Origin of the sequence: Luteimonas sp. S4-F44 (assembly GCF_022637415.1) — a bacterium.
Classification (GTDB): Bacteria; Pseudomonadota; Gammaproteobacteria; order Xanthomonadales; family Xanthomonadaceae; genus Luteimonas.
Map to the genome: position 1 here is coordinate 2,323,590 of NZ_CP093340.1, position 112,861 is coordinate 2,436,450.

At 69.9% G+C, this 112,861-nt stretch carries 106 protein-coding genes, 3 tRNA genes and 1 riboswitch (2 of these 110 only partly in view); of the genes, 62 read left to right on the forward strand and 47 right to left on the reverse strand.

Annotated features, from left to right (window positions below; all coding sequences use genetic code 11):
* Positions 1–571, reverse strand: partial view of a (d)CMP kinase gene (gene cmk, locus MNO14_RS10680; protein WP_241943732.1) — the 5' portion only. The gene continues 110 nt to the left of window position 1, outside the view; the window shows 571 of its 681 coding nt (coding positions 1–571); its start codon is at positions 569–571; its stop codon lies off the left edge, out of view.
* A 107-nt stretch (positions 572–678) separates the two neighbouring features.
* Here cmk and ykgO point away from each other — a divergent pair, with 107 nt between their 5' ends.
* From ykgO to MNO14_RS10715, 7 genes are all read left to right on the forward strand, one after another.
* Entirely contained in the window at positions 679–804 is a 126-nt protein-coding gene (gene ykgO / locus MNO14_RS10685) for a type B 50S ribosomal protein L36 (RefSeq protein ID WP_005913193.1), read from the forward strand.
* A 239-nt stretch (positions 805–1,043) separates the two neighbouring features.
* Entirely contained in the window at positions 1,044–1,367 is a 324-nt protein-coding gene (locus MNO14_RS10690; protein ID WP_241946319.1) for a hypothetical protein, read from the forward strand.
* A 4-nt stretch (positions 1,368–1,371) separates the two neighbouring features.
* Positions 1,372–2,412, forward strand: a complete 1,041-nt coding sequence (locus tag MNO14_RS10695) for an agmatine deiminase family protein (protein WP_241943733.1) — start codon at positions 1,372–1,374, stop codon at positions 2,410–2,412.
* Between the two features lie 99 nt (positions 2,413–2,511).
* Positions 2,512–3,714: a serine hydrolase domain-containing protein gene (locus tag MNO14_RS10700; RefSeq protein WP_241943734.1), complete on the forward strand. Its 1,203-nt coding sequence runs from the start codon at positions 2,512–2,514 to the stop codon at positions 3,712–3,714.
* A 91-nt stretch (positions 3,715–3,805) separates the two neighbouring features.
* Positions 3,806–4,708 carry a carbon-nitrogen hydrolase gene (locus tag MNO14_RS10705; RefSeq protein ID WP_241943735.1) on the forward strand — a complete coding sequence of 301 codons (903 nt, stop codon included), beginning with the start codon at positions 3,806–3,808 and terminating at the stop codon, positions 4,706–4,708.
* Between the two features lie 5 nt (positions 4,709–4,713).
* Positions 4,714–5,259 carry a GNAT family N-acetyltransferase gene (locus MNO14_RS10710; protein WP_241943736.1) on the forward strand — a complete coding sequence of 182 codons (546 nt, stop codon included), beginning with the start codon at positions 4,714–4,716 and terminating at the stop codon, positions 5,257–5,259.
* Positions 5,260–5,263: 4 nt separating this feature from the next.
* On the forward strand, positions 5,264–6,475 hold the full coding sequence (locus MNO14_RS10715) for a TraB/GumN family protein (protein WP_241943737.1): 1,212 nt from the start codon (positions 5,264–5,266) through the stop codon (positions 6,473–6,475).
* Positions 6,476–6,565: 90 nt separating this feature from the next.
* Here MNO14_RS10715 and MNO14_RS10720 read toward each other — a convergent pair whose 3' ends face one another.
* The 3 genes from MNO14_RS10720 to MNO14_RS10730 are packed head-to-tail and all read right to left on the reverse strand — an operon-like array spanning position 6,566 to position 14,276.
* Complete coding sequence (locus tag MNO14_RS10720) at positions 6,566–9,649, reverse strand: efflux RND transporter permease subunit (RefSeq protein WP_241943738.1); 3,084 nt, start codon at positions 9,647–9,649, stop codon at positions 6,566–6,568.
* Entirely contained in the window at positions 9,646–13,152 is a 3,507-nt protein-coding gene (locus MNO14_RS10725; RefSeq protein ID WP_241943739.1) for an efflux RND transporter permease subunit, read from the reverse strand. Before MNO14_RS10725 ends, MNO14_RS10720 begins: the two co-directional genes overlap by 4 nt.
* Entirely contained in the window at positions 13,152–14,276 is a 1,125-nt protein-coding gene (locus MNO14_RS10730; protein ID WP_241943740.1) for an efflux RND transporter periplasmic adaptor subunit, read from the reverse strand. Before MNO14_RS10730 ends, MNO14_RS10725 begins: the two co-directional genes overlap by 1 nt.
* Positions 14,277–14,559: 283 nt before the next feature.
* On the opposite strand from MNO14_RS10730, the gene MNO14_RS10735 reads away from it, so the two are divergent.
* Together MNO14_RS10735 and MNO14_RS10740 are read left to right on the forward strand one after the other, a co-directional pair.
* Positions 14,560–14,880: a cytochrome c gene (locus MNO14_RS10735; RefSeq protein ID WP_241943741.1), complete on the forward strand. Its 321-nt coding sequence runs from the start codon at positions 14,560–14,562 to the stop codon at positions 14,878–14,880.
* A gap of 38 nt (positions 14,881–14,918) precedes the next feature.
* On the forward strand, positions 14,919–15,317 hold the full coding sequence (locus MNO14_RS10740; RefSeq protein WP_241946320.1) for a cytochrome c: 399 nt from the start codon (positions 14,919–14,921) through the stop codon (positions 15,315–15,317).
* 260 nt (positions 15,318–15,577) lie between these two features.
* Here the strand turns inward: MNO14_RS10740 and MNO14_RS10745 are convergent, their stop codons facing one another.
* Entirely contained in the window at positions 15,578–17,218 is a 1,641-nt protein-coding gene (locus tag MNO14_RS10745) for a hypothetical protein (RefSeq protein ID WP_241943742.1), read from the reverse strand.
* A gap of 31 nt (positions 17,219–17,249) precedes the next feature.
* Positions 17,250–17,843, reverse strand: coding sequence for an NfuA family Fe-S biogenesis protein (locus tag MNO14_RS10750; protein ID WP_241943743.1), 594 nt, complete (start codon positions 17,841–17,843; stop codon positions 17,250–17,252).
* Positions 17,844–17,942: 99 nt separating this feature from the next.
* Between MNO14_RS10750 and MNO14_RS10755 the strand changes: the two genes are divergently transcribed.
* Together MNO14_RS10755 and MNO14_RS10760 are read left to right on the forward strand one after the other, a co-directional pair.
* Positions 17,943–18,284, forward strand: coding sequence for a 4a-hydroxytetrahydrobiopterin dehydratase (locus MNO14_RS10755; protein ID WP_241943744.1), 342 nt, complete (start codon positions 17,943–17,945; stop codon positions 18,282–18,284).
* 71 nt (positions 18,285–18,355) lie between these two features.
* Positions 18,356–19,192, forward strand: coding sequence for a DUF6624 domain-containing protein (locus tag MNO14_RS10760; protein ID WP_241943745.1), 837 nt, complete (start codon positions 18,356–18,358; stop codon positions 19,190–19,192).
* Between the two features lie 122 nt (positions 19,193–19,314).
* On the opposite strand, the gene MNO14_RS10765 is transcribed toward MNO14_RS10760, so the two are convergent.
* Positions 19,315–20,277 carry an RluA family pseudouridine synthase gene (locus tag MNO14_RS10765; RefSeq protein WP_241943746.1) on the reverse strand — a complete coding sequence of 321 codons (963 nt, stop codon included), beginning with the start codon at positions 20,275–20,277 and terminating at the stop codon, positions 19,315–19,317.
* A 401-nt stretch (positions 20,278–20,678) separates the two neighbouring features.
* Between MNO14_RS10765 and MNO14_RS10770 the strand changes: the two genes are divergently transcribed.
* Positions 20,679–23,984 (forward strand): Rne/Rng family ribonuclease, encoded by a 3,306-nt coding sequence (locus tag MNO14_RS10770; protein WP_241943747.1) that lies wholly within the window; start codon positions 20,679–20,681, stop codon positions 23,982–23,984.
* A 233-nt stretch (positions 23,985–24,217) separates the two neighbouring features.
* Here the strand turns inward: MNO14_RS10770 and MNO14_RS10775 are convergent, their stop codons facing one another.
* The 3 genes from MNO14_RS10775 to MNO14_RS10785 all read right to left on the reverse strand — a co-directional run bounded on the left by MNO14_RS10775 (position 24,218) and on the right by MNO14_RS10785 (position 26,837).
* Positions 24,218–24,865, reverse strand: coding sequence for a response regulator (locus tag MNO14_RS10775; protein ID WP_241943748.1), 648 nt, complete (start codon positions 24,863–24,865; stop codon positions 24,218–24,220).
* 82 nt (positions 24,866–24,947) lie between these two features.
* A complete protein-coding gene (locus MNO14_RS10780) occupies positions 24,948–25,541 on the reverse strand; it encodes an SCO family protein (RefSeq protein ID WP_241943749.1) in 594 nt (197 codons plus the stop codon).
* Positions 25,542–25,691: 150 nt separating this feature from the next.
* Positions 25,692–26,837 (reverse strand): pyridoxal phosphate-dependent aminotransferase, encoded by a 1,146-nt coding sequence (locus MNO14_RS10785; protein WP_241943750.1) that lies wholly within the window; start codon positions 26,835–26,837, stop codon positions 25,692–25,694.
* A gap of 159 nt (positions 26,838–26,996) precedes the next feature.
* On the opposite strand from MNO14_RS10785, the gene ccmA reads away from it, so the two are divergent.
* The 11 genes from ccmA to MNO14_RS10840 all read left to right on the forward strand — a co-directional run bounded on the left by ccmA (position 26,997) and on the right by MNO14_RS10840 (position 35,740).
* On the forward strand, positions 26,997–27,671 hold the full coding sequence (gene ccmA / locus MNO14_RS10790; RefSeq protein ID WP_241943751.1) for a heme ABC exporter ATP-binding protein CcmA: 675 nt from the start codon (positions 26,997–26,999) through the stop codon (positions 27,669–27,671).
* Positions 27,668–28,357 (forward strand): heme exporter protein CcmB, encoded by a 690-nt coding sequence (gene ccmB / locus MNO14_RS10795; protein ID WP_183425759.1) that lies wholly within the window; start codon positions 27,668–27,670, stop codon positions 28,355–28,357. The genes ccmA and ccmB overlap by 4 nt, the downstream gene beginning before the upstream one ends.
* 105 nt (positions 28,358–28,462) lie before the next feature.
* On the forward strand, positions 28,463–29,221 hold the full coding sequence (locus MNO14_RS10800; protein WP_241943752.1) for a heme ABC transporter permease: 759 nt from the start codon (positions 28,463–28,465) through the stop codon (positions 29,219–29,221).
* On the forward strand, positions 29,218–29,391 hold the full coding sequence (gene ccmD / locus MNO14_RS10805; RefSeq protein ID WP_241943753.1) for a heme exporter protein CcmD: 174 nt from the start codon (positions 29,218–29,220) through the stop codon (positions 29,389–29,391). The genes MNO14_RS10800 and ccmD overlap by 4 nt, the downstream gene beginning before the upstream one ends.
* Entirely contained in the window at positions 29,388–29,864 is a 477-nt protein-coding gene (ccmE, locus tag MNO14_RS10810; RefSeq protein WP_241943754.1) for a cytochrome c maturation protein CcmE, read from the forward strand. The genes ccmD and ccmE overlap by 4 nt, the downstream gene beginning before the upstream one ends.
* Before the next feature lie 36 nt (positions 29,865–29,900).
* Positions 29,901–31,835 (forward strand): heme lyase CcmF/NrfE family subunit, encoded by a 1,935-nt coding sequence (locus tag MNO14_RS10815; protein WP_241943755.1) that lies wholly within the window; start codon positions 29,901–29,903, stop codon positions 31,833–31,835.
* The gene (locus MNO14_RS10820) at positions 31,832–32,395 is read left to right on the forward strand and encodes a DsbE family thiol:disulfide interchange protein (protein ID WP_343226389.1); all 564 of its coding nucleotides are present in this window, start codon (positions 31,832–31,834) and stop codon (positions 32,393–32,395) included. Before MNO14_RS10815 ends, MNO14_RS10820 begins: the two co-directional genes overlap by 4 nt.
* Positions 32,392–32,835, forward strand: a complete 444-nt coding sequence (locus MNO14_RS10825) for a cytochrome c-type biogenesis protein (protein WP_241943756.1) — start codon at positions 32,392–32,394, stop codon at positions 32,833–32,835. Before MNO14_RS10820 ends, MNO14_RS10825 begins: the two co-directional genes overlap by 4 nt.
* On the forward strand, positions 32,835–33,857 hold the full coding sequence (locus MNO14_RS10830) for a tetratricopeptide repeat protein (protein ID WP_241943757.1): 1,023 nt from the start codon (positions 32,835–32,837) through the stop codon (positions 33,855–33,857). The genes MNO14_RS10825 and MNO14_RS10830 overlap by 1 nt, the downstream gene beginning before the upstream one ends.
* Positions 33,858–33,959: 102 nt before the next feature.
* Positions 33,960–35,081 (forward strand): homoserine O-acetyltransferase, encoded by a 1,122-nt coding sequence (locus MNO14_RS10835; RefSeq protein WP_241943758.1) that lies wholly within the window; start codon positions 33,960–33,962, stop codon positions 35,079–35,081.
* 71 nt (positions 35,082–35,152) lie between these two features.
* Positions 35,153–35,740 carry a cysteine dioxygenase family protein gene (locus MNO14_RS10840; protein WP_241943759.1) on the forward strand — a complete coding sequence of 196 codons (588 nt, stop codon included), beginning with the start codon at positions 35,153–35,155 and terminating at the stop codon, positions 35,738–35,740.
* 39 nt (positions 35,741–35,779) lie between these two features.
* Here the strand turns inward: MNO14_RS10840 and MNO14_RS10845 are convergent, their stop codons facing one another.
* On the reverse strand, positions 35,780–36,211 hold the full coding sequence (locus MNO14_RS10845) for a hypothetical protein (protein ID WP_241943760.1): 432 nt from the start codon (positions 36,209–36,211) through the stop codon (positions 35,780–35,782).
* A gap of 193 nt (positions 36,212–36,404) precedes the next feature.
* On the opposite strand from MNO14_RS10845, the gene MNO14_RS10850 reads away from it, so the two are divergent.
* A tRNA-Leu gene (locus MNO14_RS10850) sits at positions 36,405–36,490 on the forward strand.
* 105 nt (positions 36,491–36,595) lie between these two features.
* Positions 36,596–37,366, forward strand: coding sequence for an NRDE family protein (locus MNO14_RS10855; protein ID WP_241943761.1), 771 nt, complete (start codon positions 36,596–36,598; stop codon positions 37,364–37,366).
* 16 nt (positions 37,367–37,382) lie between these two features.
* Here MNO14_RS10855 and MNO14_RS10860 read toward each other — a convergent pair whose 3' ends face one another.
* The 5 genes from MNO14_RS10860 to MNO14_RS10880 all read right to left on the reverse strand — a co-directional run bounded on the left by MNO14_RS10860 (position 37,383) and on the right by MNO14_RS10880 (position 41,170).
* Positions 37,383–37,847 carry a hypothetical protein gene (locus MNO14_RS10860; protein ID WP_241943762.1) on the reverse strand — a complete coding sequence of 155 codons (465 nt, stop codon included), beginning with the start codon at positions 37,845–37,847 and terminating at the stop codon, positions 37,383–37,385.
* Between the two features lie 4 nt (positions 37,848–37,851).
* Positions 37,852–38,055 (reverse strand): PspC domain-containing protein, encoded by a 204-nt coding sequence (locus MNO14_RS10865; RefSeq protein ID WP_241943763.1) that lies wholly within the window; start codon positions 38,053–38,055, stop codon positions 37,852–37,854.
* A 46-nt stretch (positions 38,056–38,101) separates the two neighbouring features.
* Positions 38,102–39,169 (reverse strand): class III poly(R)-hydroxyalkanoic acid synthase subunit PhaC, encoded by a 1,068-nt coding sequence (phaC, locus tag MNO14_RS10870; RefSeq protein WP_241943764.1) that lies wholly within the window; start codon positions 39,167–39,169, stop codon positions 38,102–38,104.
* Between the two features lies 1 nt (position 39,170).
* Entirely contained in the window at positions 39,171–40,454 is a 1,284-nt protein-coding gene (locus MNO14_RS10875; RefSeq protein ID WP_241943765.1) for a poly(R)-hydroxyalkanoic acid synthase subunit PhaE, read from the reverse strand.
* 95 nt (positions 40,455–40,549) lie between these two features.
* Complete coding sequence (locus MNO14_RS10880) at positions 40,550–41,170, reverse strand: CDP-alcohol phosphatidyltransferase family protein (RefSeq protein ID WP_183425775.1); 621 nt, start codon at positions 41,168–41,170, stop codon at positions 40,550–40,552.
* A 124-nt stretch (positions 41,171–41,294) separates the two neighbouring features.
* Between MNO14_RS10880 and MNO14_RS10885 the strand changes: the two genes are divergently transcribed.
* The 6 genes from MNO14_RS10885 to MNO14_RS10910 are packed head-to-tail and all read left to right on the forward strand — an operon-like array spanning position 41,295 to position 44,516.
* Positions 41,295–42,146: an SPFH domain-containing protein gene (locus MNO14_RS10885; RefSeq protein WP_241943766.1), complete on the forward strand. Its 852-nt coding sequence runs from the start codon at positions 41,295–41,297 to the stop codon at positions 42,144–42,146.
* On the forward strand, positions 42,146–42,484 hold the full coding sequence (locus MNO14_RS10890) for a hypothetical protein (protein ID WP_241943767.1): 339 nt from the start codon (positions 42,146–42,148) through the stop codon (positions 42,482–42,484). Before MNO14_RS10885 ends, MNO14_RS10890 begins: the two co-directional genes overlap by 1 nt.
* Positions 42,481–42,678: an Arc family DNA binding domain-containing protein gene (locus MNO14_RS10895; protein WP_241943768.1), complete on the forward strand. Its 198-nt coding sequence runs from the start codon at positions 42,481–42,483 to the stop codon at positions 42,676–42,678. The genes MNO14_RS10890 and MNO14_RS10895 overlap by 4 nt, the downstream gene beginning before the upstream one ends.
* Positions 42,671–42,847 carry a DUF4177 domain-containing protein gene (locus MNO14_RS10900; protein ID WP_241943769.1) on the forward strand — a complete coding sequence of 59 codons (177 nt, stop codon included), beginning with the start codon at positions 42,671–42,673 and terminating at the stop codon, positions 42,845–42,847. Before MNO14_RS10895 ends, MNO14_RS10900 begins: the two co-directional genes overlap by 8 nt.
* On the forward strand, positions 42,844–43,665 hold the full coding sequence (locus MNO14_RS10905) for a CPBP family intramembrane glutamic endopeptidase (RefSeq protein ID WP_241943770.1): 822 nt from the start codon (positions 42,844–42,846) through the stop codon (positions 43,663–43,665). The genes MNO14_RS10900 and MNO14_RS10905 overlap by 4 nt, the downstream gene beginning before the upstream one ends.
* A 56-nt stretch (positions 43,666–43,721) precedes the next feature.
* Complete coding sequence (locus tag MNO14_RS10910; protein ID WP_241943771.1) at positions 43,722–44,516, forward strand: M15 family metallopeptidase; 795 nt, start codon at positions 43,722–43,724, stop codon at positions 44,514–44,516.
* A 46-nt stretch (positions 44,517–44,562) separates the two neighbouring features.
* Here MNO14_RS10910 and MNO14_RS10915 read toward each other — a convergent pair whose 3' ends face one another.
* The 4 genes from MNO14_RS10915 to MNO14_RS10930 all read right to left on the reverse strand — a co-directional run bounded on the left by MNO14_RS10915 (position 44,563) and on the right by MNO14_RS10930 (position 48,342).
* Positions 44,563–44,931 carry a DUF423 domain-containing protein gene (locus MNO14_RS10915; RefSeq protein WP_241943772.1) on the reverse strand — a complete coding sequence of 123 codons (369 nt, stop codon included), beginning with the start codon at positions 44,929–44,931 and terminating at the stop codon, positions 44,563–44,565.
* A gap of 116 nt (positions 44,932–45,047) precedes the next feature.
* Positions 45,048–46,220 carry an SRPBCC family protein gene (locus MNO14_RS10920; RefSeq protein WP_241943773.1) on the reverse strand — a complete coding sequence of 391 codons (1,173 nt, stop codon included), beginning with the start codon at positions 46,218–46,220 and terminating at the stop codon, positions 45,048–45,050.
* Between the two features lie 242 nt (positions 46,221–46,462).
* A complete protein-coding gene (locus MNO14_RS10925) occupies positions 46,463–47,104 on the reverse strand; it encodes a response regulator transcription factor (RefSeq protein WP_183425783.1) in 642 nt (213 codons plus the stop codon).
* Between the two features lie 23 nt (positions 47,105–47,127).
* Positions 47,128–48,342, reverse strand: coding sequence for a sensor histidine kinase (locus tag MNO14_RS10930; protein ID WP_241943774.1), 1,215 nt, complete (start codon positions 48,340–48,342; stop codon positions 47,128–47,130).
* 176 nt (positions 48,343–48,518) lie between these two features.
* Here MNO14_RS10930 and MNO14_RS10935 point away from each other — a divergent pair, with 176 nt between their 5' ends.
* From MNO14_RS10935 to MNO14_RS10960, 6 genes are all read left to right on the forward strand, one after another.
* Complete coding sequence (locus tag MNO14_RS10935) at positions 48,519–49,115, forward strand: GNAT family N-acetyltransferase (RefSeq protein ID WP_241943775.1); 597 nt, start codon at positions 48,519–48,521, stop codon at positions 49,113–49,115.
* Complete coding sequence (gene minC / locus MNO14_RS10940) at positions 49,115–49,909, forward strand: septum site-determining protein MinC (RefSeq protein WP_241943776.1); 795 nt, start codon at positions 49,115–49,117, stop codon at positions 49,907–49,909. Before MNO14_RS10935 ends, minC begins: the two co-directional genes overlap by 1 nt.
* Before the next feature lie 25 nt (positions 49,910–49,934).
* Positions 49,935–50,744: a septum site-determining protein MinD gene (gene minD / locus MNO14_RS10945; protein WP_241943777.1), complete on the forward strand. Its 810-nt coding sequence runs from the start codon at positions 49,935–49,937 to the stop codon at positions 50,742–50,744.
* Positions 50,745–50,746: 2 nt separating this feature from the next.
* Positions 50,747–51,010 carry a cell division topological specificity factor MinE gene (minE, locus tag MNO14_RS10950; RefSeq protein WP_183425788.1) on the forward strand — a complete coding sequence of 88 codons (264 nt, stop codon included), beginning with the start codon at positions 50,747–50,749 and terminating at the stop codon, positions 51,008–51,010.
* Positions 51,011–51,016: 6 nt separating this feature from the next.
* Positions 51,017–51,544, forward strand: a complete 528-nt coding sequence (locus tag MNO14_RS10955) for a hypothetical protein (RefSeq protein ID WP_241943778.1) — start codon at positions 51,017–51,019, stop codon at positions 51,542–51,544.
* A gap of 133 nt (positions 51,545–51,677) precedes the next feature.
* Entirely contained in the window at positions 51,678–53,678 is a 2,001-nt protein-coding gene (locus MNO14_RS10960; protein WP_241943779.1) for a M2 family metallopeptidase, read from the forward strand.
* Between the two features lie 448 nt (positions 53,679–54,126).
* Here MNO14_RS10960 and MNO14_RS10965 read toward each other — a convergent pair whose 3' ends face one another.
* Together MNO14_RS10965 and MNO14_RS10970 are read right to left on the reverse strand one after the other, a co-directional pair.
* Positions 54,127–55,317 carry a multidrug effflux MFS transporter gene (locus MNO14_RS10965; protein ID WP_241943780.1) on the reverse strand — a complete coding sequence of 397 codons (1,191 nt, stop codon included), beginning with the start codon at positions 55,315–55,317 and terminating at the stop codon, positions 54,127–54,129.
* Between the two features lie 345 nt (positions 55,318–55,662).
* Positions 55,663–55,992: a hypothetical protein gene (locus MNO14_RS10970; protein ID WP_241943781.1), complete on the reverse strand. Its 330-nt coding sequence runs from the start codon at positions 55,990–55,992 to the stop codon at positions 55,663–55,665.
* Positions 55,993–56,181: 189 nt separating this feature from the next.
* Positions 56,182–56,278, forward strand: a riboswitch (glycine riboswitch).
* 84 nt (positions 56,279–56,362) lie between these two features.
* Between MNO14_RS10970 and gcvP the strand changes: the two genes are divergently transcribed.
* A complete protein-coding gene (gene gcvP / locus MNO14_RS10975) occupies positions 56,363–59,251 on the forward strand; it encodes an aminomethyl-transferring glycine dehydrogenase (protein WP_241943782.1) in 2,889 nt (962 codons plus the stop codon).
* Between the two features lie 36 nt (positions 59,252–59,287).
* On the forward strand, positions 59,288–59,434 hold the full coding sequence (locus tag MNO14_RS10980; protein WP_241943783.1) for a hypothetical protein: 147 nt from the start codon (positions 59,288–59,290) through the stop codon (positions 59,432–59,434).
* A 19-nt stretch (positions 59,435–59,453) separates the two neighbouring features.
* Here MNO14_RS10980 and MNO14_RS10985 read toward each other — a convergent pair whose 3' ends face one another.
* The 6 genes from MNO14_RS10985 to MNO14_RS11010 all read right to left on the reverse strand — a co-directional run bounded on the left by MNO14_RS10985 (position 59,454) and on the right by MNO14_RS11010 (position 68,076).
* Positions 59,454–60,179, reverse strand: coding sequence for a glycosyltransferase (locus tag MNO14_RS10985; RefSeq protein ID WP_241943784.1), 726 nt, complete (start codon positions 60,177–60,179; stop codon positions 59,454–59,456).
* Complete coding sequence (locus MNO14_RS10990) at positions 60,176–60,781, reverse strand: class I SAM-dependent methyltransferase (RefSeq protein ID WP_241943785.1); 606 nt, start codon at positions 60,779–60,781, stop codon at positions 60,176–60,178. Before MNO14_RS10990 ends, MNO14_RS10985 begins: the two co-directional genes overlap by 4 nt.
* On the reverse strand, positions 60,778–61,551 hold the full coding sequence (locus MNO14_RS10995) for a PIG-L family deacetylase (protein ID WP_241943786.1): 774 nt from the start codon (positions 61,549–61,551) through the stop codon (positions 60,778–60,780). Before MNO14_RS10995 ends, MNO14_RS10990 begins: the two co-directional genes overlap by 4 nt.
* Entirely contained in the window at positions 61,539–62,555 is a 1,017-nt protein-coding gene (locus MNO14_RS11000; RefSeq protein WP_241943787.1) for an acyl-CoA dehydrogenase, read from the reverse strand. The genes MNO14_RS10995 and MNO14_RS11000 overlap by 13 nt, the downstream gene beginning before the upstream one ends.
* 91 nt (positions 62,556–62,646) lie before the next feature.
* Positions 62,647–65,043, reverse strand: coding sequence for a catalase (locus MNO14_RS11005; RefSeq protein WP_241943788.1), 2,397 nt, complete (start codon positions 65,041–65,043; stop codon positions 62,647–62,649).
* A gap of 144 nt (positions 65,044–65,187) precedes the next feature.
* Complete coding sequence (locus tag MNO14_RS11010; RefSeq protein WP_241943789.1) at positions 65,188–68,076, reverse strand: EAL domain-containing protein; 2,889 nt, start codon at positions 68,074–68,076, stop codon at positions 65,188–65,190.
* A gap of 281 nt (positions 68,077–68,357) precedes the next feature.
* Between MNO14_RS11010 and MNO14_RS11015 the strand changes: the two genes are divergently transcribed.
* The gene (locus MNO14_RS11015; RefSeq protein WP_241943790.1) at positions 68,358–68,621 is read left to right on the forward strand and encodes a hypothetical protein; all 264 of its coding nucleotides are present in this window, start codon (positions 68,358–68,360) and stop codon (positions 68,619–68,621) included.
* 133 nt (positions 68,622–68,754) lie between these two features.
* On the opposite strand, the gene MNO14_RS11020 is transcribed toward MNO14_RS11015, so the two are convergent.
* Positions 68,755–69,255, reverse strand: coding sequence for a DNA-binding protein (locus MNO14_RS11020; RefSeq protein ID WP_241943791.1), 501 nt, complete (start codon positions 69,253–69,255; stop codon positions 68,755–68,757).
* A gap of 171 nt (positions 69,256–69,426) precedes the next feature.
* On the opposite strand from MNO14_RS11020, the gene pyrH reads away from it, so the two are divergent.
* From pyrH to MNO14_RS11095, 15 genes are all read left to right on the forward strand, one after another.
* Complete coding sequence (gene pyrH, locus MNO14_RS11025; protein ID WP_183425800.1) at positions 69,427–70,152, forward strand: UMP kinase; 726 nt, start codon at positions 69,427–69,429, stop codon at positions 70,150–70,152.
* 89 nt (positions 70,153–70,241) lie between these two features.
* On the forward strand, positions 70,242–70,799 hold the full coding sequence (gene frr, locus MNO14_RS11030) for a ribosome recycling factor (RefSeq protein WP_241943792.1): 558 nt from the start codon (positions 70,242–70,244) through the stop codon (positions 70,797–70,799).
* Positions 70,800–70,948: 149 nt separating this feature from the next.
* On the forward strand, positions 70,949–71,662 hold the full coding sequence (gene uppS / locus MNO14_RS11035; RefSeq protein ID WP_241946322.1) for a polyprenyl diphosphate synthase: 714 nt from the start codon (positions 70,949–70,951) through the stop codon (positions 71,660–71,662).
* On the forward strand, positions 71,659–72,498 hold the full coding sequence (locus MNO14_RS11040; protein ID WP_241943793.1) for a phosphatidate cytidylyltransferase: 840 nt from the start codon (positions 71,659–71,661) through the stop codon (positions 72,496–72,498). Before uppS ends, MNO14_RS11040 begins: the two co-directional genes overlap by 4 nt.
* A 49-nt stretch (positions 72,499–72,547) precedes the next feature.
* Positions 72,548–73,726 (forward strand): 1-deoxy-D-xylulose-5-phosphate reductoisomerase, encoded by a 1,179-nt coding sequence (gene dxr / locus MNO14_RS11045; protein ID WP_241943794.1) that lies wholly within the window; start codon positions 72,548–72,550, stop codon positions 73,724–73,726.
* Between the two features lie 9 nt (positions 73,727–73,735).
* On the forward strand, positions 73,736–75,100 hold the full coding sequence (rseP, locus tag MNO14_RS11050; RefSeq protein WP_241943795.1) for an RIP metalloprotease RseP: 1,365 nt from the start codon (positions 73,736–73,738) through the stop codon (positions 75,098–75,100).
* Positions 75,101–75,165: 65 nt separating this feature from the next.
* Entirely contained in the window at positions 75,166–77,694 is a 2,529-nt protein-coding gene (bamA, locus tag MNO14_RS11055) for an outer membrane protein assembly factor BamA (protein ID WP_241943796.1), read from the forward strand.
* A 13-nt stretch (positions 77,695–77,707) separates the two neighbouring features.
* On the forward strand, positions 77,708–78,733 hold the full coding sequence (lpxD, locus tag MNO14_RS11060) for a UDP-3-O-(3-hydroxymyristoyl)glucosamine N-acyltransferase (RefSeq protein WP_241943797.1): 1,026 nt from the start codon (positions 77,708–77,710) through the stop codon (positions 78,731–78,733).
* Complete coding sequence (gene fabZ, locus MNO14_RS11065; RefSeq protein WP_241943798.1) at positions 78,730–79,185, forward strand: 3-hydroxyacyl-ACP dehydratase FabZ; 456 nt, start codon at positions 78,730–78,732, stop codon at positions 79,183–79,185. Before lpxD ends, fabZ begins: the two co-directional genes overlap by 4 nt.
* A gap of 2 nt (positions 79,186–79,187) precedes the next feature.
* Positions 79,188–79,973 (forward strand): acyl-ACP--UDP-N-acetylglucosamine O-acyltransferase, encoded by a 786-nt coding sequence (lpxA, locus tag MNO14_RS11070; protein WP_241943799.1) that lies wholly within the window; start codon positions 79,188–79,190, stop codon positions 79,971–79,973.
* A 73-nt stretch (positions 79,974–80,046) separates the two neighbouring features.
* A complete protein-coding gene (gene lpxB, locus MNO14_RS11075; protein ID WP_241943800.1) occupies positions 80,047–81,279 on the forward strand; it encodes a lipid-A-disaccharide synthase in 1,233 nt (410 codons plus the stop codon).
* Positions 81,276–81,905: a ribonuclease HII gene (gene rnhB / locus MNO14_RS11080; protein WP_241943801.1), complete on the forward strand. Its 630-nt coding sequence runs from the start codon at positions 81,276–81,278 to the stop codon at positions 81,903–81,905. The genes lpxB and rnhB overlap by 4 nt, the downstream gene beginning before the upstream one ends.
* A 118-nt stretch (positions 81,906–82,023) precedes the next feature.
* Positions 82,024–85,554 carry a DNA polymerase III subunit alpha gene (gene dnaE / locus MNO14_RS11085; protein ID WP_241943802.1) on the forward strand — a complete coding sequence of 1,177 codons (3,531 nt, stop codon included), beginning with the start codon at positions 82,024–82,026 and terminating at the stop codon, positions 85,552–85,554.
* 48 nt (positions 85,555–85,602) lie between these two features.
* Positions 85,603–86,475, forward strand: a complete 873-nt coding sequence (locus tag MNO14_RS11090; RefSeq protein WP_241943803.1) for a hypothetical protein — start codon at positions 85,603–85,605, stop codon at positions 86,473–86,475.
* 106 nt (positions 86,476–86,581) lie between these two features.
* Positions 86,582–87,541, forward strand: coding sequence for an acetyl-CoA carboxylase carboxyltransferase subunit alpha (locus tag MNO14_RS11095; RefSeq protein ID WP_241943804.1), 960 nt, complete (start codon positions 86,582–86,584; stop codon positions 87,539–87,541).
* Between the two features lie 57 nt (positions 87,542–87,598).
* Here the strand turns inward: MNO14_RS11095 and MNO14_RS11100 are convergent, their stop codons facing one another.
* Positions 87,599–88,660 (reverse strand): NADH:flavin oxidoreductase/NADH oxidase, encoded by a 1,062-nt coding sequence (locus MNO14_RS11100; protein WP_241943805.1) that lies wholly within the window; start codon positions 88,658–88,660, stop codon positions 87,599–87,601.
* A gap of 102 nt (positions 88,661–88,762) precedes the next feature.
* Between MNO14_RS11100 and tilS the strand changes: the two genes are divergently transcribed.
* Genes tilS through MNO14_RS11115 form a run of 3 tightly spaced genes read left to right on the forward strand, consistent with a single transcriptional unit; the run spans position 88,763 to position 91,326 of the window.
* Complete coding sequence (gene tilS / locus MNO14_RS11105) at positions 88,763–90,100, forward strand: tRNA lysidine(34) synthetase TilS (protein WP_241943806.1); 1,338 nt, start codon at positions 88,763–88,765, stop codon at positions 90,098–90,100.
* 46 nt (positions 90,101–90,146) lie between these two features.
* Positions 90,147–90,434: an exodeoxyribonuclease VII small subunit gene (locus tag MNO14_RS11110; protein ID WP_241943807.1), complete on the forward strand. Its 288-nt coding sequence runs from the start codon at positions 90,147–90,149 to the stop codon at positions 90,432–90,434.
* Entirely contained in the window at positions 90,427–91,326 is a 900-nt protein-coding gene (locus tag MNO14_RS11115; protein ID WP_343226390.1) for a farnesyl diphosphate synthase, read from the forward strand. The genes MNO14_RS11110 and MNO14_RS11115 overlap by 8 nt, the downstream gene beginning before the upstream one ends.
* 315 nt (positions 91,327–91,641) lie before the next feature.
* On the opposite strand, the gene MNO14_RS11120 is transcribed toward MNO14_RS11115, so the two are convergent.
* The 3 genes from MNO14_RS11120 to pmbA form a co-directional block, all read right to left on the reverse strand.
* A complete protein-coding gene (locus tag MNO14_RS11120; RefSeq protein WP_241943808.1) occupies positions 91,642–92,085 on the reverse strand; it encodes a DUF4870 domain-containing protein in 444 nt (147 codons plus the stop codon).
* A gap of 215 nt (positions 92,086–92,300) precedes the next feature.
* Positions 92,301–92,666 carry a DUF4870 domain-containing protein gene (locus MNO14_RS11125; protein ID WP_241943809.1) on the reverse strand — a complete coding sequence of 122 codons (366 nt, stop codon included), beginning with the start codon at positions 92,664–92,666 and terminating at the stop codon, positions 92,301–92,303.
* Positions 92,667–92,749: 83 nt separating this feature from the next.
* Positions 92,750–94,135, reverse strand: a complete 1,386-nt coding sequence (gene pmbA / locus MNO14_RS11130; RefSeq protein ID WP_241943810.1) for a metalloprotease PmbA — start codon at positions 94,133–94,135, stop codon at positions 92,750–92,752.
* A 23-nt stretch (positions 94,136–94,158) separates the two neighbouring features.
* Between pmbA and yjgA the strand changes: the two genes are divergently transcribed.
* The gene (gene yjgA, locus MNO14_RS11135) at positions 94,159–94,692 is read left to right on the forward strand and encodes a ribosome biogenesis factor YjgA (RefSeq protein ID WP_241943811.1); all 534 of its coding nucleotides are present in this window, start codon (positions 94,159–94,161) and stop codon (positions 94,690–94,692) included.
* Between the two features lie 77 nt (positions 94,693–94,769).
* On the opposite strand, the gene tldD is transcribed toward yjgA, so the two are convergent.
* From tldD to MNO14_RS11155, 4 genes are all read right to left on the reverse strand, one after another.
* Positions 94,770–96,233: a metalloprotease TldD gene (gene tldD, locus MNO14_RS11140; protein ID WP_241943812.1), complete on the reverse strand. Its 1,464-nt coding sequence runs from the start codon at positions 96,231–96,233 to the stop codon at positions 94,770–94,772.
* Positions 96,234–96,300: 67 nt separating this feature from the next.
* Complete coding sequence (locus tag MNO14_RS11145) at positions 96,301–100,176, reverse strand: YhdP family protein (protein WP_241943813.1); 3,876 nt, start codon at positions 100,174–100,176, stop codon at positions 96,301–96,303.
* 9 nt (positions 100,177–100,185) lie between these two features.
* Positions 100,186–101,700 (reverse strand): ribonuclease G, encoded by a 1,515-nt coding sequence (gene rng / locus MNO14_RS11150; RefSeq protein WP_241943814.1) that lies wholly within the window; start codon positions 101,698–101,700, stop codon positions 100,186–100,188.
* A gap of 6 nt (positions 101,701–101,706) precedes the next feature.
* Positions 101,707–102,306: a Maf family protein gene (locus MNO14_RS11155; RefSeq protein ID WP_241943815.1), complete on the reverse strand. Its 600-nt coding sequence runs from the start codon at positions 102,304–102,306 to the stop codon at positions 101,707–101,709.
* Positions 102,307–102,428: 122 nt separating this feature from the next.
* On the opposite strand from MNO14_RS11155, the gene MNO14_RS11160 reads away from it, so the two are divergent.
* The 3 genes from MNO14_RS11160 to MNO14_RS11170 all read left to right on the forward strand — a co-directional run bounded on the left by MNO14_RS11160 (position 102,429) and on the right by MNO14_RS11170 (position 104,218).
* A complete protein-coding gene (locus MNO14_RS11160; RefSeq protein ID WP_241943816.1) occupies positions 102,429–103,157 on the forward strand; it encodes an SIMPL domain-containing protein in 729 nt (242 codons plus the stop codon).
* A 1-nt stretch (position 103,158) separates the two neighbouring features.
* Positions 103,159–103,332: a hypothetical protein gene (locus MNO14_RS11165; RefSeq protein ID WP_241943817.1), complete on the forward strand. Its 174-nt coding sequence runs from the start codon at positions 103,159–103,161 to the stop codon at positions 103,330–103,332.
* Between the two features lie 199 nt (positions 103,333–103,531).
* On the forward strand, positions 103,532–104,218 hold the full coding sequence (locus tag MNO14_RS11170) for an energy transducer TonB (protein WP_241943818.1): 687 nt from the start codon (positions 103,532–103,534) through the stop codon (positions 104,216–104,218).
* A 326-nt stretch (positions 104,219–104,544) separates the two neighbouring features.
* Here the strand turns inward: MNO14_RS11170 and MNO14_RS11175 are convergent.
* The 10 genes from MNO14_RS11175 to ispD form a co-directional block, all read right to left on the reverse strand.
* Positions 104,545–104,621 (reverse strand) — tRNA-Arg (locus MNO14_RS11175).
* Between the two features lie 104 nt (positions 104,622–104,725).
* Positions 104,726–104,818, reverse strand: a tRNA-Ser gene (locus MNO14_RS11180).
* Between the two features lie 52 nt (positions 104,819–104,870).
* A complete protein-coding gene (csrA, locus tag MNO14_RS11185; protein ID WP_241943819.1) occupies positions 104,871–105,086 on the reverse strand; it encodes a carbon storage regulator CsrA in 216 nt (71 codons plus the stop codon).
* Between the two features lie 157 nt (positions 105,087–105,243).
* A complete protein-coding gene (alaS, locus tag MNO14_RS11190) occupies positions 105,244–107,886 on the reverse strand; it encodes an alanine--tRNA ligase (protein ID WP_241943820.1) in 2,643 nt (880 codons plus the stop codon).
* A gap of 156 nt (positions 107,887–108,042) precedes the next feature.
* Entirely contained in the window at positions 108,043–108,498 is a 456-nt protein-coding gene (locus tag MNO14_RS11195) for a regulatory protein RecX (RefSeq protein WP_241943821.1), read from the reverse strand.
* A 142-nt stretch (positions 108,499–108,640) separates the two neighbouring features.
* Complete coding sequence (gene recA, locus MNO14_RS11200) at positions 108,641–109,675, reverse strand: recombinase RecA (RefSeq protein WP_241946323.1); 1,035 nt, start codon at positions 109,673–109,675, stop codon at positions 108,641–108,643.
* Positions 109,676–109,870: 195 nt separating this feature from the next.
* On the reverse strand, positions 109,871–110,518 hold the full coding sequence (gene lexA, locus MNO14_RS11205; protein WP_241946324.1) for a transcriptional repressor LexA: 648 nt from the start codon (positions 110,516–110,518) through the stop codon (positions 109,871–109,873).
* Between the two features lie 51 nt (positions 110,519–110,569).
* Positions 110,570–111,658: a tRNA pseudouridine(13) synthase TruD gene (gene truD / locus MNO14_RS11210; protein ID WP_241943822.1), complete on the reverse strand. Its 1,089-nt coding sequence runs from the start codon at positions 111,656–111,658 to the stop codon at positions 110,570–110,572.
* Positions 111,655–112,146 carry a 2-C-methyl-D-erythritol 2,4-cyclodiphosphate synthase gene (gene ispF / locus MNO14_RS11215; RefSeq protein ID WP_241943823.1) on the reverse strand — a complete coding sequence of 164 codons (492 nt, stop codon included), beginning with the start codon at positions 112,144–112,146 and terminating at the stop codon, positions 111,655–111,657. Before ispF ends, truD begins: the two co-directional genes overlap by 4 nt.
* A gap of 90 nt (positions 112,147–112,236) precedes the next feature.
* Positions 112,237–112,861: the 3' portion of a 2-C-methyl-D-erythritol 4-phosphate cytidylyltransferase gene (gene ispD, locus MNO14_RS11220; protein WP_241946325.1), read on the reverse strand. 89 nt of this gene lie beyond the right edge of the window; the window shows 625 of its 714 coding nt (coding positions 90–714); the start codon falls outside the window, past its right edge — the gene reads right to left on this strand; it ends in the stop codon at positions 112,237–112,239.

Genomic DNA, 112,861 nt, shown 5'->3' on the forward strand with positions numbered 1-112,861 from the left:
CTGCGCGACTGGCATCGCGGGCGTCACGCGCGAGGATCTCGCGCAGCAGACCGTCCATTGTCACCGAAACCCCCTTGCCCTTCAACTGTTTATAGCGACGCTCGGCGCGTTCCTCAGCGCTCGCGGTCAGAAACACCTTCCAGCGCGCGTCGGGAAAGATGACCGTGCCCATGTCGCGCCCATCGGCGACCAGCCCCGGCGGCGTCCTGAATGCGCGCTGCCGGTCCTTGAGCGCCGCCCGGACCTCGGGAATGGCCGCGATCGCCGAGGCCGCCGCCCCTGCGGTCTCGGTCCGGAGCTCGTCGGTGGCGTCGTGCCCGTTGACGATCACCCGCGGCTCGCCGAAGGCATCGTCGCGGAACGCGATCGTGGTGTCGAACGCGCAGCGCACCAGCGCGCCGGCATCGCCCAGGTCGAGATCGGCCCAGCCGGCCGCCACTGCGACCGCCCGGTACAAGGCGCCCGAGTCCAGGTAATGCCAGCCCAGCCGCTGCGCGACCGCCCGACTGATCGTGCCTTTGCCCGACCCGGAGGGCCCGTCGATCGTCAACACCGGCGTCTCGGCCGTCATTTGCGTCTCCTGCGCATGGCGCCCGAAGCCCCAAGCGCTTGAATCAGGTGGAAATAAGCCGCTAGAATAGCCGGCTTGCCGTTCGTATCCCATCCCAGAGGTTTGTCATGAAGGTCCTGTCGTCCCTGAAGTCGGCGAAGACCCGCCACCGCGATTGCAAGGTTGTGCGTCGCCGCGGCAAGGTCTTCGTGATCTGCAAGTCCAATCCCCGCTTCAAGGCGCGTCAGCGCTAAGAGCGAGGCGGAGCACGCGCGCCTCGGCGCCGTGGTGTTCCGGCAATTCTGCGCCAGCCCTGCGGGCCGGGCGCGGCACGCGGGGGCCGCAGCGATGCGGCCCTTCGTCGTATCGGCGCCGGCCGCATGCAGCGCCGTTGCAGGCCGTCTGCTACATACCGCGATGCGGCAGGAGTCCTCGGTCCTGCCCCTCCCCGTTCGCAGGCCAGGAGTCCGTCATGTCGCGTTCCACCGTCACGATGTTCGCAGCCGCCGCGCTCGGCGCCACCTTGTTGCTCGGCACCGCACCGGCCACGGCAGACACCCTGCTGGTCGACCGCAGCCGACAGCCGGCCGGGCTGACCGTCCCCGCACGCGGTATGACGATGGCCCAGGTCGAGGCCGACTTCGGCGCACCGTCCCAGCGGCTCGAACCGCGCGGCGGTCAGAAGCGGCAATGGCCGACGATCCACCGCTGGGTCTACCCCGCCTTCACCGTCTATTTCGAGCGCAACCGGGTCGTCGACACGGTCGCCAATCGCGCGACCGCGTCCGAGATCGGTCCCAAGCCCGCCATCCGTTGAGTCCATGACCAAGACCGCAATGCGTTTCCCCGCGGAGTGGGAGCCCCAGTCCGCCATCCTGATCGCCTGGCCGACCGAAGACACCGACTGGGCCGAGCGCCTGGGCGAGGTCGAGGACACCTACATCGCACTGGTTTCCGCCATCACCCGCTTCCAGCCGGTGCTGATCTGCGTGCCCGACGAGGACGTCCAGAGCTACGCCTATGTGCGCCTGGCCTCCAACCGGGTCGACATGGACCGCGTGCGCTTCGTCGAGGCGGCCTACGACGACACCTGGCTGCGCGATTCGGGGCCGATCACCCTGGTGGGCGACGACGCATTCGTTCTCAACGACTTCCGCTTCACCGGCTGGGGCGGCAAGTTCGAGGCCAGCCGCGACGACCTGCTGGTCGGGCATCTGCATGCGGCCGGGCTGTTCGAAGGCCGCGCCCAGCGCCGGCAGATCGACTTCGCATTGGAAGGCGGTGCGATCGAGACCGACGGTGCCGGCACGCTGCTCACGACGTGGCGCTGCCTGCACGAGCGTCATCCCGAAACCTCGCGCGAAGCGCTGAGCGCGCGGCTGGCGGATTGGCTGGCACAGGACCGCGTGCTGTGGCTCGATCACGGCTACCTCGAGGGCGACGACACCGATGCGCACATCGATACGCTCGCGCGGTTCGCGCCGGGCGATGCGATCGTCTTCCAGGCCTGCGACGACGCGGACGACCCGCACCACGCCGAACTGCAGGCGATGGCCAACGAGATCGCGGCGCTGCGCACGTCCGGCGGCACGCCGTATCGGTTGTTCCCGCTGCCGTGGGCGCGTCCGATCCTCGACCAGGGCCGTCGCCTGGCCGCCAGCTATGCGAACTACCTGATCCTCAACGGCGCGGTGCTGATGCCCGCCTATGGCGACCCGGCCGACGAAGCCGCCGCCGCCGTGCTGGCCCAGGCGTATCCGGGGCGCGAGATCGTGCAGGTGCCCTGTCGCCCACTGATCTGGCAGAACGGCAGCCTGCACTGCATCACCATGCAGTTGCCGGAGGGGCTGCTCGCAAGCTGAGCTGCGCGGTCTCTCGGCCGCGAAGCGGGAACATGACCAACGGCACTGGAGGGTGACTACACGTGTCGCCAATCTGGCCCGCCGCCTGGAGTGCTTTCGATGCCCCGCCCCGTGCTTGCCGCCATTGCGGCCTTGCTGTTGTCCGCCACGGCGCTGGCGTCCGCGCCGGGCCAGGACACCACCGCCGATGCCCTGGCTCGGTTGCAGGCGGCCTCGACGGTCGCCGAATCCGATGCGTTGCTGATCGTCCACGACGGCCGCGTGCTGGTCGACACCGCCACCGACCCGGCGCGCGCACCGATCGAACTGATGTCGGCGACCAAGTCGGTGGTGGCGCTGGGCGTGGGCCTGCTGCTGGCCGACGGCAAGCTGGACTCACTCGACACCCCCGTCCATACCTTCTTCCCCGAATGGGCGCAGGGCCGCAAGCGCGAGATCACCGTGCGCATGCTGCTCGACCACACCTCCGGCCTGCAGAACGCGCCCAATGCCGGCGAGGAGATCTATCCGGCGCCCGACGCCGTGCAGCTCGCGCTCGCCGCCGAACTGTCGACGCCGCCGGGCGAGGTCTTCGCCTACAACAACAAGGCGACCAACCTGCTGGCCGGTGTGATCGGCAAGGCCGCGGGACGGCCGATGGACGTGTACCTCAACGAGCGGCTGTTCCAGCCGCTGGGCATCGTGCCGGGTCCGTGGTACCGGGATGCGTCGGGCCAGCCGCACGGCATGGCCGGCCTGCCGCTGACCGCGCACGATGCGGCCAAGATCGGCCGCCTGCTGCTCGACGATGGCGTGACTCCCGACGGCAAGCGCCTGCTGCCCGAAGGATTCGTCACTGCGCTGTACACGCCGGGACCGCGTTCGGCGCGCGTGGGGCTGCTGTGGTGGCGGATCCCGGCCTGGCAGGTCCTGCGCCTGCGCCCCGAGGCCGTCGATGCCGCCCGCGCGCGCGAGGCCGACCCGCGCTGGATCGAGGCTCTGACGCACTTGCGCGATCGACCGTTGGCGGGCACCGCCGGCCTGCGCGCCGCGCTCGGCGAGTTGCTGGGCGATGACTGGCCGGCGATCTACGCCCGCGAGGTCAGCGAGCGCGGCATCGCACGCGCCGACCTGTTCGACGAGGACACCGGGCCAGTGGTGGCCTACGCCGCCGAGGGCTTCCTGGGGCAGTACATCGTCGTCGTGCCCGACAAGCGCCTGGTCGCGGTGCGGCAGATCCGGCGCCGCGATACCCCGCACGCACCGGCGCTGGACTATCCGGGTTTCACGGCCGACGTCGTCGCACTCGCGGCCACGCTTTGACGCGCTCTGAACGGCAGTGGCCGACGCGCGGGCGCGCGCGTCCTTCCGCGTTAGCATGGTCGGCCTTTTCGAGTCCCGTATCGTTGCCGCCATGACCCGCAAGACCACCCTGCCCGTCGCGCTGATCCAGGAACGCGCCATCATCGATCGCGGCGCCGACAACGCCGAGGCCAACCTGTCGGTCATCGAGGCGCGTGTGCGCGAGGCCGCCGCCCAGGGCGCGCGGCTGGTGCTGCTGCAGGAACTGCACAACGGCGCGTACTTCTGCCAGGAAGAGAACGTCGACGCGTTCGATCTCGCCGAGCCGATCCCCGGCCCGAGCACCGAGCGCCTGTCCGCACTCGCCCGCCAGCACAAGGTGGTCCTGGTCAGTTCGCTGTTCGAGCGCCGCGCCGCCGGCCTGTACCACAACACCGGCGTGGTGTTCGACGCCGACGGCAGCCTGGCGGGCAAGTACCGCAAGATGCACATTCCCGACGATCCGGGCTTCTATGAGAAGTTCTACTTCACCCCGGGCGATCTGGGATTCAAGCCGATCGACACCTCGGTCGGCCGGCTCGGTCTGCTGGTGTGCTGGGACCAGTGGTATCCCGAGGCCGCCAGGCTGATGGCGCTGGCGGGCGCGGACCTGTTGCTGTATCCGACGGCGATCGGCTGGGATCCGGGTGACGACGACGCGGAGAAGACCCGCCAACGCGATGCCTGGATCCTCAGCCACCGCGGGCACGCGGTGGCCAACGGGCTGCCGGTGCTCTCGTGCAACCGGGTCGGCCACGAGCCCTCACCGCTGGGCGCAGCCGGCATCGACTTCTGGGGCAACAGCCACGTGCTCGGTCCGCAGGGCGAGTTTCTCGCCCAGGCCGGTGGCGATCCGACGCTGCTGACCTGCGAGGTTGACTTGGGGCGCAGCGAGCACGTGCGCCGGATCTGGCCGTTCCTCCGCGACCGCAGGATCGATGCCTACGGCGATCTGCTCAAGCGCTACATCGACTGACGCCGGTGGCCGTCCCCACTTCCGGCGTCGTGATCCGCGATGCGCACGACGGCGACCTCGAGGCGATCGCCGCGCTCTATGCGCGGGAGGTCGTCGACGGCGTGGCCACCTACGAGTACGACGCGCCGGACAGCGACGAGATGCGACGACGCTGGTCGGCGCTGCGCCAGGCCGGCTTTCCATATCTGGTCGCAGAACGCGACGGCCGCTTCGCCGGTTATGCCTATGCCGGCGGTTTCCGAACGCGCATCGGCTATCGCTTCACCGTCGAAAGCTCGGTCTACGTCCTGCCGGCGCTGCACGGTCAGGGCGTCGGACGTCGGCTGATGGACGCACTGATCGAGACCTGCACGCAGCGCGGCTTCCGCCAGATGATCGCGGTGATCGGCCCACCGCTGGACGGCCCGTCCGTCCGGTTCCACGCACGCCTGGGCTTTGAGACCGTCGGCGTGCTGCCGGGCTCGGGGCGCAAGCATGGACGCTGGCTCGACACCATCTTGATGCAGCGCGCGTTGGGCGACGGCGCCACCACCCCACCCGAGGACGACTGACCCGATGACCGATTCCGCCGCCACCCCGTCCTGGCAGACGCAGCCGCACGCGATCGTCGAGCGCGACGGCGTGCGCTACACGCTGCTGGGCACCGCCCACGTCTCGAAAGTCAGCGTGGAGGCGGTCGAGGACGCGATCGGCAGCGGCGCGTTCGACATGGTCGCGGTCGAACTCGACCCGCAGCGCCTGCAGGCGATCACCGATCCCGACGCGCTGGGCCAGCTCAATCTGGTCGACGTGATCCGCAAGGGCCGGGTCGCGCTGTTCGCGGCCAATCTGGCGCTGTCGGCCTACCAGCGCCGACTCGCCGAGCAGCTCGGCATCGAGCCTGGCGCCGAACTCAAGCGTGCGGTCGCGCTCGCCGATGCCCGGGGACTGCCGGTCGCGCTGATCGACCGCGATGTCGGCCTGACCTTCCGACGCACGTCGTCTCGGCTCGGGCTGATGGGCAAGCTGCGACTCGGCGGCAGCCTGATGTCGGGCCTGCTGACCAACGAGGAGATGGGCGAGGACGAGATCGAGAAGCTCAAACAAGGCGACATGCTCGAGTCGAGCTTCGGCGATTTCGCGCGCAGCGATCCCAAACTCTACGAGACGATCATTGCCGAGCGCGACCGCTACATGGCCGCGCGCCTGCGCGGCGATGTCGGCCAGGCCCGCGAGGTACTGGCGGTCGTCGGCGCCGGCCACCTGGCCGGCATCGCGCGTCACCTTGCCGAAGACACGCAGGCGCCCTCGGCGATCCGCACGGAGCTGGAACAGGCGCCGAGCACGCGTCGATTCCCGTGGTTCACCACCCTGCTGATGGCGCTGATCCTGGCGATGATCGGCTGGGGTTACTGGCATGGCGGCGTCGACGTCGGCCGCCAGTTGCTCGAGGAATGGGTGCTGATCACTGCGGCATTCGCGGCGCTGGGCGCGATCGCCGCCGCCGCGCACCCGCTGGGCATCCTGGCCGCGGCGATTGCCGCGCCGCTCAAGCCGTTCCGCCCGCCGGGCGTCTCGCCCGGCCTGTTCAGTGCGCTGATCGAGGCGCACATGCGCAAGCCCGCCTACAGCGACTTCCTGGCCCTGCGCGACGATGCCGGCACGTTCCGCGGCTGGTACCGCAATCGCGTCTCGCGGACGATCCTCAACTTCCTGTTCACCAACCTGGGGTCGAGCATCGGCGTGTGGGTGGCGGGCCTTCGGATCTTCGGCAAGCTGCTGCACTGACGCCGCGACACGCAGTCCGGCGCCGACCACCGGGTATTCAGGACGGAATGAATGGCCCGCGCCGCCAAGCGCCGCGGGCCATGGAGGACATTACGACGCCGTGGGCACAGCCGCCGGCACGCCCCGAGCACGCCGGAGCATGCGCGCCGAGCCGTGCCGCAGATCGTCGAGAATCGCGTAGATCGTCGGCAGGAACAGCAGGCTAACCACGGTCGAGAACGCCAACCCGCCGGCGACCGCACGCGCCATCGGCGAGTACGCCAGGCCACCGAGCACGACGGTGTCGCTGAGCGAGATCGGCACCATCGCCAGGATCGCCGTGCCCATCGTCATCATGATCGGCCGCAACCGCTCGCGACTCCCTTCCACCAGCGCCTCCAGGCGCGGCATGCCGCGTCGGCGCAGGTTGTTGATGTGCTCGACCATGATGATGCCGTTGTTCACCACCACGCCCATCAGCACCAAGATGCCGATGAAGGCCATGATCGTGAATGGTGTGCCGGTGAGCCAGAACAGCCAGAACACGCCGAATACCGAGAACAGCACGCAGCTCATGATCGCCGCCGGGAACAGCAGCGACTCGAACACTGCCGCCATCACCACGTAGATCATGATCACCGCGATCAGCAGGTTGAACAGCATCTGCTGGCTTGCAGCGGCGTCGTCCTCGAAGCCGCTGCCGGAGAAGCTGTACCCGTAGCCAGCAGGGAACGCGACCGTGTCCAACGTCTGCTCCAGCGCCTTGCGGGCATCGGGCATCGTCGTCCCACCGGCGAGGTTGGCCTGCAGCGTCAGCGAGGTCTGCCGGTCGTTGCGGTTGATCTGGCTGGAGGATGGCTCGACCCGCATCTCGACCAGACTGGTCAGCGGCACGCTGCGGCCGTCCGGTGCCCGGACCATGAACGCGGCGATGTCGGCTTCGCTGTAGGTCTCCGCACCCGCGAAGCGGACCCACACCGGCACCTCGTCGTCGCCGCGCCGGAACTCGCGCAGCTGGCTGCCACGCAGCGCCAGGCCGACGAAGCTCGACACCTGCTCGGCCGAGAATCCGAACGCGGCCGCGCGGTCGCGATCGACACTGATCCGAAGTTCATGGTTGAGATCGCCCGAGTCCACGCGCACGTCGCGCAGCGCCGGATTGGCCGCCAGGATCGGGATCACGCCATCGGCGATTTCGCGCAGCACCTGGGTCGAATCGCCGACCAGCTGCACCTGGACGCCCTGGCTGCCACCGGCCCCACCGCCGCCCCCATCGCCGCCGCCACGCACGCCGACATCGGCCCGCGCGGACTTGGGCAGTGCCTCGCTGATCGCCTCCGACAGCGCCCGGGTGTCGCCCACGTCGTCGTTGAAGGTGATGATCGTGCCCGAGTCGCCGTCCTCGCCGAACCACGAGTAGAGCTGCCGGATCCGGTACTGCTCGCGGTGCTCGTCGAGGAAGGTCTCGTAGCGTCGCACCTCGTCGGAGCGCTGTTGCAGGTTGTAGCTGCCCTTCCACTGGTAATACAGCTGGATCTCCTTGCCGCCGCCGCTGTCGCCGAACATATCGAACTTGATCTGGCTCATCGGCAGCAGGCTCAACGCGATCACCAGGACGATGCCGGCTACCGACCAGCCGCGGTGCTGCAGTGACCAACGCAGCAGCCGCGCATAGCCGCGTTGCATGCGTGGGATCAGGCCATCGGGCCGGGCGACCGCCGGCGGCGTCTTCATCCGCGCCGACATCATCGGAATCAGGCTCACGGCCACCAGCCACGAGGCCAGCAGCGACACCGAGATGGTGATCGCCAGTTGATTCATGAAGATGCTGATGTTGTTGGTCTCGCCCAGCATGTTGGGCACGAACACGATGCAGTGACACAGCGTGCCGGCCGACAGCGCGATCGCGACGTGCCGCGTGCCCAGCACCGAAGCCAGCCAGGGCTGGTCGGGCATGCGTTCGCGCTCCTGGTAGATGCTCTCCACCACGACCACGGCATTGTCGACGAGCATGCCGACCGCCAGCAGCAGGCCCATCAATGACAGCACGTTGAGCGTGACGTCGAAGAAGTGCATGAAGCCCAGGGTGATGATGAAGCAGATCGGGATCGCGAGCGTCACCATCAGCGTTGACGGCCAATGGCGCAGAAAGAAGTACAGCACGATAATCGACAGCACCAGGCCGATCGCACCCGCCTCGACCAGTTCCAGCAGCGAGGACGTCACCTCCTCGCCCATGTTCTGGATCACCTTGACGTCGATGCCTTCCAGTCCCGGCTCGCTGCGCGCGGTCTCGACCTCGGCCAGCACGGTACGCGCGACCTCGACGAGATTGGCATCGCGCTCCTTGAAGATGTCCAACCCCACCGCCGCCCGTCCGTCGAGGCGCCGGCCGTAATCCATGCGCTGCGGCTTGAAGCGCACATCGGCGATGTCCGACAGCCGCAGTCCCTTCTGATCGATCACCAGGTCGCGCAACTGCTGCAGATCCTGGATCTCGCCCAGCGGCTGCACCCGCAGGCGCTGCCCGCCATCGAGGATCTGGCCGGCCGAGACCGAGAAGTTCAATGCGCGCAAACGCGTGGCCAGCGCGTTGAGTTCGATGCCGTGCGCGGTCAGGCGATCGGGCTGGACCGCGATCTCGACCTCGTTCGGTGACGCGCCGCTGATCTCCACCCGCGCCACCCCGGGCACCCGTTCGAGCCGGCGTTTGAGCTGCCGGTCGATCATTTCGTAACTGCCCGACAGATCGACATTGGCCGCCAGGCGCAGGCGCAGCACCGCTTGGTCGCTGGTCGTCCACTTGTGGACGAAGTAACGGCGGAAGTCGTCGGGCAGGTCGCTGCGGATGGCATCGATCTTCTCGCGCGCCTCGGCCGCGCTGATCGCGATGTCGCGATCCCAGTCCGAGAACTGCAGCAAGACGCCCGCACCGTCCGCGGTCGCTTCGCCCCGCATGCGCTTGATCCCGCCCATCGTCGCCAAGGTTTCCTCGGCCGGACGCAGCAGATTCTGCTCGGCCTCCGATGGCGTCGAGCCGGCATAGGACATCTGCACGTAGAGGATCGGCATGGTCAGGTCGGGCAACGCCTCCAGCGGCAGGCGGACCGCGGCGATCAGTCCGATCACCACCATCGAGACGAAACACATGATGGTGGTGACCGGGCGACGCAGGCTCAGCTCGGCGATGCTCATGGCGTGCCGGCCTCCGCCACATCACGCTCGGCAGCCGCGCCCAGGCGCGCGCGACGACCGCGCTCGGCGTAGAACGCATCGGACTTGCGATCCAGCAGGTCGTAGACCACCGGAATCACCAGCAACGTGAGTACGGTTGAGACCGCGAGGCCGCCCATGACGGTGATCGCCATCGGTGAGCGCACCTCCGCGCCCTCGCCCAACGCCAGCGCCAGCGGCAGAAAACCGAACAGCGTCGCCAGCGTGGTCATGACGATCGGACGCAGACGCGAGCGCGCGCCTTCCACCAACGCCTCGCGCTTGGCCATGCCGGCCTCGCGCAACTGGTTGACCTTATCGATCAGGATGATCGCGTTCTTGACCACCAGGCCCACCATCAGGATCAAACCGATGAAGGCGACCACCGAGATCGTGTTGCCGGTCAGCAGCAACGCGCCGATCGCGCCGACCATCGCGAGCGGGATGGTGAACAGGATCACGAACGGATGCAGCAGCGACTCGAACTGCGAGGCCATCACCAGGTAGACCAGGAAGATCGCCAACGCGAACGCCATCAGCAGCGAGCGCATCGACTCGGCGAGCTCTTCGCCCTGACCGCCGATGTGCAACCCGATTTCGGGGCCCAGCGGGTTCTCGGCGACCATCTGCCGCACCTCGGCCATCGCCGCACCCAGATCGATGCCGCGCAGGTTCGCCGACACCACCGCCACGCGCACCTGGTCGGCACGATGGATTTCGCTCGGGCCGACGGTCGCGACCACGTCGGCGACCGAATCCAGCCGCACCGCCGCACCGCTGCCCGGATTGACGATCAGGTTGCGGATGCGGTCCACCGAATCGCGTTCGTTCTCCTGCGCGCGCACCAGCACATCGATCTTGCGGTCGCGGAAGTTGTAGCGCGTGGCCACCTCGCCGCGGACCGCACGCACCACCGCATCGGCGATCTGCCGCGTGGTCAGGCCGAACGCGCCCGCACGCTCCTGGTCGAAGACGATCTGGATCTCCGGGAAGCCCTGCTCCACCGTGCTCTTGACGTCGGCATAGTGCGGATTGGCCCGCAGCAGTTCGGCCATGCGCTGGCCGGCCTTCGCCAGCCCGTCGAGATCCTGGCCCCGCAGTTCGATCTCCAGCGGCGTGGAGAAGCTGAAGATCTGCGGCCGCGAAAAGTCGACGGCGACGCCGGGATACCGGCGCATGGTCTCGCGCAGGCGGTCGGTCTGCTGCGCCTCGAACTCGCGGCTGCCGCCGCCGCTCATGACGATGCTCAGCCGGCCGATGTTCTCGCCGCTCTCGGTCGGATTCGCATCCAGCCGGGTGCCGCTGCCGCTCACGCCGAACAGCAATGCCACGCCGTCGTCGTCGCGATGCGTCTGCTGCACCTCGCGCATGATGCGGTCGGTTTCGCGCAGCGGCGTGCCCGGCGGCAGCTTGGCGGTCATCTCGAACCGGTCCTGTGCCAGCTGCGGAATCAGGTCGGTGCCCAGCAGCGGCACGGCGAACATGCTGACCAGAAACACCGCGGTCGCGGTGCCCAGCACCAGCCACGGACGCGACAGCGCCGCCGGCAGGATGCGCATGTAACCGCGCTCAGCGCGCTCGTAGGGCGCCATCGCCGCATCGCTGGCGCGTCCCATCACGCGACCCACCACGTGCGAGACCCCGCGCCAGATGCGAATGAGCAGCCAGGCCAGGCCGAACAGCACGCCGCGGATGCTGGCACCGATGCCGCGGCCGGTCGCTGCGAACGGCTTCTGCCAGCGGCGTTCGGGGCGCCACTGCGGGTGCGGTGCTTCTTCCGGGAACGCCAGCGGCGGACGACCCTTGAGCGAGGCCAACATCGGGATCAGCGTCATCGCCACCAGCAGCGACACGCCGACTGCGATCGCGATCGTCAGCGCCTGGTCGCGGAACAACTGGCCGGCGATGCCCTCGACGAACACCAGCGGCAGGAACACCGCGATGATCGTCAGCGTCGAGGCAATCACCGCCATGCCCACTTCCCGCGTGCCGGTGATCGCGGCCTCCAGCACGCCCAACCCGCGCTCGCGCGCCTTGGCGATCGACTCGAGCACGACGATCGAGTCGTCGACCACCAGGCCGGTCGCGAGCGCCAGGCCGCCGAGCGACATCACGTTCAAGCTCAGCCCCAGCTGGCCCATGAAAAAGAACGTGGTGATGATCGAGACCGGCAGCGACAGGCTCACCACCAGCGTGCTCCAGCCGTTGCGCAGGAACAGGAAGATGATCAGCACCGCCAGCGTGCCACCGATCAGCGCATCGGTGCGCACGTCGTTGATCGCCGCCCGCACGAACTTGGACTGGTCGTCGACAACGGTCAGTGTCATCCCGGTCGGCAGATCCTTGCGGATCACCTCCAGACGCGCCTGGATCGCATCGGCGGTCGACACGGTATTCGCATCGCCCTCCTTGTAGATCGCCAGCTCCACCGCCTCGTCGCCGCCGAGCCGGATGATGCTTTCGCGCTCCTTGAAGCCCTGGCGCACCGTGGCGATGTCGCGCAGCCGGATTGCACGCCCGCCCGCGATCGTCGTGCCATCCGCGCCCGACGCACTCTGCACCGACGCCGCCGCCGCGAGCACCGCCTGCGAGCCACTCGCCGCCGCGATCGCGGCCATCTGCTGCGCCGCACTGGCGGCGGCGTTGTCGCCGCCCGACTGCGTGGCCACCAGCATGTCGCCGATCTGCTCGACGCTCGCGAACTGGTTGACCGTGCGTACCAGATAGCGCTGCGTGCCCTGATCGAGACGACCGCCTGACAGGTTGATGTTCTCCTGCTGCAGGCGCTGGATCACGTTCTCGATCGGCAGGCCGATGCGCGCCATCTGCTGCAGGTCCAGCTCCACCTGCACTTCGTCCTCGAAGCCGCCGCCGACCTTGACCGCAGCCACGCCGCCCACCGGTTCGAGCTTCTTCTTCAGATCGTCGTCGGCGTAGCGACGCATGCGCGTCAGTTCGTCGACCGCATCGCCCTGGTCGCCCGCGGTCAACGCCAGGCGCAGGATTGGCTCGGTGGACGGGTTGAAGCGCAGCAGCACCGGCGGCTTGACCTCCAGCGGCAACTGCAAGCTCTCGAGCTTGTCGCGCACCTCCAGGCTCGCCTGGTCCATGTCGGTGCCCCAGGCGAACTCCAGCACCACATCGCTCTGGCCAGTCCGCGAGATCGAGCGCAGCTTGCGCACGCCCTTGACCACGCCCAGCGCCTCCTCGACCGGCTCGCTGACCAGCGTCTCGATCTCCGACGGCGCCGCCCCGGTGTATTCGGTGCGCACGGTCAGCGTGGGATAGCTGAGATCGGGCAGCAGGTTGACCTTGAGGTTGGTCAGCGCGATCAGGCCGAACAGCATCATGCTGATCGCGACCATCCACACGGTCACCCGGCGGCGTGTGGAGAACTCGACCAGATCGAATCGCCTGGGCGTGGTGGCGTGCGGGTCCGCGGCCGGGCCGTCGCCGGCGGGGCCCTCGTGGGAGGCGCCGGCCATTACTGCGCGTCGCTCTTGGTGCCGGTGGCGGGCTTGGCGGCCGCGACCGGGGCTGCACCGATCACCTGCACCGGGCTCCCCTCGCGCAGCGCGACCTTGCCGGCGGTCACGACCTGCATGCCGTCCTCGAGGCCGTCGCGGACTTCGATCAGATTGCCGTCGACATAGCCCAGCGTCACCGGCACGCGCACGGCCTTGCCCTCGCGCACCGTGAACACCGCAGCCTGGTCGCCGTCGTCGAGCAGCGCGGCGCGCGGGATCACCAGCGCGTCGGCGCGCTGGTCGTAATCGATGTGGATGCGGCCGAACATGCCCGCGCGCAGCGCATCGGTGCCGGCGAAGGCGGTGACCACGCGAAACGTGCCGCTGCGCGATTCGACCACCGGCGCGACGCGCTCGACGACGCCCTCAAACGACTCGCCCGGCAGCGCATCGACCTGCAGCCGCACCGGCTGGCCGCGCTTGAGTACACGCAACTCGCGCTCTGGGACATTGAGCGTCGCCTCAATGCGCGCGTTGTCGACGATGCTGAAGATCGGCGTGTTGATCTGCACGAAGTTGCCGGTGCGGATCATGCGCTGGGAGATCACGCCAGCGATCGGCGCGGTGACCGTGGTGTACGACAGTTCCAGCTGCGCCATCTCGTACTGCGCGCGTGCGGTATCGAGATCAAACTTGATCTGGTCCAGGTCGTTGGCGCTGATCATTTGCTGACCGACGAGCTGCTGCGCGCGACGGTAACTGTTTTCCAGCTTGCCCATCGTCGCCCGGCTCTGCAGCACCGCCAGGCGCGCACGGTCCGGGTCGAGCCGCACCAGCGGCTGACCGGCACGGACGGCATCACCTTCCTCGACCAGCACCTCCAGCGCGATGCCCGAGGTCTTGGCGACCACGTCCGCGCCGCGGGGCACGTCCAGCGATGCGGTCCCCACGTAGCTCGCCGCCACGCTGCGCCGCGCCACGGTTTCGGTCTCCACCGGCACCGGTGCCTGCGCCGCCTCGGTGGGCTTGGCCTGGGCATCGCCACCGCCCCCCTTGCAGGCGCTCAAGCCGAAGGCGGCCGCCAGCAGCAGGCTGCCGGCGAAAATGCGTCCCGAGGACGTGCGAACGAGCAGTGTCGACATTGGAATGGAAGGACCCCTACGGTGTGGTAGCAATGTAGTTCACCCGAACATGCGGATTCCATCCGCCATTGGTCATGGTGACCTCCAGCGTCGCGGCCCGCAGCGAGCGGAGTCGTTGGGCTTGCACAACGCCCATGGCTATACTGGACCGGTTGCCCGCGGTTCAGCGACCGCCCGCGGGTCACGTCCGACGCTCCCCCGACAGCCGTTTCAGCCACTCAGGATTGCGGATACCAAGATGACGCGACCGCTGCTGCTCGCTTCCTGCCTCGCCCTTACCGCGATGGCCTCCCCCGCGGCCCTGGCGCAGACCGCCACCGCACCTGCTACCGCGCCCAATGCGCCGCTGGTGGGCGATGCCGGCAACGGCCGGACCCTGACCTACACCTGCCAGGGCTGCCATGGGGTCGAGGGCTACCGCAACGTCTACCCGCACTACCACGTGCCCCGGATCGGCGGCCAATCGTCCCAGTACCTCATCAATGCACTCCACGAGTACAAGCGCGGCACCCGCCGGCATCCGACGATGCAGGCCCAGGCGCAGAGCTTCTCGGACCAGGACATTGCCGATATCGCCGCATTTCTTTCGGAGCTGACCCAGTGAGCGGCATGCATCGGACCTTCCTTCTCGTGTTCCCCGCCATGGCCTGTCTGGCGTTGGCCGCCTGCGGTGGCCCCGCCGCCGACGATCAGGCGCATGCCGGAGGCGGCACGTCGTCATCGGCCGGCCTGCCCAAGGGCTCGGCGCAGGCGGGCGAGCGCGCGGCGAACGTCAAGAGCGCCGCGACCGGCCAGACCTGCATCGACTGCCATGGCGCCGGCGGCAACGTGCCGCTCGACCCGACCTATCCGAAGATCGGCGGGCAGTACCGCGACTACATCGCCCACGCCCTCCAGGCCTACCGCGACGGTACGCGCGAGCATGCGCTGATGTCGCAGCAGGCCGCTGGCTTGAGCGACCAGCAGATCGCCGACCTCGCGGCCTATTTCGCCGACCAGCCCAGCCAGCTGCGCGATCTTCGCGGCGTGCACGACCGCTGATCGTCGCGGCTGTCGCCCACACCCGGATCGGCCCACTCGGGCCGCGCGGGCGTTGGCGGGATGCCTACGGGCGGATCAAGCCGTTTGATCCGCCGTGCATGCGCGCATGCCTATTGACGCGGGCTTCGGCTTTCAGCCTTTGACGTCCCACGCGCCGAGCATCGCAGGGTCGCGGGGGCCAAACGGAGCCCTTTGTCTGCGTGCAGCGAGCTTGGGCTGCCTGCCCCGCCGTCCGAGAAGCGCAGCAGCGTCGCGCGGCCTCACTTGCCCAGGCTGTCGCGGTCTTCCTGCAACTCCGGCTTCCACGGCACGTCCGGCGGCGGACGGCCGTCGGTCTCGACATCCTGCATGTTCGGATCGGTGATCCCACATCCGCCGCCGAAGGCCAGCAACGCGACACTGCACTGGATGGTCTTGCTGGTGCCCGGGATCGGGATCAGCACTGTCTGCACGCTGCGCCGCACCCATTCTTCCAGCAACGACTCGCTGGGCACCCAGTAGCGGTCGAAGCGCGTCGACTCGTAGCCCGGCGCCGGCCGCCGCAGCCAGGTGCCCATGCGGTCGATCTTCTCGAAATCCTCGGTGATCGTGCCTGGCGGCAACCCGCCACCGACGCGCCCGCCATCGGCCAGGCGCGGGCGGCCATCGGCACCGAACAGGCCCGACGGCCGGCCGGGACGGCCGCCGTCGCGCGCGGTGTCGGCATCGCCCCAGTCATCGGCGGCGCGGGTCGACGGCGCTGCCCCCGGCGGAGAGGCTGTCGCGGGCCCGCGACCGGCGGTCGAAGCCGGCGTCCGCTCGCCCGCGCCCGGCGCAGGCGTCGCCGTGCCGCCTGGTGCTTGCGTCGGGGGAGCCGGCACCGGTGCCGCGACAGGGGCCGGGGTCGCCGCGACCTCGGCAGCGGGCGCAGGCGCAGGCGCAGGATCGCGCAGCGGCACCGTGCGCTCGCGCGCGGCGACTTCGGGCGTGGGCCGGTCTGCCGGCGCCGGCGTCTCGACCGCGACTTGCGGCCGCGTCGCCGTCGGCAGCCGGACCGTTTCGGTCGCCTGCGCCACCGCCCGCTCCCGGACCTCGACCTCCAGCGTCGGCGCCTCTGGCGTGGGCGGTGCCAGGTCGATGCGTTGCGGCCCACGGATGGCCGGCACCTCGACTGCCTGCAGTGCGGCATCGGGCACCTGACGCTCGCGCACCTGGACCTCTGGCACCGGCACCGCCGGACGCGGCGGCGGTAACGTGAACGCACTGTCGGGCAGCGGCGTCTCGGTGACCTGCAACACGTCCTGCGCGGGCGCGTCGTCCGCATCGGCCACCGTGTTCGCTGGCACGGGATCCTGGGCCTGTGGTGGCGCCGCGGGTGCGGGCGTCGGTGCGGAGGCAGGCTCGACTGACGGGGGCGGAACGGCAGCCGTCGGCGTCGGTAGCGCCGGTGCCTGCTCGCCAGCGCCGCCCCCGGCATCGCGAGGCGTGCCGTCGCCGATGAACACGGCTTCGACGACGTGTTCCTCGCCTTGGGCGGCGGCGTCGGTCAGCGCCAGGAACCGCGCCTGCATCAGCAGCAGCAACAGGCCCAGCCACGTCAGCTGGATCAGCAGCGTACTCACCAGCGACACGATCCGCAGGCCGCGTTCGTCCCGGGGATCGTACTCCCACAGCGGATAGGCCAGGCTGGCCCAGGCGGCCAGCGCCGTGGCCGGCGGCGTGCCGCGACGACGTGGAGGCGCCGGCCGGCTGGCCAGCACCGCGGCGATGGCCGCCGCGGCCGCGCCGGTCACCGCCCCGCTGCGCACCCGCAGGGTGGCGAACCAGTCTGCCCAACCGGGCGGAAAGCCTGTCGGCGTTTCGGCCGACCCGTCCGACCGCCGGCGGCGGAGGATCTCGATCAGGTCGGCAGAGGTGAACATCCGTCGCAGGCCGCCGGCTGCCGGGCCTGGATCAGGCCGCGTCGCGCGGCATGTACGGCGCGCTGCCGCTGCCGTGATCGGTCGCGTCGCGCACGGCGGTGACGCCGGGCACCTTCTCCATCAGCGTTTTCTCGATGCCCTGCTTGAGCGTCACATCGACCAGGCCGCAGCCGTGGCAGCCGCCGCCGAAGCGCAGCACCACCACCCCCTCGGCGGTGATCTCCTGCACCGACACGTTGCCGCGATGCTGGGCGAGCTGTGGATTGACCTCGTTCTCGACCACCCAGTGCACACGCTCCACCAGCGAGGCGGCTTCCGGCGGCGCCTCGCCCTTGATCTTCGGCGCGCGGATCTGCAACTGCCCGCCCGTCGCGCGGGCCTCGTAGTCGATCTGCGCGCCATCGAGATAGGGCACGCTCGGCGCATCGAGCCACAACGTGAAGCCCTCGCAGTCGATCGCCCATTCGTCGCCGGTCAGATCGCCGGGTTCGGCGAATTCCAGCCGCACGTCCGCGCGCGTGGTGCCGGCATGGACCGCGGCCAGGCGCACCCCCAGCCCCGGTAGCGCCTCGCGCTCGATCAGCTTGCGGAAATGCGTCTGTGCGGATTCGGAGATATTGATCATGGGGGTATTCTAGCGAGCCTGCGCCGGCGCACGTGCCGGTCGCCGTCTGTCGCATGAATGGCCGTCCGGTAACGGCCGCTGCTGCCCAAGGAGCTGCCGATGTCGGATCTCATCCCCCTCGCCCAGGCCCACTGCATCGCCCGTCGCGGCGCCGAGCACCGCCTCCCCGAAGCGCGGGTGCGCGAACTGCTGCCGCAACTGCCGGAATGGGCCCTCGCCGAGGACGGCCGCGCGCTGACCCGCACGTTCCGGTTCGAGGACTACTACCGGACGATGGCGTTCGTGAACGCCCTGGCGTTCATCGCCCATCGCGAGGACCACCACCCCGATCTGGGCGTGCACTACGACCGTGTCGAGGTCCGCTACTCGACCCACGATGTCGGCGGGCTGAGCGAGAACGACTTCATCTGCGCGGCCAAAGCCGATCGGCTGGTCGCGTGAGCCGTCGCGCGATCGGCCTGCTGGCTGCGCTTGCCTGCGCAGTCCCGGCGTGGGCGGATCCGCCTACTTTCATGGACGCGCTGGCAGCCTATACAGCCGGCGATCCCGCGCGCTGCGGCGAGATCCTGCTGGACATGGAAGCCGCGGGTGGCGCGGTGCCAACGAGCGGCGAACTGTTGACGGCCGAATGCCTGTCGGCAACCGGACGCTACGATGACGCCTTCGCCTATCTGCGCAGGCAGCTCCCCAACGGTCGGATCGCACTCGACGAACTACTAGGTAAATCGCGCCCGGGGCTGGACGCGCTGCGGGCGCAGCCGGAATGGGCCGCGTTGCGCGCCGAGGCCCAGTCGTTGGAGGCAGCGCGCGCCGCCACCCTGGATTCCGCGCTGCGTGCAGAACTCCTGGCGCGCGCGGCTCGCGACCAGGCGGTCCGCAGCACGATGACCGATGGCGGCACGGCGCGGCTCGACCAATCCGACTGGGAGGCGATCGCAGCAGTCGACCGCGACAACGTCGCCTGGCTGAAACCGCTCATCGAGTCTCGAGGTTGGCCGGACAGCGATCTGGTCGGCCACGACGGCGCGAAGGCCGCGTGGCTGCTCGTCCAGCATGCCGACCACGACCCCGCATTCCAGCGCGACGCGCTCGCGCGGATGCAGGTCGCGGTCGAACGGGGGCGTGCCGACCGCAGCGACTTCGCGCTGCTGACCGACCGCGTCCTGCTCGCGGATGGCCAGCCGCAGCGCTACGGCACTCAGTTCCAGACCGGCGAGGATGGCGTCATGCGGATGCGCCCGGTGGAGGACCCCGACGGCCTGGAGGCCCGCCGCGCTGCTGTCGGACTGCCGTCGATGGCCGACTACCGCCAGGTGCTGCGCGAAGGTTACGGCATACCGGTCGAATGATGGCACGGTCTGTGCGTGGCGGCTGTGGACGTGGCGTCCAAGCATCGGGCCCTGTTCCAGTCGGCGGCCCGCCTTGAGCGCGCCTCCAGGCGCCGTGACCGCCAGACCGACCGTCTCCCGGCTCAGCCCAGCCGATCCAGCGCCTCTCGCAGGTCCTCGGCCAGCGGTGCATTGAGGACATAGGCTTCGCCGTCGTCGAGCGTGAACTCCAGCGATGCGGCATGCAGGAACAGGCGCCGCAACCCGATCTGCTCGCGCAGCCGCCGGTTGACCGCAAGATCGCCGTACTTGTCGTCGCCGGCCACCGGATGGCCGATGTGCTGGGCGTGCACGCGGATCTGATGGGTGCGCCCGGTCTCGATCCGCACTTCGCAGTACGACTGCCCGCCGCGGCGCTCCAGCACTTGGAAATGGCTCAGCGAGGGCTTGCCCGCGGCGTTGACCTGGACGTGGCGCTCGCCGCCCTGGCGCAATCCCACATGCAGCGCCGCATCGACGCTCATCGTGCCGCCGGGCAGGCGACCGGCGAGCAGCGCGAGGTAGCGCTTGCGGATACCCGCGCCGTGGTCCTCACGCATCAACGCCTGCAGCTGAGTCAGTGCCGAGCGCTTCTTGGCCAGCACCATCAGCCCCGATGTGTCGCGGTCGAGCCGGTGCACGAGCTCCAGCGACTGGTTCGGGCGCAGCGCGCGCAACGTCTCGATGACCCCGAAACTGATCCCGCTGCCGCCATGGCTGGCGATCCCCGACGGCTTGCTGATCGCCAGCAGCCGAGCATCCTCGAACACGATGCTCGCCTCCATCGCCGCCAGCAGCCCGCGCGAGGGCGTGCCCGCCTCCCCGGCCGGCGCCAGCCTGACCGGGGGAATGCGGACCTCGTCGCCGGCCTCGAGCTTGCGCTCGGCCTTGGCGCGGCCGCCGTTCACCCGTACCTGGCCACTGCGCACGATCTTGTAGACGATCGACCGCGGCGCGCCCTTGAGCTGGCCCAGCAGGAAGTTGTCGAGGCGCTGGCCGGCGCGCTCGTCGCTCACCCGAACCAGCCGCACGCCGCCGCCGGCCGGGCCGGAATCGTTGTCAGTCATCGTCGCCTAATTTATCTGCTACACTCGGCCCGCGATATAAGGTGCTGATTTCCCTGGAAGAACACGGGCCAAAAGCCCACCTTCCGAAGGTCTCCGGACAGTGCGCGGCCACCGCCCCAGGGGCGGCCATGTTAGCGGCTGGACGGCAACGCTGCTTATCGCCCGATGCCTGGCATCGGCGCTGAACACGTCCCGCGCGGCGCCCGCACTGGTCCAAGACCGGTCGCGAGCGGCCAGCGGCCCGCAACACCCAGACAACAACGAGCGCTCCCGCGGCCCGCCGTGGTGTCGTAGCGCTGGAAAATCCGGTTCGTCGCTGCGCGTGCGCGGCGGCTTCAGGCTTCATCCAGGCGAAACGCCCCGACGTTCCGCGCGCGAGAGCGCGTTGAGGAACGCAATTCATGAAGCGCATGCTCATCAATGCGACGCAGGCAGAAGAACTGCGCGTCGCGATCGTCGACGGCCAGTCGCTGTACGACATCGATATCGAACAGCCGGCCCGGGAACAGAAGAAATCCAATATCTACAAGGGCCGGATCACCCGGATCGAGCCCTCGCTCGAGGCCGCATTCGTCGAGTACGGCGCCGCCCGCCACGGCTTTCTGCCGCTCAAGGAGGTCTCGCGCGACTATTTCCAGGCCGGCGTCGACCCCAATAAGGGCTCGATCAAGGAACTGCTGCGCGAGGGCCAAGAGGTCGTCGTCCAGGTCGACAAGGAAGAACGCGGCAACAAGGGCGCCGCGCTGACCACGTTCATCTCGCTGGCCGGCCGCTACATGGTGCTGATGCCCAATTCGCCGACCGCCGGTGGCGTCTCGCGTCGGATCGAGGGCGAGGACCGCGCCGAGCTGAAGAAGGCGATGGACGCGCTGAGCATTCCCGACGAGATGGGCGTGATCATCCGCACCGCCGGCGTCGGCCGCGACGCCGAAGAACTGCAGTGGGATCTGGACTACCTGCTGAGCATCTGGCGGGCGATCGCCGAAGCCGCGCTCAGCAAGCCCTCACCGTTCCTGATCTACCAGGAGTCGCGCCTGATCACCCGGGCGCTGCGCGACTACATGCGCGCCGACATCGCCGAAATCCTGGTCGATACGCCGGAGATGTACGCCGAGGCACGCGACTTCGTCGAGCAGGTCATGCCGCACAACCTGCGCAAGCTCAAGCATTACACCGACGATGTTCCGCTATTCAACCGCTACCAGATCGAGTCGCAGATCGAGAGCGCCTACGAGCGCACCGTGCGCCTGCCCTCGGGCGGCGCGCTGGTCATCGACCAGACCGAGGCGCTGACCGCGATCGACGTCAACTCGGCACGCGCCACCAAGGGCGGCGACATCGAGGAGACCGCGTTCAACACCAACCTGGAGGCGGCCGACGAAGTGGCCCGCCAGCTGCGCCTGCGCGACCTGGGCGGCCTGGTGGTGATCGACTTCATCGACATGTCGTCCAACAAGCACCAGCGCGACGTCGAGAACCGGCTGCAGAACGCGCTCAAGTACGACCGCGCGCGCGTGCAGCAGAACCGCATCTCCAAGTTCGGCCTGCTGGAGATGAGCCGCCAGCGCCTGCGCGCGAGCCTGGGCGAGTCCAGCCAGATCGTGTGCCCACGCTGCGAAGGCCACGGCCGCATGCGCAGCATCGAATCGCTGTCGCTGTCGATCATCCGCGTCGCCGAAGAACACGCGATGAAGGACAACACCGGGCAAGTGCTGGTGCAGGCGCCGGTGGAGATCGCCAACTACCTGCTCAACGAAAAGCGCAGCGCGCTGGCCGAGATCGAGAAGCGCCACGGCGCCCCGATCATCATCGTCGCCGACGAGCAGTTGCACACGCCGCACTACGAGGTCTCGCGCATTCGTGAAAACGAGCTCGGCGAAGAGACCAGCCGCCCGAGCTACCAGCGCGGCACGCCGCGCCGGGTGGCGACCATCGCGCTGAGCAAGGGCAACCTCAACGTGCCGCCGCCGGCCGTGACCAACGTCCGCCCGGCCCAGCCCGCGCCGGTCCGCGAGCCCAAGCCCGAGCCGGCCCCCGCCCCGGCGCCCGTGCCCGTCGCTGCACGGGCACCGGCACCGGCGCCAGCGCCCGCCTCGTCCGGCGGTTTCGTCGGCTGGCTCAAGACGCTGTTCGCCGCCCCCGCCCCGGCTGCGCCGCAGCCCGCGCGCCAGGATGCCCGCGCACCGCGTTCCGATGGCCAGGCCCGCGACGGCCAGCCGCGCGGCGAAGGACGCGGCAACGGCCGCAACGGTCAACGCCGCGACCGCCGCGGGTCGCGCTCGGGCGGTCAGGGCGGTCAGGGCGCGCAGACCGGCGCTCCGGCACCCGCGCGCGAGGAGCAGGCCGCCGCTCCGCAGCGCGAAGCGCGCCGCGAGCAGCCGTCCGCCCAGGACAAGCGCCCCCAGGAGCGTCGCCAGAAGCAGAAGCAGCCGCGTGCCCCCCGCCCGCCCAGAGGCGAGGACGACGCCACCGAGACGATGACAGCCCCGGCCGTTGCGGCCACCGCTGCTGCGGTGTCGACGCCTTCGACCCAGGCCGCGGCCCCCGCGCGCACGGAAAGCACGCCTGCGCCGTCGGCCACTCCGGCACCGGTGGAGGCGCCGAAGCTCGAGGCATCGGCTGTGGTCGAGACCGATCGGCACATCCCCGCCTCGGCAACGGACGCCGCATCGCCGCTGGTCGCCCCGGTCGCCGCCAATGCCGATCCGACCGACGATGATCAGACCGACGAAGCACCGGTCGCCAGCGACGATGACGAGGCCGGCAATGGCCGTCGCCGTCGCGGTCGTCGCGGCGGCCGTCGCCGTCGCCGTGGCAAGGCCGGCGACGGCAGCGTCGCCGGCGACGAGTCGCAGCAGGACGATGACGAGGCCGCGGACGACCACGGGATCGTCCCGTCCGACCGCGCCCAGCCTGAGTTCGACTTCGATGACCTGCCAGCCGCCCCGGCCCAGGCCCCGATGACCGCGCCGGCATCCGCGCCCCCCGCAGTACCGGCGCCAGTCCCGGCCGCCGCCGCGGCCGCAGCCGTGATCGCGACCGGCGTCGACGTCGCGACGCCGGCATCTGTCGACCGCGCATCCGGACCGGCGGCGTCTCCGGTACCCGCCGTCGCCCCGACGCCCGCGCCGGCCCTGCCCATAGCCCCGAGGACGACCGTCGACACGGACGTGACCGACCCGTCCGCTCCGGCACAGGCACAGAGCGCCGACCCGGTCGACCCGGCCGCGACGCTATCGGCCCCGTCCGCGGTCGAGACCGCCCAGGCCGACGCCGATGCCGCGGACCCCGCATCGCCGGTCGAACAACCGGCGACGGACGCCAGCAGCCGCGACACCACCCCGGGCCTGTTCGATACGCCGAGACCTGCCGGCCCCGCGACCGATGCGATCGACACAGTTGCGCAGGTCGAGACCGTCGAGATCGATCGGACCGAGGCGACCGACGCAGCGTCGCAGGCCACGGGCGCAGTCGCTCTCGCAACGGACACGACGCCGGCCGGTATCGCCGACGCGACGCCGCCACAGCTCGAATCGACGGATACGGTCGAGCGCAAGGCGCAGCCCGATGCCGAGGCCCCGCGCATCGACGCGCCAGAGGCCGCAGTTGCGACGAACGCGCCTGTGCCGACTGGTACCGACTCTGAGGTTGACGGCGAAGCCGAGCTAGACGCGCATCCGGACCCGCGTCCGAATCGCGAGGCCTGAGCCATACGAAAAGCCCCGGCACGTCCGGGGCTTTTTTTGGCCCCTCTGACCTGAGTTATGCCCGCGTGCTCGACCGCCGATCAGGGCGTTCGGCAGCAGATGCCGCCTGCCCACTGCGGCCAAGGGCAGCACCACCGCCCTACTCCCTGCACCAGGCGACCGAACCCAGCGCAATCCCCGCGTCGAGGCAGGCCGCCGCGCGCGTGCGCGTGGAGACCGTGGGCGCGGCGCGCCTACACCGCCATGTCGGGCGGCGCGATGCCGTACTGGCTCGCCAAACGCGCCAATGCGATCGCATCCTGGATATGCAGCTTCTCGAACAACCGCGATTTGTGGGTATTGACGGTTTTCGCGCTCAGGCTCAGGCGTTTGGCGATGTCTTCCTGCCGCAAACCGTGCAACAGCAGCATCGCGACCTCGAGTTCGCGACTGGACAGCGCATCGAACGGCGTGCCATCCCCGTCGACACCGGCCAGCGCCAGGTTCTGCGCAATAGTGCTGGCGAGGTAGCGCTTGCCGCGCGCGACATCGCGCACCGCACGCACCAGCTCGGCGGCATCGCCGCCCTTGCCCACATAGCCCGAGGCACCGGCTTCGATCAGCCGCCGCGGCATCGGGCCGTCCTCGAGGATCGACACCACGATCACCCGTGTCGGTGAGCCACCGCGCACAATGCGCTCGGTGACCTCCAGGCCACTGACCCCGGGCAAATGCAGATCGCACAGCACGATGTCGGGCTGCAGCTTGCGGATCTGCGGCAGCGCCTCCTCACCGCTCTGGGCCTCGCCGACGACCTCGATGTCGTCTTGGCCGTCGAGGATCATGCGCATGCCGGTGCGTACCAATGCATGGTCGTCGACCATGAACACACGAATCTTCATCCTTGTTGTCCCGTTGATTCCCCAGAACGAGGCTAAGCGTTGCGTCGCGGTGGCCGCAAGTCGGAGAAATCCGACTGCAAGGTCAGTCGGTTCCGCGCTCGCGCGTCATCAGGACCCGCAGGTCGTCGACCATCTGCGTGACCGGCTGATCGTACTGGAACGCCAGCTGCAGCCGGCCGTCGGGCCCGATCACGTAATTCACCATGGTGTGGTCCATCGCATACGACGAACGCGTGGGTACCTGCCGGTAGGTCACGCGGAAGGTCTGCGCTGCCAGGCGGGTCTGCATCGCATCGCCGCGCAAGGCGACGATGCCGTCGCCGAATGCACGCACGTACTCCTCGAGCACCGGGCCAGTGTCGCGCTCGGGATCGACGGTGACGAACACGATCCGCAGCCGGTCGCCGTCCTCGCCCAGCGCCCGGCGCACCTGCGTGGCCTTGAGCAGGCTCGTCGGGCAGACCTCAGGACAGTGGGTGTAGCCGAACGACAGCAGGACGTAATCGCCGCGGAAGTCGCCCAGACCGCGCGGGTGGCCGTCGGTGTCCTGCAGGTCCAGGCTGCGCCCGTACGACACGCCCGACAGGTCAGTGCCGTGGAACGGGCCGGCAGGCGGCGACGCGCAGCCCGACAGCGCGAGCGCGAGACAAAGGACGGACGGCAGTAACGATCGCACGGGACGCTTGGCGGATTTTCGAAAAGGACGACCTCGACACCGCATGGGCCACGAGGTCCCATGATTCTAGGCGCTCGGGCCTGAAGGTCCGGTTGCGACCGATCGTCGCAGCCCCGCGCCGCGGCCCTGGACCCGCCGCTCGGCAGCAGGCTAGAGCGTACGCAGCCGCGCGATGGCCGCGTCGAGCGTTGCCGGATTCTTGGCAAAGCACAACCGCGCCAGCCGCTGGCCCTGCGGGGGCTGGGCGTAGAACGGCGACAGCGGGATCGCGGCCACGCCCTTGTCGGTCGTCAACCAACGGCAGAAGGCCGCGTCGTCGAGATCGCTGACCTCGGCGTAATCGACGAGCTGGAAGTAGCCGCCGGGCACCGGCAACGGTCGCAGCCGGGTCGTCGCGAGCTGCGCGGCGAAGGCGTCGCGCTTGGCCTGGTAGAACGCGCCCAGTTGCTCGTAGTGCTCGGGTTCCTCGCGCAACATGGCCGCGAACGCATGCTGGGCCGGCGCGAACGTGCAGAACACGTTGTACTGGTGGACCTTGCGGAACTCCGCGCTCAGCGCCGGCGGCGCGATGCAGTAGCCGAGCTTCCAGCCGGTGCAGTGATAGGTCTTGCCGAAGCTCGAGACCACGAACGCGCGCTCGCGCAGCGCCGAGTAGCGCAGCGCCGACTCGTGGCGCGCACCGTCGAAGACGATGTGCTCGTAGACCTCGTCCGACAGCAGGTAGATGCCGGTCTCGGCGACGATGTCGGCGATCGCCTGCATGTCGTCGGCCGCGAACATCGCGCCCGACGGGTTGTGCGGGCTGTTGACGATCAGCAGGCGGGTGCGCGGCGTGACCGCCTCGCGCACCCGCTGCCAGTCGGGCGCGAAGGTGGCCGGATCGAGCGGCACGTGCACTGCGACCGCGCCGGCCAGTTCGATCGCCGGCTCGTAGCTGTCGTAGGCCGGGTCGAGCACGATCACCTCGTCGCCCGCGCGCACGACCGCGTGGATCGCATTGAACAGCGCCTCGGTCGCGCCGCTGGTCACGGTGACCTCGGTCTCGGGATCGGGAAGATGGCCGTAGACGCGCGCGGTCTTCTCGGCGATCGCATGGCGCAGCGCCGGGGTACCGGTCATCGGCGCGTACTGGTTGTGCCCGTCGCGCATCGCCGCGGCCAGCGCGTCGACCAGACGCGGGGGCACTTCGAAATCCGGAAAGCCCTGGCCGAGATTGACCGCGCCGTGCTCGGCCGCCAACTGCGACATCACGGTGAAGATCGTGGTGCCGACCTTGGGCAGCTTGGTCCGAGTCATCTGGCCTGCGTCCATCGTGAAAGGGCACCGAGTGTACGGGCCCGTCCACCCGAAAACCGAGGTCAGCGTGCAATTCATGGCGAAATTGCACGCTGACCCCGGTTTTCGGGCGGCATTGACCCAGCGCAATGCCGAGGGCGGCGGCAGTCCCTAGAATGCATGTCCAACGCGGTCCTTCTGCCCGCCACCGCCTGCCCGATGCCCGCTGCCGTTCCGCCCCTGCTCGCCACCCGCGGTCTGCGCTTCTCGCGTGACGAGCGTCCGGTCTTCGGGCCACTGGACTTCGCGGTGCAGGCCGGCGAGGCGCTGCTGGTGCGCGGCGGCAACGGCGTCGGCAAGACCACGTTGCTGCGCGTGCTGGCCGGATTGCTCGAGGCCGACGGCGGCACGGTCGAAGTCGCCGGCCGTCCGATCGCGCGCGCGATGCGCGCCGGCACCATGGCCTATCTGGGCCACTTGCCCGGGCTGAAAGCGGATCTGGACGCGGTCGAGAACCTCGCATTCCTGGCGCGGCTGCAGGGCTGCCGGACGAGTCAGACCGCCGAGCGCACGCTCGGTGTCGTCGGGTTGGCCGCCCACGCGCACCTGCTGGTGCGGCAGATGTCGGCCGGGCAGAAGAAGCGGCTGTCGCTGGCCAGGCTGTGGATGTCGCCCGCGCCGCTGTGGCTGCTCGACGAGCCCTACGCCAATCTCGATCTGCAGGGCATCGAGCTGGTCAACCGCATGGTCCGCGCCCAGCTCGACGACGGCGGCGCAGCGCTGGTCACCACCCACGGCGCCTATGCCGCGCCGCCGGTGCGCACCCGCGAGCTGTGTCTGGACCCGGCCGCATGAGCGCGCCGCTGCCGACCCTCGCCGGCAGTGCCCGTGCGCTGATCGCGCGCGACCTACGCCTGCTGTGGCGCCGGCGCGGCGATGCGTTTCAGCCGGCGCTGTTCGCGTTGATCGTCATCGTCTTGTTCGCGCTGGCACTGGGCAGCGACGCGGCGATGCTGGCCCGGGTCGCGCCAGGCGTGCTGTGGGTCGCGGCGCTGTTGTCGGGGCTGCTCGCACTCGACACGCTGTTTCGCGGCGACGCCGACGACGGCTCGCTCGAGCAATGGATGCTCGCCCCGGTTCCGCTGGCCTGGCTGGTGCTGGTGCGCACGGTGTCGCATTGGGCGACCACGACGCTGCCGCTGCTGCTGGCCGCCCCGCTGCTGGCCGAACTGCTCGGATTGCCGCGCGCGCAGCTGCCGGTGCTGCTGGCAGGGCTGGCACTGGGCACGCCACTGCTGAGCCTGCTCGGCGCGGTCGTCGCCGCGCTGACCATCGGCATGCGCCGTTCCGGTATCCTGTTGGCGCTGCTCGCACTGCCACTGTATGTCCCGGTGCTGGTGTTCGGGGCTGGCAGCGTGGCGATCTCGGCCCAGGGCCACGATCCGACCGGCGGCCTGCTGCTGCTCGGTGCCGGTCTTGTCGCCGCCGTGGTGTTGGCGCCGGTCGCCGCCGCCGCCGCCATCCGCATCGCGCTGACCTGAGGTCATGCAGCCAATGACTGCCACCGACGCATCCCCGTTCCGCCCGCGGCCCGGTGCCGCGCCGCACGCCCCCGCCAGCCCGTTCACGCCAGCACGCCCGCCCGCATGAATCCCATCGTCCTCTGGTTCCATCAGCTCGGTTCGCCGCCGACCTTCGACCGCTTCGCGCGGCGCTGGGCGCCATGGGCCTATGGGCTGGCGCTGCTGACGATGGCCGTCGGCCTGTACGGCGCGCTGTTTCAGGTCCCGGCCGACTACCAGCAGGGCGACAGCTTCCGGATCCTCTACATCCATGTGCCCAGCGCCTGGATGAGCCTGGCGGTGTTCGCGCTGATGGCGCTCTACGGCGCGATCGCGCTGATCTGGCGGATCAAGCTGTGCGAGATCCTGGCAATGGCCTGTGCGCCGATCGGCGCGGCCTTCACCGTGATTACGCTGCTGACCGGGTCGATCTGGGGCAAGCCGATGTGGGGCACCTGGTGGGACTGGGACCCGCGCCTGACCACGCAGCTGATCCTGCTGTTCCTCTACCTCGGCGTGATCGGCCTGTACCAGTCGATCGAGGACCGCCGCACGGCCGCACGCGCGGCATCGCTGCTGGCGATCGTCGGCGTCGCACTGCTGCCGATCATCCGCTACTCGGTGGTGTGGTGGGACTCGCTGCACCAGGGCCAGACGATCCGCGTGTTCGGCGAGTCGAGCATGGACGCGAGCATGATCGGCCCGCTGCTGTGGATGATCGTGGCGACCAAGTTCTGGTTCGTCGGGTCGCTGCTGGCGCGCGCACGCGCCGACAACCTGCGCCGCGAGGCGGGCAAGGACTGGGTGCGGCGGATGGCCGGCGCACCGGGAGAACGCGCATGAGCTATCTGGAATACGTCGTCGCCGCCTACGCGGTGTTTGCGGCCGTGCTGGTGTGGGACTTCGTCGCCCCGCGCATCCGCATCGCGCAGACGCTGCGTGCGGTCCGCACCCTCGAGGCGCGCCGCCGGGCCGCCGTCGTTCGTGCCCCCGATACGGAGCTGACCCGATGAACCCCATCCGCAAGCGCCGCCTGGGCTTCGTCGTCGCGCTCGCTGCCGCCGGCGCGCTGTCGGCCACGCTGATCGCCTTCGCGCTGCAACGCAACGTCTCGTATCTCTATACCCCAGCCGAGGTGCTGGCCGGCACCGCAGGCCCTGCGGTCGCCTCGGGCGAGGCGCGCTTCCGCCTCGGCGGCATGGTCGCCGACGGCTCGTTCGCGCGCGAAACCGGCTCGATGGAGGCGCACTTCCGCGTCACCGACGGCGATGCCGAGCTGCCGGTCCGATACACCGGCATCCTCCCCGACCTGTTCCGCGAGAACCAGGCGGTGGTCGCGACAGGACGCATGGCCGATGGCGTGTTCGTCGCCGAACAGGTGCTGGCCAAGCACGACGAGACCTACGTGCCCAAGGAGGTCGCCGACAAGATGGGCCTGGCCCACGACAAGCACGGGGTCGTGACGCCGGCCGAGAGCACGCAATGACGGCGACGGTCCGCGGGCCCCGCCCGGAGCGCACCGATGCTGCCTGAACTCGGTCAAATCGCCCTGCTGCTGGCGCTGGTTGCCTCGCTGCTGCAGACGCTGCTGCCGCTGCTGGGCGCGCGGCGCGGCATCGCGCCGTGGATGGCGACCGCGCGACCGGCCGCGTATGCGCAGGTGATCCTGCTGTTCGCTGCCTGGGCGCTGCTCACCGTCGCGTTCATGACGCAGGACTTCTCGGTGCGTTACGTCGCCGAGAACTCCAACCTGTTGCTGCCGATGATCTACCGGATCACCGCCGTCTGGGGCGGCCACGAAGGCTCGCTGCTGCTGTGGGGGTTGCTGCTGGCGTGCTGGAACGGCGCCGTGGCCTGGCGCTCGCGCGACGTGCCCGACGTGGTCCTGGCCCGCGTGCTCGGGGTCACGGGCGCGATCTGCTTCGGCTTTCTGGCGTTTCTGATCTTCACCAGCAATCCCTTCGACCGCATTCTGCCGATGCCGCTCGACGGCCGCGATCTCAACCCGCTGCTGCAGGACCCGGGGATGATCGTGCACCCGCCGATGCTCTACATCGGCTACTCGGGCTTCATGGTGCCGTTCGCGTTCGCGATCGCCGCGCTGCTCGACGGCCGCATCGATGCGCGCTGGCTGCGCTGGACGCGACCGTGGACCAACGTGGCCTGGGCGTTTCTGACCATCGGCATCGCGCTCGGTTCGTGGTGGGCGTATGCCGAACTGGGCTGGGGCGGCTGGTGGTTCTGGGATCCTGTCGAGAACGCCAGCTTCATGCCGTGGCTGGCCGGCGCGGCGCTGATCCATTCGCAGGCGGTGACCGAGAAGCGCGGCAGCTTCCACGGCTGGACGCTGCTGCTGGCGATCGCCGCGTTCTCGCTGTCGCTGCTGGGCGCGTTCCTGGTGCGCTCGGGCGTGCTGACCAGCGTGCACAGCTTCGCCGCCGATCCGGCGCGCGGCTTGTTCATCCTGGTGTTCCTGGGCATCGTCGTCGGCGGCTCGCTGCTGCTCTATGCGCTGCGCGCGCCCGATGGCCGGGGCGGCAAGCCGTTCACCGCAACCTCGCGCGAGACCCTACTGCTGGCCAACAACCTGCTGCTGGTGGCAGCCTGCGCGATGGTGCTGCTGGGCACGCTGTATCCGCTGCTGGCCGACGCGCTGGATCTGGGCAAGATCTCGGTCGGTCCGCCGTACTTCTCGCTGCTGTTCCTGGTGCTGATGGCGCCACTGGTCCTGCTGCTGCCGTTCGGCCCGCTGACCCGCTGGCAGAACGACGCGGCCAGCCGGCCGCTGCGCATGCTCGCGCCCTGGGCGGTGCTGGCGCTGGTGCTCGGTGCGATCGGCTTCTATGTCGCCCCGCAGGGTCCGTGGAAGGTCGCGATGGGCATCGCTGGCGCGGTGTGGGTCGCCGCCGGCACGCTGCGCTTCGCCTGGGGGCGGCTGCGCACCGGCTCCAAGCGCTTCACCCCGGAGATGACCGGCATGCTGCTCGGCCATCTGGGTCTCGCAGTATTCCTGGTCGGCGCATTGCTGGTCGAAGCGCTCAACGTCCAGCGCGAAGTCGCATTGGCGCCCGGGCAGACGCTGGAAATGGGCCGCGATGCTTTCGTGCTCGACGGCGTCGCACACCACGAAGGGCCGAACTACATCTCCGATCGCGGCACCGTGCGCATGCTGCGTGACGACCGCCTGATCGCCACGCTGCATCCCGAGAAACGCGCCTACGTCAGCGGCGGCCAGGTGATGACCGAAAGCGCGATCCGCGCAGGCGTGACCCGCGACGTCTACGTCGCGCTCGGCGAGCCGCTCGGCGGCGATGCCTGGGCGCTGCGCGTGCACGTCAAGCCGTTCGTGCGCTGGATCTGGGCCGGTGCGTTTCTGATGGCGCTGGGCGCGTTCGTCGTCGCCGGCGACCGCCGTTTCCGCCGTCCGCCATCGCCGCGCAGGGAGCCGTCCGCATGAGCACATCCCCGACCCGCCGCTCGCACGGCCGTTGGTTGCCGCTGGCGGTCTTCGCCGCGATCGCCGTGCTGCTCGCCGCAGGCGTCTGGCTGAGCCGCAATCCCCATCGCGATGCCCTGCCCTCGCCACTGATCGGCAAGCCCGCGCCGGACTTCCGGCTGCCGGTACTGCACGAACCCGGCCGCATGGTGACGGCGGCCGAACTGCGCGGCGAACCCTACCTGCTCAATGTCTGGGGCAGCTGGTGCCCGGGCTGCCGCGAGGAACACGCGGTCATCAGCGAGTTCGCCAAGACCAAGCGCGTGCGCGTCATCGGCTACAACTGGAAGGACGAGCACAGCGATGCGCTGCGCTGGCTCGAGCAGTTCGGCAACCCGTACTGGCTGGTGCTGGTGGACTACGAAGGCCATGCGGCGATCGACTGGGGCATCTATGGCGCGCCGGAGACCTTCCTGGTCGACGGCAACGGCACCATCGTCTGGAAGTACGTGGGCCCGATGACGCCCGAGGTGCTGCGCACGCAACTGCTGCCGCAGGTCGAACGGCTGGAGGCACCATGATCCGTGCGCTGCTGCTCGCGCTGGCCCTGTGCCTGGCGTGGCCGCCCGCGGCCCGCGCGCAGGCCGCCGTCGATCCGGCGCCGCTGACGTTCGAGAACGCCGCCGAGGAAACGCGCTTCCGCAGCCTGATCCTCGAACTGCGCTGTGTGATGTGCCAGAACCAGTCGCTGGCCGACTCCAATGCCCAGATCGCTCACGATCTGCGCCGTGAAGTGCTCGCACTCATGCGCCGTGGGCAGAGCGATGCGCAGATCCGCGAGCATCTGGTCGCGCGCTACGGCGAGTTCGTGCTCTATCGCCCGCGGGTCGGGCCGGCGACCTGGCTGCTGTGGTTCGGCCCGCTGGTCGTGCTCGGCGCCGGTGGCGTGGTGATCTGGCGGATCGTGGCCGCGCGTCGCCGCGAGCCACTGCCGCCGATTGATGATTCCCAGGAGTGGTGATGGCCGTTTTCGTTGCGATCGCGATCTGCATCACGCTGGCGACCGTGGCCATGCTGGTCCATGCCCTGCGCACCGGTGCGCCGCGCGTGGCGCTGGCGGTGGCCGTGCTCGTGCCGGTGCTGGTCGGCGGCCTGTACACCATCGTCGGCACCCCCGCCGCACTCGATCCGCAGGCGCTGCGCGCGCCCGATTCGCTGGAAGAGGCGATCACCCGCCTGCAGGCCGACCTGCAGCGCGACCCGCGCCAGCCCGAGGGCTGGCTGCTGCTGGGGCGCAGCTATGCGGCGATGCAGGAGCCGGGCAAGGCGCGCGACGCGATCGAGCGTGCGGCCAAGCTAGTGCCCGACGACGACGCGCTGCAGGTCGAATACGCACGGGCCCGCGCCGAGGCGCATCCGCAGCGCCGCTTCGACGATACCGCCGTCGAGATCCTGCGCACGGTGCTCGCGCGCAACCCCGAGCAGCAGCACGCGCGCTGGTTCCTGGGCATCGCCCAGCGCCAGGCCGGCGACGATGCGGCGGCCGTCGCGACCTGGGAGCCGCTGCTGACCCAACTCGACGGCGGAACCGCCGCGACCCTGCGCGAACAGATCGCCGCCGCGCGCCAGGCCGCGGGCATGCCCGCGTCGGCGGCCCCGGCCACCGAGGCGACGACTGCGGCTCCGGCGCGCGCGCTGCATGTGCGCGTGCGCATCGACGGCGACGCCGCGGCCCTGGCCGCGCGCCTGCCGCCCGAGACCAGCGTCTTCGTGATGGCCCGCCAGCCCGGCGGCCCACCGATGCCGGTGGCCGCGCAGCGCCACCGCCTGTCCGCATTGCCGCTCGACATCGTGCTTGATGACGACGACAGCCCGATGCCGACCCAGCCGCTGTCGGCGCTCGACGAGGTCGAAGTCGTCGCCCGGATCGCGGCCCGCGGCATCGCCGAGCGCAGCGCCGACGACCTGGAGTCGGCGCCGGTGCGCGTGACCCTGCCCACCGCGGACACGATCGAGCTGGTGATCGAGGCGCCTCGTCCCTAGCGACGAGGGGGACGCCCGGCGATGGCTTTTCGCCGGTCGAACCGCGATCATGCAACGCCACGCGCCGCCGGCACGCCATCGCGCCTCCGGGCACCAGATCCGATGACCGAATTCATCCCGCCGGGCAGCCGCTTCGTCGCGTTGCCCTCGCCGTTCCCGATGAAGCGCGGCGGCGCGCTGCACGGCGCACGCGTCGCCTATGAGACCTGGGGTCGGCTCGATCCAGCTGCCGGCAACGCGATTCTGATCGTCACCGGCCTGTCGCCCGACGCCCATGCCGCCGCGCACGGCGACGACCCGTCGCCAGGCTGGTGGGAGGCGATGGTCGGTCCGGGCCGTCCGATCGACACCGATCGCTGGTTCGTGGTCTGCGTCAATTCGCTGGGCAGCTGCAAAGGCTCCACCGGACCGGCCTCGGCCGATCCGGCCACAGGCGCGCCCTACCGCCTGGCGTTCCCCGACCTGTCGATCGAGGACGTCGCCGACGCCGCCGCGCATGTGGTGCGTGCGTTGGGCATCGCGCAACTGGCCTGCGTGATCGGGAACTCGATGGGCGGCATGACTGCGCTGTCGCTGCTGGCGCGCCATCCGGGTCTGGCGCGCACGCACGTCAACATCTGCGGCGCGGCGCGCGCGCTGCCGTTCTCGATCGCGATCCGCTCGCTGCAGCGCGAGGCGATCCGGCTCGATCCGATGTGGAACGGCGGCGACTACAGTGATGCGGCCTACCCCGAGAGCGGCATGCGCATGGCGCGCAAGCTCGGCGTCATCACCTATCGCTCGGCGCTCGAATGGGACGGCCGCTTCGGGCGCGTGCGCCTGGAGTCGGACCGCCGCGACGACGAGGATCCGTTCGGGCTGGAGTTCGAGGTCGAAAGCTATCTCGAAGGCCATGCGCGGCGCTTCGTGCGCCGCTTCGATCCTAACTGTTATCTCTACCTGAGCCGGTCGATGGACTGGTTCGACATCGGCGATCACTGCGGCGGCGATACCGATGCGGGCCTGGCGGCGCTGCAGGTCGAGCGCGCGCTGAGCATCGGCGTGCACACCGACATCTTGTTTCCGTTGCAGCAACAGCGTCAGATCGCCGACGGCCTGCGCGCCGGCGGTGTCGATGCGCAGTTCCTGCCGCTCGAGTCGCCGCAGGGCCACGACGCGTTCCTGGTCGACATCGCCCGCTTCGGGCCGGCGCTGCGCGGCTTCCTCGATGCGCTCGCGCGCTGAGCGCAGCGTCGCGACACGGCGCACCGCTCGCAGCGGCTAGACTGGGCCGCATGCTTGAAGCCACGCCCCCCTTGCCCGACATCCGATATCCCGGTCGCGACCGGCTGATCGCCGCGGTCGATGCCGCGCTCGTCCACGACGACGCCCACACCATCACCGCTGCACTGCGCGAGGCGATGCAGGCGCTGATCCGCGATCCTGCGGTGCGCCTGCCGCCCTGCGTGCATGCGCCAGTTGACGGCCACTACGCGCGCCGCGAGCTCTACCGCAGCCCGCAGCACGGCTACAGCATCGTCGCGATGACCTGGGCCCCCGGCCAGGGCACGCCGCTGCACGATCACGACGAACTGTGGTGCGTGGAAGGCGTGTGGCACGGCACGCTTGAGATCGTGCAGTACGAACACCTCGCCCAGGACGGCGCGCGCTATCGCTTCCGGCCGGCGAGCACCGTGCAGGCGCAGACCGGCAGCGCCGGCAGCCTGATCCCGCCGCACGAGTACCACATCATCCGCAACGCCGACCCCGCGGTGGTCGCGGTCTCGCTGCACATCTATCAGGCGCCGATCCTGCGCTGCGCGCTGTTCGACCCCCAGGGCGGGGACTGGTACCTGCGTCGCGAGACGGTCATGCAGACCGATGCATTCGACCCGGGTGACTAGCCGCACGCGCAGATCGCGGCGCAGCGTCCGCACGCACCGCTAGTCGAGCAGGCGCTCCACTTCCACGCGCAGGATCTGGCCGCCGCCGTCGAGCCAGGCCCGGCCCTGCACCACGATGCCGTCTCCCTGATGCGCCCGATCGACCAGCCCGTCTTCGATCGGCCCGCCGGAAGCGGCATCGAAGCGCACCTGCTGCGGCAGTCGCGAGACCGGCTGGGGCACATCGGGTCGCAACGCGGCCGGCTGGCCCTCGACGTCGGACACCATATAGCCGTTGGGACAGGGCGCCCGCACGCAGCGGATATTGCTCAGGTGCACGCGGAAGACGCCCTGCGCCAGACGCAGCTGTCCGGACGGCTGCGCCGGCACCCGCAACACCGCAGGATCGAGCACCCGCTCGCCGACGGGCTCGGCGGCACCCGCGTGCCGGCCGGACGGGCTCGCGCATGCGGCCAGCGCCAGGAGCAGCATGCCGACCGAAACGCCCGCGAGCCTGTGCCCCAAGCGGATCCCTCGCCCGCGCCCACGTCGACTGCCCGCCATGCCCCGTCTCCTGCTGCCACCGGCACGCGCCGGTCCGCGGAGCATGCCAGGCGGGATGTTCGGATTGCGCGAATGCGTCGCCCGCTCCACCGCCGGACGATCCGCTATACTCGCCCTCCGCGCCGGAGTGGCGGAATGGTAGACGCAGTGGACTCAAAATCCACCGCCTTTAAAAGCGTGCGGGTTCGAGTCCCGCCTCCGGTACCAGCAGGCCGCATCCCGACGGGCCTGGACGCGATCCTGGCGTCATTTCAGCAGGGCCGCCGAGCCCAGAGCGCACGGCACTGCGGCACATTCGACTAGCATCGGCGCATGTGCCTGATCGCCGTCGCCTGGAACACCCGTCCCGACCTGCCGCTGGCGCTGATCGCCAATCGCGACGAGGCGCATGCGCGGCCGACCGCGGCGGCTGGTGCCGACCCCGAGGCGCCACACGTGTTCGGCGGGCGCGACCTGCGCTCGGGTGGCAGTTGGCTGCAGGCCTCATCCCATCGCCGGCTGGCGGCGGTGACCAATGTCCGCGCCGGGGTGGCACCGGAGACCGCGCCGTTGTCGCGCGGCTGGCTGGTGCGCGACTTCGTCCGCGGCGACACGTCCGCCGAACGCTTCGCCCATGCGTTGGCCGACGAGGCCGCGGGCTACGGGCGCTTCAACCTGTTGCTGTGGGACGGCGGCGCGCTGTGGTTCGCCAGCAACCATCCCCACTTCGCCCTCGCCGAGGTCGCACCGGGACTGCACGCGATGTCCAACGGCGCCTTCGATGCGCCGTGGCCCAAGAGCAACGCGGCCACACGCACGCTGCACGACTGGTTGGCCGCATCGCCGGACGCGTCAGGGGATCTTGAGCCGCTGTTCGCCGGCCTGCGCGACGTACGCCCTGCCGACGATGCGCAATTGCCCGACACCGGCGTCGGCCTTGCGCTGGAACGGCGCCTGTCGCCGCCGTTCATCCAGGATCCGGTCTACGGCACGCGCAGCAGTACCGTGGTCCTGGCCGGCAGCCACGAGATCGTGTTCGCCGAGCGGCGTTTCGCGCCGGACGGTGTGCCGGCAGGCGACACCTGCGTGCAGCTGGGGCGCTGAACCGGTACGCATCCGGTCACGGCGTCGGCCACGGCCACCAGCCGTGGCCGGTCAGCGCATAACGGTCGGCTGCGCGTTCGAAGCGGTTGCGCACGCTGACCCCGCCGCACAGCAGATACAGCGGCAGGAACAGCGGGCCGAGCACCATGTACTGATAGACATGGGCGCGTTCGTGGTCGCCCAAGCGGATCGACGCCTCCACGCACAATGCGGCGCGATGCGCGTAGGTGTTGCAGGCACGGTCGAGCGAATCGCCAGTGTGCAGGATCGTGTTGCCGAACGTGATCGCCCCACCCGGCCTCCAGGGCCAGCGGTCGAACACCAGCGCGCAGTCGCCTCCGCGCCAGCGAACCCGTGCGCCGAACGGCACACCCGCCAGTCCGCCCAGCAGGCCGATGGCGGTGTTGGGCAGGGTCCAGACCGCCCCCAGGGCCAGCAACAACGCGCGCGCCGGTGCCGGCAGGCGTCGCCCGCGCAGCATCGCCTCAGGTCTCGCCTTCGGGCATCAGCAGCCACAGCAGCAGATAGACCAGCACGCCGGGAAACGCGGCCGAGAGCACCGACACCACGATGTAGAGCGCGCGCACCAACGTGGAATTCCAGTCGAACCGGCGCGCCACGCCGCCCAGCACGCCGGCCAGGACGCGGTCGCTGCGGGAACGGCTCAAGCTCGGGGCGGGGGTAGACATCGATCGGCTCCTGTCGGACGGAAAAAGGCAGCGGGAGGCGGCGCGCTCAGGCGCGCTGCGCGAGCCAGTCGCAGATGGCCGCAGGCACCTGCGCCTGTGCCCGTCCGGACACGTAGATGCCGATATGCCCGCCGCGGAACGAGAACTCGGTGTAGTCGTCGGTGCCGACCAGGCCGCGCAATGCGCGCGATGCATCGGGCGGCACCATGTGGTCGTGCTCGGCGTAGATGTTGAGCACCGGCATCGTCAGCCGCGCCAGGTCCACCGCACGCTCGCCGATCACCAGGCTGCCGGTGACGAAGCCGTTGTCCTGGTACAACTGACGCACGAACTGGCGGAACGCCTCGCCGGCCTGGTCGGGCGAATCGAAGATCCACTTTTCCATGCGCAGGAAATCCTCGACCGCCTTCGCATCATCGAGAATGTCGACCAGGCCCACGTACTTGTGCACCAGCAGCCGCCACGGCTTCATCATCAAGTAGCAGGCGTTCATCATGTCCGCCGGCACATTGCCCAGCGTCTCGACGAACAGGTCGACATCCAGATCCCGCGCCCAGTGCGCGAGCATGTTGCCTTCGGTGTGGAAGTCCACCGGGGTGACCATCGTGATCAGGTTGCGCACGCGCTCGGGATGCAGCGCCGCATAGCTGAGCGCAAATGTCCCGCCCTGGCAGATGCCCAACAGGTCGATCGCAGATCGGCCGGCGCGACGACGCAGATGATCCACCGCGCCGCCCAGAAAGCGCTCGATGTAGTCCTCCAGCGTGAGGAACCGGTCGGAGCGATCGGCATAGCCCCAATCCAGCACGTAGACCTCCTGCCCGCGCGCCAGCAATCCGGCCACGATCGATCGATCGGCCTGCAGGTCGATCATGTAGGGCCGGTTGACCAGCGCGTAGGCGACCAGCAGCGGCGTAGACGAGGTTGCTGCCTGCGCGCCGACGAAGCGATACAGCACGACCTTGCCGTCGCGCCAGACCTCCTCGCGGGGCGTGGCGCCATAGTCCACGTCGCCGACCTCGCGCAGGGTCGTCAGGCCGGCCAGGAGCTTGCGTTGGATCTGCAGGGTCTCCTCGGCGATGCGTTCGGGCGTGATGCGCACCGGTCCCGCCATATCAGCGCTTCCGGGCCCGCGACTTGGCGGACGTCAGGGGTGCCGGCGCCTGCGGGACCGCCCCCGACCGGGGCTTGGTCGAAGCCGCACGCTTGGCCGGCGCACGCTTGGCGACCTGGCGCTGCGCGGACCCTGCGGTCGTCCTCGCCGCCTGCCGCGGCGCGGTCTGGGTGGGCGTCTTCTTCGGCGCGCGCCTGGGCCGTGCAGGCGTCGCAGGTGCCTGGCTCGACGTGGCGGCCGGTGCGGGCGTGTCCGACACGGCTGCGCTGCGCACCGGTCGCGCGGCACGGCGCAGCGACGCGGCCCGGGCGGCGTGCGCCGTGCGCGGCGGCTCGGCACGTGCCGACTCGACGTCCTCGAGGCGATCGCGCAGCCGGCGCACGGTCCGTTCCAGATCGACGATCTTGCGATGCGCGCCGTCGAGCTCGCTGCGCGTCGGCAGGTCGAGCAGCCGGCAGGCCTGCTCGACCTCGCGCTGCATCGTCTGTCGCAGGCGCATCTGCCCGGCGACCATCTGCGCGTAGGCAGTGCGGAACTCCGGCGACAGCGCGACCTCGGCGTAGGCCTCTTCGGCCGCCTCGACCCACAGGTCGAACAGGGCCCGAGGCGATTCGATCGTCACGGCCTCGGCGTCGAGGTCCGACAGCCGGCGCTCGAAGCGTGCGAACGCGGCCTGGGAGGCCTGCAACAGCAGGCCCTGGTAGGCCTGCTGCGTCTTGGGATACTCGGCGAACGCCTCGAGCAGTGCCTGCCAGCGCACCTGGTGCTCGCGCGACGGCCCGAACGCGGGCCAGGATCCGTCCGCGGCCCCTTCGGCACGCAGGGCATCGATCACCGGCTGCAGCGACCGCAGCCAACCATCCCAGCCCTCGATCCCGGTGCCGCCCAGGCCACCGAACATCTGCGCGAACGGATTGGCCGCATCGCCGCCCAGCGCCTCACGCCAGGTGCGCGCCACGGTCTCGGGCGACGGGCGCTGGCCGGCGAATCCCGCGGCCACATCCCGCATGCGCGTCCACCAGTCGCCGGCCTGCCGGTTGAAACCCCGCAACACGTCTTCGATGCCGGCGTTGCCGGTCGGCGACGCCGGCACCCAGGCCTCGAACATCACGCGCCACGGCTCGGCCGGTCGGGCAGCCGCGCTGTTCGAGAAGCCGGACACTCCGCCTGGCGCCGCGCCGGGCATGGTGCGCTGCAATGCGGCCTGCCAGGCATCCCAGTAGCGGCGTGCGAGCTGCTCGAGTTTCTCGCCCGGCTCCGCCGGGCCCCGCTCATCGTTGGCCATCGTTCGCTCCCGCCGCGATGGCAAGATCATAGCAACAGCCGCGTTTCACCCGGCGCAATCGCACGGCGGCATCCCGAGCCGGCGCGCGCCCTGCCCTAGGGCTTGGGAATGCGCAGTGTCTTGCTGATCATCAGCGACCCCGACAGCGCAAACATCAGCACCAGCGGGTGCAACGACCAGGGCCCCAGTCGCACCTCGCCCAACCACAACGCATCGCCGATCCGGCCCTGCGCTGCCGCGATCGCAAGCACCACGACCAGCAGCAGGCTGCTGGGGATTGGGGTGCCCTCGAAGAATTTCACCTTGTCGCCGCCGTCGGCCAGGGTCTCGGCGGTGACGTTGTAACGGGCCAGCCGGCTGACGCCGCATCCGACGAAGAAGCTGAGCACGATCCAGTCCCAGCCGCCCTGCATGCCGCAGGCGTAGGCCAGCGCCGCCGGCGCCAGGCCGAACGAGATCACGTCGGCCAGCGAGTCGAGCTCGCGCCCCAGCGTGGAGGCGACCTTGCGCCAGCGCGCGATGCGGCCGTCGAGCGCGTCGAACACGAATGCCAGCGGAATCAGCGCCATCCCGATCAGCAGATCGCGCACACCGCCGTCCTGCAGGAACCGCATCGCGGCGAACACCGCGCCGGTGCCGCAGAACGCGTTGGCCAGCGTGAACCAGTCGGCCAGATGGAAGTCGCGCAGCATCGAGAAATGGCGGGGGCGGTGCATCGGGGCTCCAGGGCTGGAAGGGGCCTCCGCATCGTGCCGCGGCGGCGGGCAGACGCATGTGAGCGCCGCTTGACAGAATGATATCGTATCGATATCACTTGGCGAACTCTTCCGGAGATGCCGCATGAAAGAGAATCCGATCCGCTCCTTCCCCGGCATCCCGGTGGTGGGACTGCAACTCGCGGTGATCGCCGCCTGCGCCTGGCTGATGCTCAACACCGGCGGCGTGCTGCCGGTGCTGGCGGTCGTGGCCGCGCTGCTGACCGCGTTCTGCGCACTCGGCCTGTACATGGTCGAGCCCAACCAGGCCGCCGTGCTGAGTCTGTTCGGCCGCTATGTCGGCACCGCCAAGGACAACGGGCTGCGCTGGAACAACCCCTTCCTGACCAAGAAGAAGGTTTCCTTGCGCGTGCGCAACTTCGAGAGCGGGCGGCTGAAGGTCAACGAGCTCGACGGCAGCCCGATCGAGATCGCGGCGGTGATCGTCTGGCGCGTGGTCGACTCGGCCGAAGCGGTGTTCAACGTCGACAGCTACGAGAGCTTCGTGCACATCCAGTCCGAAGCAGCGTTGCGCGCGATGGCGACCAGCTATCCCTACGACCAGCACGAGGACGGGCAGATCTCGCTGCGCAGCCATCCGATCGAGATCTCCGACCGGCTCAAGGAGCATCTCGACGAGCGCCTGGCCTCGGCGGGCGTGGAGGTGCTCGAGGCGCGGATCAGCCATCTGGCCTACGCGCCGGAGATCGCCCACGCGATGCTGCAGCGTCAGCAGGCCAATGCGGTGATCGCGGCGCGCACGCGGATCGTCGCCGGCGCGGTGGGCATGGTCGAAATGGCGCTGGCGGAGCTGCAGAAGAGCGGCGTGGTCCAGCTCGACGAGGAGCGCCGCGCGGCGATGGTCAGCAACCTGCTGGTGGTGCTGTGCGCCGACCGCGGCACCCAGCCGGTGGTCAACGCGGGCTCGCTGTACTGATGGCCGCCCATCATGTCGTCGCGCTGGTGTTCGCGATCTTCGCGCTGCCCGCGTTCGTGTTCGCGCGCTGGCTCGGCGACGGCCGGCTGCCGCTGGCCGGCCACAGCGGCATGACCGTCCGCGACAAGGCGCTGCTCGACAGCCGACTGGCGCGGCTGATGCGGATGGTCGGCGTGGCCACGCTGGCCACCGCGACCGGCATCGCGCTGTGGGGCGACGACGACCGCCGGCTGTCGATCCTGGCGGTGGTCATGGTACTCGTGGTCAACGGGCTGGCGATCGCGTTCGTCTACACCGTCGCCCGCAGCAAGCGACGCGCACGCGGCGGGCACGGGTGAGCGCCCGCAAGGCCTATCCGCTGCGGATCGATGCCACGGTGCTGGCCGCGGTGCAGCGCTGGGCCGATGATGAACTGCGCAGCGTCAACGCGCAGATCGAGTACGTCTTGCGCGACGCGTTGCGCCGGGCCGGCCGGCTGCCGGCACCCGGGCAGCCCGATCGCACGCCACCCAAGGGAGAGTCGCATGAGTGAGCGCTGGCAGTACAAGGTGCAGGAAATCAAACCGGGCATGTTCGGCCTCAAGACCGAGAAGGTCGAAGCCGAACTGCAGACGCTCGGCCAGCAGGGCTGGGAGCTGGTCGATGTCGTGCAGGCTGCGCCGTGGCAGCCGATGATGTTGTTCATGAAGCGCCGGACATGAGTACCGCCGCAGCGCCCCGCGTCCGTCAGGACCTGCGTGTGGCAGTGGCGCTTGCCGCAGCCGCGGCGCTGTCGACGGTCGCCGTGTTCCCGTACCTGATGCAGCTCGCGCCGGGCAGAATCGAGGCGTTGCCGGTGCCGCTGCCGGCATTGATCGCGATCCAGGCGATGCAGATGTTCGTGCTCGCCGCCCTGTTGGCCTGGGCGGGATTGCGCATGGGGCATCGCGTCGGGCTGGGCGCACCGCTGCTGCAGCGCTGGCTCAACCGCCATGGCCAGGCGCGACTGGCCCCGCTGCAGCCTTGGCGCGCCGCCGGCCTGGGCACTGCCGCGGCAGTGGTCGTGCTGGTCTTGTCCGCCCTGCTCGACCCGCTGCTGCTGCCACCGGCCAAGGTCGCGATGCAGGACATCGACGGCGCGCGCAGCGCGGCATACGGGCTGCTCGCCTCGTTCTACGGCGGCATCGTCGAGGAACTGCAGTTGCGGCTGTTCCTGATGACCCTGCTGGCCTGGGTCGCCACCTGGCTGCTGCGACGCGACCGTGGCTATGACGGCAACTTGCCGCCCGCCGCGGCGTGGATCGCGATCCTGGGCGCGGCGCTGCTGTTCGGCGCCGGCCACCTGCCCGCAGCCGCCGGCGTCTGGGATCTCGATGCCGGGGTGATCGCGCGCACCGTGCTGCTCAACGCGCTCGCCGGCATCACCTTCGGCTGGTTGTACTGGAAGCGCGGCCTGGAGATGGCGATCGTGGCGCACTTCACGGCCGATCTGGTGCTGCACGTGCTGATGCCGTTGCTAATGCCGCACACGGTGCTCTGAACGCCAAGGCCTGCGGGCGTCGTGCGTGGCCGACGCCCGGCCGGTAAGCTGGGGCGATGCGTCGACCGCCCGCCGCCCTGCTCGTCAACACCCCGGACATCGAACTATGGCCGGCCGCCTTGCTGCGCGCGCGCGCCAATCGCGATGCCCGCGTGCTTGCGCGCGCGTCGTGGGTGCTGCGGCGAAAACGCGACGGCCGCTATCTGGCTGCGCTGCTTCCCGAGGGACTGATGCCGCTGCTGCCCGACTGGCGCCGCACGCCCGGGCTCGATGCGGCACTGGACCTGCTCGACACGTCACCAGCCGCCCTCCCGTCCACCCCAGCCGACACGCTGCCGATCGCGCGGCTGCAGGCGCGGCTCGACAGCCTGGGCATCGAGGCACAGACCTACACGGCCCGCACCGGCCTGTCGCTGGTGCCCGAGCCGACCTGGCTGGCCTTCGCCGGCGTCGACCGCTACCGTCGCCCGCTGTGGCTGCAGGCCGAGGCGGCCCAGGGGTGGACGCGGATGCGCGAGGCCGCGCGGGGCGACGGCATCGCACTCGAGGCGATTTCCGGCTACCGCAGCCATGACTACCAACTCGGCATCTTCGAGCGCAAACGCGCCCGCGGCCTCGACGTGGACGCCATCCTCGAAGTCAACGCCGCCCCCGGCTACAGCGAGCACCATTCGGGCAGTGCGCTCGACATCGGCACGCCCGGCGAGCCCAGCGCCGAGCCCTCGTTCGAGGCGACGCCGGCATTCGCCTGGCTGACGCGCCACGCCAGCGACCACGGCTTTGCAATGAGCTATCCGCGGGGCAATCCCCACGGCATCGTCTACGAGCCGTGGCACTGGCGCCACCGCTGAAGCAGCCGGGCGCGTCCGCGGCGCAGGCGCGCCCGGCCGCGCGGCCTCAGCGCCGCGGCGCGCGCAACGCCGAGATCGCGTAGAGCAGCCAGCCGAACATCGTCAGCCCGCCGCCCCAGGGCGCGAACGCCGACGGCCCACCGAGCAGATGGCGCGAGACGACCGCGCCGGCGAACAGCAAGGTGCCGCCCAGCAGCGCCAGCAATGCCAGCTTCGCCATCGGATCGCGCAGGCCCCGCGACAACGCGGCCAGTGCGACGCCATGACCGAACGCGAACACGGCGGCCGACTGCAACGCCGCACGCGCATCGCCTTCCACCCCGTGATTGGCATAGGCGGCCAGTGCCACGGCCACCCCGGCCAGCAGTGCGCCGGCCGCGGCCAGGCCCGATGCATTCCCTTCGTATCTGCGCAAGACACTCTCCCCCTGTCCTGGGGCACCGTGACGGTGCCCGGCTTCCCAACGCAACACGCCGCATCCAAGGGATGCGGCGTGGGCGTGATCCTGTGTCGCGGTACGAAGACCGCCGCTTACGGCTGCTGGCGCAAGGTCCAGAAGACTTCGAATTCGCCGTTCTCGGTGAACGCGGCTTCGATGCCGTTGCGGTAGGACTCGTACGGACGATCGGTGACTTCGTAGCCCTGGGTCAGTGCCCAGGCGCGCACGGCGTTGCGGACGTTGTCCAGCTCGGCCATGAAGCCCTTGTAGTTGGCCTTGGCGACGCGACCGCGTGGCTGGTGCACGTACTTCACCGGGCCCAGCAGCTCGAGACCGGACAGCTCGGCGGCATCGGTGGCCGGCGCCTCAGGTGCAGTGGCGACCGGCGCGTCGCCTTCGCCCTCGCCTTCGCCCTCGGCGGCGGCAGTAGCGGCAGGCGCGGCCGGACCGGTGCCCTTGGCGCGGACCGGCAGCGCGATGTCGAAGGTGTAGGTCTCGCGGCCCAGCTCGGTGGTGATGACGCGCAGCGGACCGGCGGCTTCCAGATCATTGGCCGCCATCGTGCGGTTGATCCACTCCAGGTTGGCCTTCATCGAGTCCTGGATGACCTGGTTGTTGCGCTCGACCGCGCCGGCGCTGACGACCAGCAGGTTCTCGGCCGGACGGTCGACCGCCGCCAGACCCGACAGCGAGCTGCCTTCGACCCGGTAGTCGACGTTCGGCACGGCGGCCAGCAGGTTGCCCATCTGGCCCAGGCCCAGCTTCATGTCGTCGCCGACGTTGCGGCTGACGTAGAGGCCGGCGAAACGACCGAGCAGATCCCAGCCGTAATCGACGTTGTAGGTCTGGGTGATCTCGATGTTGCGGTTGTTGCGCCCGGTCGGCTTCAGCGTGAAGGTCATCTTCTTGTTGTCGCCGCGCTGCGGGTTCTCGACCGCGTAGACCACGCGCTTGTCGGGATCGGACTCGGTGATCTCCCAGTGGCCCTGGCCGATGCGCTTGTCCTGCGAGGTGTAGTCGACGCGGGCGCCGACGCCGGCATCCGGGCCGGAGAGCTTGAGCTGGACGGCGGGGTCGTAGCGCGGAATCGGCGACCAGTCCTTGAAACGACGGACGCTATTGATCGTGTCGAACACGATCGACTGCCGACGGTTGGTCTCGACAGATTCGGTCAACGTGCGGCTGGACGGAAGCAGCACGGCCACCACCAGGAACAGCACGGCGACGATGACGCAAGAGATCAGCAGTTCGAGCAGACGGGTCATTCAGGGTTCTCCAGGACCAATTCCGGCCTGAGGCGGCACAGACCGGCAATCGTAGCAAGATTGTATTGCCGCGGGCGAGCGATGTTGCGAGCGAATCGACGGCCGCGATCGTGCCTTCGCGCCGGAGGCGACCGCCACCGGGCGCGCCGCGCCGGGCCGCGGACGACACCGGTGTCGTGCAGGCGCCGTCGGAGCGGCCTGGAGGACCGCTTCATCGCGTCAGCGAACCGCGTCTTTCCCGCTCAGACCAGTTGCAGTTCGAAGGCCTTGAGCACGGCCCGTGTGCGGTCGCGCACGCCGAGTTTGGACAGGATGTTGGAGACGTGGTTCTTGATCGTGCCCTCGGCCACGCCCAGCGAGTTGGCGATCTCCTTGTTGGAGAAGCCGCCGGCCATCAGCCGCAGGATCTCGGTCTCGCGGTCGGTCAGCGGATCGGGCCGGTCGAGGCTGACGAACTCGTTGCGCATCTGCTCCAAGCCGGTCAACAGGCGCTGGGTCACCGCCGGCTGCACCAGCGAGCCGCCGTCGGCGACCGTGCGGATGGCGCCGACCAGTTGCTCGAGCGACACATCCTTGAGCAGATACCCCTTGGCCCCGGCCTTGAGGCCGGCCAGCACCAATTGGTCGTCGTCGAAGGTGGTCAGGATGATCGTCGGCGGCAGCGCGTCGGCGCGCGCCAGCGACTGCAGCGCCTCGAGGCCGGACATTGCCGGCATACGCATGTCCATCAGCACCACATCGGGCTTGAGACCGGGGATCAGGTCGACCGCCTGGCGGCCGTCGGATGCCTCGCCGACCACTTCGATGCCGCCGTCGAGCGCGAGCAGCGAGCGGATGCCCTGGCGGACTAGGGTCTGGTCGTCGACCAGGCAGACTCGGATCATGGGGCCTCCCAACGGATGCGGGCTCACGGCGGCGGGGACGTGGCGGTGCGGGGTGCAGCATCGCGCAGGCGGGCGTCGTCCGCCAGCGGCAATTCCAGGCGCAGCACGAAGCCGTTGCCCGGCGCGGTCTCGACCTGCAGGGTGCCGCCATAGGCGGCCAGCCGCTCACGCATGCCGGTCAAGCCGTTGCCGGCGCGGGCGATGTCGGCGCCGCGGCCGTCGTCGCGGGCATCGAGCCGGATCGCGCCCGCGTCCTGGACGTAGCGCAGCCGCAGTAGGCTGGCGCCGGAATGGCGCACGGCATTGGTGATGATCTCCTGGGTGCAGCGCAGCAGCACGTGCGCGCGCTCAGGATCGTCGACCAGGAACTGTTTCGGCATCTGCATGTCGATCCGCAGGCTCGGCACATTCTCGGCCAGCGGCAGCAATGTGGCGCGCATATCGATGGCATCGTCGTCGCGCAGCTGGCTGACCGCCTCACGCACGTCGCTGAGCAGCAGCTTGGCCAGCGTCTGCGCCTGGCCCACATGCTCCTGCGCCTGCCCGCTGGCCAGATGGCTGGCGATCTCCAGGTTCAGGCTCAGCGCGGTCAGGTGGTGGCCCAGCAGGTCATGCAGTTCGCGTGAGATGCGCGTGCGTTCATTGACGCGCACGCTCTCGGCGAGCAGCGCACGGGTCGCGCGCAGTTCGGCGTTGAGCCGGCGCTGCTCCTCCCGGGCCTGCGCCTGTTGCCGCGCGACCAGGCCGGTCACGAACGCAAAGCCGGTGAAGCCCACGTACAGCGCGGCCTGCAGCACCGCCTCGGCCCAGGTGAAATCGAAGCCGCGTACATAGACCGGCACGATCACGAACTCGCAGGCCACCAGCAGCGCCACCCCGACCCACAGCGGCAGCAGCCACGGCAGCACGCAGGCCACGACCATCAGCAGGATGCTGCCCAGGCCGCTCTGGCTGTAGTAGCTGATCGCGATCGCACTGCCGGCCAGCACCAGCACCAGCAGCCGGTCGAGCACGCCGATGCGGCGCTCGCCCAGGCTGCGCGTGAGCCAGGCGTAGCTGGTGCCGAACACCGCCCAGGCCAGCCAGGAGGCCCAGCTGTCGAGCCAGAGCCGCGCCCCGCCCTCGACCAGTTGGTCGGCCGGGGCCAGCGACAGCATCAGCAACGGCAGACCGATCACCGCCCAGGTGAACAGGCCGGCGACGCGCAGCAAGCGGTTGTGGTTCAGGGCGCGGATCATGCGCCATGGTAGGCACGCGCGGGGCCTCGCGCGCAGGGCCTGAAGTCATGCCGGGCGCCGCGGCGTGCCTCGCCCGCGCGCGGCGGGCATGCAATAATCCGCGCTTGCGACGCATTGCGGCCAAAGTTGCCGCCTGCGGTCGATTCGTGTGTCTGTCGTCTCACATGGAGTCTGGAATGTCGATCGTCGTCCGCGACGTGCAAGCGCACGAGCTGGATTCCATCCTTGAACTCAACAACGCCGCCGGCCCGTCGATCCTGCCGCTGGATGCCGCCCGCCTCCGCCGCCTGCACGACACCGCCGAGTACTTCCGCGTCGCCGAGCGCGACGAGGCCATGGTGGGCTTTCTGATCGGCTTCGGCTCGGGCAGCGGGCACGACAGCAGCAACTACGCCTGGTTCGGCGCGCACTACCCCGAATTCTTCTACATCGACCGCATCGTGGTCGCCAGCCGCCGCCGCGGCGGCGGCGTCGGGCGGGCGTTCTACGCCGACGTGCAGAGCTATGCCGAGGTCCGCTACCCGCTCCTGACCTGCGAGGTGTTCGTCGAGCACGACAACGACCCGGTGCGGCTGTTCCACGGCGGCTTCGGCTTCCGCGAGGTCGGCCAGCACGTCATGCCCGGCACAGACCTGCGCGCCTCGATGCTGGTCAAGGACATGTGCAGCTATCCGTGGGTGCGCGACACCTACGGCGGCCGGCTGCCCGACACTGCGTGGCTCAGGCCCCGGCAGTTGCCGGCCGGCGCTCCTCTGCCGGGGGTCACCGCCTGATGGCCAGCCAGCCCGCGCCCGCACCGGCGGCCGATTTCGAGCCGGCCGGCGAACTGAAGATCGGCCAGGTCGGCATCGCCAATCTGCGCATCCGCACCCTCGACGTCGCCCGGCTGGGCGAGGAGATGCGCAGCCGCGTGACTCGCGCGCCCAAGCTGTTCGAGCGGGCGGCGGTGATCCTCGATTTTGGCGGCCTGCCCGCGACCCCGGACCCGGCGACCGCACAGGCGCTCATCGACGCGCTGCGCGAGGCCGGCGCGCTGCCGGTCGCGCTGGCCTGGGGCAGCAGCGACAACGCGCTGCTCGCCCAGGCGCTCGGCCTGCCGCTGCTGTCGAAATTCCGCGTCCAGTACGAAAACGCGGACGCCGCCGCTGTGCCCGCCCCGCCCCCGGCCCCTCCGCGCGCAGCGCCCGCCCCGGCCGCACCAGCCACCCCGCCGCCGGCGCCCGCCCAGGCGGCCGCCGAACCGGGGCTGATGCAGACCTCGGCGGTGCGCTCGGGCCAGCAGCTCTACGCCCGCAACCGCGACCTGACGGTGATGTCGCAGGTCGGTGCCGGTGCCGAGGTCATCGCAGACGGCTCGATCCACATCTACGGCCCACTGCGCGGTCGTGCGCTGGCCGGCGCCCAGGGCAACCGCAATGCCCGCATCTTCTGCCGCAGCTTCCATGCCGAACTGGTCGCCGTGGCGGGGCAGTACAAGGTGCTGGAAGATATTCCACGAGAACTCCACGGCAAGGCTGTCCAGGTCTGGCTGGAGCATGAAGAACTCAAGATCGCCGCACTCGAGTGACGGCGGCACACCCAGGAGACGTGTTTTGGCAGAAATCATCGTAGTCACATCGGGCAAGGGCGGGGTCGGCAAGACCACCACCAGCGCCAGCATCGCCAGCGGGCTGGCCCGGCAGGGCAAGCGCACCGCGGTCGTCGACTTCGACGTCGGCCTGCGCAATCTCGACCTGATCATGGGCTGCGAGCGCCGCGTGGTGTACGACCTGGTCAACGTCGTCCAGGGTGAGGCCTCGCTCAAGCAGGCGCTGATCAAGGACAAGCGTTTCGACAACCTCTATGTGCTCGCCGCCTCGCAGACCCGCGACAAGGACGCGCTGACCAAGGAGGGTGTGGAGCGGGTGCTTAAGGAACTCGCTGACGACGGCTTCGACTTCGTGATCTGCGACTCGCCGGCCGGCATCGAGAAAGGCGCGTTCCTGGCGATGTACTTCGCCGACCGCGCGATCGTGGTGGTCAATCCCGAGGTCTCCTCGGTGCGCGACTCCGACCGCGTCATCGGCCTGCTGCAGTCCAAGACCCGGCGCGCCGAGTCGGGCGAGCGTGTGCAGGAACACCTGCTGCTGACCCGCTACAGCCCGACCCGCGTGGAAAGCGGCGAGATGCTGTCGATTGCCGACGTCGAAGAGGTGCTGGGGCTCAAGACCATCGGGGTGATCCCCGAATCGGGCGACGTGCTCAACGCGTCCAACAAGGGCGAGCCGGTGATTCTCGACGCCCAGTCGATCGCCGGCCAGGCCTACGACGATGCGGTCGCGCGACTGCTCGGCCAGGAGCGCCCGCTGCGCTTCACCACCACGGAGAAGAAGGGCTTCTTCAGCAAGCTGTTCGGAGGTTGATGATGGCCCTGTTCGATTTCCTCAAGCCCAAAAAGAACACCGCGACGATCGCCAAGGACCGCCTGCGCATCATCGTGGCCCAGGAGCGGACCAGCCGCAACGCGCCCGATTATCTGCCGTTGCTGCAGCGCGAATTGCTCGAAGTGATCCGCAAGTACGTCAGCATCGATGTCGATGCGGTCAAGGTGGACCTGGTCAAGGACGGCGACAACGACGTGCTCGACATCTCGGTCGCCCTGCCCGACGAGCGCATCACCCCGGCCTGAGCCGCCGTGCCCTCGTCCCCCGGCGTTTCGGCGACGTCGACTGCGTCGCCGCACACATCTGCCGCGGGCGTGCTGTGCCTGGCCGACATCGGCTTCGAGGCGCCGACCGCCCTGTTGCAGCGCTATGGGCTGCGGCTGCATCGCATCGCCCCGGGTCTGCCGATTCCCGGCAGCTACTGGGGCGAGAGCGAGGCTGGCATCATCGGCACCGACGTGCATGCGCGTGACGACACACCGGTGCATTCGCTGTTGCACGAGGCCTGCCATCTGATCGTGCTGCCGCCCGAGCGCCGGGCGGCGGTGCATACCGACGCCACCGATTCCGTCGAGGAGGAGGACGCGGCCTGCTATCTGCAGATCGTGCTTGCCCAGTCGCTGCCCGGCGTCGGCAGCGCGCGTCTGATGGCCGACATGGATGCCTGGGGCTACACCTTCCGGCTGGGCTCGGCGCAGGCCTGGTTCGCGCACGATGCCGAAGATGCGCGCGCGTGGCTGGTTGCGCGCGGCCTGCTGCCGGCGCCCGTTTCTGGCTGAATAGCGCCGCGGCCGCGGCGTCGCATCGCCCGGTCGTTTGCCTCCGACCGCCACCGCTGGCGGTCCGTCGTCACTTGCAGCGCTGCAATCGGCGCACTAGCCTCCCGGTTCCTTCTGTACACCGGACGCCGTCGTGACCCATCGCCATGCCCTGCTCGCTCTCGCGGTCGCCGCGAGCCTGACGCTCGCCGGCTGCAACCGCTCGGCCTCGCCCGACGCCACGACGCCGGCCGCCTCCACGGCGCCCGAGGGCGAGACGGCCGACCAGTTCATCGCGCGCGTGAACGAGGAGATGCGCACGCTGATGCCGGAACTGACCGCCTCGCAGTGGCTGTCGGCAACCTACATCAACGACGACAGCCAGTTGCTGGCGGCCAAGTACAACGAGCGCTACCTCGCCCAGCTCAACAGCTGGATCGAGCAGTCGCGCAAGTTCGAAGGCCAGCAGATGTCGCCCGAGACCGCACGCGCCATCAACCTGCTCAAGCTCGGCGCCTCGATGCCGCCGCCGCGCAATCCCGAACACCTGGCCGAACTGACCAAGATCGCCTCGAAGATGGAAGGCACCTACGGCGCCGGCCAGTACTGCACCGGCGAAGGCGAGGCGCGCAGTTGCCGCCAGCTCGGCCAACTCGAGGACGTGCTGCGCAGCAGCCGCGACTACGACGCGCAGCTCGACGCCTGGCAGGGCTGGCACACGATCGCCCAGCCGATGCGCAGCGATTACACGCGCTTCGTCGAACTGGTCAACGAAGGCGCGCGTGACCTGGGCTTCGCCGATGCCGGCGAGGCCTGGCGTTCGGGCTACGACATGCCGCCGGCCGAACTGGCCGCCGAGACCGATCGCCTGTGGGGCCAGGTCAAGCCGCTGTACGAACAGCTGCACTGTTACGCGCGCGGACGGCTGGAAGCGCGCTATCCCGGTCGCGGCACGGTCGAGGGCGGGCTGCTGCCCGCCCACCTGCTGGGCAATATGTGGCAGCAGGACTGGAGCAACCTCTGGGACGTGCTGCAGCCCTACCCCGATGCCGGCGACCTCGACATCACCGGTGCGCTGGAAAAGAACTATCACGCGCTGCTCAACGAGCGGATGGTCAAGGAGAACGCGCTGATCGATTCCGATCGCCGCGCCGACATCGCGCACGCCGCGCAGATCGACAACGCCAAGCGCATGAACGAGCGCGCGCAGGACTTCTACGTCTCGCTCGGCATGCCCAAGCTGCCGGGCAGCTACTGGGCCAAGACCCAGTTCGTCAAACCGCGCGATCGCGACGTGGTCTGCCACGCCAGCGCCTGGGACATGGGCGGCAAGATCGACGGCCAGCCGGACGTGCGCACCAAGATGTGCACCAAGCCGAACGAAGAAGACTTCACGACGATCTATCACGAGCTCGGCCACGTCTATTACTACCTCGCCTACAACGGCCGCCCGCCGCTGTTCCAGAGCGGCGCGCACGATGGCTTCCACGAGGCGATCGGCGACACGATCGTGCTGGCGATGACGCCCAAGTATCTGCAGTCGATCGGCCTGGTCGGCGAACAGCAGCAATCGCAGGCATCGCTGGTCAATTCGCAGATGCGCATGGCGCTGGCGAAGGTGTCGTTCCTGCCGTTCGGGCTGATGATCGACCGCTGGCGCTGGGGCGTGTTCGACGGCTCGATCACCCCGGACAACTACAACGCCGCCTGGTGGTCGCTCAAGGCGCAGTACCAGGGCGTGGCCCCGACGACGCCGCGCGGCGAAGACTTCTTCGATGCCGGTGCCAAGTACCACGTGCCGGGCAACACGCCCTACACGCGCTACTTCCTCTCGCACGTGCTGCAGTTCCAGTTCTACAAGGCGCTGTGCGATGCGTCCGGACACACAGGCCCGCTGTACGAGTGCAGCTTCTACGGCAACAAGGCGGCCGGTGAGAAGTTCTGGGCGATGCTCGAGAAGGGCAACAGCCAGCCCTGGCAGCAGACCCTCAAGGAACTGACCGGCGGCGAGACCATGGACGCCGCGCCGGTGCTCGAGTACTTCGCGCCGTTGCAGACCTGGCTCGAGCAGCAGAACGAGGGCCGCAACTGCGGCTGGAGCGCACCAACTGCCGCGCAGTCCCCTGCTCCGTCCGCGACACCTGCACGGGGCTGAGGGCTTTACTTCGGACAGGCAGCCGCCTGTCGGCCAGTAGCCGCTTTTCCCTCGGTCAAGGCCACGCGAAGCACGCGTGGCGTTCGCATGGATGCGCGGCAATGCCGCGCACGCCATCCATGCTCACCCTGCCTTGACTCGGGCGCGCGCCCGTTCCGCTTCGCGGATCGGTCCGGCCCGGCGAAGCACGCCGGGCGTTCACCCGCTTGCGCGGCATGCCGCGCAGCAAAGCGGGCTGCGGACGTACACCGCCCGACCTCGGATAGCGGCAAAGTCGCCCGTTGGAAAAAGTCCCGCGCCTTCGGTCTCTAAAACCGGGGTCAGAGTGCAATTTTCGCGATGCGAAATTGCACTCTGACCCCGGTTTTGGACCCTGCTACAACGGGTCGGTCGGCGCGATCGGCGCGGCCTCGCGCACAGGACCTGCGGGCGGTGCGCCGCGTGCGAGCTAGGCGCGCCAGAACAGCCAGCCCAGCAGCATGAAGCCGGCCGAGGTAACAGCCAACGCGCGCGGATGCGAGCTGACCAGCGGCGACAGCAGGCCCGCGGCGACCGCATTGAGAACCAGGCCGACAAAGGCCTGCAGCGATGACGCCGAGCCGCGCTGGCGCGGATACATGTCCAGCACCGCGAGCGTGAGGATCGGGAACACCAGCGCGATACCGAACGAGTTGAGCATCATCGGCAGCACCGCCCAGGGCACCGCCGGCTGGTCGACCAGCAGGTTGTAGCCGAGGTTGGCGACCATCGCCACGCCACTGCAGGCAAAGCCGATGTTCGCCAGCCGCGGCCCGCTGATCCGCCCCGCCGCCCGCCCCGATACCCAGGCGCCCAGCATCATGCCGGTGATCATCGGGATGAAAAACCAGCCGAACTGGCGCTCGTTGAGGCGCAGCACGTCGATGACGAACACCGGTGTCGAGGCGATGTACAGAAACAGCGCCGAGAAGTTGAACGCGCCGGCCACAGCGATGCGCTGGAACCGCCGGTTGGCGGCGATCGCCGCATAGCCGCGCAACAGACGCGCGGGCGCCAGCGAGATGCGCGCCTCGGCCGGATGGGTCTCCGGCAACCGGCGCCAACACACCACCAGCAGCACCAGCGAGAACGCGACCAGGAACCAGAAGATCAGCGGCCAGCGCCCCCAGCCGAGCAGCCAGCCGCCGATGACCGGCGCGATCGCCGGCGCGATGCTGAAGATCATCGACACCTGGCTCATCAGCCGCTGCGCATCGTCGCCATGCAGCACGTCGCGGATCACCGCGCGTCCGACGATCAGGCCCACACCCGCCGACAGCCCCTGCAAGGCACGGAATGCCAACAGCGCGCCGAGGCTGGTCGACAGCGCGCAACCGATCGACGCGACGACGAACACCGACAAGCCGCCCAGGATCACCCGCCGCCGCCCGAGTGCGTCCGACAGCGGTCCATGCACGATGCTCATCAGTGCATAAGCGATGAGATATATCGAGATGGTCTGCTGCATCGCCGCCGCATCCGCGCCCAGGTCCACACCGATCGCCGGGAACGCCGGAAAGATGGTGTCGATCGAGAACGGGCCGAACATCGCCAGTCCCGCGAGCAGCAGGGTCAGCAGGCGGATCGGAACCTGGGGCGACGGCGATGGCGTCACGGCCATCGCCGGACGCCCACGCATGGACAGGCGCGCATAGACAAGACGGTCACAAGAGGGCCGCGCAGCATAACAACGCGTCGGTGACCACAGCGCCGGACGCAGCGTTCCCTGCATGGCGTGCGCGCCCCCTGGCCGCGCCGCCGCGCGCGCCGTGCACACCAAACGGCCACGACAGCAGGCCATCCCTCACCTCCGCACGCCCGGCACAGCGACGCCAGGCGCGTGAAGCGTTGCGGGGCACTGGCGCATCCGCAGGCCGGGGTCGACACCCGCACGGCCACGTCCGCGACGCGACACCGAGTCCGGGCGTGCGCGACCTCGCCGCAAACCGCCCGAGCGGGCGCAGTCCTAGAGCCGTTCGACCGCGCTGGCCCGGATCAGGACCTCGTCCTGGTCGAAGCGCGCCTCCAGCGTGGCGCGGTAGGCGGCCCACCAGACGCGGTCGAGCCGGCCGGACATGACCTCGACCGGCACCCCCTCGTCGCGCTGCACCTCGCCGCCCGGGTCTTCCCAGGCGCCGGCGGCCGGCGCGCGCACGAATGCGGTGGCGCCGCCGAAACGTGCGCTGAGTTCGTCGCGCACCGCATCCAGCATCGCGCGCGGCCACCGCTGGCCATCGGCGCCGCGCAGTGGCAGCAAGAGCTGGACGAGCGTGCACGGGGGCGGCGCTGCGGACATGGTCGGACATCGGGCTGCAGGAACGGCCGCAGGATCGCCGTGGCGTCATGCAACCGGCGTCACGCCCCGCCCGGCCGGGCGCATGAGCGCGGTATAATCGGTGCGCTGCAACCAACCGGTGGGAGAAGCGGGTCCGCCCCGCTGCCGAAGGCGCAACGCCCGTAATCGCTCAGGCCCACGTACTGCCGGCGGGAAAACTCTGGAGAGACCGGTTCGATCCGGCGCCGAAGGTGCATGGGGACGCGTCAACCCCCGAACTCTCAGGCAAAAGGACAGAGGGGCACGAGGAAGGCCGGCGCCTTCCGTCGCCGCATGCCGTCCCCGGCGCGGCGCGGCATCCGTCGGCCCGCCGCCCCTGCCGCCCTACCGGATGCCCGCCATGACCGCATCGCCCCTGCGCGACCTCGAACACCCTTCGGCTTTCGTCGAGCGCCACATCGGCCCGAACGACGCCGAGATCGCCCACATGCTCGAGGTCGTCGGCCATGCGTCGCTCGACGCGATGACCGACGCCATCGTCCCGGGCAGCATCAAGTCGGCCACCGAACTGGCATTGCCGACCGCGACGACCGAGGTCGAGGCGCTGGCGAAAATTCGCGCCGTGGCGAAGAAGAACACCGTGCTGCGCAGCGTCATCGGCCAGGGCTACTACGGCACCCACACGCCGAACGTGATCCTGCGCAACATCCTCGAGAATCCGGCCTGGTACACCGCCTACACCCCGTACCAGGCGGAGATCTCGCAGGGCCGCATGGAAGCCTTGATCAACTTCCAGACCATGGTCGCCGACCTGACGGGCATGGATATCGCCAACGCCTCGCTGCTGGACGAGGCGACCGCCGCGGCCGAGGCGATGACGCTGGCCAAGCGCTCGGCAAAATCGAAGTCGAACGTGTTCTACGTGGCCGACGACGTGCATCCGCAGACGCTCGACGTGCTGCGCACGCGCGCCGCGGGCCTGAGCATCGAACTGGAGGTCGGCCCCGCCGACGCCGCAGCCCAGTCCGGCAGCTACGGTGTGCTGCTGCAGTACCCCAACACCTTCGGTCGCATCGACGACCACCTCGCGGTCGCCGACGCAGTACATGCGCGCGGCGGCATCGTCGCGGTCGCGGCCGACCTGCTGGCGCTGACGCTGATCGAGGCGCCCGGCGCCTGGGGCGCGGACATCGTCGTCGGCAGCGCGCAGCGCTTCGGCGTGCCGTTTGGCTTCGGCGGCCCGCACGCCGGCTACATGGCCTGCCGCGATGCGTATAAGCGCTCGATGCCCGGCCGCCTGATCGGTGTCTCGGTCGATACCGCCGGCAATCCCGCCTACCGGCTGACGCTGCAGACGCGCGAGCAGCACATCCGCCGCGAGAAGGCGACCTCCAATATCTGCACCGCGCAGGTGCTGCTGGCGGTCATGGCCTCGATGTATGCCGTCTACCACGGCCCGGAAGGCCTGACCCGCATTGCCCGTCGCACCCACCGCCTGACCGCGATCCTGGCCGCCGCGCTGCGCCAGGCCGGTGTCGCGGTCGGCGACGCATTCTTCGACACCCTGCACGTGACCGGCGTCGACGCCGAGGCGCTGCACGCCAAGGCACGCGCGGCCGGTTTCAACCTGCGCGCGATCGACGCCGCGTCGGTCGGCATCAGCCTCGACGAGACCACGACCCGCGACGACGTCGTGGCGCTGGCCGCGGTGTTCGGTGCGCAGGCCGACATCGATACGCTCGACGCCGCGACGGCCGACGCGCTGCCGCAGGCGCTGCGTCGCAACTCGGGCTTCCTGCAGCACCCGGTGTTCAACACCCACCACAGCGAACACGAGCTGCTGCGCTACATGCGCACGCTGGCCGACCGCGACCTGGCGATGGATCGCACGATGATCCCACTGGGCTCGTGCACGATGAAGCTCAACGCCACCGCCGAGATGATCCCGGTCACCTGGCCCGAGTTCGCCAACATCCATCCGCTGGCGCCGGCCGACCAAACCGCCGGCTACACCGAGCTGATCGACGGCCTGGAGGCGATGCTGGTGGAGATCACCGGCTACGACGCGGTCAGCTTCCAGCCCAACTCCGGCGCGCAGGGCGAATTCGCCGGCCTGCTCGCGATCCGCGCCTACCAGCGTGCGCAGGGCCAGGGCCATCGCGACATCTGCCTGATCCCCGAATCGGCGCACGGCACCAACCCGGCGTCGGCGCAGATGGTCGGCATGACCGTGGTGGTAACCCGTTGCGACAAGGACGGCAACGTCGATGTCGACGACATCCGCGCCAAGGCCGAGAAGTATTCCGACCGCCTGGCCGCGATCATGATCACCTACCCATCCACGCATGGCGTGTTCGAGGAAGACGTGGTCGCGATCTGCGACATCGTCCACCAGCACGGCGGTCAGGTGTACACCGACGGCGCCAACATGAATGCCCTCGTCGGGTTGGCCAAGCCCGGCAAGTGGGGCTCGGACGTCAGCCACCTCAACCTGCACAAGACCTTCTGCATCCCGCACGGCGGAGGCGGGCCGGGCGTGGGCCCGTGCGCGGTGAAGTCGCATCTCGCGCCCTACTTGCCCCGTGGCCTCGGCGCAGACGGCACGGTCGGCATGGTCTCGGCGGCCACCCACGGCTCGGCCTCGATCCTGCCGATCAGCTGGATGTACATCGCGATGATGGGCGCCGACGGCCTGCGCCGCGCCACCCAGGTCGCACTGCTCAACGCCAACTACGTCGCCAAGCGCCTGGCGCCGCATTTCCCCACGCTCTACACCGGCCGCAACGGTCTGGTCGCCCACGAGTGCATCCTCGACCTGCGCCCGCTCAAGGACGCGACCGGCGTCAGCGCCGAGGACGTGGCCAAGCGCCTGATCGACTTCGGCTTCCATGCGCCGACGCTCAGCTTCCCGGTCTCGGGCACGCTGATGGTCGAGCCGACCGAGAGCGAATCGCTGCACGAGCTCGACCGTTTCATCGACGCGATGATCCAGATCCGCGGCGAGATCCAGGCGATCGAGGACGGCCGCCTGGACCGCGAGGACAACCCGCTCAAGCACGCGCCGCACACCGCGATGCAGGTCACCGCCAGCGAATGGACCCATGCCTATCCGCGCGAACTGGCCGCATTCCCGCTGGCAAGCCTGCGCCAGACCAAGTACTGGCCGCCGGTCGCACGCGTGGACAACGTGCACGGCGACAAGAACGTGTTCTGCAGCTGCATCCCGATCGGCGCCGCCGAGGATGCCCCAGAAGCGTTCAGCGAGCCCGACGTCGCCTGAGCGCGGCCCCGTTGCACCGACGCGATCCCGGGCGCGATGCCCGGGATCGCTGTTTTTCCGAACCGAAAAACCACCTTCCCCGCGATCTGGCCGAGGAACAACCATTTCGACACGCCACGCGCGCTGTCGTCGCGCAATTGGGTGGCGATCTGCCGCGCCAGCGTGGCCAGCACGCATCACTGAAGCCGCCCAGCTGATCAGTTCAGGGCCCCTGCGCCACCGGGACCGGATCGGCCGGGTGCGGTTCGCCACTTCCGAAGGCCGCGACCGACTGGACGCGCGCCTCGAGCGCCCGCAGATAGTCGCCAAATCCCTGCCGCGCACGCGAGCTGCGGCGTGCACTGGTGCGCACGATGGGCGCCGCGCAGCGCGCGATCCGGGCACCGCAGGCGACCAAGGCATCGACCAGCGCGACGTCCTCGTGCGCGACAATGGGCGGAAATCCGCCGCAGCGCAGGTAGGCCTCGGCGGTCAGCCCGAGATTCGCGCCATGGACGTGCAGATGGCCGTCACGGCGCAGGTGGCTGCGATCGTACGCATCGCGAACGTCGCGTGCGTAATCGAGCCAGTCGTCGACGGCGACCATGCCGCAGAACGCATCGCCGCCGCAGACCAGTTGACCCGACAACCAGTCGAGCGACACCACCGAGTCCGCGTCGGTACTCGCCAGCCAGCGCGCACCGGCAGCGATCGCCGCGCGCATGCCGGCGTCGCGGGCGCTGCCGACATTGCCGCCACAGACCACGAGTCCGGTCGCACCGTGCGCCGCGGCGATCTCCGCGCTGCGGTCGCTGCAGCGATCCAGCGCCACCACCACGTGGACCGTCTCACCGGCCAGCTGCGGATCGGCGGCGGCCGCACGTACCGACGCCAGGCATCGGCCGAGCAAGGCTTCCTCGTTGTGGGCCGGCACGACCACGCCGATCATCGCAACGCCTCGCGTTGCGCGACCGAATGCGGCGAGACCGACCAGCCTTCGAACAGCAGGTCGGCATCCTCGTAGCGGAACGCCGGCGCGCCGAGCGCTTGCGCGATCGCGGCATGGACCTGGCGGCCGTTCTGCGGCGCCTCGTCGAAGGGGTGCAGCCAATGACAGGCGACGAACACCCCCGCATCGCGCAGACTCGTCGGCAACCGGGCCAGCAACGCGTCAAGCGCGTCGGGGGCGAGGTAATAGCCGACCTCGCTGAGCACGATCAGATCGAACGTGCCCGTCGGCCACTGCTGCGGATGGTGCATGGCGTCGACGTGCACGCCAGCGCAGGTCGCGGTGCGCGCGCGCGCCAGCTCGACCGCGCGTGGATCGAGATCGGTCGCCAGCAATGTGCGGCATCGAGCCGCGAGCGCGACGGTGAGTTCGCCGTTGGAACAGCCGATCTCCCAACCGGCGTCGTAGGCCTCCGCCGGCAGGCTTGCCAGCAACAGCGCACGTTTGCGCGCCTCGTACCAGCGGTGCCGGCAGCCGAACGGATCGTCGTCCGTGTACAGCGCATGGAAGTAGTCGGGCGAGGTAGAGGCGACGGCATTCATGGCAGCAGGACCTCGAAGTCTCGCGAGAAACGCGCGATCACATGCGGCGGCAGGATCGGCGTGGCATGCCCGCCAGCGCGCTGCGAGACGAAGCAGTCCAGGGCCCGGGCCTTGCTGGCGACGGCCTGCGCGGACAGCCGGACGGCGTACGCATCGGCGAACGGCGGCGACGCGGCAGTCGGATCCAGCCAATGCCAGCCCCAGACGGGAAACTCTTGCAGCGACGCGCCGACCCGGCCTGCGGCGTCGGCGGTCGCACGCGCCGTCGCCTCGTGGTCGGGATGTCCGTCGTGCCGCCAGGTGGTCAGCACCCGGTCGCCCGTGCGCAGTTCACCCGCAATCCGCGCGACCAGGGCCAATTGGCCAGCGCCGATCCGGCCGTCGCCCAGATCCAGTGTCGCGACCGTCACCGGCACTTTGCCGCTCAGCACGTTCAGCGCAGCCCGAAGCTCGGCGCGTCGCACGGCCCGCGTGTGCGCTGGCGGCCATCGAGGATCGTCCGCGTAGCAGGCTTCCCCGTCGGTCACCGAGACCACGTGCACCGGCAGTCCGCGCAGGCCGGCCTCGGCCATCAGACCGCCGCAACCGAGCACTTCGTCGTCGGGATGCGGCGACACCACGACCAGGCGCGCGACACCGGCCAGGCAAGCGTCGGCGGTGATGCGTGGTAGCGCCTGCAGCCAGGCGGACACGCGCCAGGCGCCCTCGTGCTGGCCGTCGCCGACGATCGTCGGCTTCGCCCGGTCCCGTCCCTCGGCTACAGCGTCCAAGCCGCCTCCTGTCGCGCCACCGCCTCGCCCAGCGCCGTCCAATCGCGCTCGGCATGGCTCTGCCGGATAAACGTGGTGAGGTCCGCGCAACGCCGCGCATGATCGAGGTCCTCACACAAGGGGCCCGCTCCCAGCGCGCGGCCGACGCGGTCCACGACCTCGGTCGCCACGCGCTCGAGCAGCGAGCGCACCCGGATCACCGCCGCGGTGTGCGGCGCGGTGGGCGCCGTGTCGATCAGCGCTGCGGTCTCGCGCAGCACAGCGGCCGCGGCCGACAATGCGATGTCAATCGCGCCCAGATGTGCGGCCGCATGCACATCGGTGGCGATGCGCGGATGGGTCCGCAGGCGTTCCGCGATCGCGGCGGTCGCGCCGAACCAGCAGGCGGCGATGCCGGCACCGCCGTGCCAAAAGCCCGGCCGCGCCAGATAGGCGCCAGGCGCGCCCACCCGGGTCGCGCGCGCACCATCGAAGGCCACGCGCCCACTATGGACGCGCCCCATGCCGATCGCATGCCAGCCACCGCGCAGGCGCTCGACACCGGGCTGACGCAAGGCGACGCGCACGAGCACGCGCGCATCGCCTTCGTGCGCGGTGACCAGCGCGGCGTCGACCAGGTCGGCGCCCGAGCACCAGGCCTTGATCCCGTCCAGGCGTCCCTCGGCGCCGTCCTGCGCGACGAACTGCACGCGCGCATCCGGAGGCTCGGCGGCCCACACCGCAAACAGCTGATCCGCTGGTGGTGCTTCGGCATCGAGCTCGGCGAGGATCGCCAGTGCGTCGTAATGCGCCTCCATGACCTTGACGACGCACAGATCATCAGCGGCGATGCCAGCCAATGCACGCCAGCGCTCGAGCGTCGCACCGGCGCCAGGGAGCGGCAATGCAGGGCGCTGGGCCAGGCAGGCGCGGACACCGGCCTGCAGCGGCGTCGCAGCGGCCGCGATGCGGCCGCGCCCGGACGCGGCGGACAACAACGGAGGGGGCATGGCGGACAGGGACATGGCGTCGGCTCCGGGAAGGCAAGGTCAAGCGTGGCCCGCGCTCATAGCGCCGACAGACGGCGAGCAGCTATCGCGGCGCACGGCGCAGGCTTCAGATCAACGGCGGATCGCGCTCGCGATCGAAGTTGCGATGCTGCGCCAGCGCCTTGACGAAGCGTCCGATCGACGCTTTGCCAGCATCGCGGGCCACGATCAACGCGGCATCCTCGCCATTGACCGGAATGCCAGCCGCCTCGAGCAGATCGGCGCCGTTGCCGAAGGCCAGGATCGCCTTGCAATGGCGGAACTGGTCGCTGACGAACTCCACTGCGCGCCCGTCGCGCGCCAACTGCCCGGCACCCTCGCCGCCCGGGATCGCAACGCCGTCGAACAGCACCGACGGCTCATTCTCCAGCGAGGCATCGGCATCGAGGCTGGCGCCGTCAGCGGCGGTGAACGGCCCCACGCGTGGGCCGACCAGCCGGCCGACCGCGCCTTCGGCCAGCAGGGTCTTCTGCAGCGCGGCGACCTGGTCGGCATTGCTGCCCTCATTGACCAGGATCGCGATCTTGCGCGTGCGGATACCCGCCTCGCCCGGACGCGCGAGCATCGACAGCGCCGGCGACACCTCGACCTCAGGCGCCGGCGGGTCAGGCAACACGCGCGGCATCGGCTCGGGCAACGGCATGCCCAGGCCCGCGGCGACCTGCTCGGCGAGATCGTCGGAGACATTGCGCAGCATCGACACCACCCGCTCGCGGATCGCCGGCACGGTCACCTTCGACAGTTCGAAGCGGAACGCAGCGACGATGTGCGCCTGCTCGATCTTGGTCTGGCTGTTGTAGAACAAGGTCGCCTGGTTGAAATGCTCGGCGAACCGCTCGGGCTTGCCGCGCACCTCGTCCTGCTCGACGGGCTCGGGAAACGGCACGAAGCCGGCCTTGCCGGCCTGGAACGGACAGCCGCCACCGAGCGAGTTGGGCTCGTAGGCGACCTTGCCGCGATGGATCGCCTGCCGGTGCATGCCGTCGCGCTGATTGTTGTGGACCGGCGCGATCGGGGCATTGATCGGCAACTCATGGAAGTTCGGACCGCCGAGCCGCGAAATCTGGGTGTCGACGTAGGAATGGATGCGTCCGGCGAGCAGCGGGTCGTTGGTGAAGTCGATGCCCGGGATCACGTGCGCGGTGCAGAACGCCACCTGCTCGGTCTCGGCGAAGAAGTTGTCCGGATTGCGGTTGAGCACCAGACGCCCCAGCGGGGTCAGCGGCACCAGTTCCTCGGGCACGAGCTTGGTCGCGTCGAGCACGTCGAACGAGAAACGCTCGGCGTCGTCTTCGGAGAACACCTGCACGGCCAGTTCCCACTCCGGATACTCGCCCGCCTCGATCGCTTCCCACAGGTCGCGGCGATGGAAGTCGGGATCGCAGCCGGAGATCTTGACCGCCTCGTCCCACAGTTGCGCATGCGTGCCGAACACCGGCGTCCAGTGGAACTTCACGAACGACGACGCGCCCTCGGCGGTCACGAAGCGGAAAGTGTGCACACCGAAGCCTTGCATCATGCGGTAGCTGCGCGGGATCGCCCGGTCCGACATCTGCCACAGCAGCATGTGCGTGGACTCAGGCATCAGCGAGACGAAATCCCAGAACGTGTCGTGCGCGGACGCCGCCTGCGGCATTGCATGGTGTGGCTCGGGCTTGACCGCATGCACCAGATCCGGAAATTTCATCGCGTCTTGGATGAAGAACACTGGGATGTTGTTGCCGACCAGGTCCCAGTTGCCCTCGTCGGTGTAGAACTTCACCGCGAAGCCGCGCACGTCGCGCGCGGTGTCCTTCGAGCCCCGCTCGCCGGCCACGGTCGAAAAGCGCACGAACACCGGGGTGATCTTGCCCGCTTCCTGGAACGGCGCCGCGCAGGTCAGCGAGGGCACCGCCTCGTAGCATTCGAAGTACCCATGCGCGCCCGAGCCGCGCGCGTGCACGATGCGCTCGGGAATACGTTCATGGTCGAAGTGGGTGATTTTCTCGCGGAGGATGAAATCCTTCAGCAACGCCGGGCCGCGCAGTCCCGCCTTGAGCGAGTCCTGGTTATTGGCGACGGGCACCCCTTGATTGGTAGTCAACCGCTGCCCGGTGGCGTCGACGCGGACGCGGTCGAGCGACTCGACAGTGGGGTTGGCACCGGGCGCCGGCCGTGTGCCGACCTTCGCCGACGCATTGGATTCACCCAGGGTGCTGGCGGTCGGCAGATCCGAGGGCGGCGTCGCCTGCTGTCCGGCCGGGGGCGTGGTCGCGCGTTCGCGGCCGTATTCGGATGCCTTGTTCTCGTTGTGGGCGAACTGCGCGGCGAGAACCTCCGTATCAGCCGCTTGCTCGGCCTGGAGATCGCCGGCACCCGGTGCGGGCGCCTTGGACGCCGCACTGTCGGACGCGCGCGCGGCGGACACCTGCTGCGCAGCCTTCGAGGCTGCGGGTCGCTTCGTGGATTTCGTGGACTTGGCCATCTGGGTGGTGCTCCTGGACGCCGGGGATCGAATCTCCACACGCTAAAGCGGCCGATGTGCGGGCGCCGTGCACATGCTGCGGCGCACCACGACCGACCACGCGAGTTGTGCCGACCCACGGCGCCGGCCGGCGATGCCTCCGGCTCAGTGCGCCCGGGCGAGCAGCGCGAGCGTGGCCTCCAGTGGCTGCGGCCCTCCGAAGTGGTAGCCCTGCGCCTGATCGCAGCCATGGGCTATCAACCAGTCGCGCTGCGCCGCGTCTTCCACGCCCTCTGCGATGACCAACAGGCCCAGGCCGTGGCCCAGATCGATCAGCGCCCGGCAGATGGCGGCGCTGCGCACGTCGTCGACGACATCCCGCACGAAAGCGCGGTCGATCTTCAGCGAATCGAGTGGCAACTCGCGCAGGTACGCCATGCTCGAGAAGCCAGTCCCGAAATCGTCGATCGACAGACACGCGCCCTCGTCGCGCAGCCGCCCCATCTGGGCGCGGACCGCGTCGGGATCGCGCAGCAGCACGCTCTCGGTCAATTCAAGGTGCAGCGCACCTGGGCGCAATGCGTGCACTTGGCGCAGCGCCCGGATCGCATCGGCCGGTAGCCCGGCCTCAAACTGCACCGCCGATACGTTCACCGCGATCGCGACGTCAGCGCCCGCATCGGCCAGCCGGCGGCTCGCACGCGCCGCCTCCTCGATGACCCAGGCCCCGATCGGCACGATCAGACCGGACTCCTCGCACAGCGGCACGAACAGCGACGGGGGGACGAAGCTGCCGTCGTCCTGGCGCCAGCGCAACAGCGCCTCGAACGCCACCACGCGGCCATCGCTCAGGCGCTGGATCGGTTGGTAGAACAACTCGAACTGGCGCCGGTCGAACGCCTTGCGCAGGCGCCGGAGCAGCGCCAGCCGCTCGGCCGCCTGAACGGCCATCGCCGTGTCGTAGCGCACAACCGCGGTCCGCCCGCGTCGTGCCTGGAACGCCGCGAGTGCGGCGTGCGCGATCACATGTTCGGCGCCGCCGTCCTCGCACGGCCCGTCGGCCAAGCCGATCCAGGCCTCGAGCGGGAACATGCCGCCATCGGCTTCTACCGGCGACTGGCTGGCCGCGACCAGGTCCTCGACCAACGCCGGCAGGTCCGCAGGATCGAATGCGGCAATCGCGAAGGTCTCGGGCGGCGCATGGCCGCCGAGCCCGTAGCGCTCGGCGATCCGCGCAAACCGACCGGCCGCTTCGCGCAGCACCGCCTCGCCGGTCCGGCGCCCGAGTGTGGGGGCGATCAACTCCAGGTCGCGCAACTGCACATAGGCGATCGAGAATCCATCGCAGGGGCGCGTCGCGCATTGCGCGTCGAGCTGCTCGGCCAGCGCGGCGAGCGTCAACATGCCGGTCGCCGGATCGTGGCTGGCACGCCAGGCCAGTTCGCGCTCGTAGACCAGGCGCGCACCGATATCCTCGGCCAGCACCAGCCGCGCGCGTGCGCCGTCCATCTCGATGTCGCGGGCGTGGACACGAGCCTCGATCCGCCGCCCGTCTTGCGTGACCAGCGTCCAGGTCCGCTCGCTGCTGCCCTCACCTTGACGCAGGATCACATCGGTGCCGACATCGCGGTCCTCGGGCGCGAGCAGATCGGTCACGCGCATGCCGACGAACGTCTCACGGCTGTAGCCATACACCTCGATCGCCGCTTCGTTGACCGCGAGCACGTCCAGCGTGCCCACGTCGTAGAGCCAGGCCGGCAGTGGATTGCGCTCGAACAACTGGCGGAACTGCATCTGCGCGCGCTCGATCCGCATCTGCGCATCGCGCCGCTCGGTGATGTCGATCACCGTCCCGGTCATCACCTCGCGACCGCCGTCGGTCACGGTCGCGCCGCTGCCCTTGAGCCAGCGGATGCGGCCATCGGGCAACACCACGCGGTACTCCTGCTCATAAGGCTGGCCGCTGCCGCGCAACTGCGTGAACTGGGCGAGGGCCTTGCTCCGGTCGTCGGGGTGCATGCGCGCGAAGAAGGCGTCGAGCGCGATCGTGCCGCCTTCGGGCACCAGGCCGAACAACGCCGCCATCTCGTCGGTCACGCGCACCCGGTCATCGCCGGCCTCGATCCGCCACACGCCAATCTGCGAGGCCAGTTGCGCCTGCCGCAACCAACGTGTCTGGGTCTCGATCTCGGCCAGCAGCCCGGTCTGCGCGCGTTCGTTGGCGCGCAACCGCGCCAAGACCGCCGCCAGCGCGATCCAGTACGTCGCGACCAGTGCCAGCGCCGTGCCGACATAAAGGCGCCATGGCGCCAGCACCTCGCGCACACTCAAGCCGCCGCTGACCACCAGCGGGTAGTCGCTGGTGCGGCTGAACCCCATCGCGCGATCGATGTGGTCGAGCGAGCTGACCCGCCGGATGTTGAAGCGCGCCCCGTGCGATGCGGCCAGCGCGGGCAGCGCGACCCGACGTCCGACCTGCGACGGGCCGCGGCCGAACCGCGAGACCACGCGCCCATCATGGGTGTAGATCACGATGCTGCCGAACCGGCCGACATCGAAGCCGACGGTCATCGCGTCGAGTTCGCGCGTCAGAAGCCTGGCCACCAGCCACCGGCCGTGGCCGTCCGGGAACGCGAGCGGCAACTCCCAGCCGGCATCCCCGCGCCGCAGCCCGCCCAGGCGCAGCGCTGCCGGTCCGGCGGCGGACTCGGCGGTCCGCCAGGCGTGCAGGTCGGGCACGTCGGGGCCGGGCGAAAGCGCGCGTCCCTGGGCGTCGCACAGCACGATCGAGGCGAGCTCCGCGTGGCGAGCGACAACGCCCCCGATCGCGTCCTGCACCCGCGCGGGCACCGGATCGTCGCCGAGATCGGCGGCGATCCCGCCCAGCGCGCGCTCGATGTTGCGCAGTTCCAGGTGCAGCAGCCGATCGACACCGGTCGCCATCGCCAGGCTCTGGCGATCGGCGGCCTGCATGCGCGTCTGCCGGTCGAGCAGCAACAACACGACCACGCCCACGCTCAAGGCCACGCCGAGCGCCAGTCCGATCACGCGCACGGGCGCAGTCGAGCCACTTCGGCCGCTCCTGCGCTCGATAGCCTGCTTGCTCGGCATTCCGAACTCCCCTGCTCGGCTCCGCGATTTGGTGTGGTGCGACCGTGGTCGGAGACAGTGCAACAGGCGGGCGCTGCTCGATGGTAGGCGCGGGCGACGTGTGCGTGGCGTCACGCTCTTCGATACTAAAAGCTGCGCCCTGCGACACAGACAGACAAGCGGTTCACACCGAGCTCGCCCGCCACAAGGCCACCATGCGCCACCCGCCTTCCTGGAGCGCAGCCATGACGCGTGAATCCGATATCGCCTCGGACCCCCAGCCCGACCAGCCGCAACAGGCCGACAATGTCGCCGTCAACGACCGGATCGCCGCCCGCGGCGCCGACTACGCGCACGACAACAACCCATCGGCCGAGGGCAACGATCCGGCGCTGATCACCGGCCCGACATTCGTCCGTCGGGTGAAGGCCGACGGCACCGTCGAAGCGGCGTCGCCGGATGCCGACCGCCAGGCGTCCGACGACAACAGCGACGCCGCGCCCGACTGAGCGGCATGCGCACGGCCACGCCTGGTCCTCGGCATGGCGTGGCGCAGACCCCGCGCCGCCGCCGTGTCGGGACCGCGGTATCGGCCTCGCTACCGGCATCATCGGTCGTCTGACATGCGTGGTCGCCGCGTGCTCACGCGTTCTCGCGCGTCCGTGCAGCCTTCTTGGCGGCCGCCTTGCGACCGGCCGCGCCCTTGGTCTTGGCGGCCTTCTTCGCGACGGCCGAGCGGTCGGCTGCGGTGCGCTTGGACGCCGCCTTCTTGGCCTGGGTGGACAAGGCTTGTTTGCCGGCGACTTGCTTGGCCGATGTCTTTTTGCTCGCCGTCTTGAGCGCCTGCTTGGCGCCGCGGGAGCGGGCCGCCGACGGGTGCGCGTCGGTGCCGGCCTTGGCCGCATCCTGCGCGGCTTTCTTCTTCGTCGCCTTGGACGCCGTCTTGCCGGGTTTGGCATCGACGCCCGCGCGTCGCGCCTTCGACAGGCCGATCGCGATCGCCTGCTTGGTCGATTTGGCGCCGTGCTTGCCCTCGCGGACGTGCTCGATCTCCTCGCGCACGAACTCGCCGGCCTGGGTGCTGGCGGACTTGCCCTCGCGCTTGGCCTTCGTGGCACGGGCGGTGGTCTTCTTCTCCGGCATGGCACGCTTCCTCGATGGACGAGAGGCTGCGATTAGCAAGCCACCGATCAAGGACATGCGACCCCGCGATGTTTTCGCCCGGGCTTTCGCGAAAAAAATGCGACACCCGACGTGAGCGCGAATGGCGTCGATCTTCTAGAATTCACGCGCCCCCAATCTCCGGAGTCCGCCATGACCTCACCTCTCGCCTATCGCCGCGTCCTGCTCAAGCTGTCCGGCGAGGCGCTGATGGGGGATGAGGACTACGGCATCGACCCGAAGGTGATCGGCCGGCTGGCCGAAGAGGTCATCGAGGCGCAGAAGGCCGGCGCCGAGCTCGGCCTGGTCATCGGCGGCGGCAATATCTTCCGCGGCGCCGGACTGGCTGCCGGTGGCATGGACCGGGTGACCGGCGACCAGATGGGCATGCTGGCCACGGTCATCAATGCGCTGGCGATGCAGGACGCGCTGGAAAAGCGCGGCGCGCGCGTGCGGGTGATGAGCGCGATCAAGATCAACGATGTCTGCGAGGACTACATCCGCCGCCGCGCGATCCGTCACCTGGAAAAGGGCCGGATCGGGATCTTCGCCGCCGGCGTCGGTACGCCGTTCTTCACCACCGATTCGGGGGCTGCGCTGCGCGCGATCGAGATCGGCGCCGACCTGCTGCTCAAGGCGACCAAGGTCGACGGCGTCTACGACGCCGACCCCAAGAAGGTGCCCGGCGCCAAGCGCTACGACCGCCTGACCTACGACGAGGTGCTGGGTCAGGGCCTGGAGGTCATGGACACCGCGGCCTTCGCGCTGGCCCGCGATTCCGATCTGCCGCTGCGCATCTTCGACATGGGCCAGCCCGGCGTGCTGCTGCGGATCCTGCGCGGCGAGCCGATCGGAACGCTGGTCCAGGGACGCGGCTGAACCCGCCGGCCGGCACGGGGCGCCCGCCGCCCCGCGCCAGTCCCGGCCGCTTATAATCCTCCGATTCAGCACACGGACCGGGGGCGCGCATGCTCAACGACATCAAGAAAGACACCCAGACCCGCATGGCCAAGAGCGTCGAGGCCCTGCGCCACGCCCTGGTCAAGGTCCGCACCGGCCGCGCCTCGACCGCCCTGGTCGACCACCTGAAGGTCAACTACTACGGTTCGGACATGCCACTGACGCAGGTCGCCAGCGTCACCGTGAGTGATGCCCGCTCGCTGACCATCACCCCCTGGGAAAAGCAGATGGTGGGCGCGGTCGAGAAAGCGATCCTGGGCTCCGACCTCGGCCTGACCCCGAATACGGCCGGCACCACGATCCGCCTCAACATCCCGGCACTGACCGAGGAACGCCGCCGCGACCTGACCAAAGTCGTCCACGGCGAGGGCGAGGACGCCAAGGTCGCGATCCGCAACATCCGCCGCGATGCCAACCAGCAGGTCAAGGAGTTGCTGAAGGAAAAGCTCGTCTCCGAGGACGACGTGCGCCGCAGCGAGGACGAGATCCAGAAGATCACCGACAAGGCGATCAAGGACGTCGACGATGTGGTCAAGGCCAAGGAACAGGAATTGATGGCGGTCTGAACAGCCGGGACTCGGACGACGGGAATCGGGAACCGAGTCCTGCGTCGTGCCCCCCTTCCGCAGCAGGCTGCGATGCAGACGGACCGCTCTTGAACGATTCCGCATTCCCCAATCCCGATCAACCGGTCCCCAGGCACATCGCCGTCATCATGGACGGCAACGGCCGCTGGGCGGCACGCCGGCGACGGCCACGGGCGATCGGGCACCGCGCCGGTGCACGGACGGTCAACCTGTGCATCGACTTCTGCCTGGAACGCGGCATCGAGGCGTTGACGCTGTTCGCGTTCTCCAGCGAAAACTGGGGACGGCCCGAGGACGAAGTCGGGGCGCTGATGAAGCTGTTCCTCGGTGCGCTCGATCGCGAAGTCGGCGAGCTGCACCGCCGCGGCGTGCGTCTGCGCTTCATCGGTGAGCGCGCGCGCTTCGGCGAGGCGCTGGGCGCACGCATGGCCGCGGCCGAAGCGCAGACCGCCGGCAATACCCGGCTGGCACTGAACGTCGCGGCGAGCTATGGCGGCCGGCAGGACATCGCGATGGCGGCGCGCGCACTGGCCCAGGACGTGGCCGCGGGCCGCCTGCGCCCGGAAGACATCGACGAGGCCGCGGTCGGCGCACGGGTCGCCCTGGCCGACCTGCCGGCACCGGATCTGTTCATCCGCACCGGCGGCGACCTGCGCATCAGCAACTTTCTGCTGTGGCAGTTGGCCTATACCGAACTGTGGTTCACGCCGACGCTATGGCCGGAACTGGGCGTGGCGGAACTCGAACAGGCCCTGGCCGCCTACGGCTCGCGCGAGCGCCGATTCGGCCTGACCGGCGAGCAGATCGCTGCGACCGCGCCGCACAAGGAGAGCATCGAATGACAAGCACGCGCATCCTCGCCGCGCTGCTGATGGCCCCGACCGCCATCGCCGCCGTGCTGCTGCTCAACACCCCGTGGATGGCGGCCGTCTCGGCCATCGTGTTCCTCGCCGCCTTGTGGGAATGGCTGCGGCTGGCCGGCGTCGAGGACACGCTCGCGCGCACCGCGCTGCTGCTGCTCAACCTGCTGCTGATGGTCGCCATCGTCTGGGGATCGGCCACCGGCGGCGGCTCGCTGGTGCTGCTCAAGATACTGACCATGGTCGGCGTGCTCTGGTGGCTGGCCGCAGCACTGTGGCTGCGCCGCTACGATTTCGCCGCCGAACCCGATGCCCGCGGGCGGATCTTCAAGCTCGCCGCCGGCACGCTGGCGGTGATCCCGGCGTGGGCGGCGTTGTGCGTGATCCACGCCAATGAAGGCGGCGAACATGGCAACCGCTGGCTGCTGCTGGCGCTGGCGATCGTCTGGGCCACCGACACCGGCGCCTATTTCGCCGGTCGCCGCTTCGGCCGCCGCAAGCTGGCGCCGCGGATCAGCCCCAACAAGACCGTCGAAGGCCTGGCCGGCGGTATCGTCGCCGGCCTCGTCGTCGCGCTGGCCTTTGCCCCCCTGGCCGGCGCGCAGCTCGCCCAGCTGCCGCTGGTGGCCGCGGTCGCCGTGCTGACGGTGCTGGCCTCGGTGGTCGGCGACCTGTTCGAAAGCCTGCTCAAACGCCAGGCCGGCGCCAAGGACTCGGGCACCCTGATCCCTGGCCACGGCGGTGTACTCGACCGCATCGACAGCGTGCTCGCCGCGTTGCCGGTGTTCGCGTTCGGGCAGATCTGGCTCGGGTTCTGAACACGATGGCCGCCCCGCTCCGCTGCCTGCCCCGCCGGGCCGACGCCCGATGATCCGCCGTGTCGCCGTGTTCGGCGCGACCGGCTCGATCGGCACCTCGGCGCTGGACGTCATCGCCCGGCATCCACAGCGCCTGCGCGCCAGCGTGCTCGCGGCCGGCAGCAATGTGTCCGCACTGATCGCGCTGTGCGCTACACACCGGCCCGACCATGCGGTGATCGCCGACCCATCGGGCTTGACGGCTCTGCGCAGCGGGTTGCGCGCGGCCGGCCTGGCGACGCAGGCCCATGCCGGTATGGCGGCGCTCGATGCGCTCGCGGTCGACGCCGAAGCCTGCGACACGGTGGTCGCGGCGATCGTCGGCGCCGCCGGACTCGACTCCACGCTCGCCGCATTACGCGCCGGCAAGCGGGTGCTGCTGGCCAACAAGGAATCGCTGGTGCTGGCCGGGGATCTGATGATGCGCGCCGCGCGCGAGGCCGGCGCGGTCATCGTGCCAATCGACAGCGAGCACAACGCGATCCACCAGTGCCTGCCCGCCGACGGCGACCGCAGCGGGGTGGCGCGAATCGTGCTGACCGCATCCGGCGGCCCGTTCCGTGGCCGTGACCGGGCGGCACTGGCCGAGGTGACCCCGGCCCAGGCGGTCGCCCACCCCAAATGGTCGATGGGCCCGAAGATCTCGGTCGACTCGGCAACGCTGATGAACAAGGGCCTGGAACTGATCGAGGCCCACCACCTGTTCGCCACGCCGTCCGAGCGCCTGGACGTACTGGTGCACCCGCAGAGCCTGGTGCACTCGCTGGTGGAGTTCATCGACGGTTCCACCCTCGCCCAGCTCGGATTGCCGGACATGCGCACCGCGCTGGCGGTGGGCCTGGGCAGCCCGGAGCGCATCGCCTCGGGCGTGTCGGGGCTGGACCTGCTGCAGCATGGCCGGCTCGACTTCGAGGCGCCCGACACCGACACCTTCCCTTGCCTGGCGCTGGCGCGCGCGGCGTTGATTGCCGGCGGCACAGCCCCGGCGCTGCTGAACGCCGCCAACGAAGTCGCGGTTTCAGCCTTTCTTCAGGGACGGATTCGTTTTCTAGCCATTCCAGCGCTGGTCGAGCATGTGCTCGCCGCGCTCCCCACCCTGCCTGCCGATTCGCTGGACGTGTTGCGCGATGCCGATGCGCAAGCCCGGCGGGCCGCTGGGCAGGCGATCGATTCCGGTGTGGTCCATTGAGCGTGCGCGATGTCTGAATTCTTCGGCTCGGTGTGGTGGCTGATCGTCAGCCTGGGCGTGCTCGTGACCTTCCACGAGTTCGGGCATTACTGGGTCGCGCGCCGCTGCGGGGTCAAGGTGCTGCGCTTCTCGATCGGCTTCGGGCGCGCGCTGTGGTCGCGCCGTGGACGCGACGGCACCGTGTACCAGATCGCGATCCTGCCGCTGGGCGGCTATGTGAAGATGCTCGACGAGCGCGAAAGCCCCGTGCCGGCCGACCAGGCCGCCCACGCCTTCAACCGCGCCTCGGTCTGGAAGCGCATCGCGATCGTGGCGGCCGGCCCGCTGGCCAACCTGCTGCTGTGCGTCCTGCTGCTGTGGGCGATGTTCGTGATCGGTCGCCCCGACTACGCGCCGGTGGTGGGCCAGAGCACCGGCATCGCCGAAGCCTCGGGCCTGCGCCCCGGCGACCGCGTCGACCAGGTCGGCGACCGGGCCACCCCGACCTGGTCGGAGGTCCACCAGGCGCTGCTGCCAGCTGCGCTCGACCATCGCGACATCGCGCTGCACGTCACCGATGCCGGCAACCGGCAGGTCGTGCGCGATCTGCGTCTGTCGCAGTTGCCCGACGACTTCGACCAGCGCCGCTTCACCCAGGCCATCGGTCTGCTGCCGCGGCATCTGCTGGTGCCGCCGCTGGTGGGACGGGTCGAGCCCGACAGCGCCGCCTGGGGCATCCTGGCCGAGGGCGATCGCGTGACCGCGGTGGACGGCAGCCCGGTGCGCGCGTTCGAGGACATCGGTCCGCTGGTCCAGCGGCTGGGCGAACGCGGCGGTGCGGCGATGATCGAGGTCGCGCGCGACGGCGAGCGCCTGGCGCTGGAAATCACTCCCGGGCGCATGGACCTGCCCGAGGGCCGCGGCCAGTACTGGGCGCTGGGCATCGCGCCCCCGCGCAACCTGCCGATGCCCCCGAAGGACGCGATGCAGCGCTACGGCGTGGTCGCCGCCGCCCCGGTCGCGGTCCGCGAAGTCGGCCATCTGGCCGGACAGCTGGTCGGCATGATCGGGCGGGCGTTCTCCGGCCGGGTGGCGCTGGAGAACACCGTCGCCGGGCCGATCACCATCGCCCGGGCGGCCAACACCTACGCCCAACAGGGCGCGGCCTGGTATCTGACGATCCTCGCCCTGCTGTCGCTGAGCCTGGCGATCCTGAACCTGCTCCCGATCCCCCTGCTGGATGGGGGCCACCTGTTGTATTACCTTATCGAGTTGGTCAAAGGCAGCCCCGTGAGCGAGCGCACGATGGTGGCCGGGCAGTATGTCGGCCTGGCCCTGCTGGCCAGCCTGATGGGCCTGGCGTTCTACAACGACATCCTGCAACTGGTGCGCTAGACGACTGCCCCGACCCGGTTTCCGCCGCCCAGCGCCGGACTCCCTCCCCTACCCGGACCCGAAGAATGACGCGTATCCCCGACCGCCGCCTGCTCGCCCTCGCCCTCGCCGCGGTGATCGCCACGCCGGCCTGGGCCCAGACGACGGCCAACGCACCTGCCACATCTGCCGCGCCGGCCGCAGCGCTGCCGCCGCTCGCGCCGCCGGCCGCCAGCAGCTTCACCGTCAGCGACATCCGCGTCGACGGCCTGCAGCGCATTGGCGCGGGTACGGTGTTTACGTACCTGCCGGTCGAGCGCGGCGACGCGGTCAACCAGACCCGCATCTCCGAGGCGGTCCGCGCGCTCTACCGCACCGGGTTCTTCGAAGACATCCAGGTCGCACGCCAGGGCGACATCCTGGTGTTCACCGTGACCGAGCGCCCGGCGATCAACCGGCTCACGCTCAACGGCAACAAGGACATCAAGACCGAGGACCTGACCAAGGGCCTCAACGACATCGGCCTGTCGGAAGGCGAGACCTTCGACCGCCTCGATCTCGACCGCGTGACCCAGGAACTGGTCCGCCAGTACAACAACCGCGGCAAGTACAACGTCAAGATCACCCCGACCGTGTCGCGGCTGGATCGCAACCGCGTCGACATCGCGATCAATATCGAAGAAGGCAAGGCGGCCAAGATCCGCCACATCAACATCGTCGGCAACGAGGTCTACGACCTCGAGACGCTGACCGACAACTGGGAATCGGGCGAATCCAACTGGCTCAGCTGGTACCGCCGCGATGACCAGTATTCGCGCGAAAAGCTCGAGGGCGACCGCGAGAAGCTGCACAACTTCTACCTCGACCGCGGCTATATCGACTTCAGCGAAGACAGCATCCAGGTCGCGATCAGCCCCGACAAGGCCGACATGTTCATCACCGCCGGCATCACCGAAGGCGAGATCTACAAGGTGTCGGACGTGCAGATCACCGGCAACACGGTGCTGCCCAAGGAGGAGATCGAGAGCCGCGTCTTCGTCAAGAAGGACCAGGTGTTCTCGCGCGCGCTGCTGGAGCTGAGCTCGGACGCGATCACCGCCACGCTCGGCAACATCGGCTACGCGTTCGCGCAGGTCAACCCGATCCCCGAGGTCGACCGCGAGAACCGCACCGTGGCGATCAACCTGCAGGTCGTGCCCGGCCCGCGCGTGCAGGTGCGTCGCATCCAGTTCAAGGGCAATAACCGCACTTCCGACGAGGTCATCCGCCGCGAGATGCGCCAGTTCGAGGGCAGCTGGTACTCGCAGGCCGCGATCGACCGCTCCAAGGTCCGCCTGCAGCGCCTGGGCTACTTCGAGTCGGGCAGCGTCAACGTCGAGACCCAGCCGGTGCCGGGCAGCAACGATGAAGTCGATGTCGTGTTCAACATGACCGAGACCACCTCGGGCAGCTTCGTGTTCGGCCTGGGCTACTCGCAGCTGGCCGGCGTGACCACGTCGGTGCAGCTGTCGCAGAACAACTTCCTGGGCAGCGGCAACCGCGTGTCGGTCGAGGCGCAGCGTAACGTCTACCTGCAGCGCTACTCGTTCTCGTTCATGAACCCGTACTTCACTGACGGCGGCATGTCGCTGGGCTACAACCTGTGGTGGCGCGAGTTCGACAACTCCGAGTTCAACACCGCGCAGTACTCCTCCACCAGCGCCGCCGGCCAGGCCATCTTGGGTATCCCGCTGACCGAGAACGACTCGATCTCGCTGCTGTTCGGCGCCGACCGCAACCAGATCTTCGCCTGGCGCGGCTCCTCGCCCGAATCGATCGTCGACTACATCGAGGCCTTCGGCTCGCGCACCTTCCACGCCTGGCGCAGCGAACTGGCCTGGGCCCGCGACACCCGCAACGACTACCTGCAGCCCACCCGCGGCATGCTGCAGCGCGTCTCGCTGGAGGCCACCCTGCCCGGCTCGACCGCCGAGTACTTCAAGCTCAACTACGAGATCTCCAAGTACTGGCCGATCAACCGCTACCTGGTGCTCAACACCCGCGCCGAGATCGGCTACGGCGACAGCTACGGCGACGACATCGTGCGCAACATCTGCTTCATCGCGCCGACCGAAGCCAATCCCAACCCGACGCCGAGCGCGCCGTGCGAGCCCAACTCGCCCGACTACGTGCGCACGGTCACCGCCTCCGGCCTACCGTTCTTCGAGAACTTCTACGCCGGTGGCGCGCGCTCGGTGCGCGGCTTCCGCGACAACACCCTGGGCCCGCGCGAGACCGCGTTCGCCAGCAGCTACCTGCAGCCGATCGGCGGCGCGGTGAAGACCGTCGGTTCGTTCGAGATGTTCTTCCCGCAGCTGATCAAGTCGCCTGCCGCGCGCATCTCGGCGTTCGTCGACTTCGGCAACGTGTTCCGCGACGTCGATTCCTGGGAAGCGAAGGAGCTGCGTGCCTCGGCGGGCGTGGCGCTGATGTGGCGCGCGCCGGTCGGCCCGATCTCGATCAGCTATGCCTATCCGTTGCGCAGCCAGAAGGAAGTCCGCGGCGGTTCGGGCGAACTGATCCGCGGCGGCGACGAGCTCGAGCGGCTGCAGTTCACGTTCGGCGGCGCGTTCTGAGCCGCCCGGACCGATGACCGCCCATGCCCCCCTCACCGCTCGCGCACTCGCCGACCGCTTCGCGCTGACCGTCCACGGCGATCCCGACGTCGCTGTCGTCGGGGTCGCGACACTGACGGCCGCCGGTCCCGACCGGCTCGCCTTCCTGTCCAACCCGCGCTACCGGCCGCAGCTCGCGCACACCGCGGCCGGCATCGTCGTGCTGCGCGAGGCCGATGCCGAGGGCTTCACGGGCACGGCGCTGATTGCGCGCGATCCCTATGTCGCCTACGCGAAGATCGCCGCACTGTTCGCGCCGCGCGCCGATGCGCCCGCAGGCGTGCACCCGTCGGCCGTGGTCCATGCGACCGCGTCGGTCGATCCCACCGCGTCGGTCGGCCCGCTGACGACGATCGGCGCGCGCAGCGTGATCTCCGCCGGCGCGACCGTCGGGCCGGGCTGCACGATCGGCGAGGACTGCGTGGTCGGCGAAGGCGCGCGGCTCGTCGCGCGGGTGTCGCTGGTCAAGCGCGTCCGGCTGGGCAAGCGGGTGACCGTCCATCCCGGCGCCGTGCTCGGCGCCGACGGCTTCGGCCTGGCGATGGAGGCCGGCCGCTGGCTCAACGTGCCCCAACTCGGCGGTGTGGTGGTCGGCGACGACAGCGACATCGGTGCCAATACCACCATTGACTGCGGCGCTCTCGAGGACACCGTGATCGAGGAGGACGTGCGCCTGGACAACCTGATCCAGGTCGCGCACAACGTGCACATCGGGGCGCACACCGCGATCGCCGGCTGCGTCGGCATCGCCGGCAGCACCCGCATCGGCCGCTATTGCATGCTGGCCGGCAAGGTCGGCGTGGCCGGCCATCTTGAAATCTGCGACAAGGTCGTCGTCCATGCGATGACGATGGTGTCGGCTTCGATCACCGAGCCGGGCGAGTACTCGTCCGGCATTCCCGCCCAGCCCACCCGGGAATGGCGCAAGAATGCCGTGCGGATCCGCCAGCTCGATTCGCTCGCCCGCCGCATCGGCGCGCGCGCAAAGGGGGATGAATGACGTTGGACCTGACGCTGCCGATCGACATCGGCGGCATCCGCAAGCTGCTGCCGCACCGCTACCCGTTCCTGCTCGTCGACCGCGTCGTCGAATTCGAATCGGGCAAGCGCGTGCTCTGCTACAAGAATGTGTCGGCCAACGAACACTTTTTCCAGGGCCATTTCCCCGACCATCCGGTGATGCCGGGCGTGCTGGTGATCGAGGCGCTGGCACAGGCCGGCGGCATCCTGAGCCATCTTAGCCGCGGCCGCACCAGTGAGGGCGCGCTGTCGTACCTGGTCAAGGTGGACGCGGCGAAGTTCTCGCGCATGGTGGTGCCCGGCGACCGGCTGGAGCTGGACGTGAGCATCAAGCGCGAGATCCGCAACATGACGCTCTACAGCGGCATCGCCCGCGTCGACGGCCAGCAGGCCGCATGCGCGGACATCCTGTGCGCGGAAGTGAAGGACTGACGATGAGCGAGGCCGCGATCCACGCCACGGCCGTCGTCGATCCCGGCGCCAAGCTCGGCGCCGGTGTCCGCATCGGGGCGTTCACGATCATCGGCCCGGAGGTCGAGATCGGCGACGGCACGGTGATCGGGCCGCATTGCAGCATCCACGGCCCGACCACGATCGGACGCGACAACCGCGTCCACGGCCACGCCGCGATCGGCGGCGAACCGCAGGACAAGAAATTCCGCGGCGAGCGGGTCGAACTGATCATCGGCGATCGCAACACCATCCGCGAGTTCGTCACGATCAACCGCGGCACCGGCGACGGCGGCGGCGCGACCCGCATCGGCGACGACAACTGGCTGCTGGCCTACACCCACGTCGCCCACGATTGCATCGTCGGCAACCACTGCGTGTTCTCCAACAACGCCACACTGGCCGGCCACGTCGAAGTCGGCGATCACGTGATCCTCAGCGGCTTCGTCGGCATCCACCAGTTCTGCCGGATCGGCGCGCACGCATTCATCGGCATGGGCGCGTTCGTCAACGGCGATGTGCCACCGTTCGTGATGGTCGCCCAGGACGGCTACGGCCGCCCGCGCGGTATCAACGCCGAGGGCCTCAAGCGCCGCGGCTTCGATGCCGAGCGCACCACCGCGATCAAGCGCGCCTATCGCGCGCTGTATGTCTCGGGCGAACCGCTCGAAGCCGCCCGCGCCCGACTATCGGAACTGGCACACGACAGTGCCGATGTCCGCGCGATGCTCGCATTCATCGACGCCGGCGCGCGGCCGTTGCTGCGCTGAGGTCCGGATCGGGACTTCGGGATTCGGGCGTCGAGCGGGCACAATGCCCCGGTCCGAACGCCGTCGATCTGTCGTGTCGAATCCCGATTCCCGAATCCAGCCGCCCCAGCGCGCCGCCGCGCCCCCGCTTCGCGTCGCGCTGGTGGCCGGCGAAGCCTCCGGAGACCTGCTCGGCGCGGGGCTGATCGAACGCTTGCGCGCGAGCCACCCCGATATCGAGTGCGTCGGCGTCGGCGGCGATGCGATGCGCGCGGCCGGAATGACGACGTGGTACGACGCCTCGGAACTGGCGGTCATGGGATTGAGCGAGGTGCTGCGGCATCTGCCGCGCTTGCTGCGGCTGCGCCGCGCACTGCGCGCCCGCCTGCTGGCCTGGCGGCCGGATGTGTTCGTCGGCATCGACGCACCGGACTTCAATCTCGGGCTCGAACGCACGCTCAAGCAACACGGCATCCGCACGGTGCACTACGTCAGCCCGTCGATCTGGGCCTGGCGCCAGGGCCGCGCGGCGAAGATCGGGCGCAGCGCCGACCGGGTGCTGTGCCTGTTTCCCACCGAACCGCCGATCTACGCCGCGCACGGCGTCGATGCGCGCTTCGTCGGCCACCCTCTGGCCGAGATGCTCGCGCTCGAACCCGACCGCGATGCCGCGCGCCGGACACTCGCGCTCGACGGCGACGCGCCGGTGCTCGCGGTGCTGCCGGGCTCCCGTCTGGGCGAGATCGCCCGACTGGGGGACGTGTTCCTCGACGCCGCGGCCCGCGTCGCCGCCGCGCTGCCGGGACTGCGCGTCATCGTGCCGGCGGCCAATGCCGCCTGCCGCGCGGCGATCGACGCCTTGCTGGCGCAGCCGCGGTTTTCCGCGCTCGATGTCCGGGTCCTCGACGGCCAGGCGCGCACCGCGATGGTCGCCTCCGACGTCGTGCTGCTGGCCTCGGGCACCGCGACCCTCGAGGCGCTGCTGGCCAAACGGCCGATGGTCGTGGGCTACCGCATCGCGCCGAGCACCGCGTTCGTCGTGCGGCTGCTGAAACTGATGAAGGTCGACCGCTATTCGCTGCCGAACATGCTCGCCGGCCGCACGATCGTGCCCGAGCTGATTCAGGAGGACTGCACGCCCGAGCGGCTGGCCGAGGCGGTGCTGCACTGGTTCGACGATCCGGCGGCCCGCGCCGCGCTGCAGCCGGTCTACCGCGACCTGCACCTGCAGTTGCGCCAGGGCGCCTCGGCGAGCGCCGCCGAGGCCGTGGCGCAACTCGCGCCGCCGGCGTTGCCGGCCGGCGCCTATCCCGAGCCCGCACCATGACCCGGCGCCTGCGCATCGCTGGCGTCGACGAGGCCGGGCGCGGCCCGCTGGCCGGCCCGGTCGTGGTCGCGGCCGTGGTGTTGCACCCCAAGCGCCCGATCGCTGGCCTCGACGATTCCAAGAAGCTGACCGAAAAGCGCCGCGAGGCGCTGTATCCGCAGATCGTCGAGCGCGCGCTGGCCTGGCGGATCGAGTTCGTCGGCGTCGAGGAAATCGACCGCATCAACATCTACCACGCCACGCACGCCGGCATGACCCGCGCGGTGCAGGCGCTGGCCCCGGCCGCCGAACGGGTGCTCGTCGACGGCAACCGGCTACCGCCCGGACTGCCATGCCCGGCGCGCGCGATCATCGGCGGCGACGCCATCGAAGAAGCGATCATGGCCGCCTCGATCCTCGCCAAGGTCGCCCGCGACCGCGCGATGGTCGCACTGCACGCGCAGTTCCCGGCCTACGGCTTCGACCGCCACAAGGGCTACAGCGCCCCGTCGCATTTCGCCGCGCTCGAGCGCCACGGTCCGTGCATCCACCACCGGCGCAGCTTCGCGCCGGTATCCCGGTTGCTCGCCCCCGCGCCCGCCGCGCCTGCACTGGCCGATCTGTTCGAAGCGCCCGTCCTGGCCTGAACGCCGACCGCCCTGCGGCGGCCGCCCGGCCGCGCCGCGCCGCGGTCGCCCGGCTGTCAAGCCTTGTCCGCCCCCCGCCACCGCCCTACCCTGACGCTCCGGCCGCCTCGCCCCTGCAATGCCCGCGCGCTTCGTCCACCTCCACGTCCACAGCGAATACTCGCTCGCCGATTCGACGATCCGGATCAAGGCGCTGGTCAAACGCTGCGCCGAACTCGGCCAGCCCTCGGTCGCGCTGACCGACCGCAACAATCTGTTCGCGCTGGTGAAGTTCTATCGCGCGGCTGAAGGTGCCGGCATCAAGCCGGTCATGGGCGCCGACATCTCGCTGGCCGAAGGCGACGAGCCGGCCTCGACGCTGACACTGCTGTGCCGCGACCACGACGGCTACCTGTCGCTGTCGCGTCTGCTGACGCGGGCCTGGATGGAAGGCCACCGGACCGATGGCGTGGTGGTGCGGCCCGATTGGCTGCGCGACTGCAACGCCGGCCTGTTCGCGATCGCCGGGCGTCACGGACCGGCCGCGCGGCTGCTCGCCGGCGGCCGCGAGGACCTGGCACGGCAGTGGTATTCGCAGTGGCGCGAGGTGTTCGACGAACGCCTGTTCCTGCAGCTCACCCGCTGCGGCTTCGACGAGGAGACCGTCCACAACGCGCTCGCGATGCAGGTCTCCTCCGACCTGTCGCTGCCGGTGGTGGCCGGCAACGACGTGCGCTTCCTCGATGCCGAGGGCTTCGACGCGCACGAAGCGCGCGTGTGCATCGCCACCGGTCGGGTACTCGACGACCCGCGTCGACCCAAGCTGTACACGCGCGAGCAATACTTCAAATCGGCCGACGAGATGGCCGCGCTGTTCGCCGATGCGCCCGACGCGATCGACAACACGCTGGCGCTGGCGCAGCGCTGCAACCTCGAGTTGCGCCTGGGCACCTACTACCTGCCCGCCTATCCGGTGCCGGCCGAGGAAACCCTCGACAGTTGGATCCGGGTGCAGTCGCGCGAGGGCCTGGAAGAGCGGCTGGCGAAGTACCCGCTGGCGCCCGGGCACACCCGGGAGAGCTATTTCGAGCGGCTGGACGTCGAACTCAACGTCATCTGCAAGATGGGCTTCCCGGGCTACTTTCTGATCGTCTCGGACTTCATCAAATGGGCCAAGGAACACGACATTCCGGTCGGCCCGGGGCGCGGTTCGGGCGCCGGTTCGCTGGTGGCCTGGGCGCTGAAGATCACCGATCTCGACCCGCTGCCCTACGACCTGCTGTTCGAGCGCTTCCTTAATCCCGAACGCGTGTCGATGCCCGACTTCGACATCGACTTCTGCATGGACCGGCGCGACGAAGTCATCGACTACGTCGCTGCCAAGTACGGCCGCGACCGCGTCAGCCAGATCATCACCTACGGCACGATGGCGGCCAAGGCGGTCGTGCGCGACACCGGCCGCGTGCTGGGCTTCCCCTATGGCATGGTCGACGGCATCTCCAAGCTGGTGCCGATGACGCTCGGCATCGGCCTGGAAGATGCGCTGGGCCGCACCGAAAAGTCGCGCAGCGATGACGCCTGGCGCTCGGACGAACTGATCGCGCGCTACAACGACGAGGACGACGTCCGCGACCTGCTGGACCTGGCGCTGCAGCTCGAGGACCTGACCCGCAACGCCGGCAAGCACGCCGGCGGCGTGGTCATCGCGCCGTCGCCGCTGTCGGATTTCTGCCCGCTGTTCGCCGAACACGACGAAGGCGGCCGCGGCCGCAACCCGGTCACCCAGTTCGACAAGGACGACGTGGAATCGGTGGGCCTGGTGAAGTTCGACTTCCTGGGCCTGCGCACGCTCACCATCATTGACTGGGCGGTCAAGGCCATCAACCGGCGACGCGCGGCTGCCGGCGAGGCGCCGCTCGACATCGCCGCGCTGCCGCTCGACGATGTGGCGTCCTACGAGCTGTTCGCACGCGGCGACACGGTCGCGGTGTTCCAGTTCGAATCGCGCGGCATGCGCGAACTGCTCAAGCGCGCGCAGCCCGACACCTTCGAGGACATCATCGCGCTCGCGGCGCTGTTCCGTCCCGGCCCGCTGGGCTCGGGGATGGACAAGGAATGGGTCGACCGCAAGCACGGCCGCACGGACGTGACCTATCCGCACCCCTCGCTCGAGCCGGTGCTCTCGCCCACTTACGGCGTCATCGTCTATCAGGAACAGGTGATGCAGATCGCCCAGGTCCTGGCCGGCTATTCGCTGGGCGGCGCGGACCTGTTGCGCCGCGCGATGGGCAAGAAGAAGGCCGAGGAAATGGCCAAGGAGCGCGCCAAGTTCGAGGCCGGCGCGGCCGCGAACGGCGTCGATCCCAAGGTCGCCACCTCGATCTTCGACCTGATGGAGAAGTTCGCCGAGTACGGCTTCAACAAGTCGCACTCGGCCGCCTACGCGCTGGTCGCCTACCAGACCGCGTGGCTGAAGGTGCATTACCCGGCCGAGTTCATGGCTGCCGTGCTGTCCTCGGACATGGACAACACCGACAAGGTCACCGGCTTTCTGACCGAGGCGCGGGCAATGGGCCTGGAGGTGCTGCCGCCCGACGTCAACGCCTCGGCCTACATGTTCGAGGCGATCGACCCGACGACCATCCGCTACGGCCTGGGCGCGGTAAAGGGCGTGGGCCGCGGCGCCTGCGAGAACGTGGTCGAGGCGCGCGCGCGCGGCGGGATCTTCACCGACCTGCTCGACTTCTGCCGTCGGGTCGACTCACAACGCCTGAACAAGCGCACGCTCGAAGCGTTGATCAACGCCGGTGCGCTCGATGCGCTGGGCCGCAACCGCGCCTCGCTGATGCTGCAACTGCCCGAGGCGATCAAGGCCACCGACCAGCTCGCGCGTAACCGCAGCGCCGGCATCGTCGACATGTTCGGCAGCGCCACGGGCGGCGACGACGTGCTGCATATCGACCTGCCCGAATGCGACGAGTGGCCGCTGCGGCAGAAGCTCGACGGCGAACGCGAGACGCTCGGCCATTACCTCAGCGGGCATCCGCTCGACCCGTACCGCGAGGAGCTGCAGGCGCTTGTGGGCACCGATCTCGGCCAGCTCGACAGCCTGTGGGCGGCGCGCGACGCCAAGGCCGGCGGCAACAGCTGGCGGCCCGAGACCCAGGTCATCGTCGCCGGCCAGGTGGCGTCGATGCGCAAGCGCGGTGACGCGCAGGCCTTCGTGCTGCTCGAGGACGGCCGCGGCCGGCTCGAGTGCGGCTTCTTCTCCGAGACCAGCGCCGAATACGCGCACCTGCTGACCCGCGACCGCATCCTGATCGTCGAGGGCGGCCTACGCGAGGACGAGTTCAGCGGCGGCTTCGCGCTGCGGGTCAAGCGCTGCTGGGATTTCCACGCGGTCTGCCCCGAACACGCGCGTCGGCTGTCGCTGCGCCTGGATCTGCGCGTGCCCGGCACGATGGCGCGGATCGAACAGGTACTGGCGCAGCACCGGCCCGGCAAGACCGCGCTGCGCCTGGACCTGCTGCTGCCCGCGGGCGCTGCCGGCACGCTCGAAGTCAACGGCAGCCACGGCGTCCGCGCCGATGCCGAACTGCCCGGCACGCTCCGCGCGCAGCCGGGCGTGCGGGTCGCCCGGCTCGACATGAGCAAGCCATGGGCGCACTGAACCGGGCCGGCTAACGGCCCGCCCCTCCCCCGTCCCAGAGAGACGACGATGATCCGATCCTTCGCCGCGGCGAGCGCTGTGTTGCTGCTCGCCGCCTGCAGTCCGTCCACACCTACGTTCGAGATCGACAACCCCACCGACGCACCGGTCAAGGTCACCATCGACGGCAAGACCCACGAGGTAGCCGCCGGCACGAGCGCGGCACTGGAACTCGACGCTGGTCCGCACACGCTGCGCACGGACCGTACCGGCGAGGTCCGGATTTCGGTCTGCGGCGCCGAGCGCGGCACCCTGATCAACCCGACGCTGTCGGACTACGTGCTGGCCCGCGAGCTCTACGTCACCGACGCGTCCAAGCTGCGCAACTTCGGCGCGGCGATCGCGACCGTGGAACTCGGCGATGCGGTCTACGAGGGGCCCTTCGAGCAGTACACCGGCCTGTTCATCGACCGGACCTGGGACTTCGGCGTCCGCGAGGCGTTCCCCAAACAGCAGACCGTGGCCCGGATTCCCGAGAACGGCGGCAAGATCAGCACCAAGCTGTTCACCCCGCAGGCGTTCATCGACTACATCGAGGAGGCCAGCGACCGCCAGGGCGAGTTCGCGCGGCTGCATCCGGGCGGCTACGCGCAGCCGGACCGGGCGCTGGAGACCGCACCGGCCGAGCTGCCACCGCTGCCGCAGGCGTTCGAGCCCCATTCGGCGCCGCTGCGCGAGGCCTACGCGCAACGCCTGCAGGTCCATGATGCGGCCGACTGCGAGGCGGTGCGCAAGCGCTCGCACGAAGCCCTGATGGCCGTCACCGGCGCGACCGCGATGCTGCACGTCGACCAGAGCCCTGATGACAACCAGGCCTACAACGATGTCATCCAGCTCTACGGGCAGCTGATGGGCGCCGGCGCGCTGGTCCTCCCCCGGTGAGACCCGACCGCCCGGCCCGCCTTCCGGCCGCCCCAACGCACCCCGCCGTACGGGGCGCCGGGGGCCGGTCGGCTACACTTTCCCCCAAGTCACCCGACGGCGCGTCATGAACCCGAACTACCTCGATTTCGAGCAGCCCATCGCCGACCTGGAAGCCAAGATCCAGGAACTGCGCCAGGCCAGCGATGGCCCGGCCGTCAACATCGACGCCGAACTGGCCACGTTGCGCGACAAGCTGCGCAAGCGCACCGCGCACATCTTCCGCGACCTGACCCCGTGGCAGGTCTCGCAATTGGCGCGCCACCCGCAGCGGCCCTACACCAACGACTACATCCGCACGTTCTGCGACGAGTTCGAGGAACTGGCCGGCGACCGCGCCTACGGCGACGATGCCGCGATCGTCGGCGGCCTGGGCCGCATCGACGGGCGCAGCGTGATGATCATCGGCCACCAGAAGGGCCGCGACACCAAGACCAAGGTACGGCGCAACTTCGGCATGCCGCGGCCCGAGGGCTACCGCAAGGCGCTGCGGCTGATGAAGATGGCCGAGCGCTTCAAGCTGCCGCTGCTGACCTTCATCGACACGCCCGGCGCCTATCCGGGCATCGGCGCCGAGGAACGCGGCCAGTCCGAAGCGATCGCGCGCAACTTGATGGAGATGGCCGAGCTGCGCATCCCGATCCTTTGCACCGTCATCGGCGAAGGCGGCTCGGGCGGCGCGCTGGCGATCGGTGTGGGCGACCGCACGGTGATGCTCGAGTACAGCACCTATTCGGTGATCTCGCCCGAAGGCTGCGCGTCGATCCTGTGGAAGGACGCGGCCAAGGCGCGCGATGCCGCCGAACAGCTCGGCCTGACCGCCAAGCGGCTCAAGCAGCTGGGGCTGATCGACAAGGTCGTGCGCGAGCCGATCGGCGGCGCCCACCGCAATCCGCGACAGACCGCGACCCGGCTCAAGGCGGTGCTGATGAACGAGCTCGACCAGCTCGAGCAGTTGCCGGTCGAGACCCTGCTGCAGCGCCGCTACGAGCGTCTGCGCAGCTACGGCGCCTACGAGGCGGCGTGATCGCGGCGGAACGGGCATCCGCCCGTCCGCACCGCACGCCCGCCACGACGCGCGCCGTTACCAGGCGCGCTGGTACTGTGCCGGCGGCTCGAGCGCTGCGCCCAGCACCTGCGCCGCGCGTCTGGGGAAGTAGGGATCGCGCAGCAGTTCGCGCGCCAGCAGCACCACGTCCGCGTCGCCGTCGGCGACGATGCGCTCGGCCTGTTCGGGCGTGGTGATCAGCCCGACTGCACCGGTCGCGATGCCGGCCTCGGCGCGAATGCGGCGGGCGAACGGCACCTGGTAGCCGGGACCGAGCTCGATCTTCTGGTCGGGCGACAGGCCGCCCGACGACACGTCGAGAAGATCGACTCCGCGCGGCGCCAGCAGCCGCGCCAATGCGACGCTCTGCTCGACGTCCCAGCCGCCCTCGACCCAGTCGGTCGCCGAGAGCCGGACCCACAGCGGCAGCCGCTCGGGCCAGACTTCGCGCACCGCATCGACGACCTCCAGCACCAGACGCGTCCGACCTTCGAAGCTGCCGCCCCAGGCATCGTCGCGCGTGTTCGACAGCGGCGAGAGGAACTGGTGCAACAGATAGCCGTGGGCAGCGTGGAGCTCGACCAGCTCGAAGCCGGCGGCGAGTGCACGTTGCGCGGCCGCGCGGAACGCCGCGACGACGCCCGCGATGCCATCGGCATCGAGCGCGACCGGCGCGGGATAGCGCGCGCTGTAGGCCGACGCCGACGGCGCGACGACCTGCCAGCCGCCGTCTTCCTGCGCGACCGCCCCATGGCCCCGCCACGGGGCGTAGGTGCTCGCCTTGCGGCCGGCGTGCGCCAGCTGGACGCCTGGCACCGCGCCCTGCGCGCGCACGAACGCCGCGATCGACGCCCAGGCCTGCGTCTGCGCGTCGTTCCACAGGCCGACGTCCTCGGGCGCGATGCGGCCTTCGGGCAGCACCGCGGTAGCCTCGGCGATCACCAGGCCGGCGCCGCCGACCGCGCGGCTGCCCAGATGCACCAGATGCCAGTGGTCGGGCATCCCGTCGACAGCGCTGTACTGGCACATCGGCGAGACCGCGATGCGGTTGCGCAGCGTCAGCGCGCGCTGCGCCAGGGGAGAAAACAGGTCGGACATTGCAGGTTCCTGCAGGCGGGTTGCCGACTGTAGGCCCAGCGCCCCAGGTCCGCGACCACGCGGCCGGATCGCTGCATTCCGGTCGCATGGCACCATGCGCGGATGCCCGCGCCGTTTCCAGATCCGACGCTGCCCGCGCCGCCCGGCGACGGGCCGCTGCACGTGGCGTTCAGCGGCGGCCTCGACTCGACCGCCCTGCTGCACCTGCTTGCGCACGATCCGCGCATGCGCGCACGCGGCCTGGTCGCGCTGCACGTGCATCACGGCCTGCAGCCGCAGGCCGACGCCTGGGCCGCGCATTGCGAGGCGGTGTGCGCCGCGCTCGGAGTGGCCTGCGAGGTGCTGCGCGTGACGGTTGTGCGCAAGGGCGGTGAGGGCCTGGAAGCCGCGGCGCGCGCGGCCCGCCATGCCGCGCTGCAGGCGCGACTGCCGTCCGATGCGGTCGCGGTCCTGGCCCATCACCGCGACGACCAGGCCGAGACCGTGCTGCTGCGCGCGTTGCGCGGTGCCGGTCCCGACGGCCTGGCGGCGATGCGGCCGCTGCGGGCATTCGGCGCGGGCTGGCTGTGGCGGCCGCTGCTGGCGGTCCCGCGCGCGCACCTGCTGGCCTACGCCGTGCGCCACCGACTGCACTGGATCGAAGATCCGAGCAACGCCGCCGACGACGCCGACCGCAACTTCCTGCGCAATCGCGTCCTGCCCTTGCTGCGCACGCGCTGGCCGCAGGCCGACGCCGTGCTGGCCGATGTCGCGACGCTGCAACGCGCGACCGTCACCCTGCTCGACGACGACGACATCGCGGCGCTGGCCACGGTGCGCACCCCCGACCCGGCAACGCTGGACGTGGTGCGGCTGCGTGCGTTGCCGACCGCGCGCCGTGCACGCGTGCTGCGGCGCTGGATCGCAGCGCTGGGCCTGCCGCCGCTGCCGCGTCAGGGCAGCGCCTGGTGCGAGGCCACACTGCAGGCGCCAGCGGGGGACCGCAGACCCCAGTTCGACTGGGCGGGCTGTCGGCTGCAGCGCTGGCGCGACCTGCTGCACGCAGGACCGCAACGCGCACCACTGCCGCGCGATCTCGCCATCGACTGGGCAGGCACGACGCCGCTGGCGCTGCCCGACGGCGACCGGCTGCATCTGCATGGAGCGCCACCGGATGTGCCCTTAGGTTGGCAGGTCCGGGCCCGGCGCGGCGGCGAGCGGATCGCATTGCCCGGCCGGACGCATTCGCACGCGCTCAAGCACGTACTGCAGGATCGCGCCGTGCCGCCCTGGCTGCGCGAGCGACTGCCGCTGCTCGTCGACGCCAGCGGGCGATTGCTCGCGGCCGGCGACCTCGTCCTCGACGGCGCGTTCGAGGCCTGGCTGCGCGACAGCGGCCGCCGCTTGCACTGGGCGCACGGCGCGGCGGTGCACGACCCGGGCGAGACGCCACGGCCCTGAGGCCGCACTCAGCCCTCGCCCAGGCGTCATCGCTTAGAATCGCGGCATGGCCAAATCCGCTTCCACGCCCGCTCCGCCCGCCCAGGATCCGTCCCCGGTCGCCGACTTCGAAAACGCCTTGGGCCAGCTCGAAGCGCTGGTCGAACGCATGGAGGGCGGTGAACTGAGCCTGGAGGAATCGCTTGGTGCCTACGAGCGCGGCGTCGGCCTGTACCGCCGCTGCCGCCAGGCGCTCGAGGAGGCCGAGCAGCGCGTGCGCCTGCTCAGCGACCCGGCCGCGCCCGAGCGCAGCCAGCCGTTCGGTGGCGAGCAGGTCGACGATCCCGATGCCTGACGCCGCCAGCCGGATCGCCGTTCGCATCGGCGACTGGCGCGCCCGCACCGACGCCGCGTTGCAACGCGCACTCGACACCACCGCAGCCGGCGAGCCGCGGCTGGATGCGGCGATGCGCCACGCGGTGCTGCTCGGCGGCAAACGCATGCGGCCGCTGCTGGTCCACGCCACCGCAGCGGCCTTCGGCGCCGCGCCCGCGCAGGCCGATGCGCCGGCGGTCGCGGTCGAGCTCGTGCACGCCTATTCGCTGGTCCACGACGATCTGCCGGCGATGGACGACGACGCGCTGCGCCGCGGCCAGCCGACCGTGCACGTCGCCTTCGACGAAGCCACCGCCATCCTCGCCGGCGACGCCTTGCAGACCCTGGCGTTCTCGGTGCTTGCCGAGGCGCCACTTGCAGCCGAGACGCGGCTGGCGATGGTCGCGCGGCTGGCCTCGGCATCGGGCGCACTGGGCATGTGCGGCGGCCAGGCGATCGACCTCGCGGCGACCGGCGGCGGCGGTGCGCGCGACATCGCGGGCCTGGAGCGCCTGCACGCGCTCAAGACCGGCGCGCTGCTGCGCGCGGCGGTCGCGCTCGGGGCGCTGGCGGCTGACGTCGACGCCACGACGCGTAACCGGCTCGACGATTTCGCGACCGCGCTCGGCCTCGCCTTCCAGATCCGCGACGACCTGCTCGATATCGAAGGCGACAGCGCGACGCTGGGCAAGACCGCGGGCAAGGACGTGGCGCAGGACAAGGCAACGTTCCCCGCGCTGATCGGCGCCGACGCCTCGCGCGCACGCCTGTCCGAACTCGCTTCGCGCATGCGCGAAGCGCTGGCACCGTTCGGCGACGCCGCCGCGCCGCTGGCCGAACTCGGCCGGCAGGCCATCGAACGCGACCACTGAGCGCAGCGGGCAGCCAGCGCAGCCCGCACCTGCGCCCGACCGGGGCCGGTATCGCTTCGCCGACGATCCGCGACCGCGCATGACCACGTCTCGCCGCTACGCCCCCTCAGATTACGACGCCTGCCTGGCACTGTTCGACAGTAACTGCCCGGCGTTCTTCGACCGCGCCGAGCGCGAGGATTTCGCGCTTGCTGTCGTGGCATGCCACGGCCTGGCGTGGCCTGGTCGTCGAGCGCGATGGCGACCTGCTCGCCTGCGGCGGGCATCCGATCCCGCTCGATGCCGCACGCGGCACCGAGCGGCGCGACGCGGCGATCAGCCGATCAGACGCAGCGTCAGCGGGTAGCGGTAGGTCTCGCCGTTCCAGGCTTTGACCGCCGCCACGATGCCGCAGACCAGCCAGAGCACCGCCAGGGCGACTGCGCCCAGCACCAGCAGCAGGCCGAGCGGCAACGCGACGATCGCCCCGATCCCCAGCGTCAGCACCGTCATGCCCAGCAGCACAAGACCGGTCACACCGAGGACGCAGGCGTAAAGAAACATGCTCAGGTTGAAGTTCAGCGCTTCGAGCGCGTGGTCGGCGGCGAAAGCATCATCGTCGCGCTTGACCAGGTAGACCGTGCCGGCGACAACGACGCCGGCCACGCCGGACATCCAACTGGTCATCAAGGCGAGCACCAGCGCGCCGATATGCGTGCCGGCGGCCCATTGGCGACTGGCGATGGCGGGCGAGGCCTGGGGGAGCGTCGAAGCGTACATGGGGGGGTCTCCAGAAGCGTCGAGGGACAGGTCCATGATGGCGCCGCGCGTCGGCGACGCAAGCCAACGCATGGCACCCAACGGATGGCACCCAACCAATGGCAGGGGTGCGATAAGACCGCTGGGCATCGTTCGGAGATAGAGAGCTCGAGATCGCTTCAAAGCAAAAACCCCGGCACACAGGCCGGGGTTCGAGAGGCTGCGTGACGCGCCGGTCAGCTGATCAGGCGCAGCGCGAAGGGGTAGCGGTAGGCCACGCCCTCCTTGGCCTTGAGCGCGGCGATGATGCTGAACACCAAGCACAGGATCCACAGCACCAGATTGATCAGGCCGCCGATCAGGATGATCGTCAGCACCATGCCGATGACGTAGCCGATGGTCAGCGTGATCTGGAAGTTCAGCGCTTCCTTGGCCTGGTCGGTGACGAAAGCCTTGTCGGGCCGGTCCTTGTGCACCAGCCACATGATCAGCGGCACGATGAAGCCGAGGATGATGCACGACAGATGCGTGAGCATCGCGAACGTGCGATCGTCCTGCGTGGTGGCCGCGGCGGGTGCCGGTGCCGGATCGAAATCGTTCATTGCAAAGTCCCCTTAGGCAAGGTGGAAGAAGATGCGCTGGGCCGGGCGACGATCGCCGCCGCGGCCGGCGGTGCGAGCATACGTCAATCCGTGCCAGCAACCGTCATCCGGCCGATCAGCATCGAGCCGGTGCGGACATGCGAACGCGGGTCGATATCGGTGCCCACCGCCTCGATGCTGGCGAACATCTGTTTCAGATTGCCGGCGATGGTGATCCCGTCGACCGCGTGGCGGATCTCGCCGCCCTCGACCCAGAACCCCGACGCGCCGCGCGAATAGTCGCCGGTCACCGCATTGACGCCCTGCCCCATCAGTTCGGTCACCAGCAGCCCGCGTCCCATGCCGCGCACCATCGCGTCGAGGTCGCCGGCATTGGCGGCGATCTCCAGGTTGTGCACGCCGCCGGCGTTGGCGGTGGTCTGCAGGCCGAGCCGGCGCGCGGAGTAGCTGCCGAGGATGTAACGCTGCAGCACGCCAGCCTCGACCAGCGGCGACTCGCGGGTCGCCACGCCTTCGGCATCGAATGCGGCGGACTGGAATCCGCGCGCCAGGAACGGCCGCTCGTGGATCGAGAACCACGTGGGGAACAGCTGCGTGCCGACGCTGTCGAGCAGGAAGCTCGCGCGCCGGTAAAGCGCGCCGCCCGAGACCGCGCCGAGCAGGTGCCCGACCAGCGACCGGGCGACCTCGGCCTGGAACAGCACCGGGTAGCTGCCGGTCGGCACCGGCCGCGGATCGAGGCGCGCGAGCGTGCGCTGCGCAGCGCGGCGGCCGATCCCCGCTGCCGGCTCCAGGTCGTCGGCGGCCAGCGCCACGCTGTACCAGCCGTCGCGCTGCATCTGCTCGCCGCTGCCTGCGATCAGCGCGCAGCCGATGCTGTGGTGGCTGCTGCGCTCGGCGCCGACGAACCCGTGGCTGTTGGCGTAGACGTGCAGCGCACGCGCCGTCGAAACCGAGGCGCCGTCGGAGTTGCCGATCCGTGCGTCGGTGTCGCGGCCCGCGGTTTCGCAGGCCAGCGCCAAGTCGACCGCGCGATCAGCGTCGAGCGCCCAGGGGTGCCAGGCGTCGAATTCGGGGAAACGGCCATCGGCACCCGGCCGCGCCATCAGTTCGGCGTCGGCCAAGCCCGCGGCGGGGTCGTCCTCGGTGAAGCGGGCGATCGCGCAGGCCTGGTCGACAGTCGCCACCAGGCTCTCCTCGCGCAGGTCCGCGGTGCTCGCGCTGCCCTTGCGGCGACCGAAGTAGACCGTCACCGCGATGCCGCGGTCCTGCGTGGATTCGACCGTCTCGACCTCGCCCATACGCACGTCGACGTTGAGCCCGGCATCCTCCGAACATGCGACCTCGGCCTCGCTCGCGCCCTGGGCACGGCAACGCGCGAGCAAACGCTGCGACAGCTCGGTCAGTGCGTCGAGCCGGGTGAGGGAGTCGTCGCCCGCCACGCGGTCGGCGATCTGCGATGGGGACATGGTCAATGGCTTATCCTGTTGCGATGAGAGGCATAGACGAAGACAGCGGCGAGTACCTGAGCCCGAGCCGCAAGCAGCAGCGCCGCGAGGCGCTGGAAGTCCTGTCGCTGGCCGAGGCGCTGGTGGCGCTGCCCGACGGACGGTTGGCGAAACTGCCGGTACCCGACGCGCTGCTGCCGCACATCGCCGAGACCCGCCGGATCACTTCGCACATCGCGCGCAAGCGGCAGATGGCGTTTCTGGCCAAGCAGATGCGCCGGGAGGAAGACGAGACGCTGGAGGCGATCCGCGACGCGCTCGACGCCGGCGGCGAGGCCTCGCGCATCGAGACCGCGATGCTGCACCGCGCCGAGAGCTGGCGCACGCGCCTGCTCGACGAGGGCGACGCCGCGCTGGCCGAACTGCTGGAGGCCTACCCGCAGGCCGACCGCCAGCGCCTGCGCCAACTGGTGCGCAATGCGCTGGCCGAGCGGGCCAAGCACAAGCCGCCGGCGGCGTTCCGGGAGCTGTTCCGGCTGCTGCGCGACACGGTGGCGCAGAAGACCGAAGCACCGTGAAGCACTCTCGCTGACCGGCTGCATGCGCTCGACCGTGCTGGTTGGCATCACCAAACCCGCCCCACCCGTTCCCACGCTCAAGCCTGGGTACCGCCCACGGTGAGTCCATCGATCAGCAGCGATGGCTGGCCCACGCCCACCGGGACGCTCTGGCCATCCTTGCCGCAGATGCCCACGCCGTCGTCGAGCGCCATGTCGTGGCCGACCATGCGCACGCGCTGCATCGTCTCGGGCCCATTGCCGATCAAGGTGGCGCCCTTGACCGGCGCGGTGATGCGGCCGTCCTCGATCAGATAGGCCTCGGTCGCCGAGAACACGTACTTGCCGCTGGTGATGTCGACCTGGCCGCCGCCGAAGTTGACCGCGTACAGCCCTTTTTTCACCGAGCGGATCATGTCCTGCGGGTCGTCGCGGCCGGCGAGCATGTAGGTGTTGGTCATGCGCGGCATCACCCGGTGCGCGAACGACTCGCGGCGGCCGTTGCCGGTCGAGGCGACACCGCTCAGGCGCGCGTTGAGGGTGTCGTGCATGTAACCGGTCAGCACGCCGTCCTCGATCAGCGTGGTGCATCGGGTCGGCGTGCCTTCGTCGTCGACATTCAACGAACCGCGACGACCAGCCAGCGTGCCGTCGTCGACGATCGTCACCCCGGGCGCGGCCACGCGCTGCCCGACACGACCGGCGTAGGTGCTGGTGCCCTTGCGATTGAAGTCGCCTTCCAGGCCATGGCCGACGGCCTCGTGCAACAGCACGCCGGGCCAGCCGGCGCCGAGCACGACCGGCATCACCCCGGCCTGCGCGTCGACCGCCTCGAGGTTCACCAGCGCTTGGCGCAGCGCTTCGCGCGCGAAGTGTTCCGGGCGTCCGTCACCGAGCAGTTCAGCATAGCTGTAGCGCCCGCCGTAGCCGGCATAGCCGGACTCGCGGCGCCCGTCCTGCTCGACCAGCACCTGGATGTTGAGCCGGACCAGCGGCCGCACGTCACCGGCGAGCACGCCATCGCTGCGCGCGACCAGGATGGTGTCCACGCCGCCCGTCAGACTGACGCTGACCTGCTGCACGCGCGGATCGGCGGCACGCAGGAAGCGGTCGATCCGGCGCAGCGCCTCGACCTTTTCCGCGCTGCCCAATGCGTCGATCGGGTCGCCGGACGGGTAGAGATCGTGCGCGCGCGCACGCACCAGCGCCTGCGGCGCATGCGCGCGGCCGTCGCGGGCGATCGCACGCGCCGAACGCGCCGCGCCGAGCAGCGCCACCGCATCGATGTCATCGGAATACGCCAGGCCGGTCTTCTCGCCGCTGATCGCGCGCACGCCCACGCCCTGCTCGATCGCATGCGAGCCGCTCTTGACGATGCCGTCCTCGACCGACCAGCTCTCGCGGCGCGCATGCTGAAAGTACAGGTCGCCGAAGTCGATGCCCGGGCCGAGCAAGGCGGAAAAGGTGCGGTCGAGGTGCGCGCTGTCGAGGCCGGCGGGCAACAGCAGACGGGACTGCGCGAGCGCCAGCGCGTCGCCGGTCGAGGGGGAGAGATCGGTCATCTCTGAAGTGTGGGGCCTGGTGGACGAATGGCAACCCACCGCGCGCTGCGGCGACGTCGGCGATCGGCTAAGGGCCGGTCGACGGCGACGGCGTCGCCTCCGGCGGCGGTGCATCGCGGCGCTCGACGACCTCGACCTTCGGATCCTGCCAGGGGCCGCTGACGTGGTAGTTGCGCGCGCCCATCTCGGCCAACGGCCGCCGCAGCACTGCATTGGCGACCGCGCCCACCGCCGCGCCCACTGGACCTGCGGTCAGCGCACCGACCGCGGGCAGCAGGTTGCCGGTCTTGGGCAGCACTTCGATGTTCTGGTCGTGGGTGCGCGCCTGCAGGTCGGCGGTGCCGCGGATGCGGATTTCCGCCGCAGGGCCATCGATCGTCACGCCATCGCTGCGGGCCAGGCCCTGGCCGAAGCGGATCTCGCCGGCAATCCGGCTGAAGCCGAAGCCGCGGTTGAAGAAATCGCGGAAATCGAGCATCAGCCGGCGCGGCAGCTCGGCCACGCTCAGCAGGCCCAGCACACGTCCGGCCCCGGGCTCGACCTCGACCAGTTGGCCGTCCTTGACCGTCACCTGCAGCGCGCCTTCCAGCGATGCGACCGCGAACGCATTGGGCGCGCCGGGCCAGGCGGCATCGAAGTCCACCCGCCCCTGGCCGCCGACGATACTGCCAGCAAATCCAAGACCGGATGCCAGCCGACCGAAATCATCGCTCTCCAGATCGGCCTCGAGCGTTGTCCGCGCACCGGTGCCGCGTCCAGTCCAGTGGCCGCGCAGTTCGATCCGGTGCTGGGGCGACTGCACGCGTAAGTGATCGAGCGCGACACCACCGGGCACAGGCACCAGGCTGCCGTCGGCGGTGCCGAGTTGGAGAGTGCCGACGCGCAGGTCCTCGACCGCCAGCCGGATCGGCCGCAGCGTCGCCGGATCGATCGTGTCGGCATCGTCGCGGGGCGCTGGCGGCAGCGGTGGCGGTGGCGGTGGCCCTGCCGACGATGCCTCGCCCGGCGCCTGCGGCTGCATCGGCCAATGCAGCCGCTGCAGCGTCGCGACCACCGGCGCACCGTCGGCGTCGGGCACACGCACGCCTCCCGCGAGCGCCGCACCATCGAAACGCAGGTTGGTGCCGGCGCCCTGCCGGACCGCGGTGATCCGGGTCTGGCCGAAGCCGGCGCCGGGCAGGCGCAGGTCGAGCGCTGTCAGGTCGATGCCGACCAGGCGCGGCGCATCCTCACCGTCGTCGTCGCTGGCCGCCAAGCCGAGCCAGTCAACGAGTTCGATCACCGGGGTTCGCCCGCCGATCGCGATGCCCGACGCCGGCGGCGCCTCGGCGACACGTGCGCTGCCGAACATCAGACGCACGCCGGTCCCGGCATCGCGCGCACGCGCACGCACCGCGAGCCGATCGCCGAATCCAACCGCGATGTCGCCAGCATCGAACGGCAGCGGCGTTTCGATCGTCGTGCGCAGCGCTTCGCCGGCCGGTTTGGCCAGCGGCGCTGGCAGCCGCAACGCGGTGCCGACCAGATCCGAGCGCAGCAGCAGGCGCGCCGGCGCCTGGCCCGGCGCGGGCGCGCGCGCCACCGAGACCTGCACCTGCCAGGGCGCCGCGCCGTCGACATGCGGGCGCAGCCAGTTCAGATCGGGCGCGCGGGCGAGCAGATCGCCGGCGGCGAGCGTGGTGTCGAGCTCGGCTTCGAACGCCTGGGCGCGATCGCGCACATGCCCCTCGCCCGCGCGCAGCGCCAGCGTGCCGACGCGCCCCTCGGTGCGAGCCGCCAGGCGCTCACCGGAAAACCCGTTCTGGTCGAACCGCGCGCTGCCGCGCACGCCGGCGAAGTCGAGCGAAAAACGGCGTTCGCGCGCCGACACGCCGTCCAGCGCGACGCTGCCGTCGAGCCGCACTGGCGCGCCGTGCGGCACCGCCAGCGTCAGTGCGACGCGCGCCGGACCGGACACCTCGAGGTTGTCGAGCGTCTCGGCATGCTCGGCGTGGAACGGGCTTTGCTGCATCAGCGTCAGCAACGCGCCGGCATCGGCCTGCGTGGTGGCGCGGACGTCGACCGGACTGTGCGAATAGTGCCGCATGCCGGCCTCGATCGTGCGCACCGGCACCCCGGCCAGTTCGCCCTGCGCGTCCTCGACCGAGAAGCCATCGTTGACGAAACGCACCCGCCCGCGCATCCGCTCCAGCGCCGGCCAGTCGTCCTGAAAGCGGATCGTCGCATCCTCGATCCGCGCCCGCGCGTCGAACACGCCCCGTCGATCATGTCCGTCGGCGCTGCTGAAAGGCCAGTCGCCCAGTTCGCCGGAGACGATCGCACGGCCGTCGCGGACGGTGCCGGCGACCAGCGCCATATTCAGCCACTCCATCGCGGCTGCCGGCATTTCATGGCGCACCCAGAATTTCTTGGCGATCGGCACCTGCGCCGGGTCGACCACCGCCGCTAGGTCGATACGCGGGCGGGCGCCATTGCCGTGGAACGCCAGGCCACCGCGCACGTCCGCGGCGTAGCCATCGCCTTCGATCCGCAGCGCCGGTGTCTCGACACGCCAGTCGCCATCCTCGCGCCAAGCGGCGATCTCGCCCTCGAGCCGCAGCGGATGCGGCACGCCGAAGCCCTTGGGCCAATCGAACACCGGACGGGCCTTTGGATCAGGACGGAAGACCAGGCCATCGGCATCGCCGGCCAGGGTGCCGGTCAGCCCATGCAGCCCCGGCGTCGTTCCGACCGGCGCGAATCCCAGATTCTCGATGCGCGCGGCGACACGGGCCGGTCCGCCGGGCAACGCGGCGACCTCGACATCGGCCAGCACCGCCTGGGGCGCTGCGGTCTGCAGCCAGTCGCGCAGCGACGGCGACAGGCCATCGCCGAGCGCGGCCAGCGCCAGCAGCGGTGCGACCTCGACGCGTGCGGCGCGCATGGCGTAACGCGAGCCGCCGGCCAGCACCAGCCCGTCGAGCGTCTGCTCGCGACCGTGCTGAACCATGCGCAGCGTCGGCGCGTCGAGTCGCCAGTCCGCGCCCTCGTGCTCCCAGCGCAGTTGTGCGCGCACGCCGTCGAATGCCACCGCGCCTTGGGCGGCGCTCCGCTGCCCGCTCGGCACGGCGCGTCGCAGCGACAGCGTGTCGAGCGCGATGTCGGCCGTGGCCGCGACCACCCGGCGATCACGCAGTTCCAGCCACGCCGCGACCCGGCCGTGACCTTCGCCGATCGCCGCACCGCTGGGCGCCAGCAACGGCGACCAGACCTGAAGGTCGTTGCGCGGCATCGCGACGTAGGCGCGGCCGGTGAGGTCGTCGCGCAATAAATCGACCCGCAGATCCAGCGGCGCCCCGTCGACCTCGACCCAGGCCTTGGCCGCGGCACGCACCCGGCGCCGGTCGACCTGCATCCGCAGATCCACCCGCGGCAGTGTGTGCCGCAGCGACAGCGAGGGCGCATCGATCGTGAGTCGGGCGCCGATCACCTGCAGCTCGCCCAGGCCTTCGAGCGCGCCCAGCGGATCTTCGTTAGGCGTCGCGCTGCCCGGCAGACCGCGGACATGCCAGCCGCCGTCGTCGTCGCGCTCAAGGGTCAGCGCCAGCCCCTGAATCCGCAGCTCGGTCAGCGAGCGGCCCGGCAGCAGGCCCGAATACGGCGCGACCTGGATCTCGGCGCTGTCGATCGGCACTGCGGTCGCCGGCTCGCCGATGCGCAGCCCGGTCACCCGCAGCAGCGGCCCGCGCCGGCTCCACTCGGTACGCAGGGTCTCGAAGGCGACCGGCCGGCCGGCGCGCTCGCTGAGCCAGCGCTCGACGCTGCGCGGATTGCGCTCGGCCCACGGCAACGCCAACTGCGCCAGCGCCACGGCGCCGATCGCGATCAGCACCACCGACAACGCCGCCACGTACAACGCGCCCAGATGCGCGCGTCGCAGGCGCTTCGCCCACGCCGCGGTCATCGTCGTGCCCTAGAGCAGCACAACGTCGAACTGCTCCTGCAGGTACTGGTCGTCGGACTGGAACCGGATCGACTTGCCGAGGAACTCTTCGAGCTCGACCACCGCAGCAGACTCTTCGTCGGTGATCGCCATCACGACCTTGGGCGAGGCGATCACCAACAGCCGGTCGGCATCGAACTGGCGCACCGCGCGCACGATCTCGCGGAAGATCTCGTAGGTCACCGTCTCGACGGTCTTGACGATGCCGCGGCCGCCGCAGGCGCCGCACGACTCGCCGAGCTGGCGCTGCAGGCTCTCGACGGTGCGCTTGCGGGTCATCTCGACCAGGCCCAGCGGTGAGAAGTCGTAGACGGTGGTCTTGGCATGGTCGCGCGCGAGCGATTTTTCGAGCGTGCGCAGCACTTGGCGGCGGTGCTCGGGGTCGGCCATGTCGATGAAGTCGATAATGATGATGCCGCCCAGGTTACGCAGCCGCAGTTGCCGGGCGACCGCCTGCGCGGCCTCCAGGTTGGTGCGGAACACCGTCTCCTCGAGGTTGCGCTGGCCCAGGAACGAGCCGGTGTTGACGTCGACGGTGGTCATCGCCTCGGTCTGGTCGATCACCAGCGTGCCGCCGGACTTGAGCGGGACCTCCTTGTTGAGCGCCCGCTGGATCTCGTCCTCGACCCCGTACAGGTCGAAGATCGGTCGCGACCCGGCATAGCATTCGATCCGGTCCACCAGCCGCGCCTGCTCGGCCGGTCCGGGCGCCGGCAGGTACTGCGCGGCGAACACGCACAGCTTTTCGTAGGTGTCGCGTGAGTCGACCTTGACCTTGTCGACATCGCGGCGCATCAGGTCGCGCACCGCGCGCATCGGCAGGGTCAGGTCCTCGTAGACCCGGCTGCCGACCTTCGCCTCGCCGACCGTGCGCTCGATCAGCGCCCAGGCCCGCTGCAGATAGGCGATGTCCTCGGCCAGCGCTTCCGCACTCTGGCCTTCGGCATTGGTGCGCACGATGTAGCCGTGGCCGCCGGTGGCGGCGGCCAGCTCGGACACCAGCGTCTTGAGCCGCACCCGCTCGGCCTCGTCCTCGATCCGCGCCGACACGCCCACCGCGCGCGACTGCGGCAGCAGCACGAGGTAGCGCGAGGGAATGCTGATCTGGGTCGTCAGCCGTGCGCCCTTGCTGCCGATCGGGTCCTTGACCACCTGGACGACGATTTCCTGCCCGTCGCGCAGCAGCTCGTTGACCGGCAGCGTCGGCCCGGACGGCGGGAACAGGCTCTCGCCGTCGCCATCGCCGTTGGCCTGCGGCGCGCGCATCACGTCGTTGGCGTGCAGGAAGGCCGCGCGCTCCAGGCCGATGTCGACGAACGCCGCCTGCATGCCCGGCATCACCCGCTGCACCCGGCCCTTGTAGATGTTGCCGACCACCCCACGCCGCCAGCCGCGCTCGATGTGCAGCTCCTGCAGCATGCCGTTCTCGACCACGGCCACGCGCGTCTCGCGCGGGGTGACGTTGATGAGGATCTCTTCCGACATGCGGGCTCAGGCCTCCTGCGCGTCGGCGACGAACGGCCGCGGCGCCAACCCGAAATCGCGCAGCAGCGCACCGGTCTGCTGCAGCGGCAGGCCGACCACGCCCGAATAGCTGCCGGACAGGTGCGCGACGAACAGCGCCGCACCGCCCTGAATCGCGTAGCCGCCGGCCTTGCCGCGCGGCTCGCCGGTGGCGACATAGGCCGCGATGGTCGCCTCGTCGAGCGGCGCGAAGGTGACATCGGTGATCACCATCGTCTGGGCCTGTCGATCGGCGCCGACCAGCGCCACCGACGAGATCACCTGGTGCGTCCGCCCCGAGAGCTTGCGCAGCATCGAGGCAGCTTCGGCATCATCGCGCGGCTTGCCGAAGACGTCGCCATTGAGAACAACCTCGGTGTCGGCGCCGAGCACGACCGCGCCGGGCTCGGCTGCCAACGTGCGCAGCCCTGCACCGGCCTTGTCGCGTGCGACACGACGCACGTACTCGTCCGGGCCCTCGCCCGGATCACGGCACTCGACGACATCGACGTCAATGACCCCGAACGGGAGTCCGAACTGGGCCAGCAAGGCGCGGCGGCGAGGGGATTGCGAGGCGAGATACAGCATCCGGCAAGGATACCGCGCAGCGGCCGCGCAGCCGTCGACACCACGGGGATCAACCCCGTTCCGGCTCACGACCCGTTCACTGCCCCGTGACGACCCTTGTTCCGTCGTCCTTGGAGACCACCATGCGCCCCAATCCGCTTCGCCCCTTGCTGCTTGCCTGCAGCCTTGCCCTTGGGACCGTTTCGATGACTGCCACCGCCCAGGACCCTCAGGTCGCCACCCCCGCCGACGGCACCATGCTGTCGATCTCGGCCAGGGCCGAGGCCAGCCGCGTGCCCGACATCGCGACCCTGTCGACCGGCGTGGTCACGCAGGCCGTCGACGCCAACGGCGCCATGCGCGCCAACGCCGAACAGATGACCCGGCTCACCGCTGCAATCAAGGCCGCCGGCATCGCCGAGCGCGACGTGCAGACTTCGGGCATCAACCTGAGCCCGCAGTATCACTACGCCGACAACCAGCCGCCGACGATCACTGGCTACCAAGCCAGCAACACGGTCAATCTGAAGGTCCGCGACCTGCGCCGGCTCGGCTCGGTACTCGATGCCCTGGTCGCCAGTGGCGCCAACCAGATCAACGGGCCGACGTTCGAGATCGACAATGCCGAAGCGGTGGAGGACGAAGCCCGCGCCGCAGCGCTGAAGCTGGCGCAGCAGCGTGCCGAGCTCTACGCCAATTCGCTCGGCATGCGCGTGCGGCGGATCGTCAGCATCAGCGAGGGCGGCGGCTTCGCCCCGCCCCGTCCGGCGATGGCAATGCGCATGGTGGCGCAGGACGCCTCCACCCCGATCGCGCCGGGCGAAAGCTCGCTCAGTGCGAACCTCAATGTCGTGTTCGAACTGGGCCGCTGACATGAGCCGCAAGGACACGCCGCCCGTCGCCCCGCCCAAGCCGGGCCAGACGCCGGGCTACTCGGAGAATCACCCGCGCGACCACGAGGAGGCGCGCCAGCCCGACCCAAAGCGCAAGCGCAATCCGGACGAAGGCGGTCTGGACCGCGAACCGGAAAGCATGCCCGGCGAATGACGCGCCAGGCGGTCCGGTCGCGCACCGCGCGGCCGGACCGTCTGTCCGTCGGTAACGACCACCCGTCGCGGGCCGCTTGCCTCGCCGCAGCATCGGTGCCCAGTTTGCAGGCAGACACGGCGACCGTGCCCGGCGCTGCCGGGGCCCGGGTCGCCACGCTTCCGCTGGCCGCCCGGCCGGCACGATAAGGAGGTGGCGCATGGTGCTGCAGCAGACCGCTCCCCGTATGCGGGGCTTCGCGAACCCGGACCGCCGTCCGGACCCGGTCCGGATCGTCGGCATCGCCGGCACCCTCGCCTTCAATGCCGTGGTGTTGTCGGTCCTGCTGGTGCCCGCAGGCGGCAGCGACCGGCTCTCCCTGCCCGATGCCTCGCCGCAGCTCGAGTTTCGGTGGCTGACGCCGCCACCGCCGGTGCCGCCGCGGCCGCCAGAGATCGGCGAGATCGTCGCACCGCGATCGCTGCCACAGGCCGTCGCCACACCCACACCGGTCGCGCCCACGATCGACAGCGCGGCCGTCGCCGTCCCCACACCCGGCCCGGTCACGGCGCCCGCATTCGGTGACGAGGTCGCGGTGGCGCCCCCCGCACTGACGGCCCCCATGAGCGGCGCGCAGCTGCAATACGCCGCCGCACCGCCGCCGCCCTATCCGCGCGCCTCGCTGCGCGCCGGCCATACCGGCGTGGTGCAGCTCGAGGTGCATGTGGGCATCGATGGACGGCCGCTGTCGGTGCGGGTGCACCGCAGCAGCGGGTACCGCGACCTCGACCAGGCCGCGCTGCGACAAGTGCAACGGCACTGGACGTTCCAGCCGGCCATGCGCGACGGTCGGCCGATCGAGGCGATCGGCGTGGTCCCGATCGCCTTCGATCTCGACCGCGGCTGAGCGCTGCAGCCGGCGCACCGGCACGTCCGGTGCGCCGGAAAACGCGGAACACCCGCGCGGCATGGCGCGACCGTGCAGACGTGGCCGCGCGTATCGACGGGCACCCCACGGTGTGCGTCGGCGTTCGCCTGCGAAACGATGCGATGCGCAGACCCGCAATTGCAGCGACGTCGCGCGCGGGACGTCCTGCCCGTTTACGTGTCATCGCGCCGGCCTGTCGACGATGCTGTCCGTAGCGCGCCGGACTCGAAGTAGGAACTTTGCGACGAGCGAAACAATAGGCAACAAAAAAGCCGACGATCTCGCGTCGGCTTCTCTGTTTGTTCTGGCGCGCCCGGAAGGATTCGAACCTCCGACCCCCAAGTTCGTAGCCTGGTGCTCTATCCAACTGAGCTACGGGCGCCTTGAACAGGAGCGGAATTTTGCAGGTAAAGCAAAATTCCGTCAATGCCTTTGCGAAGATTTTTTTTCTTTCGTCGGTGTCGCCGACGTCGAAAATCCAGGCAATGGCGGAGAGTGAGGGATTCGAACCCTCGATGGAGCTTTTGACCCCATACTCCCTTAGCAGGGGAGCCCCTTCGGCCTCTCGGGCAACTCTCCGAAGCATCACGTCATGCGACCAATCGCGCGACGCGGTGCGAAGGATACCGACTCACCGCGTCTGCGGCAAATCCTCGTCCACATCGGCCTGTGCGTCGACGCCTTCGCCACGGTGGATCCGCTGGTAGATCTCCTCGCGGTGGACGGCGACGTCCTTGGGCGCAGTGATGCCGATGCGCACCTGATTGCCCTTCACGCCCAGTACCGTCACCGAGACCGAGTCCCCAATCATCAACGTCTCACCGACGCGACGGGTCAGAATCAACATAGAAATCTCCTGAGGCCGGCGTGGAACGCCCCACCGGCGGGGCCTGAAATTCGGACCGTTCTCGACCTTGGGAACCGATTACAGACCAATTGAACCGTGAAGGATGTCGTCTCGAACGCGGCTGGTCAACCGGGTCCGAAACGTGTTTAGCGTGCGCTTATCCGATCCGCGCCCGGACCCAGGCCTCGACATCGGCCAGTGCCGATCGCAATGCGGGGCCATCCTCGCCGCCGCCTTGCGCCAAATCCGGGCGCCCACCGCCTTTACCACCGATCCGTCCTGCGATCTCCGACAGCAGTTCGCCGGCCTTGACGCGACCGCTCGCACTGCCCGCCACACCCGCGACCAGCGCGGCCCGGCCATCGCTGGCGCCGGCGAGCACGATGACCGCATCGCCCAGTTGCTGCTTGAGCCGATCGACCGCATCGCGCAGCGCCTTCGCATCGAGTCCCTCGACGCGTGCGGCCACCACTTTGGTTCCGCCGACGTCGACCGCGCCCTTGGCGAGGTCGGCCGTCGCACCGCTGGCCGCCTTGGCCTTGAGCGCGTCGAGCTCGCGCTCGAGTTGCTTCTGCCGGTCGAGCAGCGCCCGCAGCCGCTCGCCGACCTCCGCGCCGGTGCCGCCCAGCAACCCCGCGGCCTGCCGCAGCCGGTCCTCCTCGGCGCGCACATGGTCGAGTGCCGCCTGGCCGGTCAGCGCCTCGATCCGGCGCACGCCGGCCGACACACCGCCCTCGGACACCAGCTTGAACAGCCCGATGCGACCGGTCCGGTCGACGTGGGTGCCGCCGCACAGTTCGACCGACTCGCCCATCGTGACTACGCGGACACGCTCGCCGTACTTCTCGCCGAACAGCGCAATCGCACCGGCGTCGAGCGCGGCCTGCATGTCCATCTGCTCGATCGAGACCGGATGGTTGGCCCGGACCTCGACGTTGACCCGGCGCTCGATCTCGGCGAGTTCGTCGGCCGCGACCGGCTGGAAATGCGAGAAGTCGAAGCGCAGGCGCTCGGGCGCCACCAACGAACCCTTCTGCGCGACGTGCGTGCCGAGCAGTTCGCGCAACGCGCCATGCAGCAGGTGGGTCGCGCTGTGGTTGAGCACGATCGTGCCACGGCGCTCGGCATCGACCGCGCCGTGCACACGGTCGCCTCGCCGCAGCGCACCGTCGACCAGCCGACCCAGGTGACCATGGAACTGGCCGGCAAGTTTCTGCGTGTCGCTGACTTCGAAGCGCGCCCCCTCGGCCTCGAGCACGCCGGTGTCGCCGACCTGCCCGCCCGACTCGCCATAGAACGGTGTGCGGTCCAGGATCACCACCGCCTCGTCGCCTGCCTCGATCGCATCGACCGGGCGACCGTCCTTGAGCAGCGCGACGACCTCCAAGCCGTCCGCCTGCGTCGCGTCGTAGCCGACGAACACGGTCGGCGAGAGCTGCGCGACCAGTTCGGCCGGCAGCGCCGTGCCCGACGCGAAGCGTCCTGCCGCGCGCGCGGTCTCACGCTGGCGCTGCATCGCGGCGTCGAAGCCGGCCATGTCGACCTCCAACCCGCGCTCACGCGCGATGTCGGCGGTGAGGTCGAGCGGGAAGCCATAGGTGTCGTAGAGCCGGAACGCATCCTCGCCGGGAATCGCGCCCTCGCTGCGGGCGGCGACCTCGTCGAAGATGCGCATGCCGGCATCGAGCGTCTCGGCAAAGCGCTCCTCTTCGGCGCGCAGTGCGCGTTCGACCAGCGTGCGCTTGTCGCGCAACTCCGGATACGCCTCGCCCATCGTCGCGTCGAGCGTGTCCACCATCGCGTGGAAGAACGGCTGACGCACGCCCAGCATCCAGCCGTGGCGCAGCGCGCGACGGATGATCCGGCGAAGCACGTAGCCTCGGCCCTCGTTGGAGGGCAGTACGCCGTCGACGATCAGGAAGCTGCAGGCGCGGATGTGATCGGCGATCACGCGTAGCGACTTGTTCTCCAGGTCCGCGGTGCCGGTGAGTTCGGCGGCCTTGCGGATCAGCGCCTGGAACAGATCGATTTCGTAGTTGCTGTGCACGCCCTGCAGGATCGCCGCCAGACGCTCCAGGCCCATGCCGGTATCGACACAGGGCGCGGGCAACGGCGCCAGCGTACCGTCGGCCTGACGGTCGAACTGCATGAACACCAGGTTCCAGATCTCGATGAAACGGTCGCCGTCCTCGTCGGGCGAACCGGGCGGGCCGCCGGGAATGTGCGCGCCGTGGTCGTAGAAGATCTCGGTGCACGGACCGCAAGGGCCGGTGTCGGCCATCTGCCAGAAATTGTCGGAAGCGAACGGCGCGCCCTTGTTGTCGCCGATGCGCACGATGCGGTCCTCCGGCACCCCGACCATGTCGCGCCACAGCGCGTACGCCTCGTCATCGGTCTGATAGACGGTGACCAGCAGGCGTTCGGCCGGCAGCTTCCAGACTTCGGTCAACAGCTCCCAGGCCCAGGCGATCGCGTCCTTCTTGAAGTAGTCGCCGAACGACCAGTTGCCGAGCATCTCGAAGAACGTGTGGTGACGCGCGGTGTAGCCCACCGCATCGAGATCGTTGTGCTTGCCGCCCGCGCGCAGGCAGCGCTGCACGTCGGCCGCACGCACATAGCTGCGCTTTTCCGCGCCCAGGAACACGTCCTTGAATTGCACCATGCCGGAGTTGGTGAACAGCAGCGTGGGATCGTTGCCCGGCACCAAGGGCGCCGACGGCACGATGGTGTGGCCCTTGCTGCGGAAGAACTCGAGGAAATCGCTGCGGATCTGCGCGGTCGTGGAGCTGTGCGTGGTCATGTGCCTGGCGTGACGGGACGGGCATGCCCCAGGCCGGGAATCACCGCCGTTGGCGGGGCCGGTCCGGAACTCGCGCCCAAGAACCGCAAGATTAGCAGGCCGATCGCCCGCGATGGCCCACCCGTCCGCCCGGGCGCCATCGGCACCGCCGGGAATTCAGCGCTCGCGCAGTCGCCGGACCGCGGCGTAGGCGAGCTCGCCGCCGAAGCCGCGCCGAAGCAGAAAATCCACGGCCTTGCGCCGGAGCACCGGATCGGCCTCAAGCGCAGCCCCGTCGTAGCGCCGGGCCAGCAGGTCGCAGGCCCGGGCCTGCCAGTCGCCCTCGCCCTCCTCGTCCAGCGCGTCGAGTGCGGCCGCAACCTGCGCCGAATCGAGCTGATGCATCGCCAGTTCGGCCTCGATGCGCAGCGGTCCGTAGCCATTGCCCGCGCGCGCGCGGGCCAGACTGGCCGCGAATCGGGTGTCGTCCTGCCAGCCCTCGCGGGTCATCCGCTCGACCGCAGCGTCCGCGTCCTCGGTCTCGACCCCTTTGGACAGCAGCTTGCGCCGCAGTTCCAACTGCGAGTGCTCGCGCCGCACCAGCAACGACAGCGCCCGTTGCGCCGGGGTCATCTGGCGACCGCGCCGACGCGGGGTTGCGGCCTCAACTGCATCGCCCTCATCGGCCACCAACGCGCTGCCCCGCCCAACGTCCGGCACGGGACCATCATGGTCCCCGATGCCGGACACTAGCCGGGCGCCCGCAGCCTTGGCCTCAGTCTTCGGCGGCGTCTTCGCCATTGCCCGCCACCACGACAGCCGGCATCAGCCGTTCGCGCAGCGCGGCCTCGAGCCGGGCAGCGACTTCCGGGTTGTCCTTGAGGTACTGCCGCGCGTTCTCCTTGCCCTGTCCGATGCGCTCGTCGCCGCAGCTGTACCAGGCACCCGCCTTGTCGACCAGCTTGGCTTCCACGCCCATGTCGATCAGTTCGCCTTCGCGGCTGATGCCCTCGCCGTAGAGGATCTCGGTGACGATCTGCTTGAACGGAGGCGCCATCTTGTTCTTGACGACCTTGATGCGCGTCTGGTTGCCGATGATCTCGTCGCCCTTCTTGATCGCGCCGATGCGGCGGATATCCAGGCGGACCGAGGCGTAGAACTTCAATGCGTTGCCGCCGGTGGTGGTTTCCGGGCTCTGGCCCGGCATCATGATGCCGATCTTCATGCGCAGCTGGTTGATGAAGATCACCATGCAGTTGCTGCGCTTGATGTTGCCGGTGAGCTTGCGCAGCGCCTGACTCATCAGGCGCGCCTGCAGGCCGGGGAGCTGATCGCCCATCTCGCCTTCGATCTCGGCCTTGGGTGTGAGTGCGGCGACCGAGTCGACGACCACCATGTCGACGGCGTTGGAGCGCACCAGCATGTCGGCGATCTCCAGCGCCTGCTCGCCGGTATCGGGCTGCGACACCAGCAGGTCGTCGAGATTGACGCCGAGCTTGGTGGCGTAAGTGGGGTCGAGCGCGTGCTCGGCGTCGATGAACGCCGCGGTGCCGCCGGCCTTCTGGCACTGGGCGATCGTCTGCAGCGTCAGCGTGGTCTTGCCCGACGACTCGGGCCCGTAGATCTCGACCACCCGGCCCTTGGGCAGGCCGCCGATGCCGAGCGCGAGGTCGAGCTGCAGCGAGCCGGTGCCGATGACCTCGGCCGCCTCAGCGGTGCCGTCGCCCATGCGCATCACCGAGCCCTTGCCGAACTGCTTCTCGATCTGGCCCAGGGCGGCCGCGAGCGCGCGCTTCTTGTTCTCGTCCATCGTGGTGGTCCTTGTCATTCGTGTTCCGGGAAGTTGGAGGCATCGTTGCAGGCCTGGATCGCACAGGCTGCGACGCGATGCGGTGATCTCGATCCTGCACCGCCATCGGCGTGCAGGTCAGCGGGGGAGTCCGCACGCGACCTTCGGGATACTCCCCGTCGGCCACCGGACGGCGTGCGGTTCATCGGGCGGCCGTCACCGGTTCGGCCTGACGAGGCCGCAGTACAGGCCCTCGATCGCGAAATCCTGATCGGGCAGCACCTCGATCGGGGCGTAGTCGGGATTGCGCGGCAGCAGGCGGATCCGGTCCTTGCCGATCTTCAGCAGCTTGACGGTGATCGCGTCGTCGAGCCGGGCGACGACGATCTGGCCCGATTGCGCGTCGCGCGTGCGGTGCACGCCGATCAGGTCGCCCTCGAAGATGCCCTCGTCGCGCATCGAATCGCCCTTGACCTTGAGCAGGTAGTCGGGCGACGGCGAGAACAGCACGCGGTCCAGCACGATGTAGTCGTCCGGAGTGGGCATGTCGTCGGGGGCGTGGGCGCCGATCGGCATACCGGCGGCGACCTGCCCGAGCACCGGCAACCGCAGCGCGTCGCCGGATACGACTTCCGCCAGCGTCGCCTGCTGTGTGGCGACACGCAGGCGAATCCCGCGTGCGCGGCCGGGCAGCCGTTCGATGGCGCCGGCGGCCTCGAGTGCGTCGAGGTGGTACTGCGCGGCGCGGACGCCGCTGAATCCGAAGGCGCGGGCGATCTCGGTCTGCGAGGGCGGCATGCCCTCGTGCTCGATGCGGTCGGCGATCATGTCGAGGATCGCGTGTTGGGTCGGCGACAGGTCCATGATGAGTAGTATTACTACTAATAGGCGGCTGAGCAAGCCCCCACCTGCGCCTCAGTCGGCGGCCTCCGGGGGCAAGGTCCGCGGCACGGCGGCGTTGGCGATGGTCCCCAATTCGGCGAGGACCGCGGTCGCATAGCAGCCCGGCGGCAGCGCGAACGCCACCTGCAGCAAGGCCTCGCCCTGCCAGGTCCAGGCCAGCGCGCCAGGCAGCAGGCGGGTCGCGCGGCGCTCCTGAGATAGGCCGGCATGCTCAAGCCCCTCGCGCAGGGCCAGCGCGCGCGCATCGGCCAGCGCCGCCAGTTCGACTTCACGGGCAGCACCGACCACCCGCGGCTCGCCCCGACCCCATAGCGGCCCGGTGGGATGGATGTCGTGGGCAGCGACCCGCGCGGCCAGCGTCTCGCTCCACGGCTCAGGGCCGAACACGCTGCGGCTACCGTCGAGCATCCACACTTCGCCCTCGCAGCCGGTCGCCCAGGTGCCGGCGGTCACGCGCGCCGCCAGCACCTGGTTGAACAGCGCCGAACGCGCCGAGGACAGCAACAGCGCACGCTGCTCGCGGCCCAGCCGCCGACGCGGCGCGGCGAAGAAGGCCAGCGCCTTGTCGACATTGCCGCCGCCATGGCCGAAGCGCTGCTCGCCGAAGTAGTTGGGCACGCCGTCGGCGGCGACCGAGCGCAGCCGGGCCTCGATCGCCGGGCGGTCGCCGGCCACGTCGCGCAGGGTCAGCACGAAGCGATTGCCGGCCAGCGCGCCGCGCGGCAGCTTGCGTGCATGCCGCGACGTCGCGAGCACCCGCAGCCGCTGACCGGGGCCCTCGCCCATTGCCTCGAGCGCCGCGATGTCCGGGTCATCGCGACCGGGCAATTGCACGGTGAAGCGCTGGGTGGTCAACGCGTGGCGGTCCTTGAGCCCGGCATAGCCAACCGCGCGCTCGTCGACGCCGGCCCATTGCGCGAGCAGCCGCGCGACGAAAGCGGTGTTCATGCCGCGCTTTTCGATCGTCAGCAGCAGATGTTCGCCGCTGCCCGAAGGCGCGAAGGCGTCGAGCTCGTCGACCCGGAAATCCTCGGCGTCCTGGCGGATCGTCGCCGACAGCACCGCCTGCCCGTGGGCGCGCGGCAGCGCGGGCGCACTCACGCGGCGACGAGCAGGCAGGCGGCCTGCGCGGCGATGCCCTCGCCGCGACCGGTGAAGCCGAGGGTTTCGCTGGTCGTGGCCTTGACGCTGACGCAGTCCAGTGCGACCCCGAGGTCAGCGGCAATCGCCTCGCGCATCGCCTGCGCATGCGGGCCGACCTTCGGCCGCTCGCAGATCACGGTGACGTCGGCATTGCCGACCCGCCAGCCGCGTTCGCCGAGCAGCGCATTGCAATGCCGCAGCAGCGCGCGGCTGTCGGCGCCCTTCCAGCGGTCGTCGCTGGGCGGGAAATGCACGCCGATGTCGCCCAGCGCGAGTGCGCCGAGCATCGCATCGCACAGGGCGTGCAGCGCGACGTCGCCGTCGCTGTGGGCCAGCACCCCGCGCACATGCGGCACACGCACGCCGCCGATCATCACGTGGTCGCCGTCGCCGAACGCGTGGACGTCGAAGCCCTGACCGATGCGGAAACGAGGCGTGTCGGACATGGTGCGCACCTGTGGGAAGGGGGCCGCAGCTTGCCACGGTTCGCCGGCAAGACAAGCGCAGAGCGCGCGCAGCGCCGCTTGGGCGTGGCGTCAGCTGCGCTGCGAGAGCTCGAACGCGAAGCGCGCCAGATCGGCCGGGGTGGTGATCTTGAAGTTGTCGTCGCGGCCCTCGACCAACAGCGGGCGGGCCCCCTGCCGCTCCATCGCCATCGCCTCGTCGGTCACAGTGATACCGGCGGCATGCGCGGCTTCGAGCGCACGCCCCAGCTGCAGACGGCGGAACAACTGCGGGGTCAACGCGCGCCACAGCCGCTCACGCGGCTCGGTGCCGTCGATGCCGCCATCGTCGCCGGCCCGTTTGAGGGTGTCGCGCACCGGCGCGGCGAGGATCGCCCCGACCGGATCGGTGCGCCCGCGCTCGAGCAAGGCGTCGAGATCGGCGGCGGCGAGATTGGGCCGCGCAGCGTCATGGACGAGCACGAAGTCGTCCGCGCGTACGGTCTCGGGCAGCGCGTGCAGCCCGGCGAGCACCGAATCGGCACGGTTGTCGCCGCCGTCGGCGCGCAGCAGCGGTGTGTCGCCCAGCCCGGCCCGCAGCTCGTCGAGGTCCACGGCGTCGCTGGCGGCCAGCACCAGCACGATGCCGGCCACGCCCGGGTGGCCGGCCAGGCACGCCAGCGTATGCGCCAGCACGCTGCGCCCTCCGACCTCCAGG

Excerpts from the sequence above, each read along its gene's own strand:
- MNO14_RS11000 (WP_241943787.1), bottom strand. The coding sequence starts at position 62,555 with ATGTCCCTGTCCGCCATGCCCCCTCCGTTGTTGTCCGCCGCGTCCGGG.
- MNO14_RS10800 (WP_241943752.1), top strand. The coding sequence starts at position 28,463 with ATGAATCCCATCGTCCTCTGGTTCCATCAGCTCGGTTCGCCGCCGACC.
- MNO14_RS11040 (WP_241943793.1), top strand. The coding sequence starts at position 71,659 with ATGACAAGCACGCGCATCCTCGCCGCGCTGCTGATGGCCCCGACCGCC.
- MNO14_RS10875 (WP_241943765.1), bottom strand. The coding sequence starts at position 40,454 with ATGGCCAACGATGAGCGGGGCCCGGCGGAGCCGGGCGAGAAACTCGAG.
- MNO14_RS10965 (WP_241943780.1), bottom strand. The coding sequence starts at position 55,317 with ATGGCCGTGACGCCATCGCCGTCGCCCCAGGTTCCGATCCGCCTGCTG.
- MNO14_RS11165 (WP_241943817.1), top strand. The coding sequence starts at position 103,159 with ATGAGCCGCAAGGACACGCCGCCCGTCGCCCCGCCCAAGCCGGGCCAG.
- MNO14_RS10690 (WP_241946319.1), top strand. The coding sequence starts at position 1,044 with ATGTTCGCAGCCGCCGCGCTCGGCGCCACCTTGTTGCTCGGCACCGCA.
- MNO14_RS11020 (WP_241943791.1), bottom strand. The coding sequence starts at position 69,255 with ATGCCGGAGAAGAAGACCACCGCCCGTGCCACGAAGGCCAAGCGCGAG.
- MNO14_RS10980 (WP_241943783.1), top strand. The coding sequence starts at position 59,288 with ATGCCCGGGATCGCTGTTTTTCCGAACCGAAAAACCACCTTCCCCGCG.
- MNO14_RS10910 (WP_241943771.1), top strand. The coding sequence starts at position 43,722 with ATGCGTCGACCGCCCGCCGCCCTGCTCGTCAACACCCCGGACATCGAA.
- MNO14_RS10695 (WP_241943733.1), top strand. The coding sequence starts at position 1,372 with ATGACCAAGACCGCAATGCGTTTCCCCGCGGAGTGGGAGCCCCAGTCC.
- MNO14_RS10765 (WP_241943746.1), bottom strand. The coding sequence starts at position 20,277 with ATGACTGACAACGATTCCGGCCCGGCCGGCGGCGGCGTGCGGCTGGTT.
- MNO14_RS10885 (WP_241943766.1), top strand. The coding sequence starts at position 41,295 with ATGAAAGAGAATCCGATCCGCTCCTTCCCCGGCATCCCGGTGGTGGGA.
- gcvP (WP_241943782.1), top strand. The coding sequence starts at position 56,363 with ATGCCCGCCATGACCGCATCGCCCCTGCGCGACCTCGAACACCCTTCG.
- phaC (WP_241943764.1), bottom strand. The coding sequence starts at position 39,169 with ATGGCGGGACCGGTGCGCATCACGCCCGAACGCATCGCCGAGGAGACC.
- MNO14_RS10890 (WP_241943767.1), top strand. The coding sequence starts at position 42,146 with ATGGCCGCCCATCATGTCGTCGCGCTGGTGTTCGCGATCTTCGCGCTG.
- MNO14_RS10740 (WP_241946320.1), top strand. The coding sequence starts at position 14,919 with ATGGCCTGTCTGGCGTTGGCCGCCTGCGGTGGCCCCGCCGCCGACGAT.
- tilS (WP_241943806.1), top strand. The coding sequence starts at position 88,763 with ATGCCCGCGCCGTTTCCAGATCCGACGCTGCCCGCGCCGCCCGGCGAC.
- MNO14_RS10725 (WP_241943739.1), bottom strand. The coding sequence starts at position 13,152 with ATGGCCGGCGCCTCCCACGAGGGCCCCGCCGGCGACGGCCCGGCCGCG.
- MNO14_RS11100 (WP_241943805.1), bottom strand. The coding sequence starts at position 88,660 with ATGTCCGACCTGTTTTCTCCCCTGGCGCAGCGCGCGCTGACGCTGCGC.
- MNO14_RS11095 (WP_241943804.1), top strand. The coding sequence starts at position 86,582 with ATGAACCCGAACTACCTCGATTTCGAGCAGCCCATCGCCGACCTGGAA.
- csrA (WP_241943819.1), bottom strand. The coding sequence starts at position 105,086 with ATGTTGATTCTGACCCGTCGCGTCGGTGAGACGTTGATGATTGGGGAC.
- frr (WP_241943792.1), top strand. The coding sequence starts at position 70,242 with ATGCTCAACGACATCAAGAAAGACACCCAGACCCGCATGGCCAAGAGC.
- MNO14_RS10730 (WP_241943740.1), bottom strand. The coding sequence starts at position 14,276 with ATGTCGACACTGCTCGTTCGCACGTCCTCGGGACGCATTTTCGCCGGC.
- MNO14_RS10920 (WP_241943773.1), bottom strand. The coding sequence starts at position 46,220 with ATGACCCGTCTGCTCGAACTGCTGATCTCTTGCGTCATCGTCGCCGTG.
- MNO14_RS10990 (WP_241943785.1), bottom strand. The coding sequence starts at position 60,781 with ATGAATGCCGTCGCCTCTACCTCGCCCGACTACTTCCATGCGCTGTAC.
- pmbA (WP_241943810.1), bottom strand. The coding sequence starts at position 94,135 with ATGTCCCCATCGCAGATCGCCGACCGCGTGGCGGGCGACGACTCCCTC.
- rseP (WP_241943795.1), top strand. The coding sequence starts at position 73,736 with ATGTCTGAATTCTTCGGCTCGGTGTGGTGGCTGATCGTCAGCCTGGGC.
- MNO14_RS10720 (WP_241943738.1), bottom strand. The coding sequence starts at position 9,649 with ATGAGCATCGCCGAGCTGAGCCTGCGTCGCCCGGTCACCACCATCATG.
- MNO14_RS10825 (WP_241943756.1), top strand. The coding sequence starts at position 32,392 with ATGATCCGTGCGCTGCTGCTCGCGCTGGCCCTGTGCCTGGCGTGGCCG.
- MNO14_RS10855 (WP_241943761.1), top strand. The coding sequence starts at position 36,596 with ATGTGCCTGATCGCCGTCGCCTGGAACACCCGTCCCGACCTGCCGCTG.
- ccmD (WP_241943753.1), top strand. The coding sequence starts at position 29,218 with ATGAGCTATCTGGAATACGTCGTCGCCGCCTACGCGGTGTTTGCGGCC.
- MNO14_RS10760 (WP_241943745.1), top strand. The coding sequence starts at position 18,356 with ATGGACGCGCTGGCAGCCTATACAGCCGGCGATCCCGCGCGCTGCGGC.
- MNO14_RS10755 (WP_241943744.1), top strand. The coding sequence starts at position 17,943 with ATGTCGGATCTCATCCCCCTCGCCCAGGCCCACTGCATCGCCCGTCGC.
- ykgO (WP_005913193.1), top strand. The coding sequence starts at position 679 with ATGAAGGTCCTGTCGTCCCTGAAGTCGGCGAAGACCCGCCACCGCGAT.
- rng (WP_241943814.1), bottom strand. The coding sequence starts at position 101,700 with ATGTCGGAAGAGATCCTCATCAACGTCACCCCGCGCGAGACGCGCGTG.
- ccmE (WP_241943754.1), top strand. The coding sequence starts at position 29,388 with ATGAACCCCATCCGCAAGCGCCGCCTGGGCTTCGTCGTCGCGCTCGCT.
- dxr (WP_241943794.1), top strand. The coding sequence starts at position 72,548 with ATGATCCGCCGTGTCGCCGTGTTCGGCGCGACCGGCTCGATCGGCACC.
- MNO14_RS10735 (WP_241943741.1), top strand. The coding sequence starts at position 14,560 with ATGGCCTCCCCCGCGGCCCTGGCGCAGACCGCCACCGCACCTGCTACC.
- MNO14_RS10815 (WP_241943755.1), top strand. The coding sequence starts at position 29,901 with ATGCTGCCTGAACTCGGTCAAATCGCCCTGCTGCTGGCGCTGGTTGCC.
- MNO14_RS11170 (WP_241943818.1), top strand. The coding sequence starts at position 103,532 with ATGGTGCTGCAGCAGACCGCTCCCCGTATGCGGGGCTTCGCGAACCCG.
- MNO14_RS10750 (WP_241943743.1), bottom strand. The coding sequence starts at position 17,843 with ATGATCAATATCTCCGAATCCGCACAGACGCATTTCCGCAAGCTGATC.
- MNO14_RS10930 (WP_241943774.1), bottom strand. The coding sequence starts at position 48,342 with ATGATCCGCGCCCTGAACCACAACCGCTTGCTGCGCGTCGCCGGCCTG.
- pyrH (WP_183425800.1), top strand. The coding sequence starts at position 69,427 with ATGACCTCACCTCTCGCCTATCGCCGCGTCCTGCTCAAGCTGTCCGGC.
- MNO14_RS10970 (WP_241943781.1), bottom strand. The coding sequence starts at position 55,992 with ATGTCCGCAGCGCCGCCCCCGTGCACGCTCGTCCAGCTCTTGCTGCCA.
- ccmA (WP_241943751.1), top strand. The coding sequence starts at position 26,997 with ATGTCCAACGCGGTCCTTCTGCCCGCCACCGCCTGCCCGATGCCCGCT.
- MNO14_RS11090 (WP_241943803.1), top strand. The coding sequence starts at position 85,603 with ATGATCCGATCCTTCGCCGCGGCGAGCGCTGTGTTGCTGCTCGCCGCC.
- MNO14_RS10775 (WP_241943748.1), bottom strand. The coding sequence starts at position 24,865 with ATGAAGATTCGTGTGTTCATGGTCGACGACCATGCATTGGTACGCACC.
- bamA (WP_241943796.1), top strand. The coding sequence starts at position 75,166 with ATGACGCGTATCCCCGACCGCCGCCTGCTCGCCCTCGCCCTCGCCGCG.
- MNO14_RS10715 (WP_241943737.1), top strand. The coding sequence starts at position 5,264 with ATGACCGATTCCGCCGCCACCCCGTCCTGGCAGACGCAGCCGCACGCG.
- MNO14_RS10865 (WP_241943763.1), bottom strand. The coding sequence starts at position 38,055 with ATGTCTACCCCCGCCCCGAGCTTGAGCCGTTCCCGCAGCGACCGCGTC.
- MNO14_RS10700 (WP_241943734.1), top strand. The coding sequence starts at position 2,512 with ATGCCCCGCCCCGTGCTTGCCGCCATTGCGGCCTTGCTGTTGTCCGCC.
- dnaE (WP_241943802.1), top strand. The coding sequence starts at position 82,024 with ATGCCCGCGCGCTTCGTCCACCTCCACGTCCACAGCGAATACTCGCTC.
- lexA (WP_241946324.1), bottom strand. The coding sequence starts at position 110,518 with ATGGACCTGTCGCCGACCCAACACGCGATCCTCGACATGATCGCCGAC.
- MNO14_RS10770 (WP_241943747.1), top strand. The coding sequence starts at position 20,679 with ATGAAGCGCATGCTCATCAATGCGACGCAGGCAGAAGAACTGCGCGTC.
- MNO14_RS11155 (WP_241943815.1), bottom strand. The coding sequence starts at position 102,306 with ATGCTGTATCTCGCCTCGCAATCCCCTCGCCGCCGCGCCTTGCTGGCC.
- yjgA (WP_241943811.1), top strand. The coding sequence starts at position 94,159 with ATGAGAGGCATAGACGAAGACAGCGGCGAGTACCTGAGCCCGAGCCGC.
- lpxD (WP_241943797.1), top strand. The coding sequence starts at position 77,708 with ATGACCGCCCATGCCCCCCTCACCGCTCGCGCACTCGCCGACCGCTTC.
- MNO14_RS11015 (WP_241943790.1), top strand. The coding sequence starts at position 68,358 with ATGACGCGTGAATCCGATATCGCCTCGGACCCCCAGCCCGACCAGCCG.
- MNO14_RS10845 (WP_241943760.1), bottom strand. The coding sequence starts at position 36,211 with ATGCTGCTCCTGGCGCTGGCCGCATGCGCGAGCCCGTCCGGCCGGCAC.
- MNO14_RS10935 (WP_241943775.1), top strand. The coding sequence starts at position 48,519 with ATGTCGATCGTCGTCCGCGACGTGCAAGCGCACGAGCTGGATTCCATC.
- MNO14_RS10705 (WP_241943735.1), top strand. The coding sequence starts at position 3,806 with ATGACCCGCAAGACCACCCTGCCCGTCGCGCTGATCCAGGAACGCGCC.
- tldD (WP_241943812.1), bottom strand. The coding sequence starts at position 96,233 with ATGACCGATCTCTCCCCCTCGACCGGCGACGCGCTGGCGCTCGCGCAG.
- MNO14_RS10835 (WP_241943758.1), top strand. The coding sequence starts at position 33,960 with ATGACCGAATTCATCCCGCCGGGCAGCCGCTTCGTCGCGTTGCCCTCG.
- MNO14_RS11120 (WP_241943808.1), bottom strand. The coding sequence starts at position 92,085 with ATGTACGCTTCGACGCTCCCCCAGGCCTCGCCCGCCATCGCCAGTCGC.
- MNO14_RS11195 (WP_241943821.1), bottom strand. The coding sequence starts at position 108,498 with ATGACCCCGGCGCAACGGGCGCTGTCGTTGCTGGTGCGGCGCGAGCAC.
- MNO14_RS10900 (WP_241943769.1), top strand. The coding sequence starts at position 42,671 with ATGAGTGAGCGCTGGCAGTACAAGGTGCAGGAAATCAAACCGGGCATG.
- MNO14_RS10985 (WP_241943784.1), bottom strand. The coding sequence starts at position 60,179 with ATGATCGGCGTGGTCGTGCCGGCCCACAACGAGGAAGCCTTGCTCGGC.
- MNO14_RS10880 (WP_183425775.1), bottom strand. The coding sequence starts at position 41,170 with ATGCACCGCCCCCGCCATTTCTCGATGCTGCGCGACTTCCATCTGGCC.
- alaS (WP_241943820.1), bottom strand. The coding sequence starts at position 107,886 with ATGACCACGCACAGCTCCACGACCGCGCAGATCCGCAGCGATTTCCTC.
- MNO14_RS11125 (WP_241943809.1), bottom strand. The coding sequence starts at position 92,666 with ATGAACGATTTCGATCCGGCACCGGCACCCGCCGCGGCCACCACGCAG.
- MNO14_RS10860 (WP_241943762.1), bottom strand. The coding sequence starts at position 37,847 with ATGCTGCGCGGGCGACGCCTGCCGGCACCGGCGCGCGCGTTGTTGCTG.
- recA (WP_241946323.1), bottom strand. The coding sequence starts at position 109,675 with ATGGACGAGAACAAGAAGCGCGCGCTCGCGGCCGCCCTGGGCCAGATC.
- MNO14_RS10745 (WP_241943742.1), bottom strand. The coding sequence starts at position 17,218 with ATGTTCACCTCTGCCGACCTGATCGAGATCCTCCGCCGCCGGCGGTCG.
- ispF (WP_241943823.1), bottom strand. The coding sequence starts at position 112,146 with ATGTCCGACACGCCTCGTTTCCGCATCGGTCAGGGCTTCGACGTCCAC.
- MNO14_RS10905 (WP_241943770.1), top strand. The coding sequence starts at position 42,844 with ATGAGTACCGCCGCAGCGCCCCGCGTCCGTCAGGACCTGCGTGTGGCA.
- MNO14_RS11115 (WP_343226390.1), top strand. The coding sequence starts at position 90,427 with ATGCCTGACGCCGCCAGCCGGATCGCCGTTCGCATCGGCGACTGGCGC.
- uppS (WP_241946322.1), top strand. The coding sequence starts at position 70,949 with ATGGACGGCAACGGCCGCTGGGCGGCACGCCGGCGACGGCCACGGGCG.
- ccmB (WP_183425759.1), top strand. The coding sequence starts at position 27,668 with ATGAGCGCGCCGCTGCCGACCCTCGCCGGCAGTGCCCGTGCGCTGATC.
- MNO14_RS10925 (WP_183425783.1), bottom strand. The coding sequence starts at position 47,104 with ATGATCCGAGTCTGCCTGGTCGACGACCAGACCCTAGTCCGCCAGGGC.
- fabZ (WP_241943798.1), top strand. The coding sequence starts at position 78,730 with ATGACGTTGGACCTGACGCTGCCGATCGACATCGGCGGCATCCGCAAG.
- minE (WP_183425788.1), top strand. The coding sequence starts at position 50,747 with ATGGCCCTGTTCGATTTCCTCAAGCCCAAAAAGAACACCGCGACGATC.
- MNO14_RS11110 (WP_241943807.1), top strand. The coding sequence starts at position 90,147 with ATGGCCAAATCCGCTTCCACGCCCGCTCCGCCCGCCCAGGATCCGTCC.
- lpxA (WP_241943799.1), top strand. The coding sequence starts at position 79,188 with ATGAGCGAGGCCGCGATCCACGCCACGGCCGTCGTCGATCCCGGCGCC.
- rnhB (WP_241943801.1), top strand. The coding sequence starts at position 81,276 with ATGACCCGGCGCCTGCGCATCGCTGGCGTCGACGAGGCCGGGCGCGGC.
- MNO14_RS10830 (WP_241943757.1), top strand. The coding sequence starts at position 32,835 with ATGGCCGTTTTCGTTGCGATCGCGATCTGCATCACGCTGGCGACCGTG.
- MNO14_RS11005 (WP_241943788.1), bottom strand. The coding sequence starts at position 65,043 with ATGGCCAAGTCCACGAAATCCACGAAGCGACCCGCAGCCTCGAAGGCT.
- MNO14_RS10820 (WP_343226389.1), top strand. The coding sequence starts at position 31,832 with ATGAGCACATCCCCGACCCGCCGCTCGCACGGCCGTTGGTTGCCGCTG.
- MNO14_RS10785 (WP_241943750.1), bottom strand. The coding sequence starts at position 26,837 with ATGACTCGGACCAAGCTGCCCAAGGTCGGCACCACGATCTTCACCGTG.
- minC (WP_241943776.1), top strand. The coding sequence starts at position 49,115 with ATGGCCAGCCAGCCCGCGCCCGCACCGGCGGCCGATTTCGAGCCGGCC.
- MNO14_RS11145 (WP_241943813.1), bottom strand. The coding sequence starts at position 100,176 with ATGACCGCGGCGTGGGCGAAGCGCCTGCGACGCGCGCATCTGGGCGCG.
- MNO14_RS11160 (WP_241943816.1), top strand. The coding sequence starts at position 102,429 with ATGCGCCCCAATCCGCTTCGCCCCTTGCTGCTTGCCTGCAGCCTTGCC.